Genomic DNA, 110,666 nt, shown 5'->3' with positions numbered 1-110,666 from the left:
ACGTGGTCGCGTCGACGGGTATCGGGCAGGAACTCGACCTGCAGAGCGTCGCGATGGACCTCGAAGGCGCCGACTACGACCCCGAGCAGTTTCCGGGCCTCGTCTATCGGACACAGAACCCTAAATCCGCGGCGCTCATCTTCCGCTCCGGCAAGATCGTCTGTACCGGCGCCAAGAGCACCGACGCCGTCCACGAGAGCCTCGAAATCGTCTTCGACAAACTCCGCGAACTCGAGATACCCGTCGAAGACGACCCCGAGATCACGGTCCAGAACATCGTCACCTCGGCGGACCTCGGCGTGAGCCTCAACCTCAACGCCATCGCCATCGGTCTCGGCCTGGAGAACATCGAGTACGAACCCGAGCAGTTCCCCGGACTGGTCTACCGCATCTCCGACCCGAGCGTCGTCGCCTTGCTCTTCGGGAGCGGAAAGCTCGTCATCACCGGCGGCAAGGAACCCTCCGACGCCGAGGAGGCCGTCGACAACATCGTCTCCCGACTCGACGAACTCGGTCTCCTCGACGGCTGACCTCCCGCTCACACCGTCCCGTCACACCACCCTCCTCTTGGGCCGTTCGCCCTCCTCTTTCGCTCGACGCCCTCTCCGCCCTCTCCCGCTCGACGCCCTCTCCGCCCTCTCCCGCTCGACGCCCTCCCCTCGTCCTGCGCGCTGCTTCGCTCTCGACCGCTCCCCGCCTCAACCTCCACCTCCACCGTCACCTCTACCTCCCTCGCGGTGACGACACGAGATAGTCGGACCTAAGGCGCTCTCGTCCGTCCCTCCGCTATGGTCGTTCTCCAGACCGTGCCCTCCGGGAGTCCGGCACAGGTGGCTGGCACGTTCGCCCTCTTCGCGCTCTTCTTCACCGTCACGGCGCACCTCGCCGCCAGGAACGTCCTCGGCGACGTCGAAATCAAGCGGGCGTTCGCCGTCGGACCGGCCGTTCCGGCCATCAGCTTCGTCTTCGTCGCGCTCTCGTGGCCGGCCGCGCTCGCACTGCCGCTCGCGCTCGCCGCGGACTTCGGCCTCTTCCGGTACGTCTACCGGCAGTCGAACAAACTCACGGCGTATCTGACGCTCATCCACGCCGTCGTCAGCATCATCCTCGGCGTCATCGTTTTCGGACTCCTCGCGCTGATTCAGAGCGCACCCGGGTGACGCGTTCGGCAGCGTCGGGCGTCTGTGCGGGGGAGCGACGTCGCGGTGGACGGGGATGGAGCCGTCGGCGTGGGTGCGGTGACGACTGTCCCGACCACGCGGGACGCGGGCGCGACGAACCGCGGCCTCCCCCTCCCCAGCCGACTCGCTCACTGCGTTCGCTCGCCCCGCCAGTCTCGCCGCCGCCGAACCCCACGTCGTCACACAGGCCGTCCAAGCCCGTGTACTGAAGTGACCCACACACGCACACCCCGATACAGCGATGGCTTCCCCACTCGCCTCCGTGAAACGCCTCCTCTGGAACGCCGACGAGCGCCGCCCGCGCGCACCGTGGCGACTCATCGTCGGCGTCGTCGTCATCGGCGTCGTTCTCGTCGTGACGGGACTCGTCCTCGCGCCCCTCCAGCCCCTGCTCGACTCGCTCCTCGTCGAGAGCCTCTCGCTCGTCGCCGTCGTCACCGTCGTCTCCGGCGCGACGAGCGCCGTCGCCATCGCCGTCGTCGGCTGGGTCGTCGACCGGCGTCGACTCTCCGACTTCGGCCTCGGCGTCGACCGCGACTGGTGGCTCGACCTCGGTTTCGGCCTCGCGCTGGGGGCCGCCCTCATGACGCTCGTGTTCCTGGTGGAACTCGCGCTCGGTTGGGTCGTCGTCACCGGCACCTTCTCGTCGAGCGGGAGCTTCGCCGCCGGGTTCGCCGCGATTCTCGTCCTCTTTCTCGTCGTCGGAGTTCAGGAGGAACTGCTCGCCCGGGGCTACCTCCTGACCAACGTCTGTGAGGGGCTCACGGGCTGGCTCGGCGACCGCGGCGCGACGGCCGTCGCCGTGTTGCTCTCCTCGGTGGTGTTCGGCGCGCTTCACCTCGGCAACCCGAACGCGACGCTCGTCTCGGCGCTGTCTATCTCTCTCGCCGGCGTCATGCTCGCGCTCGGCTACGTCCTCACCGACGAACTCGCTATCCCCATCGGCCTCCACATCACGTGGAACCTCTTCCAGGGCGGCGTCTACGGCTTCCCCGTCTCCGGGCTGGGTCTCGACGTCGCCCTCGTCGCCGTCTCGCAGCGCGGTCCGACGGTGTGGACCGGCGGCGCGTTCGGCCCCGAGGCGGGGCTCATCGGCGTCGCCGCCATCCTCCTCGGGACCCTCGCCACCGTCGCGTACGTCCGCGCCCGGTACCAGGTACTCGCCGTCCACCCGTCGCTCACCGCGCCCGACCTGCGGTGGCGCGACTGAACGGACCGGCGCTCGGGTCGCGTCCGACTGGGTCGGAGGGTCGACACGCAGGAACTCCGAACGGTTCACACAGCTTCATCTCGATTCGAGTCGTCGTAGCGACATGAATCGTTCAGTCCTTCGACTGCTCGGCCCTCGTCGCCGCATCTCCCTGTGGCGCGCCCTGGGACCTGGCGCGTGGTTCAGCGTCGCGCTCTGGTCGGTCGTCGCACTCCTCGCGCTCGGGACGTACCGGAACCCCGGTTTCATCACTCGGCTCACGAGTGCGGGCGGGGTCGGCGAGGCCGCCAGTCTCCTCTTCGGCGTCGTCTCGCCCGCGCTGCTTCCGGTCGTCGTCGCGGGCGTCGCGTGCGTCGTCCTGCCGCTTCGCCTCCTCCGTGAGGTTCGCCGGGCGTTCCGCGGCCGGCGGCGGTACGGCAGTCACGGATACCACGACCACAACCACGGATACCACGACGGCGTCGTCACGGGTGGGTTCGACCCCGACGATGCCGCTGGTGCGCTCCTCGGTGGTGGACTCCTCGGCGGTGGACTTCTCGGCGGCGTCGCGGACGCGTTCGACGGCGACGACGGTGACGGGGGAGGCGGGCACGACGGGGACGAGTAGCCCCCTTCGACCTACTCGACCAGTCGCTCGATTTCGGTGACGAGGATGCCGCTCGCGCCGACGTTCTTCAACTCGTTCACGACTTCGTACACCTCCCGCTCGTCGACGACGACGTGGACGGCCACCTGGTCGTCGCCGGCGATGTCCATCACCGTCGGGCCGCCGAGGCCGGGGATGACCTCCCGGACCTCGTCGAGGCGCTCTCGCGGGGCGTTCATCATGAGGTAGCGTTTCCCCTCCGCCGAGAGGACGGACCGAAGCGCCATCACCAACTGCTGGACCTTTTCGTCCTCGGCGTGGTCGGGGTGGGCGAACAGCCGTGCCGACGAGGAGAGCACCTCGTCGACGATAGCCAGTCGGTTCACCGCGAGCGTCGTCCCCGTTGAGGTGATGTCGATGATGGCGTCGGCCATATCTACGTGAGGGGTGAGTTCGGTCGCGCCCGTCACCTCCACGACTTCGGCGTCGATGCCCTCCTGTGCGAAGTAGTCGCGGGCGATGGTCGGGAACTCCGTGGCGACCGTCTTCCCGGAGACGTCGCCGGGGACCTGAATGTCGCCGTCCTCGGGCGCAGCGAGGACGAGTCGACACCTCCCGAACTCCAGGTCGACCAGTTCGGTGAGGTCGTGACCCGACTCACGCACCTGGTCGTAGCCGGTGACGCCGACCGCGGCGGCGCCGTCCCACACGTACTCCGGGATGTCGGCCGCACGCGCGAAGAGGACCGTCACGTCGGGGTCGACCGTCCCGGCGTACAGTTTGCGGTCGGCACCGTTGTCGAGGTGGAGACCGGCGCGTTCGAGCAGACTCAGCGTCGGGTCGTGGAGGCGTCCTTTGTTGGGAACGGCGATGCGCATACCCTCCCGTGACGCCGTCGGGTGAACTGCCTTTCGCCCGGCGGCGGCCCTCGTCGGTGCGGACGCCGAGGGCCATATCGACGCCCCTCCTCGACGTCCGTCTTCGGCGGTCTCGGCGGCGTCTCCGGTCGAAGAGAACCCTTTTAGCCCTCTCGGTACTGGTGCGACCTATTGTGGCTGGAAACCGTCTCAGCGGTCGACGCCGGTTCCTCGCGCTCGGCACGGCCGCGTTCGCGGGACTCGCAGGCTGTGCCGGCAGTGGTGGCTCCGGCTCCGGTTCCGACGCCGGCAGCGAGGGTGGTAGCGGCACCGACTCCGATAGCGCCGGGTCGACGGCGGATTCCGGTTCCGGCTCTGGCTCTGGCTCTGGCTCCGGGGCCGGTTCCGATTCCGGGTCGATGGCCAGCGAGGGGCGCGTCTCCGTCGGCGTCCTCCTCCCCTTCACCGGCGAGTACGACTGGGTCGGCGGAAACGTCCTCCCGGTCGTGGAGATGCTCGCCGAGGGAATCAACGAGGCCGGCGGCATCGACGGCCGCCGTCTCGAAGTCGTCCAGGCCGACACGGAGGCGACGGTCGACGCGAGCGTCTCCGCGGCGCAGAAACTCGTCAACGTCGACGCGGTCGACTTCATCGTCGGCCCGACGAGCCTCACCTTCACCGGAGTGATCGACCTCATCCGGGAGAACGGCGTCCCCGTCATCACGCCCACGGCGGGGACCACCGAACTCGACAGCGTCGGCGGCGAGTACATCTTCCGGACCGTCCCCTCCGACTCGCTCGGCGGCCGCGCCATCTCGCGGGCCGCCCGCAACCGGGAGTTCAACACCCTCTCCTCGTACGAGCGGATGGGCCTGATGGTCGGGAACGCCCCGGCGCTGCAGTCGTTCAAAGCGCCGATCAGTTCCTCGTTCGAGGAGTTCGGCGGCACTCTCACCACGGTTCTCGACTACGCGACCGGCAAGTCCTCGTACCAGTCCGAGGTGTCGAAGTTGCTCTCTTCGGACCCCGAACTCGTCACGCTCGTCGGCACCCCAGAGGACAGCGCGAAGATACTCCGCGCGGCGTTTCAGGCCGGCTACGAGGGCAACTGGTTCGTCACGCAGGACCAGACCAACGCCGACTTCCTCGAACTCACCGACGAGCGCGTCACCGACGGTATCTTGGGGCTCGTCGAGGCCGACTCCCCCGCCGCGGTCGAGGCGGGTCGCGTCGAGGAGTTCGCCGCCGACTTCGAAGAGTACGCCGGCCGTGAGCCGGGCATCTTCGCGAAGAACACGTTCGACGCGGTGAACATCGGGGCGCTCGCGGCCAGAGCCGCGCTCGCCGCCGCCGGCGAGCTAACCCGCGACGGTATCGCCGCCCGGATTCGCCCCGTCGCGACTCCCGACGGCGAGACGGTCACGAACTACGCGACGGGCGCGGAGGCGCTCGACTCCGGGAGCGAAATCAACTACGAGGGCCTCGTCGGCCCCTGCGACTTCGACGAGAACGGCGACATCTCCTCGCCCTTCGCCATCATGAAGGCGAGCGGCGGCTCGTGGGAGCAGGTGGCGACCCTCCCGGCCAGCGAACTCTGAATGCTCGCCGACGCGCTCGCGGGCGTCGTTCAGACCGTCGTCTACGGCCTCGTCAACGGGAGCGTCATCGCCGTCGGCGCCGTGGGGCTGACGCTCTCGTACGGCGTCACCCGGTTCATCAACTTCGCCTACGGGGAGTTTCTCACCCTCGGCGCGTACGTCGCGCTCCTCGTCGTCGGGTTCGGCGTCGGCGTCCCCGCCGCGTCCCTCGTCGCGCTCGTCGTCGTCGGTCTCCTGGGCGTGGGCCTCGCCCGCGTCTTCTACGACCCTCTTTCGGACCGGGGGCCACTGCCGCTGCTCATCACGAGCATCGGCCTCGCGTTCGTTCTCCGCAACGGCGTCCGCGCCGTCGCCGGCACCGAGGCCCGACAGCTTCCGGTCCCGCTGGTCCGACCGTGGACGTTTCTGGGGATTCGGCTCACGCCCGTCGAGGCGGGCATCCTCCTCGCCGCCCTCGCGACGATGTTCGGTGTCCACCTCCTCCTCCAGCGGACGATGCTCGGTAAGCGGATGCGCGCAACGAGCGGCAACCGCGAACTCGCGTCCATCGCCGGCATCGACACCGATCGCGTGGTTCGGAGGACCTGGTTCCTTTCGAGCGTCGTCGGCGCGCTCTCGGGCGTCCTGCTGGCCGTCCAGTTCTCCCCGTTCCGGCCCACGATGGGGTGGGACTTCCTCGTCGTCGTCTTCGCCGCGACTCTGCTGGGCGGCATCGGGAAACCGTACGGCGCGATGGCCGGCGCGCTCGTCGTCGGCGTCGCCATGAGCCTCGGCACTCGATACGTCGCCACCGAGTACACGATGGCGTACGCGTTCGTCATCCTGGTCGGGGTGCTCCTCCTGAAACCGGAGGGCATCGCGGGGGGTGCTCGCTGATGGTCGAAATCGCGGGCGTCGCGGTGGCACTGCTCAGTATCGGTACCATCGCGCTCGTCTACGCGATGCTCACGATGGGGCTGAACGTCCACTACGGCTACACTGGCCTGCTCAACTTCGGACACGTCGCCTTCTTCGCGGCGGGCGCGTACACCTCCGCGCTTCTCACTGTGCCGCCGCCCGGTCCCGGCGCCAACTACACCGTCGCGCTCTCGCTGCCGATGCCGTGGGGCTTACCCGTGAGCCTCGTGGCCGCGGCGCTCGTCGGCGGCCTGCTCGCGACGCTCATCGGCCTCACGAGCGTCCGCCTCGGGACGCACTACCTCGCCATCGCGACGTTCGCCCTCGCGGGCATCTTCGAGGACGTCCTCGTCAACGAGGCGTGGCTGACGGCAGGAACGTTCGGACTCAACAGCGTCCCCCGACCCGGACGGGCGCTCCTCGGACCGGGAACGTGGCAACTCGCGTACTTCGTTTTCGCGCTCGTCCTGACCGTCGGCGTCTACCTCGTCGTCGAACGCCTGAGCGACGCCCCGTTCGGCCGCCTCCTGAGGGGCGTCCGGGAGTCGGAGGAGGCCGCCGAGGTTCTGGGGAAGGACACCACCCGCGTGAAGCTGAAGTCGTTCGCCATCGGCGGGATGATCGCCGGCCTCGCCGGCGGGGTGTACGCCCACTACGTCGGCAGCGTCGTCGCCGTCACGTTCGTCGCGCTCGTCACGTTCCTCGTGTGGGTCGCGCTCCTCCTGGGAGGGGCCGGGTCGAACCTCGGCGCCGTCGTCGGTGCCGTCGTCCTCGTCGCCTTCCGCGAGGGGACGCGCTACCTCCCCGACCTGGGCGGGTCGCCGACGCTCCTCCCCTCGCTCCGGTTCGTCGTCATCGGCTTCCTCCTGATCCTCGTCGTCCGGTTCCGCCCCGCGGGGCTGTTCGGGGACCCGAACGAACTCGTGCTGGCGGGTGACGACGAGTGACTGACGTGGACTCCACGCCCGCGCTCGCCGTCGCGGACCTCGTGAAGACGTTCGGCGGTATCAGGGCCGTCGACGGCACCACGTTCTCGGTCCCGGCGGGGTCGATTACGGGACTCATCGGCCCGAACGGTGCCGGGAAGTCGACGCTGTTCGACCTCGTCACGGGCGTACTCACGCCCGACTCGGGCGAAATCCGCCTCCGGGGAGAGGACGTCGTCGGCCGCGCCCCACACGAGGTGGCCGCCGCGGGCGTCGGCCGGACGTTCCAGACGCCGAAGACGTTCGCCGGCATGAGCGTCGCCGACAACCTCGCGTTCGCGGCCACCAACCAGACCGGGGAGTCGGCGCTCAACGCGCTCTTTCGGGGGAAAACGGTCGCCGACGAGGAGCGCGCCGTCGCCGAGCGCGTGGCCGAGACGCTCGACTTCCTCGACCTCTCGCACCTCGCCGACGAGTACGCCCGCGGCCTCTCCGGCGGCCAGCGGAAACTCCTCGAACTCGGTCGCGTTCTCATGCTCGACCCCTCGCTCCTCATGCTCGACGAACCCGCCGCCGGGGTGAACCCCGCGCTCACCGAAAAGTTACTCGAACGGGTCCGCGCGCTCAACGACGAGGGCCGGACCGTGCTCTTTGTCGAGCACGACATCGACCTCGTCATGCGCGAGTGCGACCACGTCGTCGTCATGCACAACGGGGCGACGCTCGCGACCGGTACCCCCGAAGAGATTCGGGCGAACGACCGCGTCGTCGACGCCTATCTGGGGGGTGGCTGAGGTGGACGGCGACACCCGCGCCGACGCCGACGTGGCGGCCGAGGCCGACCTCGACCGCGTCCCCCGCCTCGACGACGCCCTCCTCTCCGTCCGCGGGGTCGAGACGGGATACGGCGACCTCCAGGTGCTCCGCGGCGTCGACCTCGACGTTCGAGCCGAGGAGATAGTCCTCGTCTTCGGCCCGAACGGCGCCGGGAAGTCGACGCTCATGCGCGCCATCTACCGGTTGCTGCCGCTGTGGGCGGGGACGGTCACCGTCGGCGGGACCGACGTCTCGGCGGTCGAGACGGACGACCTCGTCGACTACGGCGTCGGCTACGTCCCGCAGACGGAGAACGTCTTCCCCAATCTGACCGTCTCGGAGAACCTCGACATCGGCGGTGCTGCGGTCTCCGGTTCGAAACGGCGACGCGCCGAACTGTACGACCTCTTCCCGCGCCTCGAAGAGCGTCTGGAGCAACGGGCGTCGACACTGTCGGGCGGCGAACGGCAGATGCTCGCGATGGCGCGGGCGTTGATGGCCGACCCGGACGTCCTGCTCGTCGACGAACCGTCGGCGGGACTCGCGCCGCAGTTGGTCGACCGCGCGTTCGACCACGTCCAGCGGGTCCGCGAGGAGGGGACGGCCGTGCTGATGGTCGAGCAGAACGTCCGCGCGGCGCTCGGCGTCGCCGACCGGGGGTACGTCCTCGACATGGGCGAGAACCGCTTCGAGGGCCCGGCCGACGAATTACTCGCCAGCGACGCGGTCCGCGACCTCTACCTCGGGAGACGCGACGACTGAGCCGTTCGGTTCGTGCGCTCCGCGCCGAAAACGGACGACACCGGCGTCGCCGCCGTCGCCGCCGTCACCCCCCGGGAGTCGAGGGTCGTGGACGACGTACGACACGCCGCGGTCGCTGCGTTTGTCGCGGGCTTCCCCGCAGTGGGGGACAGCCTTCCGACCGGTAGAGTCCCAACACGGCGGTCGGGGGAGCGCGCGAGTCGAAATACGCGTTGAACCCGTGTGCGAGCGAGGGACACGACCACCGAACCCTCGCGGGACCGACGGGGTTTTCGCCGGGGCGAACGCACCCGCGCACATGACAGTCCTCTGTGTCGCCGGCGGGCGGGTCGTCCACCCCGACGGCTCCGTGACGGCGGCGGACGTGCTCGTCGACCAGGACCGGGGCGAAATCGTCGACGTCGGCCCCGACCCGAGTGAGGAAGCCGACCAGGTGCTCGACGCGAGCGGGTCGGTGGTGATGCCGGGGCTCGTCAACGCCCACACCCACGCCGCGATGACGCTCCTGCGAGGCTACGCGGACGACAAGCCGCTCGAAACGTGGCTCCGCGAGGACATCTGGCCGGCCGAGGCCGCCCTCGACTCTTCCGATGTTCGCGCCGGGACCGACCTCGCCCTCCTGGAGATGATCCGCTCGGGGACGACCGCCTTCGGCGACATGTACTTTCACGTTCCCCAGGTCGTCGAGAGCGTCGCCGACGCCGGCCTTCGTGCTCGCCTCGGCCACGGAATCGTCACCGTCGGCAAGGACACCGAGACGGCACACGACGACGTCGACGAGAGCCTCGCCGTGGCCCGCGAGTACGACGGTGCCGCCGGGGGAGGGTTCGAACGGCCGTGATGCCGCACTCGCTCACCACCGTCTCGGACGAGGCGTTCGAGCGCTGCGTCGAGACCGCTCGCGACGTCGGGGTGCCGCTTCACCTCCACGCGAACGAGACGCGCGACGAGGTGGACCCCATCGTCGACGAACGCGGACAGGACCCGCTGCAGTACGCCGACGGCCTCGGCGTCCTCGACTCGACGACGTTCCTCGCCCACGGCGTCCACGTCTCCGAGGCGGAGATCGACCTCCTCGCCGAGCGGGGAAGCAGCGTCGTCCACTGCCCGGCGTCGAACATGAAGCTCGCGTCGGGGATGGCGCCCGTCCAGCGCTACCTCGACGCGGGCGTGAACGTCGCGCTCGGGACCGACGGCGCGGCCTCGAACAACGACCTCGACCTCTTCGACGAGATGCGCGACGCGGCGATGCTCGGCAAACTCGCCGCCGACCGCGCCGACGCCGTCGCCGCGCCCGACGTGGTAGAGATGGCGACGGCGGGCGGTGCCGACGCGCTCGGCCTCCCGGGCGGCCGCATCGCGCCCGGCGAAGCCGCGGACATCGCCGTCGTCGACCTCGACGCGCCCCACCTCACCCCGGTCCACGACGTTATCTCGCACCTGGTGTACGCCGCCCGCGGCTCCGACGTCCGCCACACCGTCTGTGACGGACAGGTGTTGATGCGCGACCGCGAGGTGCTGACGATGGACGAAGAGCGGGTCAAAACAGACGCACGAGAGAAAGCGGCAGCGATGGCCGAGCGCGCCGACTGACTCTCTCCTCGCCCGCGCGTTCTATCTCTCCTCGGCCACCGCGTTCGCCAGCGCGAAACTCGTCACCGAGACCGAATCGCCGATACCGACGGTGCTCGCGGGCGTTTCGACGACGCGGTTCGGGACCGCCACCACGCCGGGCGACGCGACGACGCCGTCCTCACACGGGACGTCGAGGGCGTCAGCGAGTCGGTCGACGGCGTCGATTCCCTTCGCGGATCGCTCGAACCGCGTCGCGGCTCCGAGGTCGTCCGCGCCGGTCACCAGTCCGTCTTCCGCCTTCGCGGCCGCGACGTACGCCGCGACGTCGAAGCCGTCCCGGACGGCCGCGGGCGGGAGGTAGCGGTCGTCGAACGTCGCGAGGAAGTACGACTTCGCGTGGAACGACAGCGCGCCGATTTCTAACTGCTCGCGGACGGCTTCGAGCGTCTCGTACCGGCGGACGATTCCGTCTTCGGTCGTCGGCACCGAGACGCCGAGGTCGTCGCGCAACTGGTCGAGTTCGCGGCCGTCGAGGCTCACCACGTCGGCCTCGGGGACGATTGCCTCGCGCATCTTCTCCCTGATGGCGGGGTCGTGCGTCACCCCGAGTTCGACCTGCACCCGCGCGTGGTCGCCGACGCCCCGGACGAACGACGCGGCGTTGTCGAGACACGTCTCGAACGTCTCCCCGCTCTCGTACTCGCGGTTGACGCTGTGAAAGCCCGAGAGGACCGCACAGCCGACCCGCTCGCCGAGGGTTTCGGCGTGGCCGTCGACGGAGGTGTGGAGGTCGAACTCGTCGGGACGGGACGCCGCGATGAAGCGCGAGGCGTCGGCCGCGGTCGTCCCGAAGAACGTGTCGCCCGCGTCGAACTCGAAGATCCAGTTGAGCTTCGTCTTCTCGGCGGGCGGAGCGTCTTCGAGTCGACGGAGCACGAGTTCCCCCTCGCCACCCTCCTCGTCCCCTTCTGCGACCGGGAACCGGATGCCGTCGGGATGGGTGAACTGCGCGCGTTGCCGTCCGGAGAGCAGATACGTGTAGAAGACGGGGCTCCCGCCGAGCGACGACAGCACGTCGGCCATGATGCCGGCCTGTCCCCCGAGACGCTGTTCGTCCGCGGCGAGCGACGATTCGAGGTCGGCCGCGAACGCGTCGGTCATGGCGCGCTCGTCGCCGCTTCCTCGATTCATGGTCGCCGCGATGGCCGCCGCGAGTTCGCTCCGGGAGTCGAGTCGACCGTCGGGGTCGTCGCCGGGGGGACCGAGAACCGATTCGAGGTCGGCGTCGACGCGCCGGATGCCGTCGACGTTCGCGTTGTACGCACACAGCACCGGGTAGCCGTCGAGCGCGTCCAGCGCGGCCTGGAGGTCCATGTCCGGACCGTCGCCAGCGCGCCTGTTAGTCGTTCTGCCTGCCGCACGTCGTGCGATACTGCGGGTCACCGCTCCTCGACGCGAACGTTCCGGTACGTCGAGACGACGGTGCCGCCGGCGTCGTGGTCGTTGACGAAGACGAGCTTCGAAACGTCACCCTGGAACGCCTCGCCGACGGGAATCTCGTATCGCACCCAGCCGTCGCCGTCGGTGTAGGTGGCGTACGTTCCGTCGAAGTTGTACGCGCCGGTGTCACCGACGGCCTGCGTCCCGTAGAGCTTGTACAGCGGCTGTGTCCCCGTGTTGTCGGTTCCGAGCCCGATGGCGTGAATCTCGCCCTGGTCGGTGCTCTTGAACTCGAAGACGAGCACGGTGTCGGCCGTGACCGTGTAGTCGAAGTCGACTTCCTTCCACGTGTTCCCTTCGAGTCGATAGCTCCCTCCCGACGCCGTCAGCGACCCGCCGCCGTCCTGTCCGTCGGTCGAGTAGCTACTGACCGACGCCGAGGGGTCGGGGACCGTTCCGACCACCGGCACCGAGAACTCGTCGCGGGCGAGGACGCTCCCGCTGGGTCGGTGGACCACCCGAACCGTGGCCGTCTCGCCGGTCAGTCCGTGGCCGACGACGAACGTCTCGCCCGCGGTGAACGCGCCGTCGCCGTTCCCCCGCCGGGTCGCCCCGTCCAGCGAGAGGCGGGTCGTCCCGTCGTCGCCGCTGATAACCAGGCCGACGTCCGCCGCGGCCAGTTCGTCTCCCGACTCGTGGGTCACGCTGACGTTCCGTCCGTCCACGTCCGTGGCCACGGCCGCCGAGACGGGTTCCCGCTGTGCCTCTTCGAGGACCCCACTCGTCGCGTACGCGACGGTTCCTCCGACCACGAGGAGGACCGCGACGAGGAAGACGGTGGCGACGGTGGTCGACTGGCCGCGACTCATTACGGCACGGTTCCCTCGTCGTCGGTTAACGATTTCGTCCGGGTTTTCAACGGTGATATTCACCGGACGCTGCCCCGATGCCTTCGCTTCGGTAGCGTTTTCCCAGCCCTCCCGTAATCGCTACGCATGAGTCAGCCGTCTATCACCGACCGTCTCGGTGACCCCGAGACCGCACGCGAGGAGGGCCGCCGCAAGATGGACTGGGCGATGCAGCACATGCCCATCCTGCAGTCGCTCTCCGGGGAGTTCGCGAGCGAAGAACCGCTCGACGGAGAGGTCGTCGGGATGGCGATGCACGTCGAGGCGAAGACGGCGAACCTCGTCGAACTCCTCGCCGAGGGCGGCGCCGAGGTGGCCATCACGGGCTGTAACCCCCTGTCGACGCACGACGACGTGAGCGCGGCGCTCGACGCCCACCCTCGAATCACCTCCTACGCCGAGCGCGGCGTCGACGACGAGCAGTACTACGCCGACATCGAGGCGGTCATCGGACACGAACCGACCATCACCGTCGACGACGGGATGGACATGGTCGCGGCCATCCACGAGTCGTTTCCTGAACTGATCGACACCATCGTCGGCGGCTGTGAGGAGACGACGACCGGTGTGCACCGCCTCCGTGCGATGGACGCCGACGGGGAGTTGAAATACCCCGTGTTCGCCGTCAACGACACCCCGATGAAGACGCTGTTCGACAACGTTCACGGCACGGGCGAGTCGGCGCTGGCGACCATCGCGATGACGACCAACCTCTCGTGGGCGTCGAAGACCGTCGTCGTCGCCGGCTACGGCTACTGTGGCAAGGGGGTAGCGAAGAAGGCCGCCGGTCAGAACGCGAACGTCGTCGTCACCGAAGTCGAGCCCCGACGCGCGCTGGAGGCGCACATGGAGGGGTACGACGTCATGCCGATGGCCGACGCGGCGGAGGTGGGCGACGTCTTCATCACCACCACCGGCAACCGCGACGTCATCACCCGCGAGCACTTCGAGGTCATGCAGGACGGCGTCCTCCTCGCCAACGCCGGCCACTTCGACGTCGAGGTCAACCTCGACCACCTCTCGGACATGGCGGTCGACCAGTACGAGGCGCGCGACGGCGTCGACGCGTACGAGTTAAAAGATGGAAGACGGCTGAACGTCCTCGCCGAGGGCCGACTGGTGAACCTCGCCGCACCCATCGCGCTCGGACACCCGGTTGAGGTGATGGACCAGTCGTTCGGGGTTCAGGCGGTCTGCGTGCGCGAACTCGTCGAACACGGCGAGGAGTACGGCGCGGGCGTCCACGACGTCCCCGACGACCTCGACCGCGAGGTGGCCGAGATCAAACTCGCCGCCGAGGGCGTCGAGTACGACTCCCTGACCGACGAGCAGGCGGAGTACATGGACTCGTGGGACCACGGGACGTAGACGGTGAGTGTGGAACGTATCGATCGGGAGACGAACCGATAGCAGGGCCCGAACGAGACTGTCTGGACGCCGAGTGAGACAAGCGCGACGACCGTGCGGTCGCCAGAGCGGTGTGGCCACGTCCTCCCCAGCCGATTCCTTCGTGAACCTCCTTTCAGTCGGTCACTCAGTCATCCCTCGCGCGCGAGTCGCGCTCACGGAGAGCGCGACGCCACGCGCCACCCGCACCGCGGTCCGATCCGAAGGCGGTCGGCGCGCGGGACCGAGCGACCGGATGGTGGTGTGAGGAACATCACCACACACCGGGGACTGTCGGATACCTCCGTCCGCTTCACGTCACGGACGGCAAGGCAGTTCCTTCGACGAGGGCGGGGCGGACTCGCCACCGACGGTTTCGGTGCTCGCTCTCGACCGGGTCGTCCCATTTAAGTCCGCCCGAGAACCAACTCCGACGATGTCCGCGAACCGCAAGGGCGACCGCCGAGAGCGGGAACTCGTCAACCGTCTCGACGAGGCTGGCTTCGCCGTGATGCGCGCGCCCGCGTCCGGGAGTGCAACCACGCGCGAACTCCCCGACGTGCTCGCCGGCAACGGCGAGGTGTTCTACGCTATCGAGGCCAAATCGAGCGCCGGCGACCCCATCTATCTCACCGGCGAGGAGGTCGAGGCGCTCATCTACTTCGCACAGAACTTCGGTGCCAAGGCCCGCATCGCCGTCCGCTTCGACCGCGAGGACTGGTACTTCTTCCACCCGGGCGACCTCTACGTCACCGACGGCGGCAACTACCGGGTGAAGAAGGAGACGGCGCTCGCCGAGGGCGAGGACTTCGACGAGTTCGTCGGCCGTTCACAGAAGACGACGCTCGACGACCTGGACTAGCGGGCACGGAACGCGGCCGCTCGGCCGCCTTCTGCCTCGTACCCGACGACAACGGCGTTCGGGATTCAACCCGTACCTCGGTCAGTGGAATCGAGTTCGGGAGGGGAGAACCGAACGTCCCGGCGCCTCAGGCGGCGGACTCGAACCCCGTGGGCGACTCCACCTCGTACCGGGGCGTCCCTTCGGTGTCGCTCGCGGCGCGCTCGGATTCCCCGGTGGCTCCCGACGTTTCGTCGGTCTCGCCGTCGACGGGGAGGGCTCTAGCACGGCGAGCCTGCGGCCCCGTTCCGTCACCCTCGCTCTCTGCCCGGAGTCGGGAGGCCGGGAACCGGTACCGTTTCCGCGGCTCGTCGTCTTCGAGATAGACCGCGTCGACGACGGGTTCGTGCCCGCCGTAGTGTCGATTGGACTCGTAGTCGGCGACGAACCGGCCCTCCTGGGTCTCGACGGCGTCCGCTCGCTCCGTGGTGACGCCGACGACGAGCAGCGCGGAACCGGTCTCGCGGTCGGTGACGACGTCGCCCGGTCGGTGTGCGTGGCGGTCACAGAGCTGTGCGCCCGTCGAATCGAACGGGACGAACGCCTCGCGGCCACAGACCGCACAGACGGACGGTCGCTCGTCCGGCGCGGGGACGCGTCGCTCGGTGACTTCGATGGCGACCCGGCGGAGGTGCTTGCATCTGGAGCCGCGAATCGCGTGGTCCGGACAGGTACAGGTGCGCCGGTCGAGGTCGACGACGTACGTTCCGCCCTCGGTTTCGACGACGTACCGGCGGTCGCGGAGGGGGCGGACGGTCATCGGTTCGGTGCGGGCGCGGAGCGCGCGGCCCGTCGCGCCCGCCGGTGGGAGTCGCGTGTGCTGTGTGTGCTGTGACGCGGGTGTGTGTGCTGGGTGCGTCATGGTGGTGAGAACCGATCGGGGACCGGTTTCTCGTTTCGAGATAGGTCCCCGACGGGCGTAAGTCTTCGTCTCGTCGGCCCGTATCGGCCGATTCTGCCGCTCTCGACCCCTGTTCGCCCTCGCTTCGAAGCACTTTTCAGACCGTCGGGGGAAGCGTCAGCAGACAATGGCCCTCGAAGCGGAGATGCGTCGGAAGATCGTCGTCTCCATCGTCACCGTCCTCGTCTTCATCGGCATCATCATCGGGATCGGCGTGACGTTCAACGACGGCGGCCTCGGCAGCACCGGCGGCCTCGCTCTCATCGGGAGCATCGTCCTGTTCGTCCTCCTGATGGCCGGGGTCGGCCTCTTCCTCTCGCAGTAATCGCGTTCTCTCCGTCCTCGCCTCGTTCTCGCTTTTCGTTCTCGCCTCGTTCTCGCTTGGGCTCGTTCCGCCGCTTCGTCGCCGACGGACCGACGCCTCAGTTCTCGTCTCCCGCGTCCGCGACGCCGACCGCTTCGACGCCAGCACCCGCCTGCGCCTCGACGGCGTGCTTGTAGTACGACAGCGGGTGCGTGATGCGCTCACAGCGTTCGTCGCGGTTCACGCAGTCGCCGTACGCCTGCATCGTCGCACACGACGGCGAGGGGTACTGCACCCCCTCCCGGTCGCGGAGGAACTCGGCCTGCGTGGTCGTCGGTTCCTCGTCGAAGCCCGCGACCGACGCGATGGTGTCGCCGTCGAGGCCGATGGCGACCAGAAACGCCGTGAGCGAGAAGCGCGACTCCGGCGGGAGCGTCTCGCCCCCGCGACTCCGTTCGAGGAGCGCCTTGACGCACGGCGGGAACAGCGAGGGTTCGACGACGCTCACGCCCGACGTCGGCGCGTGGCCCGCCGTGAGCAACTGTCGAACCGAGGCCAGGGCGGGTTCGAGACCCGCGGCGAGGTCCGGGTTGCGCTCGCGGACGTCGAACGGGAGGCCCTCGGCGACCCGCCGGTGGACGGCCTCCTCTACGAGGCGGTCGAGTTCCGCCCGCTCGACGCGGACCCTCCCCTCCCGGACCTCGCGGTTGACGAGCCGCCAGTCGTCGCCCCAGTCGGGGTCAGAGAACGTGAGGTACGTCGTCAGCCCGACCCAGTACCAGCCGCGACCGCTCCGCTCCCGCCCGGATTCGGGCTCGGCGTCGATGCCGAACTCCGCGAGCACCTCCTCGCGGGTGACGCCCGCGCGTTCGACGCTCCGCAGGCCGTCGTCGTCGGACGCGAAGTCCGTCTCGAACCGTTCGGCCGCCGTCGCCGCCTCCGCGGCCGCGTACTTCTCGACGGCCGTGCTGTCTTCCACCAGTGAGACGAGGATGCGCGCGATGGGGTACGAGAGCAGTTCGTCCCTGGGGTCCCACCGGTCGGGCTCTTCGGGAGCGGTCGTTCCAGCCGTGAGCGCCCGCTCGACGCGCTCGCGGGCCCGCCCGACGGCCGGTGCGTCGCGCTCCACCAGCCCGATGAGCGACAGGTCCGCCTCTCGCACGGCCTCTCTCGCCGCGCTGAAGAACGGGTACCGCGCGTGACGCACCTCCCGTGACATCTGATGTGCGTTGCGGGCCGCGTCGAATAAACACGGCGGTTCCCCCCACTCGTCCCCTCACCGCTTTTCGTTTCCCGCCCCCTGTTCGTCCGCTTCCGTGTGGTCTATTTCCGTGTGTGCGCGACGTTCCGTATGGACCTCTCGGCTCCGCCCGCCGTCCTCCTCCTCGCGTTCCTCCCGGCGCTCATGTGGGGCTTCACTCCCGTCATCGAGAAACGGGCGCTCTCGGACGGCGGGACGCCGCTCCAGGCGGCGTTCACAGTCGTCGTCGTCGACTCCTCGGTCTATCTGGTCGCGCTCGCCGTCCTCCAGGACGACCCGTTCGGCGACCTCACGCTCGGGACGCTCGCCGTCTTCGCCGCCGCCGGTGCCGTCGGAACCGCCCTGGGCCGCCTCGCCATCTTCGCCGGCAACGCCCGCGTCGGCGCGAGCATCTCGAGTGCGGTCGTCAGCGCCCGCCCGCTGTTCGCCACGGCGCTCGCGGTCGGCTTCCTCGGCGAACCGCTCACGCTCCCGACCGGCCTCGGCATTCTCGTTCTCGTCCTCGGTCTCGGCGTCCTCTCGGTCGCCAAGGGCGGGGACCTCGGCGGCTGGTCGGGGAGGGACCTCCTCGTCCCGCTGGTCGCCGCGGCCGCCTTCGCCGTCGGTAACGTCGCCCGACGGTGGGGGCTCTCGGCCGCCGAGGCCACGCCGCTCGAAGCCGTCGCCGTCAACGAACTCGCCGCGCTCGTCACGCTCGGAGCGTACGTCGCCGTCGCCGGTCGGAACCGGGTGCTTGGCCGCCCCCGACGGTCGTATCTGGTGTTCGCCGTCAGCGGCCTCATCACCGCCGTCGCGCTGCTCTCGATGTTCACGGCGCTGTCGCACCCCGAAGGGAGAATCGCCGTCGTCGACCCGCTCATCGCGACGGCCCCGCTCTTCACCGTCGTGTTCTCCTGGCGACTCCTCGGGGACCTCGAACGGGTCACCCGCGGGGTCGTGGTCGGCGCGCTGTTGGTCGTCCTCGGGGCCGCGCTCGTGACTGGGGGTCCCGCACTGCTGCCTGGCTGACGCCGCTCGCGCCGCGCCGCCTCACCGAGTCCTCCCCGTACCCTCAAGTACGATACCGAAGCCACTCCCCGGTGTGCGTTGACCGTCGCGGGGGGTGACTCACGGTCGTGCGGCACACCACCTTCCGAAGCCGACGTGCCGCCTGTTCGCCACCCGCGTTTCGTCCTCCGTGCCGTCGACCACGGCACCTATTACGGGTGACTGCCAAGCGGGGGGCGTGCCGCGGTTCAGCTACCCCTGTCCGGCCTGTCGGAGCACGAACAGCCTCCACGGCACCGACTGCCGGTTCGAGGGGACGCCGTGGGCCGAGGTGGAACGCGCGTACATCGACCTCCTCGCCCGCCTGTCGGCGTCGCCGCTCCGCGAGGACGCCCTCAGGGGGGAAGTCGAGTGGTCGGCGCTCCACGAGGCGGCCCTCCGACAGTTGAAACACGAGGACCGCCTCACCGAGCGCAACGGCGTCCTCCGCCTCCGCACGGCCGAGGAGTACCGCGAGGAGGTGTCGGAACCGGCGGTCGAACCGCTCCGGACCATCTACGAGTACGGGTCGGTCCCGGGCTGTCACGACAACGCCGTCTTCGCGATGATCGCCTGGTACGAGATGGTCGGTCTCTCGTGGGCCGAGACGAAGGAGAACGTCGTCGCGTGGCTCCATGAGAGCGGAACGTGGGGCCGCGGCGGCTTCGAGGAGACCGACCCCGGGGAACTCGTCGAGAAGAAACGCCACGTCTACGAGGCCGGCTACGGCTGGAAGGAGAAGGCCGAGTCGGCGAAACGGGTCATCGACCGTCATCGGGGCTGAGGGAAAAAACCGACAGGCCGAAGCACCTCCCCCTGCTCCGACTGGTATGGCTGTCCCCGAGGCGTCCACGGCCTCTCTCACCCCGCGCCGTGCGCTCGCTACCGTCATCTTCGTCGTCTTCTTGGACCTCGTGGGCTTCGGCGTCGTCATCCCCATCCTCCCCTTCTACGTCCGGAGCTTCGGCGTCAGCGACGTCTTCATCGGACTCCTCGCGGCGTCGTACTCGCTCATGCAGTTCGTCTTCGCTCCGCTCCTCGGTCGGATCTCCGACTCCCGGGGGCGACGCCCGGTGCTCATGCTCTCGCTCGCGGGGAGCGTCGTCGCCTGGACCGTGTTCGGGCTCGCCGGCGAGGTGCTTTCGACCCTGGGCGTCGTCGCCGGCGTCACGACGCTGTTCGCCTCGCGGATGCTCGCCGGGGCGATGGGCGGCAACATCGCGACGGCCCAGGCGTACGTCGCGGACGTGACGCCCGTCGAGCGTCGCGCCGCCGCGCTCGGACTCATCGGCGCCTCGTTCAGCCTCGGCTTCATCTTCGGCCCGGCACTGGGTGGCGTCCTCGCCAGTGACGCCGTCGTCGCCCTCGCCCGCGACGCGTTCCCCGCTGTCGTCCCTGCCTCCCGGTTCTCGCTCCCCTCGTTCGGCGCGGCGACGCTCAGCCTCCTCGCGCTCTGTTCGGCGGCGCTGTTCCTCCCCGAACCCGAGCGCACGCGCGGACCGGCGGAGCGGGTGACGATCGTCGGCGGCTTCGTCGAGGCGCTCTCGAACCTCCGGCTCAGAGCCCTCGTCGTCTCCTTCTTCCTGCTCTCGCTGGCGTTTTCGGGCGTGCAGGTGATGTTCATCCCGTTCGCGGCCGACGTCTACGGTTACGACGCCACCCAGACCGCCTTCTTCCTCACCTACATCGGCTTCCTGGGCGCGGTGAACCAGGGCGTCCTCGTCGGTCGACTCTCCGCGCGCTACGAGGGGACACGGCTCGCCGTCGTCGGCGCGTCCGTGCTCCTCGTCTCGCTCGTCCTCCTCCCGTTCTCCCCGGACGTGGGCCGACTCCTCCCGACGCTGGGCGGCCCCGCGTGGTTCACCCGCGAACTGTTCGTGCTGCTCGTCGACGGCGCGTTGCTCTCGTTCGGGAACAGCCTCCTGAACGTCTCCCTGTCCACCCTCGTCTCGACGCGCGCAAGCGCCGACCGTCAGGGCAACGCCTTCGGCGTCACTCAGGGTGCGGGAAGCCTCGGGCGCACGGTCGGCCCGCCCGCGATGGCTGCGCTCTACGTCGTCGGCTTCCCGCTCCCGTTCGTCGTCGGCGCGGTCATCCTCGCTCCCATCGTGTACATCCTCGCGCGGTCGGCCCGTGACCCGACACCGACAGCGTGAGCCTCCTCAGTGTCGTTGCAGATACTGTTCTCTCTTACTGACTCTCATTTTTGCGTAAATTTTTGGTCGACGCGCACGAACGACGACTGATGCTCCCGGGGTTCTCGCCGCTGGCCTTCGGGTCGCTCCTGGCCGGCGGCACCTCACTCGCGCTCGCACTGTACGCCTGGCGCGAGCGGACGGAACCGGGGTCGACCGCCTTCGCGCTCCTGATGGTCGGGTCGACGGTGTGGTCGCTCTCGTACGCCGTCGCGCTCACGGCCTTCGACCCGGGAACGCGGGTGTTGATGGAGGTTCCCATCGAGGTCGGAAAGGCGCTCGTCGCCCCCGCCTGGCTGGCGTTCGCCCTCGGCTACACCGGCCGCGGGGAGTACCTCACCCGGCGTACCGTCGCCGGCCTCGTGGCGTTCCCGGCGGCGACGCTCGTCGTCGTTTCCCTCCCCGCACTGCGGCCGCTCATCTGGACGAACTACCGCGTCACGCCCACGCTCGGCGCGGCGACGGTCTCGTACGACCCGACGCTCTGGCACTACGCCCACGCCGCTTACGGCTACGTCCTCGTCGGCGCGGGGATGGCGCTCCTCGTCGACGCGCTCGCCTCACACACCAGGCTGTACCGCAGACAGACGCTCGCGCTCGTCGTCGGTTCCCTCTTTCCGACGGTCGCACACGTCAAGCGCACCTTCCAGTTCGGCCCGCTCGTCGCCGTCGACTTCACGCCGATGGCGCTTTCGGTGACGGGGCTCACGTTCGGCTACGCGCTGTTCCGTTTCGACCTGTTCGACCTCGTCCCCGCGACCAGTTACCGCGGTCGTCGGGGGGCCATCGACGACCTCGGCGTCGGCGTGGTCATCGTCGCGAACGACGACCGCGTCGTCGAACTCAACGAGGAGGCGAAACGGCTGTTCGGCGGCACCGACGCCGCCGTCGGCGACCCCCTCGCGGCGTTCCTCCCCTCCGACGTCGACGCGGAGATGCGTACGGGCGACGGCGGGACGTTCGACCTCGATGTCGACGGACACCGACGCACGCTCGAGGCCGTCCCCTCCACCATCGACGACCCCCGCGGAAGCCCGGTCGGTCGGACCATCGTCCTCAACGACATCACCGAGCGCGAGGCCCGCCGCCAGCGGCTCGACGTGTTCAATCGAGTCCTCAGACACAACCTCCGAAACGAGATGACTGTCGTCTTGGGCTACGCCGAACTGCTCGCCGAGTCGCTCTCCGACGAGGAAGCGCGCTACGCCCGGACGATTCACGAGCGCTCGACGGCGCTCGCGGACCTCGGCGAGAAGGCTCGCGGCTTCGAGGAGATGCTCGACTCCGCCGACGTCACGACGTCGGTCGCCCTCGACGACGTCGTCGCGGAAGTCGTCACGGACGTCGTCGACGACGCCCCTGACGCGGACCCAGATGTGAGCCTGGACGTGCCCTCCGAACTGACCGTCGAGACCAACGAACAGGTCCTCACAACCGTCCTCTCCGCCGTCGTCGACAACGCCGTCACACACAACGACGGTCCCTCTCCCTCGGTCTCGGTGACGGCTCGGACGGCGACCACCGACGGCGGCGACGGCGACAGTCGCGTGGACGACGTCGTCATCGAGGTCGAGGACGACGGGCCGGGCATCCCTGACGACGAACTCGGGGTCGTCACCGAGGGGGAGGAGACGCCGCTCACGCACGGCAGCGGGCTCGGCCTGTGGCTCGTTCAGTGGGGGTGCCGCTGGCTGGGTCCCGACCCCGAATTCGAGGTGACCGAGAACGGAACGACGGTCCGGTTCCGGCTCTGAGACCGGGGCGTTCTCGTCAGTCCGTGTCGTCCGTTGTGAGTTCACGGACGGAGTCGACGGGAACCGAGACGCCCGCGTCACGCCACGTCGCGAGCGCTCCGTCGGCCGCTTCGACCGAGAGCACGCCTCGCTCGACGGCGCGGGCGACGAGGCCGACGGACCCCGTCGTCGGGACGCCGTAGGTGGCGGCGACCGCTCGGACGTCCCGGTCGTCCGTCGCCAGGGGGACGCCGGCGGCCCACGCCTGGTACAGAACCGACGCCTCGCTCCGCGAGAGCCGGTCCAAGAACTCGGGCTTGCGTTGCCGGACGAGCGACCCCGCCACGGTGATGTCGCCGGTCGACGACTCGTCGAGCGGATCCGAGAGACCGGCGAGCGCCCGCGTGAGGGGTTCGAACCCCGCCACGACGCCCGCGTCGAGTTCGGCGCGAACCGCGTAGGAGGTGCGGGGGTTGTCGACCGTCTCGGGAACGACCCCGACGAGGTCGGCGACTGCGAGGTTCGCGAGGACCGTCGCGTCGAGGTAGAGCCGGTCGTACGACGCTCGTGACTCGCTGTCGGCGGTCATCTGACCGCGCGAGCGACGTCGAGTTCTCCCCGCGCCGTCCCCGTCGCTTCGCTCCCGAGTCGGAGTTCGACGCTCGACGCCCGGAGCGTCTCGGCCAACTCGAACCGCGAACAGTTCGCTCGCTCCGCCGCCTGCCCGAGCGTCAACTCGCCGAGGGCGTACTGGCCGACGGCCGCGACGAGCCGCTCGTCCGTCTCGTTCGGACCCGAGTCTGTCATTCTCGGAGACGTACTCGGTCGCTCAGTATGAAAGTACGGTTCGACTCCGGCGCCGACGCTCGCGTCCGGACGGGAGCGGGCGCGCGTCGGAGAATCAGCGCGTTCGGTTCGGGAGGCCACGGCCGCTTCCGGTCGCCACGCCTTCGGGTGAACGCCCGCTCAGTTGCTCTGGATGCGCGGTGCGAGCATGTACGTGACCTGCCCCTGCCCCTCGGCGATACTGTAGTGGAGTTTGACCGGGAACTCCTCGCCGAGGTCGACCGTCACCTCGGCGTCTTTCGGAATCGCCTTGTTCATGTCTTTGAGGTAGTCGAGCGAGAACAGCGAGTTCGCCGGGCCCGCAGAGAGCGAAATGAGGTCGGCCTTCGTGAGCGTGAGGTCGACGTCGTCGGTGTCGCCCTCGGCTTCGATGTGGAACGTCTCCTCCTCCTCGTCGACGCGCAGCGAGATGTGGTCCGAGACCATGTCGGCGGCCTTGATACCGCGGTCGAGCTGGGCGCCTTCGAGGACGATGCTGGCGGGGAGGTCGAGGTCGGGAATGTCCGGCTCCTTCCGAATCGAATCGGGGTCGATGAGCGCCAGCGTGTACGACAGTTGCGAGTCCGCCGTGTCGATCTGGATGTGGAGTTTGCGGGTCTCCTCGTTGAGTTCGAGGTGGACGAGGTCGTCGGCGTTCGCCATCTTCGCGATCTCTTCGAGTCGGTTGAGGTTGACGCCGATGACCCCACCGTCGGCCTCGTACGACTCGAACGCGGCCGCCTCCAGGGTGAGGTCGACCATCCCGACGTTCGCGGGGTCCACGGCGGTGATCGAGAGGTCGTCTTCGTTCAACCGGATCTTGCACTCCTCGACGAGGACGCTCACTGAGTCGAGCGCGTCGCGGAGCGTCGCGGCGCTCACGATGGCGTTGAACATGTACCCGCAGGTAGGACAGCAGTCTTAAAAATACTCCTGATTCGGCGTCTCTCGTGCGTGCCGTGTCCGTGACGCCGACCATCCCACTCGGATCGAGCCCTCGCTCACGTCTCCCCGGTTATCGTACATGTTCAGAGAATACCAAAATATATTACAGATAATTTGAAGTGATACGCCTCCGAACAGTCGGTGTCCTGTGGCGTGCAGGACGCCCCGGATGGCTTCGATTTCATCCCCCCTCCCCGGATGAAGACCCACCGGGTCTCCCCTTTCCTTCCTGTGCTCGGAGGAAACGTATCGATATGCGTATACTACTGTTTCCCTGGTAGACGCACCGTCGCCGAGCGGGCGTCCCGGTCTCACCCCGCCTTTATGTGTGAGGCCGTTGCTCTTAGGACCGTTCGTACGAGCGGTTCGGGACGGACACAGCGGCACGAACTCCCAGAGAGATGACGGCTATCGAGGTATCAGGGTTGAGCAAATCGTACGACGGGGTCCTCGCTAACGACGACCTGACGTTCACCGTCGAGACGGGGGAAGTGTTCGGCTACCTCGGCCCGAACGGGGCGGGCAAGAGTACGACCATCCGGACGCTCCTCGGGTTCCAGTCGCCCACTGCGGGCTCTGCGACCGTGCTCGGCCACGACGTTCGAGAGCCGAGAGAGCTCCGCCGAGCGAAAGCACACATCGGCTACCTCCCCGGCGAACCCGCCTTCGACGGCAGCGTCACCGGCGAGGAGTTCCTCGACTATCAGGCGGCACTGAAGGGTGACAGCCGACGCGACGAACTCCTCGACCTGTTCACGCCGCCGCTGGAGAAACGGATCCGGGAGTACTCGACGGGGAACAAGCAGATGCTCGGCATCGTCCAGGCGTTCATGCACGACCCCGACCTGCTCATCATGGACGAACCGACGTCGGGACTGGACCCGCTCAAACAGGCGGCGTTCAACCGGTTCGTCCGTGACGAGCGCGACGCGGGCAAGACGGTGTTCTTCTCCTCGCACATCCTCGGCGAGGTCAGACGCGTCTGTGACCGCGTCGGCATCATCCGCGACGGGCGACTCGTCACCGTCGAGGACGTCGACACCCTGCTGGAGCGCGGCGGCAAGCGCGTCCACCTTCACACCGCGGAGCCACTCGACGAGCGCGACTTGGCGCTCGACGGCGTCGTCTCCTTCGAACAGGTCGACCGCGAGGTGCGGTTCACGTTCGCGGGTGACTACAACGACCTTCTGGCCGCGCTGAGCGACCACGTCGTCGTCGACCTCGAAATCGAAGAGCCGCCCATCGAAGAGGTGTTCATGCACTTTTACGGTGAGACGGACGCTGAGTCGGAAGGGTCGACACCGTCCGACGAACCCGGAGGCCCCCGCGATGTTTGAGACGATGCGGTACGAGTCGCGGCGACGCGTCAAGGGGACGGCCGCGCTCACGGTGCTCCTGGCGGCGTTCATCGGCCTCGTCATCTACATCTACCCCTCGTTCGCCGAGTCGACGGCCGAGATAGACGCGCTCCTCGAAAGCCTCCCCCAGGCCTTCCGCGAGGGCTTCGGGGCCGCGTCGTACGCGACCATCGAGGGGTTCCTGTCGGCGGAGGTGTACCAGTTCCTCTGGGTGCTCCTTCTGGGGCTGTACTTCACGTACGCCGGCGGCGGCCTCCTCGCGACCGACATCGAGACCGGGCGGCTCTACATGGTGCTCGCGACGCCCGTCTCGCGGACGCGACTGGCGCTGGAGAAGTTCCTCTCGCTCGTCGTCCCGCTCGTCACCCTCAACACGGTGATTCCGCTGTTCGTCTTCGGTGCCTCCATCGCCATCGGCTACGTCGTCGACCCGTGGCACCTGTTCTTGGTCCACGTGCTGTCGGTTCCGTACCTGCTGGTCTGTTCGGGTATCGGGCTCGTGCTGTCGGCCGTCGTCGACCGCGGCGACGTCGCCCAGCGGAGCGGCATCGCCCTCGTGTTCTTGCTGTTCATGCTCGACTCGGTCACCGTCGAGACCGACTTCGAGTGGCTCGGTACCGTGAGTCCGACCCGGTACTTCGACCCCACAGAAATCCTCTTAGAGGAGACGCTCGACCTCGAAGGGACGCTCCTGTTGCTCCTCGTCGCCGCCGTCCTCCTCGTGGTCGGACTGGCGCTCTTCCAGCGGAGGGATATCTGATGGCTCCGTCCCGTGTCCGACGCCGCGAGACGCCCCTTCCGCCGCTCGGTTCCGCTCCTCGACACGTTATCGCCCCCAGCGACCACCCAGCCACCGTACCGAATCGAGACGCCACTACCCCCCACCCGACCCCATCTCACCCGACCTCACAGCAATGAACACACGATACTGGCTCGTCGCATGCGTCACCGTCCTCGTCGCGGCGAGCGTCCTCGCACCGGCGGTGCCCGCACAGTCGACGACCGACGGACAGGTGCTCGGCCGACCCGACCTGTCGGTGACGACGTCGACGCCCGTCCTGACGCCCGGCGGCGACCAGTCGCTCACGCTGGAGATTCTGAACGACCCGGACCTCCGGCAGACGGGGCCGGAGCGGTACGAGACCCGCGTCACGACGGCGCGCGCCGTGACGCTCGACATCGACGACAGCGGCCTCCCGTTCGACGTCCGCCAGCCGTCGGTGGCGGTCGGGGAGGTCCCGCCCGGGAAGACGACGGTGCCGCCGGTGACCGTCACCGTCCCCCAATCGGCGTCCCCGGGGACGTACGAGATTCCCGTCGACGTGACGTACTCGTACACCCGACTGGTGTCGTACGACGACCAGCGCGTCAGCTACTCCGAGGGGCGACGAACCGTCGACGGCGAGGTGACCGTCCGCGTCGACTCTCGCCCCCGATTCGAGGTCCGCGAGACGCGCTCGACGCTCCAGGTCGGCGACACCGGCACCGTGGCGGTCACGCTCGCGAACGTCGGGTCCGAGACGGCCCGGGACGCCCGCGTCTCGCTCGTCTCGGCGTCGACGAACGCTCGAATCACCGGGAACGTCGGCGGAAACATCAGCGAGGCGACGACCGTCGCGGAAGTTTCAGCGGCCGAGACCGCCGTCTACGTCGGCGAGTGGGCTCCCGGCGAGGCGCACGCGGCGACGTACACCGTCGCCGTCGACGAGGACGTCGACGCCGAGTCGCTCGCGTTTCGTGCCCGCGTCGAGTACGAGGACACCGACGGCGTCACCCGCACGTCGCGGCCGCTCTCGTTCGGCGTCCGGCCCACCCCGGAGCAGTCGTTCGCGCTCGAAGACGTCCGGACGGACCTCCGCGTCGGTCGAACCGGAACCGTCTCGGGAACCGTCGTCAACACGGGGGAGACGCCGGTCGGAAACGCCGTCGTCGTGTTCTCGACGGACTCTCCCGCCCTCGTCGCCCAGCCGAGACGCGTCGCGGTGTCGGGCCTCGACCCGGGCGACACGGCGACGTTCTCCTTCGAAGTCGACGTCGCCGACGACGCGACGGCGACGACGCACCAGGCCGATTTCTCCGTCGAGTACCGAAACCAGCGAGGACAGCGCCGCGTGAGCGACCCGCTCGAACGGACTATCGAAGTGGCGCCCGAACGCGACCGATTCGAGATCACGCCGGTGAACGCCACGTTCGAGATCGACTCCGACAACCGGTTCGTCGTTCGCATCACGAACCGGGAGTCCGTCGCTCTGCGCGACGTCCGCGCGCGCATCAACGCGACGCCCCCCTTCACCAGCGAGTCCGACACCGCCTACGTCGACGAACTGGCGCCCGGCGAATCTGCACTGTTGGCCTTCGAGGTAACCGTCTCCGAGGACGCCGTCACGACGACGACGGCGGTCGAAGTCACCGTGGCGGCGCGCGAACCCGACGGCGACCGGATACGCGACGGGCCCTACTTCGTCGAGACGCGCGTCACCGAACCGAGCGGTCCGGGCAACACGACGTTGCTCGGCCTCGGTGCGCTCGCCGTGGTGCTCGTGCTCGGTGCCGGGTGGTGGTGGCTCCGTCGGTGACACGGTAAGCGCGCCGTCGACACCATCCGATGTGCCTTTCCGAGTCGACGGCGTTTCTCGGGACATGAACGCAGATTCGCCGGTCGCCTCCGCGTGGACGACGGCAGAGAACTCGGTGAGGAACACATGACTGGCCGAGACGAGTACTACAACCGGTCCAAGCAGGAAGGATACCGCGCTCGCTCGGCGTACAAGCTCAAACAGTTGGACGAGGAGGCGGGGCTGTTCGGCCCCGGCAACACCGTCGTCGACCTCGGTGCCGCGCCGGGCGGGTGGCTCCAGGTGGCCGCGGAGGCCGTCGGCCCGCAGGGGCGGGTCGTCGGCGTCGACCTCCAGCGCATCAAACCGCTGGATGACCACGACGTCGTCGAGACCATCCGGGGCGACATGACCGACGAGGAGACCCGCGCTCGCATCACCGAACTCGTCGGCGAGGAGGGCGCGGACGTGGTCGTCTCCGACATGGCGCCGAACATGACCGGCGAGTACTCGCTGGACCACGCCCGTTCGGTCCATCTGGCGCGGCAGGCGTTCGAGACGGCGATGGTGGTGCTCGCGACCGGCGGCGACCTCGCGGTGAAGGTGTTCGACGGCCGTGACCTCGCGGACCTCCGCGAGGAGATGGAAGGCGAGTTCCAGTACGTCCGGTCGATCCGACCCGACGCCTCCCGCGACGCCTCTTCCGAACTGTATCTCGTCGGCAAGCACCGCATCACGGCGCCCGTCCGCACCGGCGACGAACTCGACGTCGAAATCGAGGACGTCGGCGGCGAGGGCGACGGCATCGCCAAGGTCGAGGGCTTCACGCTGTTCGTCCCCGGCACCGAGACGGGAGAGACGGTCCGCGTCCGGGTGACGGACGTGAAACCGCGGTTCGGGTTCGCCGAACGGCTGGACTAGTCCTCGCCGTCCGCGCGGCGCTGCCCCCGGGTGGCGCGTTCGACGATGAGGTCGAGTCCCAGCCGGATGGTACAGTCGCCCCGCCACGCGCCCCGACACCGACCGGTCGCGACGATGTCGGTGAACGACGTGTAACTCCCGCAGTTCGGGCACCGTACTCCCCGTTCCATCGCGTCGTCCTCGGAGAGACGGATCCTGCGGCGGTCGGGCATACGTGGGCTACGTTAGCACGGATGATAAACTAGACCGAAATTTTCGTCCGCGTTGTATCGACAGAACTCCGCAGTTGTCCGGTTCTCTTTCGCCAAATCACTCGGTCGTCCACGACCCCGACGTCGGGTCGTCGGGGTCACTGCGTACGAACCGCACCACCCCGTAGACGAACGGCGTGTCGACCACCGCGATGAGCAGTTTCAGGAGGTACTGGCCGACGGCGAGCGCGAGGAGCGCGGTTCCCGAGAGCGCGAACCCGACTCCGAGGAGACGGGGGGCGACGTAGAAGCCGACGCCGACGAACAGGACGGTGTCGATAGCCTGTGAGGTCGCGGTGGAGCCGATGTTGCGGAGCCAGAGGTGGGCCCCGTCCGTGCGGTCGCGGAGCGCGTGGAACACGAGGACGTCCCAGTTCTGACTGACCACGTAGGCGACGAGGCTCCCGAGGACGATGTTCGTGCTCGCGCCGAGCACCGTCGCAAACTGGCCGGGGTCGACGCTCGCCGGTGCCGCGGGCGCGAGGATGGTGCTCCACACCAGCGCGAGGAGGACGAAGTTCATGACGAAGCCGACGTTGACCATGACCTGTGCCGGGCGGCGACCGTACAGTTCGGCGTAACAGTCGGAGGCGAAGTAGGTGAGCGCGTACGCGAGCGCCGCGCCCGGGAGGGTGGCCGTCGCCCCGACGACGGGAAGCGAGGCGGGGAGCGGAATCGCGAGCACCTTCGCCGCGGTGAGTTGGGCGGTGACGAGCGCCGTGACGAACAGCGCGATCAGCGCTGTGCGAGCGGTCTCGCGCCTACTCATCCTCGATGCGACCGTGTCGTTTGTCTATCTCGTCGAGGAGATCGAGCGTCTTGCGGATCGACGCCCGGATGGCGTCGGAGCGGTTGACGAACTTCTTGTCGTCGCCGACGTGTTCGTCCAGGTCGGCGAGCAACTCGTCGGGCACTTCGACGCTTATCTTGGCCATACCCGAGGATTCTCACGAGAATACTTACGCTTACGCTTTCGCACACGACGAGGGGTCCGCCGTGAGTTCGTCGGGTTCGAGGCCGGCTTTCTCCGTGCTCACTCGGGGGGGACTCGACGGCCGAGTGTCGTTTTCTCCGACGCTGGAGGGTTAGACGAGAGGGACGGGGAGCGGAACGGCGACAGGCGACAGTAGAGAGCGCGCGGTGTACGGGCGCGGTGCGGCCACACCCTCCCCAGCCGACTCCCTCACACGTCCGCCGTCCGCGGCTTCGCGAGGTTCCGCCGTCCGCCGAGGGTGATGACGTACAGGATTCCCAGCCCCGCGCCGTACGCGGCCATGAGCGGGACAGTAACGAGGAACATCGTGATGACGTCCGCCGGGGTAAAGAGCGCCGCGAAGGCGAGGATGCCCACCGTCACCTCGCGCCACCGCTCCCGCATCGTCCGGTAGCTGATGCCGGCGGTGTTCAGAAGCACCATGAGGACGGGGATGTCGGCGAGGAGGCCAATACCGGCGGTGGTGAAGAAGATGAGCCAGAAGAAGTTGGTGATGCGGTAGGCGATGATCATGTTCGACTGGACGGCGTCGGCCACGAGGAACGAGATGATGGTCGGGGCGACGTAGCCGTAGCCGAGCGCGAACCCGCCCAGGAGGCCCGCGGTGAGCGCGCCGGCCCAGCCAAAGACGGCCCGCCGACGCTGCCGGACGATGTTTCGTTCGCGCAGCGCGGGCCACGCGTAGTACGCGATGACGGGCAGCGTCACCAGCGCGGCGATGAGCGTGGAGAACTTCACCTCGAAGATGAGCGCCTCCATCGGGTGGAGGGCGACGACGGTGATGTTCTGGTCCGGCGTCACCTCCGCCGGGAGTTGCGAGAGGAACTGGTCGAAGACGTCGCCGATGCCGCCGGTGTAGAGCCAGCCGAACACCCCCGCGAGCGTGATTCCGAAGACGGCGGCGATGCGGAACGACTTCGAGGTCACCGAGTCGAAGACGAACGCGATTTCGTCGTAGTAGCCGCCGACGTCGTCCTCGTCCTTCTCCCCCTCGGTCAGTTCGGAGAGGAACGTCCCCGTCGCCCGTTCGGTGCGGTCGGTCACGTCCTCGACGGGGTCCTGCTCCTCGGCCGCTTCCCGGGCGTCGCGTTCCTCCTCGGCGGCGTCGAACCGGTCGAGGATAGCGCGCGCTTTGTCCTTGTCGCCGACTTCCATCGCCTGGCTCGACAGCCGGAGCGCCTCCGACTCCTCCATCTCGGCGAACGCCTCCGGCGGGGCGGCCTTGACGCCCATCGCGTCGAGTTCCGAGAGGTCGATGTCGGCCGGGTCGCCGACCGTTCCAGGGGTGGCGCTCCCGGCGAGCGCGACGATGTCGGTGTAGACGAAGTACATCGCGGCGAAGACGAGCGCGACGAGGCCCGCGACGGCGACGTACGCGTACAGCAGCGACTCTCCGGGGGCGACGGCCCGGTAGTCGGAGCCCGCCGCCGCGAGGAGGTCGTTCGCTGCGGCGACGCCACCGTAGGTGAAGAAGCCGTAGGCGGCGACCCCGCCCAGGACGGCCACGCCCGCGAGGAGGTTCCACCGGGTCGTGAGCGTCCGTTTGAGGTCGAGGCGGTCCGAGCCGCGGCGGGCGGTCGTGACGACCCGCGCGAGGTACAGCGAGAACGCGTACAGCACGATGACGGGAGTCGCCCACAGCACCTGCGTGAAGGGGTCCGGCGGGGTGAACAGCGCCCCGGCGAGGAAGATGCCGGCGATGGCGTGGCGCCACTTCTCGCGGAACGTCTCGTAGGGGACGATTTCGGTGTACGAGAGCGCCGTCATCACCAGCGGGAGCTGGGTGGCGAGGCCGAACGAGACTGTGAGGAGGAAGATGAACTGCGCCCACTTGACGATGGAGTACGTCGGGGCGAAGCCCGCCGCGATGGCGTTGTTCGCGAGGAACGCGAACGTGAAGGGGAAGAACACCAGATAGCCGTACGCGACGCCGAGGACGAACAGGACGACCATCGTCGCGACGATGACGACGAGCTTCCAGACGGGAATCGGTGAGGACGGCCAGAGGTTCCGCGCTCGCAGCGCGTCCCTCGAGAAGTAGATGAACGGCGGGACGGCGAAGAGGACGCCGACGACCAGTCCGATCTTTGCCTGCAGGAGGATGACGTCGAACGGCGTCTGGGCGATGATTTGGACGCTTTCGGCCGTCAGCGAGTTCATCTTCGCCTCGGTGATGCCCTTGAAGAAGTCCCAGACGTACAGCCGAAGCGCGTAGAACGTCCCGAGGAAGCCGACGAGGAAGACGATGAACACCTTCTGGAGGTCCTTCTGCGCCGCTCGCAGCATCGCACCCGCCGTCTCCCGTCCCTGTGCGATGGTCTGGCGAGTGTCCTCGTCGAGCGCGCTAGACATACCTGATGGAAGTCAGTTGGTCGTTATCAACCTTTTTCATCTTCGTTCTCTCCTTCGTCGGCGGTGGCTCGCATGCGAGTCGATGGAAAAAGGCCTATAACCGCCGGGTGGCCTACTCCGAACCAATGGGTGACGATTCGGAGCCGGACGGGTCCCGACCCGACGACGCGGACGACTCGGCCGACGCCGACGCGGTGGTCGAGGCCGAACGCCCGTCGGACGCCGAGCGCCCGGCCTCGGGAGCTGATTCCACTCCTGGCGCCGGCTCCGACTCCGATACTGACACTGACACTGACGCGGACGCGGACGCCGACCCCGACGCTGGCTCCGATTCGGACGCCGACACCGCCGACTCCACAGACGCCGTCGACGGCACCTCCACTCCCGATGGCGACGGGCCTGCTGGTGCCGATACCGACGGACCGGACGTCGCTGCCGACGTCGACTCCTCGGATACGGACGAGGCTCCGGGCGCCCCGGACGACATCGACTGGACGACGTACGCCGCCGGCGACCGGGACGACGACGGCGTTCCGAACCCGACTCCGCCGCCGACGAGTGTCGCGGGAGACGACCCGGACCCGGAAAGCACCGACAGCGACGACAACGAGGACACCGCGTTCGCGTCGGCCGCGGTCGACGAGCAGTCGGACGCGACCGACGGGCGGTCGGATGCGACCGACGAGTCGCCGACCGATGCTGCTGACGCTGACGCGGACGACCCTCCGCCGTCGTCCCCCGTCGAGGACGGTGACACGGACACGGACTCGACCGGCAGTGGCGCCGATACCGACTCGACCGACAGCGACGCCGACACCGACTTCGACTTCGGCGAGCCACGCACGGACGACCCGGTCGAGACGAGCGACGCTGACGACACGACGGCGAGTGCGGCGCCCACCGAGACGTCCGCGTCGACCCCGGTCGTCGAACCGGAATCGACGGACGATGCACCTGCCGATGCCCGGGACGCTCCGGCGACGAGTTCGGAAGTCGTCGAGGAGGACCCCGCCTACGATCCGACCCTCGCCGACGAGGACGACGGTTTCTTCGACGGTCCCGAGTCGGACGTCGAGATGCCGCTGGCGGACCACATCGAGGAGATGGTCCGCCGACTCGGCGCCGTCTTCCTCATCGCGGGCGTCGTCGGCGTCGTCGTCTTCCCCATCGCGGACGACCTGGTCAACTTCCTCTGGAACACCCACATCCCCGGTGCGACGACCATCGAGTCGCGCCGCCCGCGGCTGTACGGCCCGCTCGAACTCATCCTCACCGAACTGAAGGTCGCCGGCCTCGCCGGCTTCATCGTCGGCCTCCCGGTGTTCGTCTACCAGACGTACCGGTTCATGCGACCCGGGCTCTACCCCAAGGAACGGAAGTACTACCTCGCGGCCGTCCCGACGAGTCTCATCCTCGCGTTCGTCGGCGTCGCCTTCGCCCACTTCGTCGTCCTCCCCGCCATCTTCGCGTACTTCACCTCCTACACCATCGGCACCGCCGTCATCGCGTTCGGCCTCAAGGAGACCTTTGGGCTAATCCTCGTCCTGATGGGCTACATGGCGCTCGTCTTCCAGATTCCGCTGTTCATCATGCTCGCCATCATGATGAACCTCGTCACGCGGCAGTGGCTCACGGAGAAGCGCCTGCTGTTCTGGGGGGCGTTCCTCGGTCTCTCGTTCCTCGTCTCGCCCGACCCGACCGGGATGGCACCCATCATCATCGCTGCGACGATGATCGTGCTGTTCGAGGGGACGCTCCTGCTCCTGCGATGGGTCAACCGCTAGTCGGCGGTCCCTTCTCATTCTGCCGGGCGAACCGTCTCACTCTGCCGGGCGAAAGTTCATATCCGAACACGCGGCCACCGCCGTGCGTGCGCTGACCGTCACCGCGGAGTGTCCAGCGGTCGTGCGGTACACCACTCCGTGTCGCTCCCGCGTGCCGCCTGTCCGCCACTCCCGCCTCTGCCTGGTCAGAGCCTCCCGACTCGCGTTCCTAGCTCGCCCTCGCGCCCGCCTCGGTCTCGTCGGTCACCCCTTCGACGCGACGTTTCAGCGCCGCGTTCATCGCCTCGAACCCGCGCTCGGTCCTCGTCCCGATGAATCGCCAGACGAGCGGCGAGAGCGCGCCCGTGAACACCTCCGCGTGAGTCACGGACGTCCGAGCGCCCCCGTCGAGCGGTTCGAGGACGAACCGGTGTTCGCCGTCGAAGACGCCCGGTCGCCAGAGGTGGCCGAGCCACCGGAGTTCGTGGTCCTCCTCGACGCACGTCACGGTCGGTCGGAATCGCATCGTCCGTCCGCCGGGAGGGGTGAGTTCGACGTGGAGCCGGGCGTCCCGTGTCGGACGGCCCGCCACCCGCGCGAACGGGTTCCACTCGTGGTAGCGGTCGAAGTCGGTGAGGACGTCCCACACGTGTTCGGGTGGGGCGTCGATGTCGATGTGTGTGGAGAGTTCCATGCCACTGTGTCGTCGTCTCAGGACGTGAAGCTGCCGTCGTGGACGTCTCTGTCACGCCGCGTCGTCGCACGGAACGCTCATCGGCCCGGGTCGCGTAGCCCGTCGCATGGCCACGGCACTCCTCGTCCGACACGGCGAGACGACCTGGAACCGGAGCGGGCGCATCCAGGGGTGGGCACCGACGCCGCTCACGGACCGGGGACGCGAGCAGGCGGCCGCGCTCGGAGCGCACCTCGCCTCGACGGTCGACGTCGACTCCCTCGTCTCGTCTGACCTCCGACGAGCCCAGGAAACCGCACGGCACGTCGCCCGCGAGACCGGGAGCGAACTGACGACCGACGCCGCCTGGCGCGAGCGCGACTTCGGCTGTCTGCAGGGGTTCTCCTCCGGGGAGGTCTTCGAGGAGTTCCCCGAGTACGCCCTCTCCGTTTCGGGCGCTGCCGCGGCGACGGCCCGCCCCGACAGCGGCGAGACGCTCGTCGAGGTGCGCGACCGCGTCCTCGACGGCTGGGAGCGACTTCTGGCCGACCTCTCCCCGGACGAGACGGTCGTGATCGTCGCCCACGGCGGGCCGAACCGACTGCTCCTCGGTTCGCTTCTGCGCTACGACGTCGTCGACTCGATTCTCGAACTCGACCAGGACAACTGCGCGCTCAACGAGATCCGTGCCTCGGAGCCGCGCGTGGTCCGACGGAACGACACCCGGTACCTCCCCGACGACCTGACGGTCGACTCCGAGACGGTCGCGTAGCGTCCTCTCCTGCGCTCAGTCGTCGGACGGGTACTCCTGCGCGAAGACGTCCTCGACGAGCGGTTCGTCGTCCTCGTCCTCGTCAGCGGGACTCACACTCCCCGTTCGATACCCGTCGAGGTCGAGCGTTACGTGGTCGAACCCGAGCTCCGAGAGGTGCTCGTTCGCCGCCCGGGCGAACTCGGCGTCGAGCGCTCGCTCCAACTCGTCACGTCCGATTTCGACCCGGGCGAGACCGTCGTGGTCGCGGACGCGGAACTGCGTGAACCCCCAGTCTCGCAGGAGCGACTCGGCGCGCTCGACGCGGGTGAGCCGTTCCTCGGTGACTTCGAGTCCGGTGGGGATGCGCGAGGAGAGACAGGCCATCGCGGGCTTGTCCGCGACGGAAAGCCCGTAGGTGTCGGCGATTGCCCGGACCTCCTCCTTGGTGACGTCCTGGGCGAGCAGCGGCGAGAACACTTCCAACTCTTCGACCGCGCGGAGCCCCGGCCGGTGTCCCTCGCCGGGGTCGGAGGCGTTCGTCCCGTCGCAAACGGTCTCGATACCGAGGTCGCGGGCGGCGTCGTACATCCGTCCGAGGCGCATCGTCCGGCAGTGGTAACAGCGGTCGCCGTCGTTCTTCACGAAGTCGGGGTTGTCGAGTTCGGAGAACTCCACGACCTCGTGGCGGATACCGATTTCGTCGGCCACCCGCCGTGCCTCGTCCAGTTCGGCGTCGGGGAGCGTCTCGCTCTTGGCCGTACACGCCACGGCGTCGTCTCCGAGTGCGTCGTGTGCGAGTGCGGCGACTACGCTGGAGTCGACACCGCCGGAGAAGGCGACGAGGACACCCTCTCGCTTCGCGAGGGCGGCGCGGACCGCGTCGGCCTTCGCTTCAGTCGCGGCCGTTGTCATGCACACCCGTACCCGGCCGAGCGTCAAAAGCGGCGCGACTCGTTCTCACCGAAGCGACCCGCAAGGTTTTGTCGGCCGAGGCGATACCAGCACGCGAATGGACCTCACGGCGATTTCGGGCATCGGCGAGAAGACCGCGACGGCACTCGCCGAACTCGACGACCCGGAGCGAGCCCTCCGCGCCGGCGACGTCGCCACGCTCGCCGAGGCTCCGGGCATCTCGGAGGGGCGTGCCGCCCGAATCGCCCGCGCCGCGATTCGCCACGAACACGGCGACGACGGCGGCTTTCTCGCGACCGACAACGCCGTCGACGTCTACCGCGACGTCCTCTCGCTTCTGAAGCACCGAACGGTGACCGACTACGCCGGGAAGCGCGTCGAGACGTTCTTCCCCACGTCCTCTCGGTCCCGCATCGACGAGGTCCGTGGCTTCGTCGAGCGGGCGGTCGAGCGCAGTCCCGACGAGGCCGTGCTGGACGCGCTCGGCGGTGTTCGACCGCTCACGTCCCCTCCGCCGGTTCGCGTCCGCGAACGCTGCCTCGCGACGATGGACGCCGAGCGGTACGCCGAGGCGAACGAGGCGTTCCCCGAACTCTCCGTCGAAGTCGTCGACGACGCCCGCGGCCTCGCGGAACTCGCACGCTCGTACTCCACCGTCGTCGCTCTCGACGAGACGTTCGCCGGCGTCGACGTCACCGGCGACGTCCGCGTCCGCCCCGACGCGTTCGAACAGCCCGACGAAATCGTCCCCGAGCGCGTCCTCGCCGTCTTCGCGGCGAACCGCGAGTCGATTCTGGCCGCCGCGGCCGTCCACGAGGCCGCGGGTGAGACCCCTCCCTGCGACCTTGACCGACTCCGCGGGGCGCTGGACCGCCTCGACGACGACGGCACGCCCGCCGGCGACGCGGAACTCGACCGTCTCGTTCGCGCCGTCGACGACCTCGACGCGGCCGCCTCCACCGCAAAATCGGTCGCCAACGACCGCCTCCGAGACGCCATCCGCGAGCGCGACGTCACCATTGAGGGGACCGACTTCCTCTCGCTCGTCGAACAGGGCGCCCGCATCGACTCGCTGCTCTCCCGAGAGCTGGCCGACGAGTACGACGACGCCGTCGCCGCCGCCCGCGACCACCTCGTCGACGCGCTCGCCCTCGACGAGAACGAGGCGGAACTCGCCCGGCGCGTCTTCGGCGGCGACCCAACGTTTCCCGTCGAACGGCGCGACGACGCCGTCTCGCGGCTCCGAACCGAACTGACGGCCGCCCGCGACCAGCGCGCCGAGCGACTGAAACGCGACCTCTCCGGGGAGCTTTCGGACCTCCGCAGCCCCGTCGAGACGCTCGTGCGAGACGCGCTCGAACTCGACGTCGAACTCGCCGTCTCCCGGTTCGCCCGCGACTTCGACTGCACGGTCCCCGCGTTCGTCGACAGCGAGGGGGCGGGCTTCCACATCGAGGGCGGCCGGTCGCCCCTCCTCGACGTCCCGTTCGACGAGGTCGACCCCGTCGACTACGGCGTCGACGGCGTGACGCTCCTCTCGGGGGTGAACTCCGGCGGCAAGACGTCGACGCTCGATCTGGTGGCGCTCGTCGTCGTCCTCGCCCAGATGGGCTTTCCCGTCCCCGCCGAATCCGTGCGACTCTCCCGCTTCTCGGAACTCCACTACTACGCCAAGTCGCAGGGGACGCTCGACGCGGGGGCGTTCGAGTCGACGCTCCGCGACTTCGCCGGCGTGGTCGACGGCGCCTCCGACAGGCTGGTGCTCGTGGACGAACTCGAATCGATCACCGAACCCGGCGCGTCCGCGAAGATCATCGCCGGCATCCTCGAAGCCCTCGACGAACAGGGTGCGACGGCCGTCTTCGTCTCTCACCTGGCGAGCGAGATTCGCGCCGCCGCCGCCTTCGACGTCGCCGTCGACGGTATCGAGGCGGTCGGCCTCGTCGACGGCGACCTGGTGGTGAACCGCTCACCCGTGAAGGACCACCTCGCGCGGTCCACGCCGGAACTCATCGTCGAGAAACTCGCTGGCGACGACGAGACGGGTTTTTACGCGCGTCTGCTGGAGAAGTTCTGAGTCCGACTCGGAGGTTCACTCGCCGCCGGTCCGCCCGAGACTGGTCGTCGGAACGCCCGACGCCGCCGTTCACTGTCACACCCTGGCAAACGGTTAAGTATCCACCGAAGCGAGGTGAAAGTGATGAGGGACGACCCCGAGGAGGGGATGCTGTCGTGGGACGAGACGGTGTTCCGCGACGAACACGTGTTCGAGATCGACCACGTCCCGGAGACGTTCGACCACCGCGAGAGCCAACTGGAGAGCCTCAAGTACGCGCTCCGGCCCGCGGTTCGAGGGTCGCGCCCGCTGAACACCATCGTCCGCGGTCCCCCGGGGACCGGAAAGACGACCGCCGTCCAGAAGTTGTTCGGCGAACTCCACGGCCAGTCGAGCGTCCGCGCCGTCCACGTCAACTGCCAGATGAACTCGACCCGCTACGCGGTCTTCTCCCGCGTGTTCGAGGACCTCTTCGAGTACGAACCGCCCTCGTCGGGCATCTCGTTCAAGAAGCTCTTCTCACAGATCTCCGATCGACTGATCGAGGACGACGAGGTCCTGGTGGTGGCGCTCGACGACGTGAACTACCTCTTCTACGAGAACGAGGCGTCCGACGTGCTCTACTCGCTGTTGCGGGCGCACGAGACCCACGTCGGTGCGCGCATCGGCGTCATCGTCATCTCCTCGGACCTCTCGCTCGACGTCATCGACGAACTCGACAGCCGCGTCCAGTCGGTGTTCCGCCCCGAGGAGGTGTTCTTCCCCCGCTACGACCAGAGCGAGATAGTCGACATCCTCGGCGAGCGCGCCACGCGCGGCTTTCACGACGGCGTCCTCGACTCCATCGGCCTCGATAGAGTCGCCGAACTCACCGCCGAGAGCGGCGATCTGAGAGTCGGCATCGACTTGCTCAGGCGGGCCGGCCTCCACGCCGAGATGCGCGCCTCCCGGACCATCGAGAGCGAGGACATCGAGGCCGCGTACGACAAGTCGAAACACGTCCACCTCTCGCGGTCGCTTCGGGGCCTGTCGGACTCGGAGCGCGCGCTCGTCCGCGTCATCGCCGACCACTCCGGCGAGCAGGCCGGCACCGTCTACGAGGTGTTCCACGAGGAGACCGACCTCGGGTACACGAGGTACTCCGAAATCGTCAACAAACTCGACCAACTCGGCCTCATCGACGCCGAGTACGCGGAGGTCGACGGCAGAGGTCGGTCGCGGTCGCTCACGCTCACGTACGACGCCGACGCGGTGAAAGAGCGGCTCTGACGCGATTGCACGGTCCCGCGGCGGCGCGACGGTCGCGGCGGCGGCCGCGACCACACGCGAGGGACAAGAGCACAGCGAGTGAAACGAGCGAGCACCGCAGTCGGCTGGGGAGGTCCGTGGCGTCACCGCCCCGGCGGCCGCCTCCCGTGTTGTGCGTCCTACTAGGTCCGCTGACACCCCCTCTCGTTCCGCTGCCACTCCCTCTCGTTCCGCTGACACCCCCTCCGTGTCGAACGCTCCCGCTCAGAACTCCTCGACGTGCGGCCGGAGGTCCAGTTCCAGCGTCCACGCGCTCTCGTCCTGCTGGACGAGGTGCCAGTACGAGTCGGCGATGGCGTCGGGGTCGAGATACTCCTCCGGGTTCTCCACCTCCCGACCCGGAGGCAGGATGCCGCCGTCGATGACGACGTGGGCGACGTGCACCCCTCGTGGCCCGAACTCCCGCGCCATCGACTCCGCCAGCCCCCGCACGGCGAACTTCGCGCTGGAGAAGGCGGCCGCCCCGCCTCGCCCTCTGATGGACGAGGTCGCGCCGGTGAAGAGGATGGTCCCTCCCTCGCCTCCCTGTCCCTCCTCGTCGCCGAGCATGTCGTCGAGCGCCTCCTGCGAGCACTGTAGCCCCGCGCGGGCGCCGACCTGCCAAGCGTGTTCGAACTCGTCGAGCGAGACCTCCCGGACGCCCTTCCACGACCCGCCGCTGGCGTGGTTGACGAGAACGTCGACGGGACCCAGTTCCGACCGGACCGTCTCGAACGCCGCTTCGATATCGTTCGAGTTCGTAAGGTCCGTCCGGACGGCGACCACGCCCGCGCCGAGGTCGTCGGCGAGTCCCTCGATGAACGAGGCGGTTCGTGCGAGCAGCGCGACCCGACAGCCCTCGGCGACGAACCGTCGAGCGAGCGACTCCCCGAGCCCCGGACCGACACCGCTGATGACGACCGTGTGTGTCATACTCGTTCGTCGAAAGCGAGCGGGAAAACCGTTCCCCGCCCGCCATCCCTTCTTCGGGCTCAGGACACGAGTCGCACGGCCACCCGGTCGAGCGCTACGTCGAGCGCGGCGAGAAGGGCCCCGACCACCGCGCCGACGAGCAGCGCGACGAGGCCGCCCACGACGAGCAGGAGCAGCGTGAACGTGGGGTTCGTCGCGACGAACGCCGCGACGACGACGCAGCCGAAGAGCGGCAGGCCGGTCACGGCACCCCACCGCGCGCCCGCCCCGAGGACCCCCGCGAATCGTCGAACTCGCAGGCGGCGAGGTAGCGGCGGTTCGACCACCACGTCGACCCCCAGAGGACGAGGTAGAGCGCGACGCCGACGAGCGTGTCGAGGCCGGCGAGGAGTCCGCCGACCGCGTTCGGCGCGACAGCGTGGGCGAGCGCGAGCGGTACGACGAGGAGGAGTGCGGCGTGGAACGACGCGAACGCCCACGCGGAGAGCGCGTCCGCGTCTCCCGTCCCGTCGGCTCCGTCCCGCGTCCCGTCGGCTCCGCTGCCCGCCCCGTCCTGTCCTTCCTCAGCCATGGGCGAGCACCACCGCGAGCGTGAGGAGCGCGACCAGTCCGAGCGCCGTCGCGCCGTAGGCTCGCCGGAGCAGTCCCGTCGGAACCTCGGCCGACGAGCCAGCGACTCGCGCGAGCAGCCGCGTCCGGACGGCGGAACCGACGAGCACGAGCGTCAACAGTCCGAGTTTCACGTCGAGCGTCGTCCGCCAGCGACCCCCGGGGAGGGTCGGCGCGAACGCGCCGAGGTTGCCGACGCCGGTCATCACGAGCGCCCCGACGGCGGCCCAGAAGAGCCACTCGTAGCCGCGGGCGAGGACGAGCGCGCTCTCGTCTATCGGGACGTTTCCACCGGTCGATTCGAGACGCAACCGGACCCACGTCAGGACGCTGCCGCCGACCGCAACCGTCGCCGCGAGGACGTGGAGCCAGCGAACGCCCAGCGTCGTCACCGCGAGCGGCGAGAGGGGAGGGAGGGGGACCATACGCTCACTACTCCCGTCGGGGTGATGAGTGTCGGGGCCGCATCGCGAGCGCGTCCCGTCGTCGCCGTGGCTCCGAACAGCACCCCGCGGGTGGGATGAGGTTTTTGTCGGTCCAGCCGTCCTTCCCATACATGGTGACCGTTCGCTGTGAGGCGTGTGGGCGCGACGTCGCGATGCACGAACTCGAAGCGAAGACCGTCACGCGGCGCGAGGGCTTCACCACCCGTTATCGGTGCCCGTTCTGCCACGAGGGGCTCGACGATGTCGCCGAGAACTTCGGCTGAGCGCTTCTCGGATTACTCCTCGACGTCGAGTTCGAACTGCTCGTTCTCGACGACGGCGTTGAGCACGACCGAGGTGTTCGACTCGCGGATGTCCGCGTCGGTCAGGAGCGCTTTGATCTGCCGGTTCATGCCGTCGGTGTCCTTGAACTTCCCGATGGCGATGATGTCGTAGTCGCCGGTGACCTCGTACACGGAGATCATCTGGCTCTGGTCTTTCAGTCGCTCCGTGATCTCGGGGAGGGCGCTCCCCTCGACCTTCAACTGGATGACGGCCGTGACGTCGTATCCGAGCGCATCGTAGTTGACGATGGGCGTGTACCCCTCGATGACCCCTTCCTCTTCGAGGTCGCGGAGGTGGTTCGAGACCGTCGTTACGGAGACGTCGAGGTCTTCTGCGAGGCTTCGAAGGCTGGCTCTGCCGTCTCCGAGCAGTTCGTTGATGAGTTTGGCGTCGAGGTTTTCGTACGTCATTACACTTCAAAACACGCCCGGGGGTTTAGAATTTTACGAATGACCAGTTCTCTACCGGTGCCAGATGACCTTGCACTAAGCGACAATGTCTTTATACTGGCTGTATAGGCGTAGATTGTCCAGAAGATGACGGACGAACACACAGCACCAGACGGCGGTCTGACTGACGAAGCACAAGCGGTTTTGGACGAAATCGAAGAGAAGGGCGTCGACTTCCTCCGATTGCAGTTCACGGACATCCTCGGAACCGTAAAGAACGTCGCGGTCCCGGCCTCGCAGGCCGAGAAGGCGTTCACCGAGGGGATCTACTTCGACGGCTCCTCCATCGAGGGGTTCGTCCGGATTCAGGAGTCGGACATGCGGCTCAAGCCCGACCCGGCGACGTTCGCCGTTCTCCCGTGGCGGGACGGTCGGTCCGCACGACTCATGTGCGACGTCATCGACACCTCGACGGGCGAACCGTTCGAGGGTGACCCGCGGTACGTTCTCAAGCAGGCGATCGCCCGCGCCGAAGAGATGGGCTACGAGGTCAACGCCGCGCCCGAGCCGGAGTTCTTCCTGTTCGAAGAGGACGAAGAGGGCCGCGCGACGACGAAGACCGCTGACCACGGTGGCTACTTCGACGTTGCCCCCAAGGACCTCGCGTCGGACGTCCGTCGCGACATCATCTACGGCCTCGAGAGCATGGGCTTCGAGATGGAAGCCAGCCACCACGAGGTCGCCGAAGGGCAGCACGAGATCAACTTCAAGTACGACGACGCACTCTCGACGGCGGACAACGTCGCCACGTTCCGGATGGTCGTCCGCGCCATCGCGGCTCAGCACGACCTCCACGCGACGTTCATGCCGAAGCCCATCCCGCGCATCAACGGCTCCGGGATGCACACGCACATCTCGCTGTTCAAAGACGGCGAGAACGCGTTCCACGACGACGACGACGAGTTCAACCTGAGTTCCACTGCCCACTCGTTCCTCGCGGGCATCCTCGAACACGCCGAGGCGCTCGCCGCCGTCACCAACCCGACGGTCAACAGCTACAAGCGGCTCGTCCCCGGCTACGAGGCACCCGTCTACGTCGCCTGGTCCGACCGCAACCGCTCGGCGCTCATCCGCAAGCCGGCCGCGCGCGTCCCGGCCGCCTCGCGTATCGAGGCGCGCTTCCCCGACCCGTCGTGTAACCCGTACCTCGCACTCGCCGCGCTGATTCACGCCGGTCTCGACGGCATCGAGGAGGGGCTCGACGCCCCCGACCCGATCCGCGAGAACATCTACGAGTTCGACGAAGCCAAGCGCGAGGAGTACGGTATCACCACGCTGCCATCGAACCTCGGCGAGGCGCTCGACGCGCTCGAAGCCGACGAAGTCGTCCAGTCGGCGCTCGGTGACCACGTCACCGAGAAGTTCATCGAGGCCAAGACCCACGAGTACGACGAGTTCCGCGTCGACGTCTCCCAGTGGGAACTCGACCAGTACCTCGAGAAGTTCTGAGCGCGCGCCCCACGACCCACTTTTCTTTCGCGTTCTCGGACCGGTAGTCGGCCGTCTCGACCTCGAACGGAGACCCGTCCGCGGAGTCGACGAGCGTCGTCGACGTCGCCGCACGAACCGCTTTCCGTTCACGCTCCGCCGTCGTGGGCATGGACGACGCTGCCCTCCGGACGCGACTGTCCAGAATCGAACGGCTCCTGTTCGTCGTGGTCGGCCTCCTCCTCGTTCGACTGCTCCGCGACGTCGCCGGCGTCCTCGGCGGGTGGGTGACCGCCGTGCTCGTCGCTCTCGTCGGCGTCGTCGCGGTCGCCGGACTCGTCTCCATCCGCAGACGTGGTCGGAACGCGGACGCACCGGAGGAGTAGACGGCCGTCAGGTCACCCGACGACTCGCTGGACGAGTCGCGGCAGCGCGAACAGCAGCGCGATACACCCGCCGGCGAGCCCCATCGTCAGCGTGTCGGGGATGGTCGCGGCCTCGGCGGCGGCGTCGAGCGCGAGGAGGCCGCCGAGGAGGGGTGGAAGTCCGGCGACGGCGAGGGCCGTCCCGCGTGGGGGGAGCGCTGGAGCGGGCGGTTCGACCGCGGGCTCGACGGCGCGCCACCCGACCCAGCCGCCGAGCGCCGCGCCGACGGTGAGGAGCGTGTCGACGCCGTTCGAGAGGAAGAGGGCGACGAGCGCCGCGCCCGCGGCGAGGGCGAACACGCGGTCGACGGCGGCGTGCGTCGGCGGCTTCCACCGGTCGCGCCACAGCCCCCAGAACACGAGGCCGACGAGGGCGACGCCGACGGCGACACCGACGACGACGTCGACGAGGTAGTGAACGCCGATGACGACGCGGGAGGCGGCGACCACGGGGACGACGACGCCCGCGACGGCCACTCGGACGCGCCGCCGCCCGGCATCGAGCGCGAGCGCGGCGGTGACCCAGACGACCGTCGCCCCGAGCGCGTGCCCGCTCGGGAAGCCGTAGCCCTCGATCCCTGCCCCGGGCGGCCGCGGGAGCGCGAAGGCGGTCTTCAGCGCGAGCGTCACCCCGAGCGAGAGGAAGGCGGTGGCCAGGACGAACCCGACGCGGCGGCGGTCGAGGCCGAGGCGGTCGGAGACGGCGTAGAGGGCGGCGAGGCCACCGAGGAGCAGCCACGGGTCGCCGAGCAGCGTGAGAAGTCCGAACAGGTCGACGACCGCCGGAGGGAGTCCGGAGACGGCGTCGAGCGTACCGAGTCCGCGCATACCGAAAGGGACGAGACAGGAGACATATAACACGATGGTTCCTTGCTCGGGTCAGTTGCCTCGGTCGACGCGTTCACCGGGGCGCTCGTCGGCTTCGTGCAGACCGACGGCTACCTCGCGCTGTTCGTGGCCGTCGTGACCGTGAGTCCCGAGCGCAGTCGACCGACACTCGTGTCGAATTTGGAAGAGAGTCGAGCCGGACCCTGTGCACAACCTGTACGCACTGTGAAAAATATTCATCCGCGTCTCTCGCGACCCGTCGACCGTGAACCACCGATGACCGACAACCCACTCGACACGACGAACAGGCGACGGTTCCTCCAACTCGGCGGCGGCGTACTCGCCGTGGGCCTGGCCGGGTGCACCGGACAGGGCGGCAGTGGAGCCGAGACGGACGACGCGGAGACGACCGACGGGTCGATGGAGGGAGAGATGACCGACGAGTCCATGACGGACTCGGCGATGACCGAGGAGGCGATGGACGACGGGATGACGGACTCGGAGATGACCGAGGGGTCGATGGACGACGAGATGACGGACTCGGAGATGACCGACGAGTCCATGGACGGCTCGATGGCCCAGCGGTTCCGGGTCCGCATCGAGAACGTCTCGACCGGGAGCACGCTGCAGACGATGGACGGGGCCACGGCCGTCCCGCTCTCGCCGGGGGCGTACGTCGTCCACGCCGAGTCCGGCGCGCTATTCGAGGAAGGGGAGGCCGCCAACGAGGGACTCGAACGTCTCGCGGAGGACGGCACGCCCGGGACGCTCGCCGCCTCGTTCGAGGAAAGGGAGATGGGGATGGTCCACGGCGGCGCGTTCGATACGCCCGTGGGCGCTTCTTCGCCCGGTCCGCTCACGCCCGGCGACGCCTACGAGTTCGAGTTCGAGGGCGGGGCCGACGCCCGCCTGTCGTTCGCCACGATGTTCGTCGAGTCGAACGACCTCTTCTTCGCGCCGGACCCGACGGGAATCGCGCTCTTCTCGGACGGTGACCCCGTTAGCGGCGACGTCACCGACCGGGTGGCGCTGTGGGACGCCGGCACGGAGGTAAACGAGGAGCCGGGAGCCGGGCCGCACCAGGCACCGCGACAGTCGGGGCCGGACACGGGCGAGGCCGAGAACGGCACCGTCCGCCTCGTCTCGGACGTCGACGACGGCTTCGCCTACCCCGGGGTCGCGGACGTGCTATCGGTGACGGTGACGCCGGCGCGTATGGGCTGAGGCGGGCCGACCGTTGGTTCCAGTCGCTCAGCTTCGGCGGTCGCGCACGGCGTCGGCGGCGCGAGCGGGAACCGAGAGGGCGTTGAACCCGATGCCGACGATGATGAAGAGGGTGTACAGCCCGAGCGTCGACAGGAAGAGGACGAGCATGGCGAGGATGGCCCAGAGGCCGTCGAGGAAGAAGAACGCCCCGAGCGTCATCACGGTCCCGTACAGCAACACGAGGTAGGGACCCCAGCCGCGCGCTTTCCCCCTCCGAACCCGCCGTCGGACGTAGCGTTTCAGCTCGGCCTCGATGTCCGCTTTGGGGAGCGTTCGGTCGTCGACGTCGCGTTCGAAGTCGTCGAGGTCGGCGCGAAGCTCCTCGACGCGGTGTTCGAGCTCGGAGATGTCGGGCGCACCGCTCGGTTCGACTCCGCCTTCGAATTCGTCGCCCTCGCTCATTTCTGCTGGTTCGTCACGTCGGCTTCCCGCGTGTTGTAGCTGCCGGTCCCGGTCGTCTTCGTCCCCCGCCCGGCCGCCGGTGACGGCGTTGATGACCGCGCCGGTGAGGATGAGAATGCCCGAGAGGTAGAACCACGTCATCAACAGGAGGATGGCCCCGAGCGCGCCCGCGACGCTCCCGCCGGCCTGCTGGGCGTAGATGCCGAACAGCGTCCCGAGGGCGGCCCAGCCGAGCGCCGCGAACACCGTCCCCGGCAGCACTTCGCGGACGGTGACGTCGGCGTCGGGGAGGATGTAGTACAGCGGGAGGAACGCGACGGTGAGCGTCCCGATGAGCAAGAGTGGTCCGGCGAGGGCGACGAGCGTCGAGCCGACGACGGCGATGACACTCCCGAGGATGACGACGCCGGCGACGCCGACGCCGATGGAGACGAGCGCCGCGGTGCCGTCCTTTAGCTGGTCTACGATGCCGCGCCCGGGGACGGAGTAGATCCGACCGAACGCCGTGTCGAGGCCGCGGAACACCTTCAGCGCCCCCAGACGGTCAGGAGCAGGCTCACGACGCCGAGACCGCCCTGGGAGGTTCGGTCCGCGAGCGCCTGTCCGACGAGCGCTTCCCCGGCGGGCAGGCTGGCGTTCACCTGTTCCATGATCTGCGCTCGGAGCGGGTCGCCCCCGACGAGGACGGCGGCGACGAGCGCCAACACGAGCAGCGGGACGAGCGAGACGAGGATGTAGTACGAGATGCTCGCGGCGAGGAACGTCACCTCCTTCTCACGAACCGTGTTCAGGACGGTGCGGGCAGTGCCCATCGAAGAACGTGTGGCCATCGCGGGAGGTTTCAGCCTGCCGATACAAGAAGACGAGGGATGCGAACTCAGAACAGGTCCTCGGTCGCCGTCCGCATCTCCGCGACCGTCGCGCTCGTCTTGAGCGCGGTACCGTGGTAGTGCGCCCGAGCGGCCTCGTACCCGGCGTCTTCGAGCGCCGCGACGAAGTCGTCCATGCCCGGTGCCGGGACGCCCCACCGCTTGCAGAGTTTGTGCTGGTCGTAGTGGGTCGGGGCCTCGATCTCGTGCTCCAGCGTCTCCAGGAGCGACCGCGCGGCCTTCGCCTCGCCCATGTCGTCCGTGACCTCCTCGCGCACGGCGCGGGCGAACTCGGCGTCGCGGACGGGTCCCAGCCAGATGGGGCCGGCCGTTCGAAGGGAGGCCCCGCAGTGCGGGCACTCCTCGGGAGGGTGGGCGACGAGGCCCCGTTCCGAAACCCGATGGAGGCAGTCGTCGCAGTGGTGGACGTAGCCCAACTCGTCGACGGCGGCGTCGGCGCTGGTCGCGCGGTGGTCGAGTTCGAGGTACGTCCGCGCGTAGTGGCGGGTGACGTGCGACAGTATCGGCACGGCGGCGGTGTCGTACCGGGCCGCGGTTCGGACGAGCGCCGAGACGAGCACCCGGAGGCCCATCTCGGCGTGGTACTCGGTGTTCTGCGGCACCGTCGCGTACTTTCTCACCCCCGAGTTGAGGTGCGCGCCACAGAGCGGCGCGGTGTCCGTCGCCGTCACGCAGACGAGGTCGCGGGTGTTGGCGAAGGCGCTGTCGACGAAGGGTATGGGCGTCCCGAACGGGTCGACGTCGACGACGTCGAACGGCCCCTCGTCGTGGAGGAGGGCGTTGACGTCCCGGTGGACCGCCTCGCCCGCGACGTCGTTGCGCGCGAGGTTCTCCCGCGCGAGGTCGACCGCCTCGCTGTCCACGTCCGCGCAGGTCACGTCGTAGCCGTCGAGGCCCGCGCGGACGCCCCTGATGCCCGAGGCCGCCATCGCGTCGAGGTACGACGACGCGCGCGGGTCACGGTCTCGGTACGCGCGGAGGACCGCGACGGTGACGTCGCGGTTGAGTTCCTGCGTCGGGTTGAAGAAGACGCCGTCGCCGCTGCCGTCGCTCGCTCCGTCGCGGGCCTCGGGCACCTCTATCTCGGCGCCGCCTTCACTGACGAGCATATCACCTCTCCCCGAGCGTCGGCCAAATCGGTTCTGGTACGCCTGCGACCGCCCGCCGGTGCGCCAGTGGGGTGTCGCGTCGGTCCTGTCATTCCAACCGGACGACGTCCGACCGCGCGTAGACCGGGACCCGCCGTTCGTACACGCTACCGCCGAGTCGATAGCACACCGACACAGTCGCGGGCGTCTCCTCGACGAGCGCCGAGAACCCGGCCGACGGCTCCGAGACGACCCTGCCAGACCGGTCCAGCACCGTCTCGCGCGCGACGACCGCCGCCCGCTCGACGCCCTCGACGTCCGCGGTCATGCCACCGGAAATCGTCTCGCCGCTCTGTTCCAGTTCGGCGCTCACGTGCTCCGCCGCCGCGCGTGCCGCGGCGGTGAGACACTGGGTCTCGACCCACCGCTCACGCGGGGTCGTCTCGTATCGCGGGACCCGCTCGCGTGGTCCGTCCTGACCGCGGGAGGAGGCGTCGGGTGCGACCCATCCGGCGACGTACCGAACGACGTCCTCGTCAGCGAGATACTCGACCGTCTCGTCGTCCTCGCTCGTCTCGACTGCGAGGTCAGCGTCGCCCCGCCCCCGAACGGGCCCGCGTGACTCCATACCCGGCGCTTCGCGGGGCAAGGAGAGAGGGTTTCGGCTCTGTTCCCCCGGCGGGAGAGAACCGGGACGACCGAACACCTTTTGTCCGCATCGGGCAAACCGCGTGCCGTGACTGGCGTCGACGACGACGAGAGCGAGGGCGAGAGCGAGGCAAGCGACGCCGCCGGCGCGTCCGTCTCGCCGTCGTCGTCCGACGCGAGCGACGCCACCGGGGCGGACCGCGACTCTACTCGCGACCCTGCCCCCGACGCGGCGGCCGACCCGGCGGAGGACTGGCGAGCGGCGCTCGCGGCCGCGGGACGACTCACGCCGGCCATCGTCGACGCCATCGTCTCGACGCACCGAAAGCGGGGGCAACGAGCCATCGAGGCCGTCTCCGAGGGCCGGGTGAAACGCTACCGCGACTTCACCGTGGTGGTGGGGTACGACGACGAGTACATCGTCGAGGAGGGTCAGTGCACCTGCAAGGACGCCGAGTACAACCTCGACCAGTCCGACCCCACCGAGCGCTGCTGGCACTCGCTGGCGGTCGACATCGCCGAGGCGTTGGGCGAAATCGACTACCACGACATGTGGTACTCGGAGGTCAGGGAGTTCCTGTGATACCGTGTTCAGTCGTGGGCTTTCCGCTCTGGCGAGGTCAGGTGACGGACTATCGAACGGAGATGTGCACGAGCGATACGGGTAGAGCCGACAGCACGAGAACCGCGCGAACGCCAGGAGGGTGAGGCCACAGCCTCCCCAGCCGATTCGCTTCGCTCACTCGCTCATCCCTCGCACGAGTATCCGGGTGGGGAGGGACGAGGCTGCGGTCCACCGCGCCCGTGTGTCGTGCGGTCACCGCTCGTCGTTGCTCCTCTCGACGCTCTCTCGGACACCGCTCCCACCGATACGCATCCGCTGTCCTCGCCACGCGACTCGACGACGATTCACCGAAGAGACGGGCGGAAGCGCTTTGACCCCCGACAAGCGACTGCCACGTAGAGCTATGACCGACGACGACCTCTCCATCGAGGAAAAGCGCGTCTTCTCGTCGAAGGCCGGCAAGACCGAGGTGTTCGTCGCTGCGGGCGTCGGCTGCGTCGTGGTCGACGTCTCGGGCGACCGGGTCGGTGGCTTCCGCGTCGACCACCACTGTACCGCCCGCGACGTCGCCGGACGGGGCGGGAGAATCGTCGTCGCAACCGACGAGGACGTCCTGCTCGCGCCGGGATACGAGGCGCTGGGGTTCGGTCCCGCGATGGCGGTCGGTCTCACCGAAGACGAAGTCGTCGCCGTCGGGGAGGACGGTTCCATCGGCAGACTCGCGTTCGACGCCGGGAATGGGTGGCGGACCGTCGGCGGCGTCGACGGGCCGCGGGCGGTCGACGGGCGACTCGTCGCGGCCGAGGAGGGCGTCTTTCGCGTCACCGATAGGGACCTCCGGCACGCGGGACTCGACGACGTCCGGGACGTCGCCGCGGCCGGACCGTTCGCGGCGACCGGGTCGGGGCTGTTCTACCTCGGGAACGGCTGGATGGAGATCGAAGACGGGGAGTGGGACGTCGTCGACGCGGCACCCGACGGGCGCGCCCACGCCGTGGGGGCGGCGGGCATCAGACGGCGAACCGAGACGGACGGGGGGACGTGGCGCGCCGTCGACCGCGCCGACGACCTCGCCGACGACGAGGCGTTCGTCGAGTTCGCGTACGGCGAGGACGTCGTCTGCGCCGTCACCGACGAGGGGACGTTCCTCGTCGACGCGGGCGACGGGCTTCGGACGCAGACGCTCGGCCTTCGGGACGTCGGCGGCGTCGCGATTCCCTGATGCGGACACCGCTGCGCCACGGCGACGGAGGGATTGGCTGCGTGTAGCGACCCCACGAAGCCCGGGCGACTCGCTTCGTCAGCGACACGCAACCGGTGGCGAGCACCAGTGTCACGGTCCGTACGAGCCGTGACCGCGTGTCGACGGGTGACGTGCCTCGTCGACTCCGACGCCCCGGACCCACAGTGCGTCCGAGCGACGCTGTCCAGGCGGGGAGACGAAAACGGGTTTAACCCACCGCGGAGTGACCGTCGGGTATGATAGTGCCAGGTTCGGGGTCGCAGGCGCTGGCGTCGTCGCTCGCGGGGGAGTGTGACGACACCCTCGCTATCCCCGAGTTCGACCGGTTCCCCGACGGGGAGACGTTCGCGGCCGTCCCCGCGGCCGGCGCGGACGCGCCCGAGCGCGCGGTGGTCGTCGCCGCGACACCCTCGAACGACGCCTACGTCGAACTGCTCCAGCTTCAGGACGCCCTCCGCGAGGCGGGGGTCGGAGAGGTCGTGACCGTCGTCCCCTACATGGGGTACGCACGGCAGGACCGGGCGTTCGAGTCGGGTGACCCCGTCTCTGCGCGCGCGATGGCGCGGGCGGTCTCGACCGGCACCGACCGGGTCGTCCTCGTCACGCCGCACGAAGCCGCGGTTCGGGAGTTCTTCGACGTGCCCGTCGACGTCGTCGACGCCGCCGGCAGGCTCGCGGTGCCCCTCGCTGGGCTCGAAACACGACTGAGAGAGCCGCTCTTCCTCTCGCCCGACGAGGGCGCAGTCGACATCGCACGCACTGTCCGCGACGCGTACGGCGAGGGCGACACCGACTACTTCGAGAAGACGCGACACTCGGGCACCGAAGTGAGCGTCGAACCGTCCGACGCCCCCGTCGAAGGGAGGGACGTCGTCATCACCGACGACATCATCGCGACGGGGTCGACGATGGCCGAGTCCGTCGCCGTCCTCCGCGAACGCGACGCCGAGCGCATCTTCACCGCCTGCGTCCACCCGCTCTTGGCGCGCGCCGCCCGGACGAAACTCGAAGCGGCCGGCGTCGAGCGAGTGTACGGGACCGACACGCTCGAACGCGACGTGAGCGCGGTCAGCGCCGCCCCCGTCGTCGCGAGCGTGCTGTAGACCTACGCCCGTCCCGGGAGGTCGGACGCCCACCGACCGAGTCGGGCCAGCCGGGACGTGAGGTTCGCGTAGCCCCACGCGGTGCACACGCCGAGCGACGCGCCCCAGACGAGGTGTGTCGCGAGAGTCGTGACGGAGAGGTTCGGGACGGGTGCCGGGACGCCGATGAGGCGGAGCCAGACGGGCGCGACGACGCCCGCGGCGACCAGCCAGATGACCACGCCCCACGCGACACCGACCGCGGCGTACGTCGGGACGTGGTTGCGAACGCGCGCCGGGAGCACCGAGACGAGGCCGGCGAACCCGAACGCGAACACGACGCTGTGGAACTGGTGGGTGTACCACCCCACGACCGGGTCGGTGATGCCGTAGAACACGCCGATTGCGGCGACCGACCCCCGAGGAGTTCCGCCGCGACTCCGTAGAGCCCGCCCGCGACGAGCGCGGCGACGAGCGTGACGACCAGATGTGGGATTGCCGGTCGGACGCCCGCGTCGGCCTGGAGCGCGCCCAGTCCAGTCTCGTCGACGTCGACACGGCGCAACACGACCGTGATCGTCGTTCCCTCTCTATCGACGTCGACCCCCATGGTCCCGCCGTAGCTCTCGACGAGAAAGCGCGAGACGGTCAGGCCGAACCCCGAGCGGGGGTCGTCGAACTCGCCGATATCGCCGGTCTCGACGAGTTCTCGCTGGCGTTCGGGGAGGCCGGGACCGTCGTCCGCGACGCTCACGCGGACGGCCGTGCCCGTCACGGAGACGGACACCTCGACGGTCGGTGCCTCCCGCGACGTGTGGACGACGGCGTTCTCGACGAGGTTGTCGAAGACGTGTTGCAGTCGGTCGCCCGCACGGACGCGCGCGGCGAGCGCCTCGTCGTCCGCCGTGACCGAGATATCGGCGTGCGGATGTCGCGTTCGGACCCCGTCGACGCTCGCCGTCAGACACGGTTCGAGCGCGACCGACCCGTCCGCCGCCCGACCCCGCGTCTCGGTCCGGGTGAGGTACTTCACCTCCCTGATGGTGCGTTCGATGGCGTCGGAGCGCCGCTCGATCACCGCTCCGGCGGTCGGGTGGTCGTCCCCCTGGAGCGTCGCGTACCCCCGGATGACGGCTACGGCGTTGAGCACCTCGTGTCGGAGGAGCCGATTCAGCAGTTCGAGCCGGTTCGTCTGGCGGACGAGTTCGTCGCGGTGTCCGTGTGTTCGCGCGGCGTAGAGGCCGGTGAACGTGCCGCCGACGCTCCCGCCGATGAGGAAGTTCGCGAAGTAGGTTTGCGACCCCGCCGACGCGAGGTCGACGTCGCCCCCCGTCGACCCCAAGAGCGTGAGCACGACGAGGACGAACATCGCGCCGGCCCCGACGACACACCAGCGGGCCGTCGTCCGGACCAGCGACGGCTCGACGTCGGCGACGGTGAGCGCCACGCCGAACGCGGCCAACCCGAGTCCGAGCGCGAGCGGGACGACGCCCGCCAGGTAGAACTGGACGGGGTCGTCGTACACCGCGAGCGTCACGGTGAAGCGCGTGAGGAAGAACCCGACGCCGGCGACGACGAGGCCGCTGTAGTTCACTCGGCCGAGCATCTGGCGTGGTCCGATGCGAGAGGGGAGAATAAACGTTCGGCACCGACTATCACGACTGCGAACGGACGAGAAAGGTTATGACGGTCGATACAGGACGTATCGAGTATGCCTGGACGTTACGGAGACATCGACTACCCACGGACGACGAAACGCGGGATGCTCCTCGGCGCGACGCTGTTCGCGCTCGGCGTGCTCGGCGAGGTCGTCGGCTCGGCGCTGTTCGGCCCGCTCCCCGCGTGGGAACACACCCTCTTCTTCGACCTGGAGGCGCTCGGCATCGTGCTCTTACTCCTGGTGCCGTTCGTCTTCGGCATCGCGCTGCCGCTGACGGAGTAACGCCGCCGTGGCCGACTCGCACTTCCCGTCGAGTCGGAACGTCCTCGACCCCGACTGCCGACGCTGTCCGGCGCTCGTCGACTCGCGGACCGAAATCTCGTGGGGCACCGGCCCGACCGACGCCGACGTCGTCGTGGTGGGCGAGGCACCGGGCGCGGGCGACCCCTCCGCCGACCGGTGGCAGGGCGGCAACCACACCGGCATGGCCTACACCACGCGACACTCGGGCCGTCGCATCAGAGGGCTGTTCGCCCGACTAGGGTACGACCCATACTACACGAACGCGGTGAAGTGCTTCCCCGAGGAGGGGGGAACGAACCGAGAACCCACCGCCGAGGAGCGGTCGAACTGCCGGAGCCACCTCGAACGCGAACTCCAGCAGGTCGACCCCAGCGTCGTCGTCACGACGGGCAAGCACGCGACGACGACGGTGCTCGCGCTCGACGGGAGGGTCGTCGAAAGCTTTCTCGACCGCGTGCTCGACCCGGTTCGGCTGTCGGCGTACGACGTCAGCGTGCTCCCTCTCCTGCATCCGTCGTACCAGGAGGTGTGGCTCTCACGGCTCGGATACGACCTCGACGAGTACGAAGCGGCGATCGGTGAGGCGCTCTCGTCGCTCGTCTCGGGGTGAGCGGGACGCGACGGTCGTTACCACGACTTCCGCGTCGGACACGCCACACCGTGCCGAACACGTCCACTCCGCGACGAGCACGTCCCTTCGGTCGGCACGGGTGCGTATCGGCCCGAAACCGGTGATTCACGTCGAGAGTGACGGACCCAGTCACGGGTGACACACACGTCTCTTATATCGACCGAACGTCTCTGAACGTCGGTATCGTGAACGATGGTCCGTCTCGGATTCGCGTCCTCTGTGTCGACGACGACTCGGCGTTCCTCGACCTGACACGGGCGTGGCTGTCGAGGGTCGACGGGTTCGCGGTCTCCGCCGAGACCGACCCACGCGAGGCGCTGTCGACGCTCCGCGCGGGAACGCCCGCAGTCGACGCGGTGGTCAGCGACTACCGGATGCCCGACATGGACGGACTCGAACTCCTCGAACGCGTCCGCGAGTCGCATCCGGACCTCCCGTTCGTCCTCTTCACCGGGCAGGGGAGCGAAGCCATCGCGAGCGACGCGATCTCCGCGGGCGTCACCGACTACCTCCAGAAACGCGGGCCCGACCGGTACGACCTCCTGGTGAACCGGGTGCGGAACGCGGTCGAGAGCCACCGGGCGAAGCAGGAGGCCGAACGCGAACGCCGCATCCGCGACTGGATCGTCGAGGCCGCCCCGTTCGGCATCGTCGGTCACGACCGCTCCGGTGACGTCCGGTTCTCGAACGACCGCGCGGCCGAAATTCTCGCCGCGTCGGTCGAGGAACTCGACGGGCGCGCGTACCCCGACGCCGGATGGACGCTCCTGACGGAGGACGGCACGCCGGTACCGCGGGCGGAGTTGCCGTATCGCCGCGTCGTCGACACGGGGTCGCAACTCGACCGCGAACGGTACCGACTGCGGACGAGCGACGGTCGGGAGCGTCGGGTCGTCGTCTACGGCTCGCCGCTGTGGGACGACGCGGGAGGGGTCGAGGGAGCCGTCGTCGCGTTCTACGCCGCGGACGAACGCGAATAGGACGGTCGGGGTCGGTCGTGGCTCGCTCAGAAGAAGTCGTGGGCCTCGTCGCCGTACACCTCGGGCGCGACGTCGACGACACCCTCGTCGTGGAGCGACGTGAAGAACGTCGCGTCGCTCCAGTAGTACTCGTCGAACACCGACCGGGCGGTGACGTTCAGCAGGGGCGGGAGCGCGGGGTCGTCGCGCTCGACGAAGAGCGCGACGTTGAAGCTGTTCAGGCCGAGCGAGGCGTAGTACGAGAGCACGTTCACGAGTCCCTCGGCGAAGTCGTGGGTCACGTCGCCCCGGGGCTCCGGAACGCCGGAGTGAATCTGGGCGGCGACGCCGACGAGGTGGCGATGGTGTTTCGGGGCGAACGGGGCGAGCCAGTGGACGTTGCCGATTTCGGCGACGTAGCGGTCGCCGCCGCGCTCTTGGATCGCGAGGTCGGACCAGTACACCTCGTCGTTCTCCCGATGAAAGTCGCGGGCGGCCTCCGCGACTCGTCGCTGTTCGTTCGTCCCGCGGTCGTCGACGAGCGTCTGCATGTGCGGGTGGATGAGGCTCGACCCCGCCGGTCGGAGGTAGTTCATGTTCACCGAGGCGTAGCGCGCGTCGTCGTCGTGCTCGAAGACGTCACGGACGTACTGGAACGCCGCACAGAGGCCGTCGGCGAACTGCTCCGTGGTGAACTCGTCGATGGGGACGAAGTGCTCCTCGGTGAGCGCCACCACGTTCGAGTACGCGCCGTAGGGGTTCAGGTTCGGGAACGACGTCGCCTCGCCGCTCTTTCCCCGTTCGGGACCGACCCAGTCGGGGTACTTCGGGGTGGCCTCCTCGACGGTGCCGGGGCAGAAGAAACAGCCCTCGCTGTCGGTCACCGAGTCGTCGATGTGGGGCGACTCGGGCATGAGGAAGTTGTCCGTGACGACTCGTGCCGTGCGACCCGTCAGCGGGTCCACTCGGACTTCGGTCTCGACGGTCGTCTGCTCGAAGTCCGCGAGCGGACTGTAGAACGTCGCCTCCTGTACCGAGCGCTCGAATTCGATTGACATGAACGGGGCTTCGACGGGTCGGGTGAAAAGCGTAGCCCCACGGGACGACTCCGTCGTTCGGTTCTCCTCCCATCCCTCGACACCGGCGTGGACGGGTGTCGCTCGACCCGCGCGGGATCAGTTGCTGGCCGCCGCCCGCTCCTCGGCGGACGTGAGCGGCCCCTGTCCGAGAACAGTCCGAGCCCCCGGCGTGAGTCGATTGACGACCGCCTGTCCCTGCCGCTCTCGGTTGACCAGGCCGTCGTCCTCCAGCCTGGAGAGGTGGTACGTGACCGTACTCGGGTCACGGTCGACGCGTTCGGCGAGGCCGGACACGGTGTCGGCCGACTCCGCGAGTGCCTCCAGTACGGCCCGTGCCGGCGCTGATTCCATGGCGAGTTCCAGCGCATCCGGGGCGGTACCGACCGGAAAGAAGCGACGCTTCCCCCGCCGTTTCTCGGACGTGACCAGTCCCCGGCGTTCGAGTACCTTGAGGTGGTACCGAACCGTCGGCCTCGGGGCGTCGATCGCCGCGACGTCGCTCAGTGCCGCGAGGTACGTCCCGGGTTTCGCCCGAAGGTGATCGTAGAGCGATGCTCGCGTCTCGTGCGTGATGTCGGCGGGTCGTGCGTTCGCGTTCATGAGTTGAACCTCGATCGGCGGCGTCGGCACTGCCCGAGTCAGCCGCTGCGCTAATCACCGATTATTCCACCGTCGGCGGTGAGGGTCGTGCGAGCGCCGTCCGGTCTCCCTTCGCTGTCGACTCGGAGGGCCGAGAGCCCCAAAAACCGGGGCGTTCGTCTCAACCGTGTCGACCGTTTCGAACGGGAAACGGAACTGTTTCGAAGGGAGGGTGTCCGGCGTGGGTGGTGTTAACATCGGATTAAACGCCGGAACAGGGGGTTCACGGCCGGGTGAAGCGATCCGACGACGCAGCGACTCAGCGTCGTTCGGTCAGGTCGTTCGCTCGGTCAGAGACGACCGGTGTGAACTGGTCGGCGTGGTCAGTCGGCGCGTCGGGCGTAGCAGGCGCGAGGCTGGGCGCGAAGACGAGCAACGCAACGACCACCGCGGTGGATGTGGTACGCATGGAGGCCTGGTCGACTCTGCGGTAGGACTGCCGTGTCTGCGCTGTTCCGAAAATACGTTCTGGTTGAGACGAACGTCAGTACGGCCGACGGAGGCCTCATCAGACCCTCTATCCGGTTCGACAGGCGGACGATCAGAGCGCCGGTATCGTCGGTGCCGCGGACGCACCGAAGGAGTCGGTGTGGTTCGTCGCCCGTGTCTCTGCGGACGATTCGACGCCGGCACGTCGGTGTTACGTCGTAGCGTACCTGGTACCTATACGAAAGCGTGACCGACGGGACGAGAGACGTCCGACAGCGAGAGGAACAGGAACAACGGACGGTGCCGTGAACCGACACGGCACCACACATGGCTGACAGGGTGGTGTGGAGACGGCTGGCGGGACGTTCAGCGGCAGTTCGTCCACCACCTCCTTCCGAACTCGGTCATCGTGTCGAATGGATGGGTGATGTGTGTTAAAATTTCTGTGTTACGCTGTACTCAGTATATTAGGTGTTATAACGAGGTATTCCGAGAGAATCTCCCCGTGATCGTGAACCAACTCTGGCCTCGTATGACTCGACTGACAGCGGAGGCGACTCCGGCAGTTTCCTGGGGGTGAACAGCCGTGGCCCGTCGAGCGGACACGGACGTTTGGTCCACTCCTCTTGGCGGCGCTGCTCAGCGCCGCCAGCGTGCTGGTCGGTCGACTATCGGCTTGCCGGTCGCGCTCGACCGGTGAGAACGACCACCGGTTTTTGTGCGGTCCGCGCCGTACACCGGGTATGGCCACGTCCGGTCGGACCCGCGCCGCCGCCTGGCTCCGTCGACACCGCCTCGCGGGCTTCTTTCTCCTGACGTTCGCACTCTCGTGGGGTGTTCCCCTCCTCGTCCTCGCCATCGCCCCGCTCGTGGGCAGGGAGGCGACCGTCTCGGGCTACTCCCCGCTCGCGTTCCTCGCCGTCTGGTCGCCGGCCATCTCGGCGTTCGTCGTCGTCGGCCTCGTTGACGGCCGGGCGGGCGTCCGGGCGTACGCCCGTCGTGTCACCGAGGTTCGAGGCGGACGACGGTGGTACGGTGCCGTCCTCGTCGGCGTCCCCCTGACGTACCTCCTCGCGGCCGTCGTCGCGAGTGCGACCGGCGGCCCGCCGTTGCGACTCGAACCCGGGTGGCTCGGGGCGTTCGTGACCGTGTCGTTCCTCCGACTGACCCAGGGCCCCGTCGAGGAACTCGGTTGGCGCGGGTTCGCGCTCCCGCTCCTGCAACGACGCTACAGCGGCCTCGTCGCGGGCGTCCTCCTGGGGCTGGTCTGGGCGCTGTGGCACGCGCCCGCGCTCGTCATCGCGACGGCGGAGTTCGCCCGCGGCGGGCCGCTCCTCCCGGGTCTGGTCCGCCTCTTCGTCACGCTCGTCGCCACCTCCGTCGTCGTCACCGTCGTCTACAACGGCTCGGAGGGGAGCGTCCCGCTCGCCGTGGGCTTTCACTGGTTGACGAACCTCGCGTACCCCTGGGAGTCGACGACGACCGTGCCGCTCGCGCAGGACGTCGTGTTCGTCCTCGTCTCGCTCCTCGTCGCCGTCACGGTCGGCCGCCGGTACCTGGGTCGGGAGCGCCTCGCGACGACGGTGTACGGGACGAACGGTGACCCCGCTGCGGGGTCGACCGCAAGCCGCTGACGACGGGAGCGAACGCGTCGCGGTGACTTCGCGCTCGCGGCCGTCGGCGGGTGTCTCCGGTCCGGGGACGAGAGAGCGTGGGGATTTTTCCACCACGCACCCGGCCTTCGAACCATGAGCTGTATCTTCTGTCGCATCGTCGACGGCGACCTCCCGAGTCGAACGGTGTACGAGAGCAGCGAGGCGCTCGCGTTCCTCGACGCGAACCCGCTCACGAAGGGACACACGCTCGTCGTTCCGAAAGACCACTACGAGACGGTCGGCGACCTCCCACCCGAGGCGGCGGGCGCGGTGTTCGAGGCGGTCAGCGCCGTCACGCCCCGGGTCGAGGCGGCGGTCGACGCCGACGCCACGACCGTCGCGGTGAACAACGGCGAGGCCGCGGGACAGGAGGTCCCCCACACGCACGTCCACGTCGTCCCACGGTTCGAAGGCGACGGCAACGGACCGATCCATCGGCTGTTCTCCGCGCGTCCGTCGCTCTCCGACGCGGAACTGGACGATATCGCGGCCGCGATTCGAGACGTGGAGGTGTGAGGCGGTCGCCGCCCGAGTGATACCGTCGTCCGAGCGACGCGGTCGCCGGGCGGTCCACGCTCATCCGGCCCCGGTTCCCGCACGCGGAGAATCGCCGGGTGAACCTATGACGCTCGCCGACCTCTCTGCACCCATGACACTCGACGAACTCGACGACTACGGGATGGTTCGGATGACGGACGAGGAGGTCGCGGGCTACCTCGCGAGCCAGCGCGTCGGCGTGCTCGGTCTCCCCGCCGAGCGCGCGCCGAGTCTGCGTCCGATGTCCTTCGGGTTCGACGGCGACTCGCGGCTGTACCTCCTGTACGTCCTCGGGGAGGAGAGCCGCAAAGCCGAACTGAGCGCGGCGGCCGAGTACGCGCGCTTTCTCGTCTACAGCGCCGAGACGCCGTTCAACTGGCGGAGCGTCCTCCTCACCGGTCGACTGACCGAGGTGCCCGAGGCGGACGTCGAACGCGCCGAAGAAGTCCTGACCGACGCGTGGCGCCCCGACGTGTTCGAGCGCGCCAGTCGGGTCGAGGCGACCCGCCTGTACTGCTTCGATATCGAGGAGCGAACGGGGCTGAAACACCTCGGACTCCCCCCTGGGTTCGAAGACCAGCGGACCGGGTGACGCGCGTGGTGGGGCGCGGCCGCCCGGGTCAACCCTGCACCTGAAGGCGGAACGCCTTACTGACCAAGTCGTGTTGAACGTGACACGACGCGCTCGAAACCAAGACCGAGCGCTGCCGACTAAGAGGACACAGTGGCTGACACCGAGTCCGACTGTGCTCTCGCGCCCTGCGCTGGTCCTCCGCGTCGCCCACAATGCCTGACTCAGACCGACTCCGAGACTCCTCGACGACGTACGCCCACCTCGGATGGTTGCTGTTCGTCGTCGGTCTCGTCGCGAGCGCCGCGTTCGTCGCCTGGCACGTCGTCGGAATGGTCGTCCTCGGCGTGTTCGGGTACTACGCGATGCGGCCGATCCGCGACCGGGTCGAGTCCGTCGTGGAGTCGCGGCAGGTCGCGGCCGTCGCGACGGTCTTGGCCGTGCTCGTTCCGGTCGTCCTGCTCGTGTTCTACCTGGGCGTCCGGGCCCTCAGTCGGCTCCAGCGGATGTCTCACCCGCTCACGCCCGCTTCGTTAGTCGACCGACTGAACGTCCTCGGCTCGCTCACACCCGAACAGCGCCAGCAGGTGCAGACGCTCCTCTCCGACCCGACGGCGGTGCTCAGTGGGTCGGGAGGCGCGCTGTTCTCGAACGTCGACCTCGTCACCCAGGTCGTGGGGGCGGTCACCGGGCTCTTGATGCTGCTTGCGCTCGCCGTGACGCTCTCGTACGTCTTGCTCGCCAGAGACCACGGGCTGTCGTCGACGTTCGTCGACCTCGTCGGCGGGCGCGACACGACGGTGTACGCGTACGCCGCCGCCGTCGACGAGGACCTCGAGTCGGTGTTCTTCGGTAACTTCCTGTTCGCGATGCTCATGGCGGTCGTCGCGGTGGTCGTCTACTGGGCGACGAACCTCCTCGCCCCGGACGAGATGGCCGTCCCGATGGTACTCGCGCTCGGACTCTTGACGGGCATCGCGAGCCTCGTCCCGATCGTCGTGGGCAAACTCGTCTACGTCCCCGTCCTCGCGTATCTCGGCGTCCAGGCGCTCCGGTCGGGGGGCACGGAACTCGCGTTCGTCGGTGCCGTCGGCGTCGTGTACGTCCTCGTTCTCGACCTCGTTCCGCAGGCGCTCGTCCAGCCGTACCTCTCGGGGCGTCGCCTCGACACGACGCTTCTCCTCTTCTCGTTCATCATCGGGCCGATGGTGTTCGGCTGGTACGGCTTCTTCCTCCTGCCGATTCTGATGATTCTCCTGCTCGAAGCGGTCCGTCTCGTCCTGCCGGAACTGCTGCGCGGCGATCGACCCCGCCCGTCGGTGTTGGTCGACACCGACCCGGGGACGAACCCCCGAGAGGAGCGCGAGGACGTTCCCGACCAGGGTGAGGACGTCGAAGACGTCCCCGACCGGGGCGAACCCGTCGGGGACGTCCCCAGACAGAGCGAGACGGCCGACGACTGACCCGTTTGGGCGAGAACGTCCGTGTGCGGTGGGCCGGACCACTCGCTCCCGACTCGCCGACTCCTTCTGCCGACCCTCTGTCACCGCCGCTCGAACGAGACACGTCCCGCGACATCCCGGTCGACCACCGACGGGGCGGAGGTGGCTCGACGCCGACGTTCTCCCCTCCGGTGGGTCGGGCGGCTCAGCGCCGTCCTGCTCCCGAGGCGTGGACCGTCTCTACCACGAGTCGAACCGTCCGTGGTCGAACGTCACACGCTGCAGACGCAGGTACTCACGCTGCGTGGCGGAGACGGCGCGCTCGAACGAGGCTCCGCCGTCGAGACGGTCGTGGACCCGGTCGAGCGTCCACCGCGCGGGCGTCCGCTCACGCGCGACGCGTGCAGTGAGCGGCGCGAGGATCTCGGTCGCGCGGCCGGCTTCGAACCCGGCCGCCTCCAGTCCGTCGCGTGCACACGCGAACAGGTCGTCGAACAGCTCTTCGGTCGAGGTCGTTCGCTCGCCCGTGCGGTCGATCCACCGGAGGTCGGCCGCCAGACCGTCGGCCGCGGCCGCGTAGAAGTTGTCGCGCGCGTCGGTCCAGTCGAGCGCCGCGACCGGGTGGTCCCGGGACGGCAGGTCGGTCATGAGGCCGGCGAACAGCCCGAGAAACGCGACGCCGTCGCGGATTGTCGGCTGTCCCGGTAACGGCCGAAACTCGATGCGGACGTTCGCGGTTCCGTCGCCTCCCTCGTCGAAGACGGGACGAACCCAGCGCCAGTAGCAGCCGTGTTTGTGGGTGAAGTGCGTGAGCCGGCCGGCGTCGTCGGACTGGACCGGGAGGAGCGTCGGGTCGTCGACGATGGCGTCGACCGCGTCCGCGACCGAGTCGACGTCCTCGGGGAAGGCGACTTTCGGCGGCGCGCCCTCGCTGTTCATGACGCTCTCGAAGACGCCGATGCGGTTCTCCATGCGACAGTCGGCGAGAATCGTCTCCGCGTCCGCGTCGTCGTAGAGGTCCGGGGGGAACAGCGGGGAGTTGACGCCGAGCGCGAGCAGCGGCCCCGCGACCCGCAGCGCGTACCCGAAGTACTCGGGGAGGTCGGTCGCCGTCGGGACGACGCAGTGCGGCTGGATCGACGTCGTGAGGCTGTTCAACAGCGCCGTCTCGCCGTGATAGGTGACGTGTGGCGCGTCGAGTTTCGTGTCCGCCGCCCGCCCCTGTGCGTGGTAGCGGGCGGCGTCGACCATGTTCGTCGCCAGCGCCGTCGTGTCGTTCCGCTCGCAGTCGGTGAGGTACGCGACGGAGCCTTGGTCGGCGGGAATCGTCCACATCCCGTCGCTCACCAGCCGCTCGCCCGACCCGAGGAGACGGTCGCTCGCCGCCTCGAACCGCGCCCGCAGTTCCGCCTCGACTGCGTCGAGTCCGTTGTCGGAGAGCGGCTGTGGGCTGACCTGAAACTCCAGCTGGTGGCGACCGATCTCCTCCTCACAGCCCGGGAGGTCGTCGGGGGGCGACGAGACCGTCGTGAGCGCGCCGGCCTCGTCGACGGCGTAACACTCGTGCTCCAGCCCGACGGTGCGGACGTCGCTGTCGAACTCCCCCTCGGACACCGCGTCGAGCAACCACTCGCTTTCCTCGCGCACCCGCGCGTCGAACGGTGCCGGGTCACGCGCGCAGATCGCTTCGACCCGCGACGCCAGCTGTCGCGTATCCATAACGATTTATTGGCGACGAACAGGCTTCAGCCGAGGCCCTGCGACTGCCGGGTCGTCGTTGCGCTACCGTGAGCGGCTCTCGTCCGTGTCGTCGCCGCTCTCGCCCGAGGCGGTGAGGTCGTGAGTGATTGCCTCGCCCGTCTCGGCGTCGAACAGGTGGACCATCTCGCGGTTCAGGACGATCTCCGTCCGCTGGCCCGCCGCCTCGTAGGTGTCCATGTCGGGCATGGGCGGGATGCTCATCAGCAGGCGCTCTTCGGACTCCATCGCGCCCGCCTCGGCGTCGTCGTTCGACTCGACGTCCTCCATGCCGGACTGATCGGTGGCCGTCCCGCCGTCGGCGGTGGCGCGCGACTGCCCGGACGTCGCGGTGGGGCGCTCGTCGACCAGCACGGTGTAGACGTAGATGTCGTCGCCGACGGGTTCGAGCACGTCCGTCTCGACCGGGATGGACCGGGAGGGAGTGCCGTCCATGTCCGACGCGTCCGCGGCACCGACGGGCCCGGAGTCGGTCTCGAACGTGGCGTCCGCGGCGATGGTGACGTCCTCCGGACGGACGCCGACCGTCACGTCCTGTCCCGGTTCCGTGTCCGGGAGGTCCCGCTCGACGTCGAGCGTGAAATACGCCGTCTCGACGCCGGAGTCGGTGAGCGTCCCCTCGACGAAGTTCATCGAGGGCGACCCGATGAAGCCGGCGACGAACCGGTTCGTCGGGCGATAGTAACACGTCAACGGCTCGGCGAACTGCTGGAGTTCCCCCTCGTCCATCACCGCGATGCGGTTCGACATCGTCATCGCCTCCTCCTGGTTGTGCGTGACGTAGACGATGGTCGCGTCGAGTTCGCGGTGGAGTTGCTGGAGCTGTGTCCGCATGTGGACCCGGAGTTTGGCGTCGAGGTTCGCCAGCGGCTCGTCCATCAGGAACACCGCGGGGTCGCGGATGATGGCCCGCGCGATGGCGACGCGCTGTTGCTGCCCGCCGCTCATCTCGTCGGGCATCCGGTCGAGCATGCCGCCCATCTGGACCATCTCCGCGGCCTCGTCGACCCGGCGGTCGACCTCGTCTTTGTCGACGTTGCGGAGGCGGAGCCCGTAGCTGATGTTGTCGTAGACGTCCATGTGCGGGAACAGCGCGATGTTCTGGAACACCATCGCGATGTCCCGTTCCTTCGGGGGAGGTCCGTGACGTCCTCGTCGTCGATGTAGACGGAACCGGACGTCGGGTCGGTGAGCCCGGCGACCATCTCCAGCGACGTGGACTTCCCACAGCCCGATGGACCGACGAGCGTGACGAACTCGCCGTCCTCGATGTCGAGGTTCAGGTTTCTGACTGCCGTTTCGTCTCCGTACTCTTTCGTGATGTCGTCGTATGTTACGTCTCCCATGGTGTCACTCCTTGAGTCCGCCGGCGGTGAGCCCGCTGACGATCTTCTCCTGCGCGACGACCACGATGATCGCGATGGGGATGACCCCGACGAGGCTCGCGGCCGCCATGAGGTTGTACGAGGTCTGGAACCGCCCCTGGTAGCTGAGGAGGCCCCAGACGATTGTCGCCCAGTTCTGCACCCGACCGTCGGTCATCAAGAACGCGAAGAAGTACTCGTTGTACACCGCGATGAACGTCAGCACGCCCGCGGTCGCGACCCCCGGTGCCGACAGGGGCATGATGACCTTGACCAGCGCCCCGAGCCGCGAGTTCCCCTCGACGCGCGCGGCGTCCTCCAGCCCGTCGGGAATCTGGCTGTAAAAGGTGGTGAGGATGAATATCGACAGCGGGAGGAACAGCGCGGTGTACGGGAGCACCATCGACCCCGGCCCGTTGAACAGCATCGGACTGGTCACGGTCGACCCCCGGGGAGGGTGAAGAACGTGATGTTCGCCGTGAACAGCTGGAACAGCGGGAGGAGGAACGCCGCCGGCGGGAAGTAGCTGATGGCGAGGAAAATGAGCATCAGCGGCGTCCGGCCGGGGAAGTCGAACCGGCCGAACGCGTAGCCGGCGAGGCTCGCGAGCACCAGCACGAGCGCGGTGGTGAACAGCCCGATGACGATGCTGTTGAACATGTAGAGGTGGAACGGCACCTTCGTGAACACCGTCACGAACGCCTCGGGGTTGAACCCGTTCGGCAGCAGACCGACGTCGGTGAGTCGACTGCTCGGCGTCAACGCCAGGACGAGAAGCCAGTAGAAGGGGAACAGCGTCGTCACCAGGAACGAGAGGGTGACGACGTAGAACAGCGCCCGGTAGGTTCGATCGGGGTTCTGCATCGCCCCGCTCGCCCACCGCTGGAGGGCGTTCCGGTCGTTCTCGGCGTCGCTCGTCGCCATCAGAACCCACCTCCGCCGCCCTCGACGTCGGCGAACTTGACGATGTAGATGGACACCACGACGGCGATGATGCCGGCGGTGACGAACGCGACGGTCGCCGCGGAGGCGTACCGACTCGCGCTGAACGACTGGACGACCAGACACGACAGCGACGGGACCGTGCTACACGACGAGACGGTGTCGATGAGTCCGTAGACCCGCATCGCGCCGATGGTCCGGAACAGCATCGCGACCAGGACCGACGGGAGCACGAGCGGGAGCGTGACCGTCCGGAAGCGTTCTATCTTCGACGCGCCCGCGACGTCCGCGACGTCGTACAGCGACCGGTCGATGCTCTGCAGGCCCGCGAGGATGATGAGCGCCATGAACGCGGAGGTCTTCCAGACGTCGGCGACGATGACGATGACGAGCGAGTCGAAGCTACTCGACTGTGGCGTCGCCGAGAAGAGGCCGAGTTGGTGCAGCGGTTCGACGAGGAAGCCGACCGTCGGCTGGAACAGGAGGTAGAAGATCATCCCCTGGATGGCGATGGGCACCGCCCACGGGAGGATGATGGCCACGCGCGCCCAGCGGCGCCCCCTGAACTCCTGATTCAGCACGAGCGCCTGTCCGAACCCGAGCAGCGTCTCGAAGAGGACGCTGACGACGGTGAAGAGCACCGTCACGGTCACCGCGCTCGTAAAGGGCTGGCTCAGGTCGAAGAAGGGCCGGGGGAGGGCGGCGTTGCGGTTCCCCAACAGCAGGTCGACGTAGTTCTGGAGGCCGACGAACGCGCCGAGACGCTCGGAGCCGTAGAGGACGTCCGCGTGCAGCGACATCTGGAACGTCCGGAACAGCGGCCAGAACGCGACGATACCGAAGACGACGAGTCCCGGCAGGAGGAGGAGGTACGCGAACTGCGTGTCGCTCAGGTTCTCGACCCACCGCCGCGGACTGGGGAGCGACCCCGAGAAACGGCTGCCGGTGTCGGTCGACATCTCACGACCCTCCGCCGGCGGTGCCGTTCTGGGACGTCCCGCCCTGCCCAGCCGTGTTCGTCCGGTCCGATGCCGCCTCGATGACGTTGAGCTGTCGTTCGAGCGTCTTCATTGCCTGCGTCGGCGTGGCGTCGCCGCTGAACGCGGCGTTCGCTTGCTGTGCGATCTTCGTCGACTCCTGCGGCCAGGCGACGGTCACGGGACGGGGGACGGCGTTCTCGACGGTCAGCCGCAGCGTGTCGAGATACCGCCCGACGACCGGCACCTGCTTCGCGCGTTCGGACTCGAACAGGTCGGGCCGCGGCGGGAGCCAGCCCAGCGTCTCGAAGAGGAACAGCTGGAACTCCTCGCTGACCATCGCCTCCATGACCTCCAGCGCCCGTTGTTTGTTCTGTGCCTTCGGATTGAGACAGACGTGCCACCCGCCGAGGGAGGACATGGTGCCGCCGTACCCCTCGATTTCCGCCTCGTCCTCCCGGACGCCGTAGGGAATGGGCATGACGCCGAGGTCCTCGCCGAACTCCCCCTCGGCACCGTTGATGGCGATGGCGTACGGCCAGTTGCGGTGCATCACGGCGCGACCGCCCGTGAACGGCTTCCGCGAGGGTTCCTCCGTCCACTGGAGGACGGCCCGGGGTGCGATGTTCCCGGCGATGGCGTCGAGCGTGTTTGGCGCGTCTCCGTGGATGAACGAGCGGACCATCTTCGTCGCCTTGATGACGGGGTCGCTGTTCACCGTCACGGGCCGCCCGTCGACCGGGCCGAAGAGGTTCTCCTTCGGCCCGAAGTACGACCCGCCCCAGGTCCCGATGAACTCCTTGAAGTCACAGCAGGAGAGTCCCTCGTAGGCTTTCGCCTGAAAGGTGAACCCGTACGTCGTGTCCGTCTGCTCTTGGGTCCGCTTCGTCACCTTCGAGAACCGTTCCCACGACATGGGCGTGGTCGCCCACTCTTCGTCTTCGGGGGCGAACCCGGCCTCCTCTACGAGGTCCTTCCGGTAGAGGATGGAACCGGTCGTCGGAAAGAGCGGAACGCCGTAGACGTCGCCGTTACGGTCCTCCAGCGACTGGACGAACGTCTCGAAGTACTCGTCCTGGACGGTCTTCGCCAGGTCGGGTCTGAGTTCCGAGACGTTCGCGAGTTGGTTCCGGACGATGAACGGAATCGTCCACCCGCTGTCCATCATGAACAGCGAGGGCTGTTCGAGGTTCGCGGACAGCCACCGGTTGTACTGCTGCTTGCGAGCGCCAGTCGAGGCGGCGCCCGCGATGGCACTCAGTTCGACGTCCTTCGAGAGTCCGACCTCGTGCAGTTTCGACTGGATCGCGTCGAGGTTGTTCTTCACGTCGGTGTTCGCCGCGATCTGAACCGTACTCGGCGGGGTCTGCCCGCGCGCCAGACAGCCCGTGAGGCTGCCGCCGACGGCGGCACCGGCCGAACCGACCGCCTTCAGCACCTGTCGGCGGTCGACCGATCGGCCCCGGTCAGCCGAGTGACCCTCACGCTCGGGCATGAGTGATCCACCCGCGTCGGGGTCTACCGCCCCGACCGGAAGTCCCTGTTGCGTATGACATGTTCGTTCGTGACTCACCGTATCAACGACAGTCGCGCCGTCTATCCTCTCTGCTTGCAAAGCCAGGCTCGACGCCAGAGACGCTCGGGGAGACACGAGGACCGCTCGCGCGGAGATCGGACGCGACGCCGTTCGACACCGCGAGCACGGCGTACGCGACGGGGGCGTGCGACGACGCTCCCCCGACCGAAAGAGCTACCGCCACGCTTGTCGACCAGCCAGTCCATGACAACTATCGTCATCGGCTCGATTCCGGCCGAAGAGTTCGCTTTGAACCACACGCTGGAGTCGGTTCCGGAGGTGAGTTTCGAGTGCGAGCGCATCATCGAGAGCGGTGACGACGCGATCATGCCGTTGCTGTGGGTGCGAAACGCGGACGAGGACCTGCTCGAACAGGCCTTCGAGGAGGACCCGAGCGTCGGCGCCGTCACGCAACTCGCCGCGTTCGAAGACGAGCGCCTCTACCGGATGGACTGGATTCGACACGTTCGCCTCCTCCTGCAGATGCTCACCCACTCGGACGCCACCATCCTCGAAGCGTACGGACGGGACGGAGCGTGGCGACTGCGGGTGCTGTTTCCCACCCGCGATAGCTTCTCGGGCACCCACGACTTCTGTCACGAACACGGACTCACGTTCGACATCGAGTCGATCCGCGACATGGAGGGCGAACCCTCCGGACGGTACGGCCTCACCGACGCGCAGTATCGGGCGCTCGTGGAGGCGGTCCGACGGGGGTACTACGACGTCCCGCGGGGGAGACGCTCAAGGAAATCGCCGCGGACCTCGACGTCTCTCACCAGGCCCTCTCGGAACGCCTTCGACGGGGGACCAAGTCGTTGATCGAGGACACGCTTCTGGTCGGTGTCCCCCCGACCTCCACTGAGGTCGGCACCCTGGATGCGCCGTGGGTCCTCCAGCGAGGGTCGGCACGCACGAGCAAGCATCAGCGACTCCTCCGAACGGGCCGTTGTCACGTGTGCAATGGCATATCAGTTCACAGAAGACGACCGTAACAAGCGAGTCGTTACCGCCGAGGGCCACCACGTCGGGTCGGTCCAGACGATCGACGGTGCCCGCGCACGGGTCGACCGAAGCGAGAGCGACAGTCTCACCGACAAGATCAAGGGGATGCTCGGCTGGGACGACGACGACGCCAACGAGATTCGCGACGAACACGTCGACCGGTCCGACGAGGACCACATCTACCTGCGCCAGCACTGATCGCTCGACCTGTTCGACCGCGCCGACCGGCGACGCTGACGGACGGTTTCCCGGTCAGTAATCCGGCGGCGCGTACACGTTGACCGTCTCCAGCGGCGCCGACCCCGTATTCGTTATTTCGTGCGTCTCACCCGGTTCGATGAGGAGCAGCGCGCCCGGTTCGAGGGTGATCGACTCGTCCTCGACGGTGGCCGTGCCGCTCCCCGAGACGACGTAGAGCCACTGGTCGCTCGCGGCGTGGGCGTTCTCCGGGCCGCCGGTCGATTGTCCGGGGGCGAGGACCATCGTCGCCGCCTGCGAGCGGTCGGTGCCGCCGACGACGTCGAAGAAGCCGCGCATGGAAGCCGTGTCGATGCGTTGCATCGTCCGGGAGGCTCGACCCGGACGAGCAAAACGCTTGCCCGGCGGTGCTGGCGTGTACTTCCTGAGGGCGCCCGGCCCCTCGTCGATTCGGATGCAGTCGCGTCGGAGCGAGGAGTATCGACGGCGAAACCGGACGGAACCCGGACCGATAACCGACTATCGCCTGCCATCGCACCTCACCCCCGACGCACCGTTCGATAGCTGACCACTCGACGTCCCTCTCTCGGCGTGTGGACGGCGAACACTAGACTCCGTACGCTCGCATACGCGCAGGTGGCGATACACGAGAACGAGCGTGTGCCCCGACGCCGGAGACCGACGGCCGGGTCGGTGCGAGTACCGGTACGTGGTATCGCTGGCGTGAGTCGGGCCCCTCAGTTATCGGCCCGCCCAACGGAGTAGAGCCGATGTCAACGAACGTTCGGTACGACGTCACCGACTCGGTCGCAGTTCTCACCATCGACCGCCACGAGCGTCGCAACGCGGTCGACCGCGAGACCGGGGAGCAACTCCGCGACGCGCTCGTGCGGTTCGACGCCGACGCCGCCGCCGCCGTCGGCGTCATTACCGGGAGTGGAGGCACGTTCTGTGCGGGCGTCGACCTCCACGACCTGGCGGCCGGCGCGTCGCTCGAAGGCCGCGACACCGGGTTCATGGGCTACTCTCACCTGGAGGTCCGCAAGCCCCTGATTGCGGCCGTCGAGGGGCACTGCGTGGCCGGCGGCCTCGAACTCGCGCTCTTCTGTGACCTGCGGGTCGCCGGAGACGGTGCGGTGTTCGGGCTGTTCCAGCGTCGGTTCGGGATTCCGCTGACCGACGGCGGGACGCAGCGCCTGCCACGCATCGTCGGTCTCGGCCGAGCGTTGGAGATGATTCACACCGGGCGCGCGGTCGACGCCGAGGAGGCGCACGACTGGGGACTGGTAAACCGGGTCGTCGAGGACGGGACCGCGCTCGAGGCCGCCGTCGAGATGGCGTCGGGGATTACGGCCTTCCCACAGCAGACCGTCCGCACGGACAGGCGGGCCGTCTTCGAGGGACTCGGCGAGTCGCTTCGAGCGGGGCTGGCTATCGAATCGTGGTGGGGGACGCACTCGATGGAGACCGGTCGCGAGGGGGCGAAGCGGTTCGTCGACGGCGAAGGCCGCCACGGCGACGGGGTGTTCGAGCACTGAGACGACCGCTGTCCACCGACACGAGCGTCGTCACTCGGCGAGCGAGCCCTTCCTTCCGGGTCGAACGGTCCCACCAGCCATGAGTGACACCGACGCCCCCGAGTGGCACCGTGAGTGGCACGAACTCCGGTCGCTCCTCGGCTGCAAGTGGACGCTCCACGTACTCAGGCTCCTCTCGACCGACTCGTACGGGTTCAACGAGATTCAGCGCGAACTCGACGGCCTGACGCCGACGATGCTGTCGCGGCGACTGACGCAGTTGACCGAGTACGGGCTGGTCAACAGGGAGCTGATACCGGACTCGCCGCCGCGGACCCGGTACGAACTCACCGAGACCGGCGTGGCGTTCACCGAGATACTGCGACAGCTCGAACAGTTCACGCCGCTCGTCGAGAACTGAGGGGACGGCGCCGCCACGAGCGCTGCGGACCGACGCGAGCCCGCACGGTCACGGAGTCACCACGCCCAGCAGCCGCACCACACCCAGGAGCGTCGCCACCGCGGCGACCGTGGTCACGAGAACGGTCGCGGAGGCGAGGTCGGCGTCACCGCCGAGTTCGCTCGAGCAGATGTACGTCGAGACGGCCGCGGCATCGCGAGCATCAGCACGACGGCACGGAGCGTCGTCGGCGAGGCGGCGAGCGCGAGGAACACCGCCCACGCGACGACCGGCGCGAGCAGCAGCTTCACCCCCGCGACCGTACCGACGAGTCGCCAGCCGAGCACGTCCGAGAGCTCTCGACCCATGGTCGACTCGAAGACGAGCGCGGGGAGCGCGACGTAGAAGGCGGCCGAGGTGAGCACGTCGCGCCGACGCCGCGTCAGAGTCCGACCGCCCGCGCGCCGGCACCGAGCGTCAGGAGACCGAGCATGTAGCCGAGTTGCGTCGCGACGCTCACTGTCGGCGCTTCCGCGAGCGGACGGATGGGCGTTGCGGTCTCACTCACGCTCCGCGAGTGTGAGCGCGAGCCAGTCGAACAGTTGCCGTCGGAACCGTACCTCCGCCGGGCGCGAGAAGCGGTGGCCCTCCCCCGCGAGGACCTGGAGCAACACGCTGACGTCGAACGCCGCCGTCGCGTCGAGGCTGTCCCCGGGCGCGACCGACTCGTCGTCGGCCCCGTGAAAGAGCGCGACCGGGACCGTTAGTTCGTCGGTCACGTCGTCGAACGCGTACCGCTCGAAGTCCGCGAAGAACCGCTCGTCCACGGTGTGCCCGGTGTCGTACGTGAACTCCCCCTCGCGTTCGACGACGGCCCGCATCCCGTCGAACGTGCGGTTGTACGTCAGCGGCGCGCGGCCCGCGACGGCCCGTATCCGCCGGTCGGAGTCGACCGCGGCGTGGAACGCCGTTTTCGCCCCGAAACTCGACCCGACCAGCGCGTACGAGGGCGCGTCGAAGTGCGCGAGGACGGCCCGGAGGTCCGCGACTTTCGAACGCAGGGTCTGGTCGACGAACTCGCCCGCCGACTCCCCACAGCCGCGGAAGTCGAAGCGAACCGCGTGGTATCCCTCCTCCGCGGCGCGCGCACAGCGCCCCTCGTAGCTCCCGGACTTGTCGCTGACGAAGCCGTGACAGAAGACGAGCCACGTCTCTGTTCCGGCCGTTTCGGGCGCGTGGTGGACGGCCGCGAGTCTCTCCCCAGTGTCGGTCGTGACGGCGTGTGTCGTAGGCATCGGTCCGGTCTCTGATGAGTGAGTCACGCCGAACCGGTATCAGGGCGTCGCCCCGTCCGGGAGATGCTCACGAGCGCGAGCCGATATCAACGCCGAGAGTCGCGAGGGAGCGCTTTTTACCACGGCCACGACACCGCCGGTATGACCTACGCGACTGCCGCGTTCGTCGGCGCGACCGGCGGCGCAGGGACGACCCGGACGACCCTCGAAGCCGCCGTCGTGCTCGCGGCCGACGGCGCGGACGTGATCGTTCTCGACGCGGCCTACGCGACGCAGGGGCTCGGCGACTACCTCTCGGGACGGCTCGACCCCGACCTCACGACGCTGGTGACCGATCGGACGGACGGCCCCTTGGACGTCGGACTGGTCGAACTGGACGTGGATGCACCCGGTGAGGTCGCCTGCTGTCCCGTCGACGCGCCGTTCGAGCGACTCGCCCGCGCGAAGCGCGTCGAGGCCGCACAGGCGTTCGAGCGCCGAATCGAGGAGGCGGTGGCGGCTGCCGATCACGTGCTCGTCGACGTGCCTCCCCTCGCGGCGAACCAGGCCGTCGCGGCGACGACCGCCTGCGAGCGCGTCTGTCTCGTCTCGCCCGGTGGTGACCGCGGCGCCGACGCGACGAACCGACTCCGCGAGCGAGTCGCCGACGTCGGCGCGACGGTCGACACTGTCGCGGTCGTCGAAGGGAGCGACGAACGGAACGCGGCTGACATCCTCGTCCCGTCGACGGAGCGGCCGCTCCCCGGCGCGCTTTCGGACGAGCGGTACGGACGGGCGGTCGCCTCGCTCGTCTCTCGCCTCCTCGACCGCGACGTGACCGGCGTCGGCGGCTCGGGCGGCCTCTTCAGCGGGGTCACGGAGCGAGTGCGGCGGTAACTGGGGGCGCAGAAGAGAGGTCGAAGAGAGGATGAAGCGGGGTCGACCGACGTCGAAGACGGGTCAGACGAGGTCGGCGGCGTCAGTCATCGTCTCGGCGAGCGTCTCGCGTTTCGTGACGCTCGCGTTCGTCACAGGAGAGAGCGCCGCCTCGGCCGCCTCGACGAGTCCGGGGACGGGGTCGTGTGCCTCGACGTACGCGGTGAGGGCGAACTCCGTCGGTGTCGCGCCGGTGAGAGTCACCGCGTCCGCGCGTGTAAGGTCGCCCGCGAGCCAGTCGCGCACGACCTCTCGCCCGACCGGGCCGAGCGGCGATATTCCCACCTCGCCACAGAGATGGAGCGTCTTCGCAGCCGTCATCGGGGCGACGCCCGCCGCGCGGGCGAGGTCACCGACGCTCGTTCCGCTCGCGTACCGTTCGAGGACCGTCGCCGCCGCCTCCGGCGTGCAGGGAAGGGCGTCCGCGTACGTCGCGAGTCGGTCGTCGAGGTCCGTCTCCGTCCCGTCGACGGTCGGCACGCCGCGCTCGCGCTGTTTCGTCGTGACCTCGATGCCGGCCGCGATGTCCGACAACGTCATGTGAGCCTTCTCTCTCGGCACCAGTATTAAATTCTCGTATTCGATACTCAAATCTGGAGGGTACGTACCGGTCACCGGTACGTTGAAACGGCGCGCAGAGCGGATTTAACGGCGTTTCCTCCCGTGTTTAAATATTCGATCGCCCCCGATATTCGAATATGAGCACGAGAAACCAGGCGGGCTGCCCCGAGTGCGACGGACGACTGAACACGGACGCGACCGAGACGGTCTGTGCGGAGTGTGGGCTGGTCGTGGCCGCGGACCACATCGATCACGGGCCGGAGTGGCGGTCGTTCGCGGACGGTCCATCGCGCGAGCGGACCGGCGCACCGTTGACGCGCTCGCGGCACGACCGCGGCCTCTCGACCGAAATCGGGCGGTCGACGCGCGTCAAGGGACGCAAGCGGCGTCGACTCGCGCGGATGCGCGTCCAGCACAACCGGGCGCAGATATCGACGAAGCGCGAGCGAAACCAGGTGTACGTCTTCACCGAGATCCGTCGACTGACGTCGCGGCTCTCGCTCCCGACGCACATCCGCGAGATGTCGTCGACGCTCTTCCGTTCGGCGCAGGGCGAAGACATCGTCCGCGGGCGGTCGCTCGAAGGGTTCGCGGCGGCGTGCGTCTATGCGGCCTGCCGGACCCAGCGCGTCTCTCGGACGGTCGAGGAAATCGTCGCCGAGGCACGGGCAGAACGCGACGAGTTGCGCGCGGCGTACGACGCGCTGAATCGCGAACTCGGCCTGCCGACCGGACCGATCGACCCGGCCGAGTACATCCCGCGGTACGCGACGTCGCTCGGGGTCGATCAGGCGACCGAACGCCGCGCCCGCGAGTACGCCGCGTCGTGCCGCAATCGCGGGCTCGATTCGGGTCGCAACCCCAGCGGCGTCGCTGCGGCCTGTCTGTACACGGCCGCGCGCGACCGCGGGGACGACGTGACGCAGGCGGAGGCCGCCGCGGTCGCCGACGTCACGCCCGTGACCGTCCGGAACACGTACACCGACCTCCGCGAGGAGTAGCCGTGGGTATCTCGGTGGCCGTCGAGGGGGTGGGGAACCGGCCAAACACAACCCTTACACCCACCAGTACCCCACCGGAGACCAGATGCGCGAGCACTTCGAACTCCGCCACACCGACGTCGCGGGGCGTATCGGCGAACTGACCGTCCCCCGCGCGGGCGTGACGGTCGAGACGCCGGCGCTCATGCCGGTCATCAACCCGAACATCGAGACCGTCGCTCCCGCGCGGCTGGAGGAGGAGTTCGACGCGCAGGTGCTCATCACCAACTCCTACATCATCCGCTCCACGGAGGGACTCCGCGAGCGCGCGCTCGACGAGGGGCTCCACGAGATGCTGGACTTTTCGGGTGCCATCGTCACCGATTCGGGCTCGTTCCAGCTCGCCGAGTACGGCGAAATCGACGTCACCACCCGAGAGATCGTCGAGTTCCAGCGCGATATCGGCTCGGATATCGGGACTCCGGTCGACATCCCGACGCCGCCGGACGTCTCCCGCGAGCAGGCCGAACGCGAACTCCGAGAGACGGAGCAGGCGCTCGCCGACGCGGAGGCGGTCGACGTGGGCGAGATGCTCGTCAACGCGCCCGTCCAGGGGTCGACCCACCCCGACCTCCGCGAGGAGGCGGCACGGAACGCCTACGCGACCGACCTCGACGTCTTCCCCGTCGGGGCGGTGGTGCCGCTGATGAACTCCTACAGATACGCGGAGATGATCGACGTCGTCGCCGCCGCGAAGCGCGGCCTCGGCGTCGACGCGCCGGTTCACCTCTTCGGCGCGGGCCACCCGATGATGTTCGCGCTCGCCGCGGCGATGGGCTGTGATCTGTTCGACTCCGCGGCGTACGCCCTCTACGCCCGCGACGACCGCTACCTGACGGTTCGGGGGACGGAGCACCTGGCCGACCTGGACTACCTCCCGTGTGAGTGTCCGGTCTGTGCGACCCACGCGCCCGCCGACCTGCGCGCCCGCGACGACGCCGAGCGCGAGCGCCTCCTCGCTGAGCACAACCTCCACGTCTCCTTCGGCGAACTGCGACGGGTGAAACAGGCCATCAGGGGAGGCAACCTCCTCGAACTCGTCGAGGCGCGTGCTCGCGGCCACCCCGCGATGCTCGACGGCTACCGGGCGCTTCTGACCCACGCCGACCAGTTAGAGCGAGAGGACCACGTCTCGAAGGATGCCTTCTTCTACCTCTCGACCGAGAGTGCCCGCCGACCCGAGGTCCGCCGTCACCACGCGCGGCTCGACCGACTCCCCGTGACCGGTGAGGTACTTCTCACGGAGGGCAAGGGCGGCTCCGAGGCGTACGACCACGTCTGGCGCGTCCTCCCTCCCTTCGGCCCGTTCCCGCGGGAACTCTCCGACGTGTACCCCCTCACCGCCGAGACGCCCGAACGAGTGGATAGCGCGGCCCAGGAGGCGGCGGCACGGGGCGTGACGCGGCTCGTCGAGGGGAACCCCGACGCCGCGTTCACGCTCGCCCACGACGACTGGGACGCGGCGGCGCTCGTGCTCGTTCCCGACTCCGTGACGCTTCGAAACCGCGTCGTCGACACCGAGTGAGCACGAGACGAGTGCGGGCCCGGGCGTGTCAGCGGTCGTCCATTCGCGCCGAGTAGTCCCAGCTGTGCATCCTGACAGGGTCGACTCTGATACGGACCTCGTCGCGTTCGGGGTCGAGCAGTCGCGCTGCGAGCGCCGAGTCGGTCCCGCCGAGATACCGCTGGAGGAGACGACGGAGGAGCGTCTTGTCCTCGTCGGCGTCGACGGTGGCGTGGCCTCGCCCCCGAACGCCACGATAGGGCGGGTCGTTCGTCGACACCTCGAACGCGACTTCGTCACGGTGTTCGAGATAGCGGACCACGTCCGCCGACCGCCCGGTAGCGCACCACAGCGCGTCGTCCTCCCAGAGATACCACAAAGAGAGCATCCAGAGGCGGTCCTCGGGTGTGCGACAGGAGAGGCGGACGGGGACCGTCGTCGTCAGGAAGTCGTCGACCGCTTCCCGGTCCCAGGTCCCCGTGAGCTTCATACCCCGTGGTTGGGTGGGAAGCGCAAAAACACCGGGGGCGCCGGTGGGGGTGGTCTCGGTGTTCAGTGTGGGTCCCGGTGTTCAGTGTGGGTCCCGGTGTTCAGTGTGGGTCCCGGTGTTCAGTGTGGGTCCCGGTGTTCAGTGTGGGTCCCGGTGTTCAGTGTGGGGGTCTCGACCGTGTCGAGGGGGACGAGAGGCGGTCGAGGATCGACTGGCGTGAGCGTCTGCGGTGCGGCCGCGCCCGCGCCGCATGGCCAGCGGGACGCTCCGCGTCCCGCGCTACTCGCTCACTCGTCCACCGAAGCGACTGCGTCGCTTCGAGCCGTTCGTTCGGTTCTCTCGCGCAGACCTCGCGCGAGCGGTCGCGAGCGCCTCTGTGCGCGAGTACCTCGTTGGGGTGGGTCGAGGCTGCGGTTCACCGCGCCCGTGTACTGTGCGGCGTGTTCGCTCTCCTCACACCGACCGAGGACGCCAGCCAACAAACTCCTGGCGACGTCCCTCACCTGCACTCCCACACGGCGACACGACACACCCGCCCACGCACTCACTGCAGCCACGGCCGGTCGACCGTCTCGAACCGGAATCCGCAGACGGGACAGGTGACGACTTCGGGTTCAGACCGTACGAACCGCCGGGACAGGCCGACGAACCCGCAGTCGGGACACCGGCGGAGGAGCGGGGGCATCATAGGTGGAGAGAGGGCGTCGACCGACAAGAGTCCACGCTCCGACGCGCACTCTCGCGACATCCCTGCTCGGGAGAGACCGCCGAACCTTAGTGTCACAATCGGCGAGGGGCGAACACAGATGCGACACCTCGGTCTCAAAGCGCGGATGGCAGTCGTCGGCTCGGCGTTGTTCGCGTTCTACGCCGTCGCAGCCGTCGTCGCGATGGGCGCGTTCGGGTTCCCGGTCTGGCTCGTCCTCCTCGGGAGCGTCGGCTTCGTCGCCGTCCAGTACAAACTCGGGAAGTGGATGGCGCTGCGGAGCGTCGGCGCCGAGGACCTGCCGGAGGACCGCTACTCCGACATCCACCGCCGCGTCGACTCGCTCTCGCGGGAGATGGGCATCGACAAGCCGCGGCTGATGATCGCGCGGATGGGCGTCCCGAACGCCTTCGCAGTCGGGCGGAAAGGGAACGGAACGGTCGTCGTGAGCGAGGAACTCCTCCGTCGGCTCGAACCCGACGAGGTCGAGGCGGTCCTCGCACACGAACTCGCGCACATTCGCAACCGCGACGTCGTGATGATGGTGCTCGGACAGGGCGTCGCCTCCATCGTCGCCATCGTCGCTCAGTGGGCCGTCCTCCTCACGGGAGACAACGACCTCGCGGACTTCTTCCTGGCCATCGTCGTCGGTCAGATCACGCAGTTGCTCGTGATGCTGTTCGTCTTCGCCATCTCCCGGTATCGGGAGTACGTCGCCGACGCCGACGCCGCCGAGGAGGTCGGCAGCGGCGAACCGCTGGCGACGGCGCTGGAGAAGATCAGCCGACGGAACGAGCGAGTGGACGAGAGCGCGGTCGACGCGAAGGTGAACGCCCTCTGCATCTTCGGCGAGGGGCGCGGCCTCGCGAAACTGTTCGCGACGCACCCCCCGGTCGAGAAGCGCATCGAACGACTGCGCACCTGAAACACGGCGATGGACCTCCGTACCCTGCTCGCGGCCGTCCTCGGCGTCGGACTCGGCCTCGTCCTCGTCGCCGCGCCCGAGAGCGTGATTCGCGTGCACACCGCGGGGCGGCTCCCCTCCGACAGGGGAGGCGAGTACGGCGACGACGCGGGCGTCTCGCTTCCCACCCGGCGGCTCGTGCAGGCGCTCGGCGGGACGATGCTCGGATTCGGTCTCTACTTCGGGTGGGTCGCGCTCGGGTAGTCTCTGGTGCCGACGAACCGAGCGCCTCGCTCGACAGGTCCGCTCGTCGCACCACGGTACCTCTCGGTGAATCTCCTCCCGGCTTCAGACGACGAGTTCGGGAGCGAAGACGACGGCACCGAGCAGACACACCAGCACGAACATCGCCGTCAGTCGGAGGACGCCGGCGGTCCGCCGTCGTTCCTTCGGCAGCGACTCGGCGAGGCCGGACAGCGCACAGCCGACCATCAGAAAGACCCCGCCGAGCGAGGCGGACTCGCCGAACAGAGTGTAATACACGTAGAGGCTCAGCAAGACGAGCGCGCCGGAGAACATGACTGCTGCGTGGCGGCGGCCGGACGGTTCGCTGAACAGCACGTCGCTGACTGTGGAGGGCATCGGGCGTACGTTTCGCTCCGGGCCTAAAGAGGTGGGCGTCCGCGGCGTCCGTCCCCCACGGAGCGTCCCGATGGAGCCGATTTTTTCTCCCGCGAGCGACCACCGTGTGGGTGTGAACCGCCGACGATTCCTCGCCGCCTGCGCCCTCGTCACGACAGCGGGCTGTACCGGCGGCCCTGGCGACGCGGTGACGATGCTCGCCGTCAACGAACACGACGTCTCGCACACGGTCACGGTGTGGGTCGTGCGCGGTGAGCGACTCCGCGTCGCCGAGACTGTCGACGTCGCTGCCGGGGAGTTCGAGCGCGTGGCCGACCTCTCACCCGACGGCGGGAGCGGCGACCCGTATCGGGTGACGGTACAGGTCGACGGCGAGGTGGCACTCGCGCGGGAGTTCCGCCCCGAGACGTGGTTCAACCAACTGGACGTGTTCGTCGCGGGGGATGGAACCGTCGAACTCAACCGCGGGCAGGCGGCGTAATGGCGTCGAACGGGTGAGCGGTGGCGCGTGAGAGCGAGCGAACGCGCGAGGGACGACCGAGTGGACCGAACGAGCGAAGCGAGGTCACGAAGGAATCCGATGGGAGGCTGTGGGTTCACCGCCCTGGCGACTCCGCGGCCTCGTTCGCGGTGAACACCGTCGGCGTCATCACAGTACCGTCTCCACGCGGCCTCCAGAGAGCCGAGCCACGACCTCGGACGACCAGAAGAAAAGATAGTTCTCCCTCCACATCCGACGGCGACTATGACCGACTACTTCGAGGTTCACGCGCGCGACGGGGCCGCGCGCGTCGGCGAACTCCGTCTCTCTACGCCCGTGACGACCCCGACGCTCGCCGACGATACGATCGAGGACGCCGGGAGCCTCTGGAACGAGGCCCGCACGACGCCCGAGGGGAGCGAGGACGCGCTCACCGTGCTCCCCCACCGGGCGTTCCCCGCCGGCACCAGGGGGGAGGTCCAGGAGTCGTTCGCCGTCGACTACCCCGACGTCGACTTCCCGAGCGCGGCCGTCGTCACGAGCGAGACGGCCGCGGACTACGGCGCGGACGCGTACGTTCTCGCCGACGCGACTGGCGTCGTCGGCCACGCGTCGGCGTTCGTCGACGCGGTTCGCGCGGTCAAAGAGGCCACGCCCGCCGACACCGCCCTCTACCTCGCCGGCGTCGCCACGCCCGCGAACGTCGCGGCCTTAGTGTACGCGGGTGTAGACCTCGTCGACGGCAAACTCGCCCGAGTCAAGGGTCGGCAAGGCCGGTACCTGACGACCGACGACGAGTACTTCCTCGAAGACCTCGACGAACTCCCCTGCTCCTGTCCGGCCTGTCAGGGGGGCCGCGAGTCGTTCACGAGAGGGGACTGCGCGACGCACAACGTCAACGCGCTCGCCGCCGAACTCGCGCGGGTCCGCCGCCGAATCCACGACGGCCGCCTGCGCGACTACGTCGAGGGGCAGGCGCGCCACGAGGCGTGGTGTACGGCCGCCTTTCGACTTCTGGATCAGCAGTACGGCTTCGTCGAGGAGCACACCCCCGTCATCCGCGACGCCGAACTCCTGTCGGCGACCGAAGACACCCTCCGGCGCGTCGAGATTCAGCGCTTCGCCGACCGCGTGACCTCGCGCTATGTAAACCGGTTCGACCGCCCGCTCGTCTTGGTGCCGTGCTCGGCGCGCAAACCCTACAGCGAGTCCCAGTCGCACGCGCAGTTCCACGACGCCATCAACTTCCGCGCGCACCTGGTGTCGATGACGTCGCCCATCGGCGTCGTCCCCCAGGAACTGGAACTCACCTACCCCGCCCAGCACTACGACTCCGTGGTGACGGGACGGTGGAGCGAGGACGAAATCGGCTTCGTCGCCAGGGTTCTCGAACGGTACCTCGAACGGAACGCCTACCCGAAAATAATCGCACACGTCCCCGACGAAGGCTACCGGGCGGTCTGCGAACGCGTCGAAGACGCGCTCGACCTCGACTTCACGTACACCGTCGTCGACCACCCGACCACCACCGAGTCCCTGGCGAACCTCCGCGACGCGCTCGACGGCGAGATGAGCTACCGGAAGCGGACGCGGGAGCACAACACCGTCCGGGCCATCGCGGATTACATGTTCGGCGACGGTGCCGGCGACGAACTCTTCGAAGCGGGGACGTTCCGGACGACGGCGCGCTACCCCAAGTTACAGGTCAGGGACACCGACGGCGAGCAGTGGGCGACGATGGTCCCGCAGTACGGGATGCTCGCGTTCACGCTCGCGGGCGCGCGGCGCTGGGTCGAGAGCGACGCCCCCACTAAAACCGTCGAGATCGACGGCTTCGTCCCCCACGGGTCGGTGCTCGCGCCCGGTGTGGTCGACGCCTCCGACGAGATACGCGTCGGCGACGAAGTCGTCGTCAGCGGGCCGAAGGCGTTCGGCGTGGGTCGCGCGGAGATGTCCGGCCCCGAGATGTGTGACTCCACGCGCGGCATCGCCGTCGAGGTCCGCCACGTCGAGGAGACGTAGGTGCGCCGTCCGTCTGCCGGTGGCTCGGCCCTCACGAAGCCGACGACGGGAACGGACCGAGAGTGACGCCGACGCGTCGACTCGAACTCGCCCCGCACGCCGCGGCCGTCTCGCTCGGGTACGTCATCTTCGCGTACGCCGCGGTGCCCGTGTCGCTCACCACCCGACTGGAAATCGACTTCGCCTCGTTCGGACTCCTGACCAGCGCCGCGCTCGGCGCGTTCGTCGTCGCCCAGCCGCTCGCCTCGCGGCTCACTGACACCCACACGACGGCGTCGCTGCTCCGGTGGGCGCTCGTCCTGCACGTCGTCTTCGCGGTCGGTCTCGACCTCGTCTCCTCGTTTCCGGCGCTCGTCGTCCTCCGCGGGGTGTGGGGCGTCGTCGGCGGGTTCGTCCTCAGCGTCGGCGCGACCCAACTCGCGCGACTCCACGCCGGCACGGCGACGACGCGACAGCAGGGCCTCTACGGCGGGCTCCTCACGCTCGGCGGTGCCGTCGGATTCCTCGTCACGCCCCGACTGGTCGACGTCGCCACGACGACGCCGGGTATCGGCCCGATTCACGCCCCCGGCGCGCTGCTCGCGCTGCCCGCGCTCGCGCTCCTGACTCGCGGTCGGAACGACGAGGAGACGCGGCCGCCCGTGCGGGAGGGAGGTGGGTCGCCCTCGTCCGACGGCGACGGGGACCGGAGTTCGGTGCTCACCCACCCGGTCGTCCTCATCGCGGCGTTCGTCTACGTCGCCATCATCGGCTCGTTCGTGACGCTGTCGACGTTCGTGACGGCGTACTACACCGACCTCGGGGTCGCCGGCCCGCTGAGCGCGCTGGTGCTCCTCGTCGCGACCCTCGGGCGGTGGCTCGGCGGGAGGGCCGCCGCGGACGAGTGGCTGACGGACGCGACGGTCATCCTCGGGGGGACGGCCGTCGCGGCCGCCGGGTTCGTCGCGCTCGCGGCGCCGCTCCCCCCGTCCCTGGTCGTCGCGCTTCCCGTGGTCGCGATGCTCGCGGTGTCGCTCCCGTTCGGCGCGGTGTACGCCGTGGCGGCCAGAGCGACACCGCGCGACGGGGCCGCCCTCGCTGTCGTCGTCGCCGCCGGCAACGTCGGCTCCATCGTCCTCCCCGCGGCGACGGGTGCCGCGCGCGACGCCACCGGCGGCTACGGGGTTGGCTTCCTCGCGCTCGGCGTGTTGAACGTCCTCGCGTTCGTCGGAGGGCTGCTCTTCCGACGCCGACTGAGGAGGTGAGCGTACCGACCGGGGACGTGAACTATTTACATGCGTCAGCGGTTGTCAACCTATGACAACCGAGCGGATTATCGTTCGTCACGAACGCGTGGGCGCGGTCGCCACGGTCTGCGGGGTCGGACGGGTGGCGTACCGGACTGAACGGGCCGACAGACGGGGGCCTGGCGATGAGCGGTGACGTTCGCGTCGGCGTCGACATCGGCGGGACGTTCACCGACCTGGTCACCATCCAGGGCGGGCGAATCCGCGTCTCGAAGACGCCGTCGACGCCGGACGCGCCCGAGGAAGGCGTCATCGACGGGCTCCGAAAGATCGAGGCGCGCGACGGCCTCACTCCCGAGCAGGTCACCTACTTCGGCCACGGGACGACCGTGGCGACGAACGCCGTCCTGGAGGAGGAGTGGGCCGACACCGCCCTCGTCACCACCGAGGGGTTCCGCGACGTCCTCGAAATCGGCCGGCAGGCCCGTCCGGACATCTACGACTTCCAGGCGGAGAAGCCCACGCCCATCGTCGAGCGCCACCGGCGGTTCGAGGTGCCCGAGCGTCTCGACGAGCGAGGCGACGTGGTGAAACCGCTCGACGAAGCGGTCGTCCGACGGCTCGCGTCCGACCTCTCCGACGTCGACAGCGTGGCCGTCTCGCTGCTGTACCCGTTCGAGGACGACACCCACGAGCGGCGGGTGCGCGACCTGCTCCGCGAGGAAGGCGTCGACGCCTCCTTCTCGCTCTCGTCGAAGGTCCTCCCCGAGATTCGCGAGTACGAGCGCACCCTGACGACGGCGCTGAACGCCGCGCTGAAGCCGGTGATGGACCGCTACATCGGCCGACTGGAGGACCGAATCGGGGCGGAGGGGGTCGCGGCCCCGCTGAAGGTGATGCAGTCGAACGGCGGCATCATCACGGCCGACGCCGCCCGCGAGCGCCCGGTGAACACGCTCCTGTCGGGACCGGCGGCGGGCGTCCAGGGCGCGACCTACGTCGCCTCTCGTCTCGGAGACGACGACGTCATCACGATGGACATGGGCGGGACGTCCTGCGACGTCTCGCTCGTCGAGGGGGGCGACCCCGTCGTCTCGACCGACGTCGAGGTGGGCGAGTACCCCGTCTCGGTGCCGACCATCGACATCCACACCGTCGGCTCCGGCGGCGGCTCTCTCGCCTGGATCGATTCGGGTGGAGCGCTCCGCGTCGGTCCCGCGTCGGCCGGGGCGGACCCCGGTCCGGTCTGTTACGGCCGCGGCGGCACGCGTCCGACCATCACGGACGCCCACGCCGTCCTCGGCCGGATCGACCCCGGGGCGTTCGTCGCGAACGAACTCGACACCGAGTCCGAAGCCGTCGAGCGCGCCGTCGAGACCCACGTCGCCGAGGGCCTCGGCGTCGACGTCGAGACGGCCGCACAGGGGATTCTGGACGTCGCCAACGCGAACATGGAACGCGCGCTCCGGGTGGTCTCGGTCGAGCGCGGCTACGACCCCCGGGAGTTCGGCCTCGTCGCCTTCGGCGGTGCGGGCCCGTTGCACGCGCCGAAACTCGCGGCCGAACTGGACATCCCTCGAGTCCTGGTGCCGCGGACCGCGGGCGTCCTCTCCGCGCTGGGACTGCTCATCAGCGACACCCTCTACGACCACTCGACCTCGCGGGTCCGCCGCCTCGACACGGTCGACCCCGAGGAGATCGCCTCGACGTTCGCGTCGTTCGTCGACGAGGGGCGCGCGCAACTGGACGCAGAAGGGCTCTCGCCCGACCGGATGCAGTTCGAGCCGTCGATGGACCTCCGCTACGCGGGCCAGTCGTTCGAACTCTCGGTGCCCGCGCCCGTCGACGTGGACGACGCGGCCCTCGAGACCGTCAGGGAGCGATTTCACGACCAGCACCGACAGCGGTACGGCCACGCCTATCGGGAGGAACCGGTCGAACTCGTCACGCTTCGACTTCGGGCCCGCGGCGTCGTCGAGACGCCCGACCTCCGACCCGAGCACGCGGCGGGGTCGGTCGCGGAGGCCCGCGTCGAGACACGGCGCGTGGTGTACGACGGGGAGCCACACGACACCCCCGTCTACGACCGGACGCGCCTCCCGCCCGAATCGGGCTTCGACGGACCGGCCGTCGTCGAGGGCCGGGAGTCGACCACGGTCGTCCACCCCGGCCAGCGCGTGCAGGTGGACGCCGACGCCAACCTCGTCGTGGAGGTGACGCCCGATGCGTGAGCACTCGGAGGGGAGCGAGGGAGTCGATTCGGTCACGCTCGAAGTCATCCGCAACGCCTGCATCGCCGTCGCCGAGGAGATGAACGCCAACCTCGTTCGGACCGGCTACTCCCCGAATATCAAGGAGCGGCGCGACTGCTCGTGCGCGCTGTTCGACGCGAAGGGGGAGATGATATCGCAGGCGGAGAACATGCCCGTCCACCTCGGCGCGATGCCCTTTTCGGTGGCGGCGGCGGTCGACCGCTACCCGCCGGAGACGCTCGAACCGGGCGACTCGGTCCTCCTGAACGACCCGTTCAGGGGAGGCGCACACCTCCCGGACCTCACGCTCGTCTCCCCGGTGTTCGTCGACGGCGAGGTGGTCGCGTACGCCGCCAACCGCGCCCACCACGCCGACATCGGCGGCTCCCGTGCGGGAAGCGTGGCGGCGGATTCGACCGAAATCTACCAGGAGGGCCTCCGCATCCCGCCGGTGAAGTTTTCGGAGGGTGGCACAGTCGACGAGGACGTCCTCTCGATGATCCTCGCGAACGTCCGGACCCCCGACGAGCGCCGCGGCGACCTCCGCGCGCAGGAGGCGGCCAACGCGACCGGCCGCCGTCGCTTCGCTGCGCTGGCCGAGAAGTACGGCGCCACGCTCGGCCCGGCGCTCGAAGAGATCAAAGACTACTCCGAGCGGCGGATGCGCGCCGAAATAGAGGCGCTTCCCGATGGGGAGTACAGATTCGAGGACGTCCTCGACGACGACGGGAAGGGGAACGAGGACCTCCCGGTGAAGGCAGCGGTGACGGTCGACGGCGACGCGGTCACCGTCGATTTCTCGGGAACTGCCCCCCAAACCGCCGGCCCCATCAACGCCGTCTTCGCCGTCACCGCATCGGCGACGTACTACGCCGTCCGCTGCGTCACCGACCCCTCGATTCCCCCGAATCACGGCTGTTACCGCCCCATCACCATCGAGGCGCCCGAGGGGAGCATCGTCAACCCCGACCCGCCGGCGGCGGTCGTCGGCGGCAACCTCGAAACCTCCCAGCGGGTGACCGACGTCGTCCTCGGAGCGCTGGCGGAGGCGGACGTCTCCCGCGTCCTCGCGGGTCGCAGGGGACGATGAACAACGTCACGTTCGGGGGACGGACCCCCGTGACGGCTCGCCGTACGCCTTCTACGAGACGCAGGGCGGCGGGTTCGGCGGGCGGGAGGGAAAGGACGGGATGGACGGCGTCCACGTCCACATGTCGAACACGATGAACACGCCCGTCGAGGTGCTGGAGACCGCCTACCCCCTCAGAGTGGAGCGGTACGAACTCCGCCCCGACTCCGGAGGCGCGGGGCAGTTCCGCGGCGGTCTCGGTCTTCGGCGCGACATCTCGGTACGGGACCACACGGCGACGTTCTCGCTGCTGGCCGACCGCCAGCGACACGCGCCGTACGGCCTCGCCGGCGGCGGGGGCGGCGACCCGGGCTCCGCCTACCGGATCGACCCGGACGACGGCGAGCGCGAGGAGACGCGCCTGCCGGGGAAGTCGACCCACGACCTCTCGCCGGGGACGACCGTGAGCCTCCGGACGCCCGGGGCGGGCGGGTACGGCCCGCCGCGCGCGCGCGACCCGGCTGCGCTGGCGGCCGATCTCAGATTCGGGAAGGTGACCGAATCCGCCGCGCGGTCGCAGTACGGAGCCGACCTCGTCGAGGCTGCGCTCGACCTGCTCGACTGACGTCGTAGACGCGCGCGCGAGGGGCAAACGGGGTGGTTCTTTTTCACGGCCGCGCCCCTCCCGTCGGCGTGGTCCGTCGGACTCACTACTGTCGACGCTGCGGCGCGGCCATCGATCCCGGCGACGTCTACAGCGCGGTCGACGTCCTCGACGCCGAGGGACGGCTCCGCGAACTCCTCTGTCGGGAGTGCGGTACCGACCTCCGGGCGTTCGTCGCGGGCGGCGACGGCGAGCGTGAGACCGACCCCGAGTGAGGGACGGGATACCCACCTTTTTGTCGCTCTCGACCCTTCGACGGACATGGTCGACCACCACGTCGAAATCGGGGTCCCCCAGCAGATACTCGACTCGCTGCCCGACAGCGAGGGGGACGCCGCACAGGACATGAAGCAGGCGGTCGCGGGGCTGGAGACGCGGCTGAACCGGGCCATCGACTCGGCCGAGTCGGAGTCCGAGGCCGCGGGGTACGCCGTCGACGTCCTCGAACGGTTGGAGGACGACCTCGAACGGTACGACGAGTTCGTCCCCGAACTGCGGGCGTGGGGACAGTCGCCCATCTACGCCATCGCCTGGCGCAACCTCCAGGCCGACCTCATCCTCCAGATACACGAGCACGACTGGCTCTCGGGCCACATCGACCGCGAGCGCAACCACCGCCTCGTCGAGGACGGCATCCGCTTCGGGAAGCGCTGACCCGGCGGCCGCCACGCCACTCAGTCGTCGCCGACGGCGAGCGCGTCGTCCGCTCCGCGCGAGAGACCGGCCCGTCGAACCAGTACCCAGAAGGCGACCGAGGCGACGACGATGAACCCGGCGGCGGTGTAGAACGCGACCGACACGGAGACGAGATCGATGATCGCACCGACCAGGAGCGGACCGGACACCTGTCCGATCTTCCACGATATCGAGCGCAGCGAGAAGGCGGAGGCGACCGCGTCCTGGCGCTCTCCCTCTTCGACGAACAGCGCCATGCTGGCCGGAAGCCGGATGCTGTCGGCGACGCCGAGGATCATGTACGCGCCGAACAGCGCGAAGAACGCCCCGCCGAGGACCTGCGGGTCGCCGAACAGGTCGATCCGGACCGGGGTGATCCGCCCCTCGAAGGCGTACGAGAGGGGGATGAGCGCGGTCCCGAGGCCGTAACACACCGCGCCGCAGACGACGAACAGCGGCTTGCGACCGACCCGGTCGGACAGGTCCCCGACGTACCCCTGGGTGAGCGCCTTGGTCAGCTTTCCGCCCGCCAGGATCCACCCGATGGCGAATGCGGTGATGCCGAACTCCGTCCGCGCGAGGATCGGGAGGAAGATCAGCACGGCCATCTTGCCGACCGAGAAGGAGAGGCGGAACACGACGAGCGCCCTGACGAGCGGCCGGGCGAGCAGCGTCCGGATGGTGTCGACGCTCTCGGCCAGCGTCGCGTCGTCGCGTTCGGTCCCGCCGCCGGGGTCGTCGCGGAGGTAGAGAAACACCGTGACGAACGCGAGCAGCGTCACGCCCGAGAGGACCAGATACGTGTCGGTGAACCCTCGCGTGTACAGCAGGTAGCCCCCGACGACGTCGCCCGCGAGGCTCGAAATCGCGCCGACCTGGTTGTACGCCCCGAGCCAGCGGCCGTGCTCGTCGTCGGGTGCGATGGTCCCGACGACGGTCGACCCCGTGATCCAGAGGACGATTGCGCCGACGCCCTGGACGAGGCGCATCAGGATGACGTGCGTCGGCGAGTCGACGAAGACGAAGCCGACGAAGACGCAGACGTTGAGGACGAGACCGGCGAGGAGCCACCGCTTCGCGTTCCCGGTGTCGACCTGCCGGCCGAGCGGGAGCACGATCAGCAACTGGACGAACGCGAAGGCGGTCCCGAACAGTCCCTCGACGACGCCGGTCGTCCCGAACAGGTCGGCGTACAGTGCGAGCGCGATGAGAATCGTCGAGTACGCCTGACTGCGGGCGAACGCCGTCCCGGCGAGGGCGACGAACTCGCGGTTGCGGAGGAGGCCGATAGACCGTCCGATTCGTGCCAAGTTCGACCGCGGTTCGTCCCGGACCGTGAAATCCCCCGTGGTTCGTCGGCGTGGCGCTCGGGCGGAACGCACACACCGGAGCGGCGTACGTTTTTACCCGTGGGAGCGAACCACCGAGCATGCACGTGACGCTGAAGTTCTTCGCCACTTTCCGGGAGATCGTCGGCTCGAAGACGGTCGACCGCGAGTTCGAGGAGGGAGTGACGGTCGGCGAGGTGCTCTCGGCCCTCGAATCGGAGTACGACGACCTCGTGGGCGAACTCCTCGTCGACGGCGACCTCAAGCCGCAGATCAACGTCCTGAAGAACGGCCGCGAGGTGCTCCACATGGAGGGCATCGAGACGCGACTCGAAGACGGCGACACGCTGAGCGTCTTCCCACCGGTCGCCGGCGGCTGTCGATGAGCGTGCGGATCGAACGGTCGTTCCGCGGCATCTCCCAGCGCCTCGCGACGCACTACCTGACCAACCTCGGGGGAGCGAGGTCGAACCGGGGCGGGTCGTCGGCGACGACTGGGAGGCGTCGCTGTCGGAGTCGAAGACGACGGTCGGGCCGACGCTGACGCTCAACGAGGTCGAGGTGGTCTTCGAAGGCGCAGAAGAAACGCTCGAACCGCTCGTCGAGCGCTTCGCCCAGAAGGCGATGCGCGCCGGAGGCTGACAGCGTGGCGCGCGGCGACCCGCTCGACGGACAGGTGTTGATTCTGGCGGCCGCGAAGGCGAGCGTCCCCGCCGAGCGTCTGCCCGACCTGGTCGACCGGGTGCAGTCCGACCTCGGCCCGCGGTTCGAGACCTACCGTCGGACGTACGAGGCCGTCTACGAGTCGCCCGAGCGGTGGGTGTTCCTCGTCCCGCCCGACCACTGGGACGCGGTGGGAGACCGCGTCGGCCTCGCGCCCCGCGAGCGGGAGGCCGTTCGACGAGCGCACGAGGAACAACTCAGACGCGTCGGGAGCGAGACGGAGCGGCGCGAGGAGTTCGAGAGCGCGCTGGAGATCAGAAGCGTGGTCGTCGTCGGCGTCGAGAACTGAGGGACGGGGCGGAACGGAAAGCGGTTTCTCCCCCGCCGGTCGTCCAGTGAGTACAGCATGTCACGCCTTCCACCGGCCGCCCGCGAGGGGGTGCGCACGTCGCTCCCGCTCGTCGTCAGCATCGTCCCCTTCGGCCTCGTCGCGGGGGTCGCCGCGGTCGACGCCGGCCTCTCGCCCGTCGCCGCGCTCGGGATGTCCGTCGTCGTCTTCGCCGGGGCCGCCCAACTCGCCGTCATCGACCTGCTCGGACGGGACGCGTCGCTCGTCGTGGCGGTGGTCACCGGCGTCGTCGTCAACCTCCGGATGATGATGTACTCGGCCTCCATCGCGCCGTACTTCCAGCGGTACCGCGCGCGCTGGAAGGCGTTCCTGGCCTTTTTCCTCACGGACCAGGCGTACGCGGTCAGCATCGCGCGGTTCGAAGCGCGTGACGGCGAGGAGCGCGACGCCAGCGGGGAGCGGGGCGACTGGTTCTACCTCGGCGTCGGGGCGAGCCTCTGGGTGGGGTGGGTCGTCACGACGGCGGTCGGGGTCGGTCTCGGCCGCGGCCTCCCCGACTCGTGGGGCCTCGACTTCGCCGTTCCGCTCATCTTCCTCGCGCTGCTCGTCCCGCGCATCGAGGACGGCACGACCGCCGCCGCCGGGGTCGTCGCCGGTCTCGTCGCCCTGTTCGGGAGCGGGCTTCCGTACGAACTCGGCCTCCCGCTCGCCGCGGCGGTCGGCGTCGGCGTCGGCCTCGTCGCCGAGGAGGTGCGCGGTCGGTGACATCACCGATCGCACAGACCACCTACGGCCCGGCGAGCGTGTGGGCGGTCATCGTCGCGGTCGGCGTCTGTACCTTCGGCATCCGCCTGTCGTTCATCTACCTGTTCGGCCACGTCGACGCCGTCCCGCCGCGGGTGACCCAGGCGCTCCGGTACGTCCCCGCGGCGGTGCTCGCCGCGCTCGTCGTGCCGGCCATCGTCTCCATCGAGCCCTCGCTGGGGGAGACGCTCACCGCCGACCGGTTCCTCGCGGGCGTGGTCGCCGCGCTCGTCGCCTGGTACACGGAGGACGTCACGGCGACGATTCTGGTGGGGCTGGCGGCGCTGTGGGTGATCCGGTTCGTCGTTCCGGTGTGAACCGCCTCGAGGTCGAGCCCCGAGGCACTCGCCTCGAATCTCTGTAGACACCCCATCGGCACGAGGCGGGGCGACAGAGACGGCGAGACACGTGATGGCGCGTGACTCACGCGCTCTGTCCGTTGCGCTGCGAAACGCACCGACCGAACCGAGGAACGTCTCGGCCGGACAGGAAGGCCACTATCGGTTTACCGAACGACCGTCACCGGGACGGACGACCGCCGAACCACCGTCTCGGCGACGCTCCCGAGGAGGACGCGCGAGACGCCGTCTCGACCGTGGCTGCCGACGATGATCTGGTCGACGTCGTGGTCGTCGGCGTACTCGACGATGGAGCGTGCGGGCGCGCCGTACACCATCTCGGTCTCTAGGTCGATGCCGTGCGTTCCGGCCCTGTCGGCGGCGGATTCGAGCACTGCCTTGACCCCCTCCTCGGCGTCCTCGCGCCAGGACTCGGTGTCGGGGAGGATGAGGTCCGCCGAGCCCTGGACGTACGCCGTCGGGTCCAGCACCGCGACGGCGACGAGGTCGGCGTCGGCGTGGCGGTCGAGCGCGAAGTCCAGTGCTTTCTCGGAGGGCTCGGAGCCGTCGATGGCGATGAGGATACGTGTCATTACGAGTGTGTATTCACCCAGGTGGATAATGAGGACTTCGCCGACTCTCCCGAACTGAGAACGGCGGGTGAGAACCGAGCGACCGTGCCCAGGTCGCGCGACCCTGGTACGATGTGCACCGCGAGGAGTCGTCGCGGTGGTCGACGAGGCCGGCGTTCTCGACCGCGGCGGTGAGGCGGTCGGTGCGCTACGCGCTCGCGTCGGACTGTCCGACGTAGCGGTCGTGTCGACGACGACACGTCTCACAGAAGTACTGGCCGATGCCGGCCCGCTGGAGGCCGGCGAGCGCGAGTTCGTCGCCGCAGTCGGGGCACCACCGAGGAGGGATGTCGTCGATGTCTTCGGTGACCATGCGTGAGCGAAGGACGGGGACGACCAACTGGCTTCGGCCACGGTGTTCGGTGCCTGTTTCTCGTGCGCGAGAACGGTGCGAACGAGGCTGGTGACGAGGGACACCTACTCGCCGGGCGGACGATAGATGCCTCACACGTCGACGCCAGACAGTTCCGAGCTGATGGCTGCGACGTGGTCGTTGAACGCCGTGACGAACGCCGACACGTCCCCGGCGAGTTCGCGCACGTCCGAGGCGGCGGGGTGTTGGTACTGCGAGAGGAGGTAGACGCCACCGTCGCCGCCGACGCGGAGGTACGACACCCGGTCGCGTTCGCGCTTGAGTTCCCACCGCGTCCCGTCGATTCGGGTCGAGAAGGTTCCGTAGTCCGTCCCCTCGACGCGATGGAGTTGGCCCGCCATCGCCGCACAGACCTCCCGAATCCGGTCGAGGACGCGGTCCCGTTCGGCGACGACCGACTCGGTCGAGGCGACGTCCGGGAAGTCGACCTCCACACCGTCGAGAACGCCCGCGAGGCTCTCGACGTACGCGTTGTACGCCGCGACGAACGCCCCGTAGTCCCGGAGGGCCTCGGCCAGTTCTTCGGGTTCGGGCGGACTGTGCGCCGAGACGACGTACACCTCCTCGCGGCCGCCGTCGTACCGGAGGTACTGGATCGCACCCCCCTCGTACTTGACCGTCCACGTCCCCGAGTCGGTGTCGAACTCGCGGGAACCGTAGTCGCCGCCCTGGAGCACGGCGAGTTCGCGGGCGATGCGGCCGGCGTGTTCTTCGGTCTGGGCGACGAGTTCGTCACGTCTGGCGGCGACATCGGCCGTCGTGAGGAGGGAGAAGTCGATGCTGTCGGACACTTTTGGACTAGGGGACGCGGGGGAATAACGGCTCCGAAAGCGGGCGCTCGACGGGGTGAGAACGGCACCGAAACGGCCCCGAGCGAGGTCCACGGTCGGTCCGCGCCCGGACGGGCGACGAGGAGTCGGGACCGGATGATGTCGCCTCGACCCAAACGCCGACCCGTCTCTGAAGTGTAGGCCGAGCGGTATGAGCGACGACACACCGTCCGCGCTGGAGCGAGCCGATGTGCCGGTCGACGCGGCCGTCGCCGAACGCGTCGTCGAAGACGCCGGCGTCTCCATCGACGACCTCGCCGACGTGCTGACCGTGCTCGACGCCGAACTACGAGGGCTGCACTCCGAGTTCGAGCGCGAGCACGACTACGTCACCGTCGAGGGACGACGCGCGTACGTCGTCGACAGGGAGGCGTGGGAGGCGGTCGTCGAGGGGTTCGACCTCGATTCGGCGCTCGTCGACACAGCGAGACGCGCGCACACGGAGCAAGCGCGGTTGCTGGTGGATGCTGCCGTGAGCGACGTGCGGTTCGACGATAGCGACGTCGGTATCGTGGTCGGGGTCGAGACTGCGGAGGAGATGTCCTGAGCGCGGTGGCTGCGCCGAGTCGGTCGACTGAGGGCTGTCTCGAGCGTTGAGCCCCTCTGGAGCCACTGGGACCGACGTCGACGGCGTTGGGTGCGCGACCGACGGTCGTGTTCGGTCGTGATGTTATACTCGCGCTGTAGGTTCTGGTAACGTACTCGCATACTGGCGTATCAAACTCGGTAATCGCGCCACTGTCTTCATTATCTGACCGACACACGGCTCTAATCAATGGCTCTGGGCGAGATAACCTGGACAGGTCTCGTAATCTTGATCGGTGTCGCGCTCGGCGCCGGCGTCAGCTTCTGGCTCGCAGCGGTCGCCACCAGGCGAGACGCGCCGGTCGCCCGCACGTACCGGTGGCTCAATCTCGTATGTGCAATGGTCTGTGTCGCACTGATAGCGATGTATCTCAGTCCGACTCTACCGCTCGCTTTCGCAGCCCACGTGACCTACCTCGGCTCCATCCTGGGCACCGCCGTGGTGTTCGTCCTGTTCGTAATCGTGTACACGGGGAACCGTCACTGGCTCACCCCCCGACGGGTCGGACTCCTCGTGGCCGAGCCGGTGGTGTACGTCCTTCTGGTGGCCACGAACCCGTTCCACGGTCTGATGCTGGCTGACGTCTACACTGTCCAGTTCGAAGGGTTGACCACGATGCAGGGTCGGGCCACGGTGCTCTCGAATTTCCAGATTCTGTACACGCTACTCCTGACGACGGCTGGCTACGCTCTCCTGGCGCGCTTTTACCTCCGGACGCGCAACGTCTACCGCAAGCAGACGGGCCTGATCTTTCTCGGCGGTCTTCTCATCCCGATTGGTGCGTTTCTCTACAGCGGGGACGTGACCCCTATCGATCTGACTCCCTTCGCGCTCGTGGTCAACAGCATCGTCGTCTGGGTCGCGCTCTTCCGGTACGACTTCCTCGACGTCACGCCACTGGCGGCCGACCTGCTCATCGAGGAGATGGAGGATGCGGTCCTCGTGACCGGACGAGCGGGGGAGATTCTCGACGCCAACAGAGCGGCCGAGAGGCTGTTCGCCTCGACGCGAGACGGTTCGGTGCAGGACTCGGTCTCGAAGTCGAAGGGAGACCTCGTCGGGCGGTCACTGCCGGCCGTCTCGCCGTCGCTCGCGGAGGCGGTGGACGGCGGTGACCTCTTCGTCCACACGACGGACGAGGTCGGCCACTCGCTGAAGTTAGATCCGAGCGTGACGTCGATCCACGACCAGTTCGGCATTCGGCGGGGAACGCTGCTCGTCCTGCGTGACATCACTGAACAGGTGCGTCGGCAGGCGGAACTGGAACGACAGAACGAACGTCTCGACGAGTTCACGAGCGTGGTCAGCCACGACCTGCGGAACCCGCTATCCGTCGTGGAGGGGTACGTCGCCCTCGCGCGTGAGGAGGACGACACGGCCCACCTCGACCGGGCGGCCAATGCGATCGGTCGGATGAACGCGCTCATCGAGGACCTCCTGACGCTGGCCCGCGAGGGGCAGTCGGTGGACGAGGTCGAACGGGTTCCGTTGGCGTCGGTCGTCGACGCGGCGTGGCAGAACGTCGACGGCGGCGAGGAGGCCACGCTGGTCAACGAGGCTGAGGGGGTCGTGAAAGCCGACGCCAAGCGTCTCCAGCAACTGTTCGAGAACCTCTTTCGGAACGCGATCGAACACGCCGGGCCGGACGTGGCGATCCGCGTCGGACGTGAAGACGGCGACTTCTACGTCGAAGACGACGGGCCAGGCGTTCCAGCCGCAGAGCGCGAGCGCGTCTTCGAGCGTGGGTACTCCTCGTTGTCGTCGGGAACCGGGTTCGGTCTGGCGATCGTCCAGACGATCGCGCAGGCTCACGGCTGGTCGGTGCGTCTCGTCGAGGGTCGCAACGGCGGCGCGCGATTCGAGTTTACGGGTGTGGACTCTCACCTGCCCCTCGTCTCGTGAGTGGATTCGCCGTGACGTCGCCCATCCCTGATTGTGAGACAGCACGTCTCGTCGTTGATGAGAGACTAGGTCGATGTCACGACGGGGTGAGGCCCCCCGCTTCACGGGACACGAGCGGCCGCCCCAAGGGCCACCACGGCACCCGTCGCCGCCAGCGTACTCCCGACCGAGAGGCCACGTCTCGACTCGGTGTACGCGAGGTGAGTCCCGCAGGGTTCGAGTTGAGACGATGGCAGGACGACTCGCTACGCTCGCTGTTGCGGAGTGGGGTGAAAATGGGCCGGCGCAGATTCGAACCACGGTCGTTCCGCTCACTGCGTTCGCTTCACTCCCTGATTCGAATCTACTTGTTCCCCCACACCCGCATTTCGTCGTGACTCGCGAACGCTTCGCGGTGCTCACGGACTTCGTCCGTTCGCACACAGGCGGTTTGCCGCTCGCTGCGCTCGCGTTTTCCCGCCTCGCTATGCTCGTCTGGAGAAATGCGGGAGAAGTGGGCCGGCGCAGATTCGAACTGCGGTTACGGCCACCCGAAGGCCGAAGGATACCAAGCTACCCCACCGGCCCGCACCTCTGACTCATGGCGTACCCGTGTTTAACAGTTGTGATTAGCGGCCTCTCGCCGTTGTCAGTACGCCGTGTACCCCGCCGTATCGAGGTAGTTGTGCGCGACGGTGATGGCGTGGTCGGCGTGCATGGCGTGCGGACCGAGCCTGACGCGCTGGTCGGACAGTTCATCCAGTAGAGCGGCTTCCTCGTCGGTGAAGTCGCGGTGGTCCGAGAGGACGAACGTCGGGTCCTCCGGCGGGTCGACGTCGACCACCGGAGTGCCCGCTTCGTGGAGTTCGACGATAGTCGATTCTTCCGCTACATCCCGGAGCGTCTGCTCGAACCCCACCCGCCGAATCGACACGCCCGGACTCGTCTCGGCGGGGATGTGACCGATGGCCTCCTCGCGCTGTTCGAGGGCGCCACGAATCCGGGCGGCGGTGCTCCGTTCGTCGGGGTTCAGCCTTCGAACCTCACGGCCGTCGAACTCGATGGTGAACGAGTCGGCGAGCACGAGGTACGCACGGACGTCCTCTCTGATGGCGTGCGAGAGGAAGAACGCCGAGTTGACACACCGACAGAGGACGTCCAACCGGCCGGCACCGCTCGGGAGGTCATCGAGGCTGAAATCGGGGGTCGTGGGGGCGTCGTGTCCCGTGACCACGAACTGTCGCATACCCCCCTCTCCCGTTCTGCGGCCTTTGTTCTGTCCACTCGTCGACCTCCCGCCTCTCTCCCCTCCCAGAACTCTTGTGAACGAACATTATATTACACGAGTGAACTAAGAATCGACGAGAGATGTCATAACTGTTCATACGTACGCGAATGTGAACGTTCAGTGCGCAAGCGTCTTTAGACCGGTGTGAAAAGTTGTCTCATACGATGAATCATGCGCGAGTTTACTGTGTGTAAATTGGCTATATCGGCGTTGACAGCGTCTGTAGGCCATATTTACCTGAAAGGGTGCCTTTTCGTCAGGTATTTACATCGCCCGACATTGATTCGACTATCCTCCGACACGAGGAGTGAGTCAAATGCAAGGCGACAGCCCTGATTGGAGCGTACTGAATCGGCGGCGAGTCCTCGGGCTCGGTGCGGCCAGCCTGGCAGGCCTCGCCGGGTGTACCAGCGGTGACGGCGACTCATCCGGTTCGAACGAGGGAAGCGGCGGGTCGGACTCGACCGAGTCCGGATCCGGATCCGGGACCGGGACCGAATCCGGTTCGTCGAGCGAGATGTCCGGCGGAAGGCTCCGCCTCGCGCAGGTCAAGAGCCCGCTGGAGTTCGACCCGATCGTCCTGAACGACGTCCCGTCGCTGGAAGTCTCTCAGCACATCTTCGACGGTCTCTACGAGTACAACGAGGGGACCGAACTCGTCCCGCAACTGGCGACCGGAGAGCCCGAGATATCGAACGACGGGACGCGCTGGGTCGTCGAGATGACCGGCGACGCGACGTTCACCAACGGCGACCCCCTCACCGCCGAGGACGTCAAGTACACGTACGAGGCGCCGGTGGCCGAGGAGACGGAGAACGCGAGCGAGTACAACATGATCGACACGATCAGCGTGGTCGACGAGACCACGGTTCAGTTCGATCTCAAGTTCCCCTACGGCCCGTTCAGGCACCTGCTCGACCTCGGTATCGTTCCGATGTCCGTCCGTGAGGAGGACAAGGAGGCGTTCAACACTCAACAGCCCGTCGGCTCGGGTCCCTTCGAGTTCGTCGAGTGGCAGGAGGGCAACTTCGTCCGCCTCCAGCGCAACGACGATTACTGGGGCGACCCCGTGCCCAACCTCGCCGAGGTCGAGTTCGTTCCCGTCGAGGAGGCGACCACGCGGGTCACGACGCTACGGAACGGCGAGAACGACGTCATCAAGGAAATCCCGCCGAAGCTGTACTCGACCGTTCGCGGAATCTCCGACGCGAGTATCGACGAGGTGCCGGGCATCGGCTACTTCTACCTCGCGTTCAACTGCAACGAGGGGCCGACGGCGGACCCGATGGTCCGGGAGGCCATCGACTACTGTTTCAGCATGGACCAGGCCGTCTCCAACTACGTCGAGCCGACCGGCATCCGACAGTACAGCCCCCTCCCGGCCTCGGTCGCCGAAGACTGGAACATGCCCGTCGACGAGTGGTCACAGATTCCCCACGACAAGAACATCGACGAAGCGACGGCCCTGTTCGAAGAGGCCGGCGTCCCGATGGACTACCAGTGGCGGATCATCGTCCCGCCGGACGACAAGCGCGAACAGATCGGTGTCACGGTGTCGAACGGCCTCAAGGAGGCCGGTTTCGACAACGTCTCGGTCCAGCGGCTCGACTGGGGGGCGTTCCTCGACCAGTACGTCAGCGGGAGCGAGGACGACTACAACATGTACACGCTCGGCTGGTCCGGCGACCCCGACCCCGACGCGTTCACGTACTTCCTCCTCGGGCGGACCGAGGACACGCTCGGTGTCACCAACGGCACCTACTGGGGTGCGAACAGCGACGTCGGCAAGCAAGCCGCCGAGAAGTTCGTTCAGGCCCGACAGCTCGCCGACCGCGAACAGCGGCGGCAACTGTACATCGAGGGCATCACGAGTGCGCTCGAAGAGCGCGCGCACATCCCCGCGTACAACCTCAAGAACAGCTTCGGCGTGAAGAACTACGTCGAGGGCTTCGCGTCGCACCCGGTCGACCAGTTCCACATCGCGACCAACCACAACAACGTCTCGGTCGACAAGTAGTCGGACGAGACCCCCATCCACATTTATGTACACGACGGTCGCACACGCGCGACAGAGACGTATGAACCGACAGCGACATCGTCGGAGGGCTAGACCGTGAGCAGACTCCGCTACACGATCAATCGGCTCCTGCAGGCGATTCCGGTCGTCGTCGGTATCATCACCATCACGTTCTTGCTGACCGACGCCATCCCGGGCGACCCCGTCCAGATCATGCTGGGGCCGTCGCCCAGCGCCCAGCAGGCCGCGGCCATCCGGGCGAAGTTCGGCCTCGACCAGCCGCTGCACATTCGATACCTCAACTACCTGCTCGACGTCGTCCGCGGGGACCTCGGGACGAGCATCTACTACGGGGTTCCGGTCACCGAGAAGATCATGGAGCGGCTCCCGGTGACGCTCCTCCTGCTCGCGTCGAGCTTCGCGTTCGCGCTCGTGACGGCGGTCCCGCTCGGCATCATCTCGGCCCGACGGCGGAACAAGCCGACCGACCACGTCTCGCGCGTCGTGGCCCTGCTCGGCGTCTCAACGCCCTCTTTCTGGATCGGGCTGATGCTCATCATCGTCTTCGCGTTCCAGCTAGACCTCCTCCCGGCGACGAACCTCGTCATGCCGTGGGCCGCCCCCGAGAACGTCGAGGGGGCAGAGACCCGACTCGGCGTCGTCGCGACCGCCGTCGAGCACCTCATCCTCCCGACCATCACCCTCGGGACGCTCCAGATGGCCGCGTTCACGCGTATCGAACGGTCGTCGATGCTCGAAGTGCTGAATCAGGAGTACGTCAAGCTCGCGCGGGCGTACGGCGTCAAGGAGTCGACCATCGTCCGGAAACACGCGTTCCGCAACGCACAGCTCCCCCTCATCACCATCGTCGGGCTCCAGTTGACCCAGGCGCTCGGCGGTGCCGTGTTGACCGAGACGGTCTTCTCCATCAGCGGGATGGGCCGGCTCATCATCACGGCCATCCAGAACCAGGACTTTCAGCTCGTGATGGGGACGACGCTCGTGTTCGGCCTCGTGTTCGTCATCGGCGTCATCATCACCGACCTGTCGTACGCGTACGTCGACCCGCGCGTGTCGTTCGACGAGAGTGAGTAACATGGCACAGGACACCTCATCATCGACCTCGAACCGCAGCCAGCAGTCGTGGCAGAGCACCGTGAGCGAGGACGGCTTCGACACCTCCGAAGAGAGCCAACCCGAAGCGCGCGTCGGTCTCCGGTACACGCTCTCGCAGGTCCGCCGCGACCCCACCGCGCTGTTGGGCCTCGGCATCATCGGCGTCATGACGGCCGTCGCCCTCGTCGCGTTCGTCGACAGCATCGTCTTCGACGTCCTCGCGGACGTCGCGTTCTTCGCCGACCTGGGAGTCAGGCAGTACATGCTCGCGGAGGCGGTCTGGTACAACCCGGTGAACGACCCGGACAACGTCGAGGCGCTCCTGCCGCCGGTCGGCATGACGAACGAACTCTACCCGAACCAGCCGGGGACGCTCGCACACCCGCTGGGAACGGACGACCGCGGCCGCGACATCCTCGCGCGCCTCTTTTACGGCACCAGAATCGCCATCACCGTCGGCATCGTTTCGACGGGCATCGCGATGATTCTGGGGACGCTCGTCGGGAGCGTGGCGGGGTACTACGGCGGCCGCATCGACGACGCGCTCATGCGCGGTGCCGAAGTGCTGTTCGCTATCCCCTTCCTGGTGCTCGTCATCGCGTTCATGACGGCGTTCGGCCGCAACCTCACCTTCGCGATGGTCGGCGTCGGCATCGCGACGATTCCGACGTTCGCGCGGCTCATCCGCTCGCGCGTACTGAGTGTGCGAGAAGAGGACTTCGTCGAGGCCGCCCGCGCCGCGGGAGTGAGAGACCGAAACATCATCCTCAGACACGTCATCCCGAACAGTTTCGCCCCCGTGCTGGTGCAGGCGACGCTGCAGGTCGGCATCAACATCCTCATCATCGCCGGTCTCTCGTTCCTCGGCTACGGCGCGCAACCGCCGACGCCGTCGTGGGGGCAGATGCTCTCGTCGTCACGCAACTACATGCTTCCCAATCCCTGGTTCAGCATCTGGCCCGGTATCGCTATCCTCGTCACCGTGGTGGGGTTCAACCTCCTCGGCGACGGCCTGCGAGACGCACTCGACCCCCGAATCAACAACTGATCCATGACCGAACCACTACTCAGCGTCGAGAACTTACAGACCCGCTTCTACACCGAAGAAGGCGTCGTCCGCGCCGTCGACGGCGTGAGCTTCGACGTCTACGAGGGCGAAATCGTCGGTCTCGTCGGGGAGTCCGGCGCCGGCAAGTCCGTCGCCACCACGTCCATCATGCGACTCGTCGAGGAACCCGGCGAAATCGTCGGCGGGCGCGTCGAGTTCAAGGGCGAACCCATCGTCGATATCGTCGAGGACGGGGGGAAGAGACGCCGTTCCGACGAGATGCTCTCGAACCGCGAGATGCGCACGCGCATCCGCGGCCGCGAAATCGCCATCATCTTCCAGGACCCGATGGAGGCGCTCAACCCCGTGTTCACGGTGGGCTCTCAGCTGCGGGAGTTCATCGAGATCAACCGCGACGTCTCGAAGCAAGAAGCGAAAGAGACCGCCATCGAGATGCTCCACGAGGTCGGCATCCCCGAACCGGAGAGCCGGTACGACAGCTACCCACACCAGTTCTCCGGCGGGATGCGCCAGCGCGTCCTCATCGCCATGGCGCTGTCGTGCGAGCCGTCGCTCATCATCGCCGACGAACCGACGACGGCGCTCGACGTCACCGTCGAGGGGCAGATCCTCGACCTCGTCGACGACCTCCAGGCGAAGTACGACACCTCGTTCATCTGGGTGACCCACGACATGGGCGTCGTCGCCGAGGTGTGCGACCGCGTCAACGTGATGTACCTCGGCGAGATTATCGAACAGGCCCCCGTGGACGACCTCTTCTACGAGACGAAACACCCCTACACGGAGGCGCTCCTGCGGTCGATTCCGCGACCCGACCAGCGCGTCGACGAACTCGAACCCATCACGGGCGTGATGCCCGAGGCCATCGATCCCCCTTCGGGCTGTCGGTTCCACACCCGATGTCCCGAGGCGCGCGAGGTCTGTCCCCGCGTCGAGCCGGCGTACCAGGAAGTCGCGGACGGCCACCACGTCTCCTGCGTCAAGTACGAGGACGTCGGCTACGACGAGTCGCCACCGCTCGACACCGAGGCGACGAACGCCTTCGCGGCGAGCGGTATGCTCGACGAAGAGGCCGAAACCGACGGAGGGAGCCGATGAGCGGGGCGGTCGAACGGTCGTCGGACGCCGGCGTCGACACCGACGAGCGGGACGAACCGCTCCTGCGCGTCGAGGGACTCACGAAGCACTTCACGCAGGGGGACGGCTTCCTCTCCAGCCTCTTCGGGACGGAGACGGTGAAGGCCGTCGAGGACGTGAGCTTCGACATCGAGCGCGGGGAGACGCTGGGGCTGGTGGGCGAGTCCGGCTGTGGGAAATCGACGCTCGCGCGGACCGTGCTCCGCCTCTTGGACCCGACCGACGGGTCGGTGTACTTCAAGGGGGCGGACCTCGCGGCGATGTCGGGCGAACGGCTCCGCCGGCAGCGCCAGGACATGCAGATGATCTTTCAGGACCCCCAGTCGTCGCTGGACCCGCGGATGAAAGTCGGCCCCATCGTCGAGGAGCCGATGCGCGCACACGGCCTGTACGAGGGCGAACGCGAGGAGCGCGCGCGGATGCTCCTGAACAAGGTGGGGCTGGACCCCCAGCACTACAACCGCTACCCCCACCAGTTCTCGGGCGGGCAGCGCCAGCGGGTGAACCTCGCGCGGGCGCTCGCGGTGAACCCCGACTTCATCGTCTGTGACGAGCCGACGAGCGCGCTCGACGCCTCCATCCAGGCGCAGGTGCTCAACACCATGCGGGAGCTCCAGCGCGAGTTCGGCCTCACGTACCTGTTCATCAGTCACGACCTGAGCGTCATCAGACACATCTCCGACCGGGTCGCCGTGATGTACCTGGGACAACTGGTCGAACTCGCCGGGACGGACGAACTGTTCGAGAACCCCCAACACCCCTACACCGACGCCCTCTTGCAGTCGATTCCGGTGCCGGACCCCCGGGCGACGGGGGCGCGCGGCGTCCTCGAAGGGGACGTCCCCTCCCCCATCGAGCCTCCCTCGGGCTGTCGATTCAGAACGAGGTGTCCGAAGCTCATCGCACCGGACATCGGGATGACGGACGCGGAGTGGGAGCGCGTCCGGCGATTCATGCGGGCGGTCTCCCGCCGCACCCTCGTGGTCGACGACACGGGCGAGCAAGCCGTCCGCTCGGAGTTCTTCCCGAACGGAACGCCATCGGGCGAGGCGGGTGACGCCGTCGCGGAGGCCATCGACGCGCTCCTCGCCGACGACGTCGACCGCGCGGAGACGGTGTTGACCGAGACGTTCGCCGAGCGGAGCATCTGTGCCCGCGAGGAACCGGCGTACGAGGTCGAACCGGAGGTCGGCACCGGGCGGCACTTCTCGGCCTGTCACCTCCACCGGTGAGTCGACCACGACCGTCGACCCCGGTTCGATAGGGAGTCGATAACGGATAATTATCGACAGACGGCGAGGGGATAGATACTCGACCCGCGCGTCGATATCGGCCGCTAAATCACCGATTACCGCGGGTATAGGCGGCGCGTGCTAAAGTGGACGCGGCGCCAAGGGTGTGTGAAGAGGTGACACGATGCCCGACACCACCCCGACGACGCCCTCGCGGTTCGCAGACGGGACGACGAGCTACGAGGACGTCCAGACGGTCGTCACGCCGGAAGGCCCCGACCACTACGCCGTGACCGTCCGGGAAGCCGACGGGACGACCCACACACACGCCGTCGAGCGCGTCGTCATCAACACCGCGGGGGTGCACCTCTCGGAGCCCATCTGGTTCGTCGGTGCCAACGTCGACGTCGGCCTCCCCGCAGTCGGCCACGGCGAGAGCGTCTGGCTCTGGGTCTGATACTCACCCTCGGACCTCGAACGTCGTCGTGGCGCGCGCGCCGCCCTCGTACGCGAGGAAGACGCCGAGTTCGTGTCGCCCCGGGTCGAGGTCGACCCACCGGTTCGACTCCCCCTCGTTCACGCGGCGGACGCGCCCGTGCCACGTCCGCGAGACGACTCTGCGCTCCCCGCCGCGGAAGGCGAAGCTCCCGGGCGTCTCGCGCGTCGGGTCGTCGAACCGCGACTCGTCCGACGCCTCCAGTTCGCCGTCGACCGTCCACCCCCAGAGCCGTCGGTCGGGCGTCTCGACCACGACCGGGAGCGGGAGTCTGTTCTCGAAGGTGACGCGGAAGGCGATGTCGTCGCCCGGAGCGTAGCTCGCGCGGTCCGTCTCGACGTCGACGGACAGCGCCCGCCGGGCGACCGACTGCGGGACGAGTCTGCCGAGCGTCTCGGTGAGGACGTTGCGGTTCTCGTCGAAGCCGAGGCGGTCGTCGTCACCAGCGACTCCCATCGGCCGTCGTACGGGCGTCGGCGGTTTCGGTGTGTCGGTACGGGGGAGCGGTTGATTACGACGGCGTCCCTCCCCGCGGCATGAACAGACGCGACCTGCTCGCGGTGGGTGCGCTGGCGGCGCTCTCAGGCTGTCTCGGCTACGAACTCCAGGAGACGGAGCGGGTCGCCGACCGCCGGGTACGCCTCGCGGAACTCGAAGCGACCGTCGAGGCGCGAGAGGAACGCATCGCGGCATTGGAGGCCCGCATCGACGAGTTAGAAGGCGTTCTCGCTGCCTCCGAATCGAGCCGCGAGGCGCTCGAACGCCGGGTCGACGGCCCCCGGGTGAACGACGTCGCGCTCGTCTCCGCGTGGGACCGCCTCGGCGACGTCGCCCATCGGGCGACGACGAGCGTCGACCGCGGCGTGCTCGCGACTATCGCGGTGAACTTCACGACCCCGAGCGTCGACTTCGACAGTGAGCGCGGGAGGCAGGAGGAGGCCGCACAGCGGCTGACGGCCGTCTCGGTGACGCTCTCGGACGAGGAGGGGGTCGTCGAGACACGCGAGCGCGAGTTGCGCTACTTCGTCGAGACGGGGCGGTTGGGTGAGACGCCGGTTCTGTTCGACACCGGGGGGCTGACTCCTGGCGAGTACGTCGCCGAAGCCCGCGTCCGGGACGTGGTCGCCGGGGTCGACTCGCGACCGGTCGCGACGCGGTTCGCCGTGACCTGATATCCGCCCCGCCGGGGCGACGTCTCAGGAGTCCTGTGCTCGCAGGTAACGCTTTATCGACGAGCGCGAGACGGACAGCAATGGTCACAGTCGCCCCGTCCGAGGTCGAACCGTTCGTCGAAGACGTCTGCTGCGCGCTGGGATGCGACGAGGAGACGGCGGACGCCGTCGCGACATCGCTCGTTCTCTCGGATCGACAGGGACACGCCTCCCACGGCGTCTTCCGCATCGGCCAGTACGCCGACCGCGTGGAGCGGGGTGCGGTCGACGCGACGGCGACTCCGACGGTCGAACGAACGGGAGCGGGTACCGCACTCGTCGACGGAAACCGCGCGTTCGGACAGGCCGTCGGACGGGTCGCGACGGACGAGGTGACGGCGCAAGCGGAGGGTGGTGTGGGGGCCGTCGGCATCACCAACGTCGGCCACCTGGGTCGCATCGGCGAGTGGGCACAGCGTGCCACGGAGCGGGGATACCTGTTCGTCGCGCTGGTCAGGGGGTCGACCCAGTCGGTCGCACCGCCGAACAGCGCGGACCGGTGCTTCTCGACGAACCCGGTCGTGTTCGGGGTGCCCACGTTCGACGCGCTTTCGTTCTCCATCGTCATCGACATGGCGACGAGCCAGGTCGCCCACGGCAAGATACGGACGAAAGCGGCGGACGGAGAGCCAATTCCCGAGGGGTGGGCGATCGACGAGGACGGCGAACCGCTCCTCGACGCGCGGGCGTTCGCCGAGGGGAGGGGTGCCATCCTCCCGCTGGGGGGAACGGTCGCCGGACACAAGGGGTACGGCCTCTGTGTCGCCGCCGAACTCTTCGCCGCCATCCTCGGGACGTCGCCGGTCATCGGCCAGGCCACGGGGAGCGCCGCGGCGTTCGTCGCTGTCGACCCGACGGTCTTCCTTCCGGTCGAGGAGATCGAGGCGCGAGTCGAGGCGCTCGCGTCGCTCGTCCGGAACGCGACGTACATCGAGGGCACGGGGCTGTTGCCCGGCGAACCGGAGTACCGGGCGATGCGCGAGACCGACGAACACGGGCTCGAACTCGGCCCCGGGACCGTCGCCGAACTCCAGCGGGTCGCCGAGACGTACGGACTCGAAGGCTCGCTCCCCGCAGGGACCGAGAGACTCGGCTGAACGTGCACGGGGACAGGGTTCATGACGGTGAGGTGCCCTCTCTCGACACGACATGGACAGACGGGAACTGCTCGCGCTCTGTGGGCTCGCCGGCCTCGGTGGTTGTCTCGGCTACGACGTCGTCGAGCGCGAGACGGTCGCCGACCGCCGGGTGCGCCTCGCGGAACTCGAAGCGACCGTCGAGGCCCGGGAGGAGCGCATCGCGGCGCTCGAACGGGAGGTCGCGCGGTTGCGGCGGCGGCTCGCGGGCCCACGAATCAACGCCGTCTCGGTGGTCGAAAGGTGGGAACGCATCGGCGACGTGGTCGTCCGGGGGACGGACGAGGTCAGCGCGGGCGACCCGCTGGCCGTCGCGGTGAGCTTCACCTATCCGATCCGGTCGAGCGGTCGAGTCGACGTCTCGCTCACCGTCGAGTTGACCGACGCCGACGGTCGGCGGGTGGCACGGAACGCCCGTGAGGTCCGGTTCGTCCTCGACCCCGACGCGACGCTCGGCGAACTCCCCGTGCGGTTCGGCGAGCCCGGGCTCAGTCCGGGGCGGTACGCCGCGACGGCCCGCGTCGTCGACCGAGTAACCGGACTCGAAACGGCGTCCGACGCCGTCGCGTTCCGGGCCCGATAGCCTCGCTTTCCCCCTTAGTACGCCGCGACGGTGCCGTCCTTTCGGGGCTCGGTCGCTCCCGAGAGGACCTGGCCCGAGCGGCGGACGAGCTGTGCCCCGCCGAACATAGACGATGGAAGCACGCAGACCTCGTGGCCGCGGCGGGCGAGCTTCGTTTTGCCCTCCAGCCGTTCCTCGACGGCGAGGGACCCGTCCTCGCGGTAGCGCCACCGCGGTTCGTCGAGCGCGCGCTGAATCGGGAAGTCGCGGTCAGCGAGGTTCGAGACCACCTGGACGTGTCCCTGCGGCTGCATGAATCCGCCCATGACCCCGAAGGCGGCCCAGTCGTCTCCTCCGTCGGGGGAGAAGTCCAGCAGGCCCGGGATGAGGGTGTGGAACGGCTTCTTCCCCCTTCGAGCCGGTTCGGGTGCGTGGGGTCGAGCGAGAACGACGCGCCGCGGTTCTGGAGCGCGATACCCGTGTCGGCGGCGACGAGGCCGGAGCCGAAGCCCGCGAAGCGGGAGTTGATGTAGGAGACGACGTTTCCCTCGGCGTCGGCGACGCAGACGAGGACCGTGTCGGCGTCCTCGGCGTTCGTGTCCGGGAGAAAGGAGACGTCGTTGGAGGCTTCGGGCCCGATGTCGGCCGCCCGCGTCCGCGCCCACTCGCGGGAGTTCAGCGGGGGTGCCTCCTCGAACGCGGGGTCGGTGATGTAGCGGTGACCGTCGTGGAACGCCCGCTTCGTCGCCTCGGCGAGCAGGTGGATCCGTTCCGTGCCCGTCGCCTCGCGGGCACCGGCCTCGCGGGCGACGTTCAGCGCCTCCAGCGCGACGAGCCCCTGGTTGTTCGGCGGGAGTTCGTACACTTCACAGCCGCCGTACCGAGTCGACAGCGGGTCGACGAACTCTGGCTCGAACCCCGAGAGGTCGTCCATCGAGAGGAAGCCCCCGGCCGACCGGACCGTGTCGACGATGGCCTCGCCAACCGCCCCCTCGTACACCAGGTCGGCCCCCTCGTCACCGAGGCGTTCGAGCGTGCGGCCGAGGAGCGGCAGGGTGACGTACTGGCCCACCTCGGGGGCGCGCCCGTCGAAGAGGTACGCGTCGCGGGCGTTCTCGGCCTCGAACAGTTCCTCGCCGTGTTCCCACTGCGCGGCGACGACTTCGCTCACGGGGTAGCCGTCGGTGGCGTACCGAATCGCCGGACCGAGACAGTCGGCGAGCGTCAGCAGCCCGAGTTCCTCGACGGTCGTCTCCCAGCCCCGCGCCGTCCCGGGGACGGTGACGGTGTGGGGGCCGGCCTCCGGCATTCGCGCGTCGTCGTCTCCGAGCGACTCGCGCACCGCGTCGATGGTCGCCGCGGCCGGCGCGCCGCCGCACGAGCGGAGCGCGCCGACCTCCCCATCCGCGGTTCGGTAGAGCGCGAAGACGTCACCCCCCAACCCCGTACTCGTCGGTTCGACGACGTTGAGCGCGGCGGCGGCCGCGACGGCCGCGTCGAAGGCGTTCCCACCCTGGCGGAGGAGTTCGACGCCTGCCTCGGCAGCGAGCGGCTGGCTGGTCGCGACCACCCCCTGCGAGCCGTAGACGGTCGAGCGGCGGGAGGTGAAGCGGTCGAGGTCGGGCGCTGGCATACCACCCGTTGGACGGCGAGTGGGAAAAAGCCCGAACGCCTTCTCGGGCCGGTCGTGAGTGTCGGCGAGGGGACGCGACCGCTAGCCGTGACGGCCGAGGACACGGGTGACGCCCGCGGAGAGCGCGTCTCCGATCAACTCCAGCGAGGCCCGGGGGACGCTGCGGTTCCGCACCCGAGCGAGCGCGACCCGGTCGTAGAGCGGTTCGGGGAGGAGTGCGCGGCAGAAAAGGAGCAACCGCGCCTGGCCGGTGACGAGGTAACGCGCCTTCGGTGCCGACGATTCGACCGCCCTGACGACGACGCGGGCAACCCGCTCGGGCGGGACGCCGCCGGGGTCGTAGTGGCGGGCCACGCGGTCGGAGAGGTCACGATGGACCGAGTCGCCGTCGAGGCCGGCCTTCGCCCGCTCGGTGAAGCCCGTCCGAACGGCCCCGGGTTCGACGAGCACGACGTCGACGTCGTCCTGCTCGGCGCGGAGCGCGTCGAAGACGCCCTCGACGGCGTGTTTCGTCCCGGCGTAGACGCCGTGCAAGGGGAGTGAGGCTCGACCCAGCACGGACGAGAGGGTGACGACGCGACCACCGTTCGCCCGCAGGAGGGGCAGCGCCGCTCGCGTGACTGCGAGCGTGCCGAACACGTTGACGCGAAACTGTCTCTCGACGACCTCCCAGTCCGCGTCTTCGACGGCTCCGAGTTCGTACGTCGCCGCGCAGTTGACGAGCGCGTCGAGGTCCGACGGGAGCGTCTCGCGGACGCGCTCCTCGTCGGTGACGTCGCCGACGTGCGTTTCGATGGCGGAGGGAAGCGAGGCGAGGCCGTCGGCGTCGACGTCGAAGGCGACGACGCGGTGGCCGCGGCCGGCGAGACGAAGCGCGGTGGCGCGGCCGATGCCGGAGGCGGCGCCGGTGACGAACACGGTCGACATACGGCGGTCGACAGGTGGCGAGGAGAAAGCTGTGTTGGCTGCCCTCCTTATTCGGTCAGGCCGTAGCCGCGCTTGAACAGCGTGATGTTCAGGCCGACGAGCGCGACCGTCAGCCCCGCGAGGACGACGAGCGAGACGTTCGGGTCGACCTCGCTCTGGCCGAGGAAGCCGTACCGGACGCCGTTGACCATGTACACCATCGGGTTGAGGAGCGAGAGGTCCCGCAAGAGGGGCG

At 68.5% G+C, this 110,666-nt stretch carries 113 protein-coding genes, 1 tRNA gene and 7 pseudogenes (2 of these 121 only partly in view); 71 read left to right on the top strand and 50 right to left on the bottom strand.

The annotated features are described in order from the left end of the window. The 4 genes from C2R22_RS19485 to C2R22_RS19470 all read left to right on the top strand — a co-directional run. Positions 1-530 carry the 3' portion of a TATA-box-binding protein gene (locus tag C2R22_RS19485; RefSeq protein WP_103427241.1) on the top strand. It extends 34 nt beyond the left edge of the window, so only the last 530 of its 564 coding nucleotides appear in the window; its start codon lies beyond the left edge, outside the window; the stop codon is at positions 528-530. Between the two features lie 258 nt (positions 531-788). Continuing rightward, positions 789-1,160 (top strand): DUF7473 family protein, encoded by a 372-nt coding sequence (locus tag C2R22_RS19480; protein WP_103427240.1) that lies wholly within the window; start codon positions 789-791, stop codon positions 1,158-1,160. A gap of 262 nt (positions 1,161-1,422) precedes the next feature. Next, complete coding sequence (locus C2R22_RS19475; protein ID WP_103427239.1) at positions 1,423-2,391, top strand: CPBP family intramembrane glutamic endopeptidase; 969 nt, start codon at positions 1,423-1,425, stop codon at positions 2,389-2,391. Positions 2,392-2,494: 103 nt separating this feature from the next. Beyond that, entirely contained in the window at positions 2,495-2,998 is a 504-nt protein-coding gene (locus C2R22_RS19470) for a hypothetical protein (RefSeq protein ID WP_103427238.1), read from the top strand. Between the two features lie 11 nt (positions 2,999-3,009). Here C2R22_RS19470 and hisG read toward each other — a convergent pair whose 3' ends face one another. Continuing rightward, complete coding sequence (gene hisG, locus C2R22_RS19465) at positions 3,010-3,855, bottom strand: ATP phosphoribosyltransferase (RefSeq protein WP_103427237.1); 846 nt, start codon at positions 3,853-3,855, stop codon at positions 3,010-3,012. A 173-nt stretch (positions 3,856-4,028) separates the two neighbouring features. Between hisG and C2R22_RS19460 the strand changes: the two genes are divergently transcribed. From C2R22_RS19460 to C2R22_RS19430, 6 genes and pseudogenes are all read left to right on the top strand, one after another. Continuing rightward, positions 4,029-5,432, top strand: a complete 1,404-nt coding sequence (locus C2R22_RS19460; protein WP_103427236.1) for an ABC transporter substrate-binding protein — start codon at positions 4,029-4,031, stop codon at positions 5,430-5,432. After that, the gene (locus C2R22_RS19455; protein ID WP_103427235.1) at positions 5,433-6,308 is read left to right on the top strand and encodes a branched-chain amino acid ABC transporter permease; all 876 of its coding nucleotides are present in this window, start codon (positions 5,433-5,435) and stop codon (positions 6,306-6,308) included. It abuts the gene before it with no gap. Beyond that, positions 6,308-7,276 carry a branched-chain amino acid ABC transporter permease gene (locus tag C2R22_RS19450; protein ID WP_103427234.1) on the top strand — a complete coding sequence of 323 codons (969 nt, stop codon included), beginning with the start codon at positions 6,308-6,310 and terminating at the stop codon, positions 7,274-7,276. The genes C2R22_RS19455 and C2R22_RS19450 overlap by 1 nt, the downstream gene beginning before the upstream one ends. Positions 7,277-7,281: 5 nt before the next feature. Continuing rightward, a complete protein-coding gene (locus C2R22_RS19445) occupies positions 7,282-8,049 on the top strand; it encodes an ABC transporter ATP-binding protein (RefSeq protein WP_216824758.1) in 768 nt (255 codons plus the stop codon). Positions 8,050-8,080: 31 nt separating this feature from the next. Next, positions 8,081-8,833 (top strand): ABC transporter ATP-binding protein, encoded by a 753-nt coding sequence (locus tag C2R22_RS19440; RefSeq protein ID WP_103427757.1) that lies wholly within the window; start codon positions 8,081-8,083, stop codon positions 8,831-8,833. Between the two features lie 298 nt (positions 8,834-9,131). Next, positions 9,132-10,426, top strand: a pseudogene (locus tag C2R22_RS19430) (amidohydrolase). Between the two features lie 21 nt (positions 10,427-10,447). Here the strand turns inward: C2R22_RS19430 and C2R22_RS19425 are convergent. Both C2R22_RS19425 and C2R22_RS19420 read right to left on the bottom strand, forming a co-directional pair. Next, entirely contained in the window at positions 10,448-11,782 is a 1,335-nt protein-coding gene (locus tag C2R22_RS19425; RefSeq protein WP_103427232.1) for an ADP-dependent glucokinase/phosphofructokinase, read from the bottom strand. Positions 11,783-11,847: 65 nt separating this feature from the next. Then, complete coding sequence (locus tag C2R22_RS19420) at positions 11,848-12,717, bottom strand: hypothetical protein (protein WP_103427231.1); 870 nt, start codon at positions 12,715-12,717, stop codon at positions 11,848-11,850. Between the two features lie 126 nt (positions 12,718-12,843). Between C2R22_RS19420 and C2R22_RS19415 the strand changes: the two genes are divergently transcribed. After that, entirely contained in the window at positions 12,844-14,124 is a 1,281-nt protein-coding gene (locus C2R22_RS19415; RefSeq protein WP_103427230.1) for an adenosylhomocysteinase, read from the top strand. Positions 14,125-14,578: 454 nt separating this feature from the next. Beyond that, complete coding sequence (gene hjc, locus C2R22_RS19410; protein ID WP_103427229.1) at positions 14,579-15,004, top strand: Holliday junction resolvase Hjc; 426 nt, start codon at positions 14,579-14,581, stop codon at positions 15,002-15,004. 127 nt (positions 15,005-15,131) lie between these two features. Here the strand turns inward: hjc and C2R22_RS19405 are convergent, their stop codons facing one another. Continuing rightward, positions 15,132-15,905: an SWIM zinc finger family protein gene (locus tag C2R22_RS19405; RefSeq protein WP_109745704.1), complete on the bottom strand. Its 774-nt coding sequence runs from the start codon at positions 15,903-15,905 to the stop codon at positions 15,132-15,134. A gap of 166 nt (positions 15,906-16,071) precedes the next feature. On the opposite strand from C2R22_RS19405, the gene C2R22_RS19400 reads away from it, so the two are divergent. Continuing rightward, complete coding sequence (locus C2R22_RS19400) at positions 16,072-16,269, top strand: DUF7472 family protein (protein ID WP_103427228.1); 198 nt, start codon at positions 16,072-16,074, stop codon at positions 16,267-16,269. A 97-nt stretch (positions 16,270-16,366) separates the two neighbouring features. On the opposite strand, the gene C2R22_RS19395 is transcribed toward C2R22_RS19400, so the two are convergent. Then, positions 16,367-17,467 carry a DNA primase large subunit PriL gene (locus C2R22_RS19395; RefSeq protein WP_103427227.1) on the bottom strand — a complete coding sequence of 367 codons (1,101 nt, stop codon included), beginning with the start codon at positions 17,465-17,467 and terminating at the stop codon, positions 16,367-16,369. Between the two features lie 132 nt (positions 17,468-17,599). On the opposite strand from C2R22_RS19395, the gene C2R22_RS19390 reads away from it, so the two are divergent. From C2R22_RS19390 to C2R22_RS19375, 4 genes are all read left to right on the top strand, one after another. Beyond that, the gene (locus tag C2R22_RS19390) at positions 17,600-18,517 is read left to right on the top strand and encodes a DMT family transporter (RefSeq protein ID WP_103427226.1); all 918 of its coding nucleotides are present in this window, start codon (positions 17,600-17,602) and stop codon (positions 18,515-18,517) included. 217 nt (positions 18,518-18,734) lie between these two features. Next, the gene (locus C2R22_RS19385) at positions 18,735-19,319 is read left to right on the top strand and encodes a DUF7474 family protein (protein ID WP_103427225.1); all 585 of its coding nucleotides are present in this window, start codon (positions 18,735-18,737) and stop codon (positions 19,317-19,319) included. Then, positions 19,309-20,691, top strand: coding sequence for an MFS transporter (locus tag C2R22_RS19380; RefSeq protein ID WP_343125786.1), 1,383 nt, complete (start codon positions 19,309-19,311; stop codon positions 20,689-20,691). Before C2R22_RS19385 ends, C2R22_RS19380 begins: the two co-directional genes overlap by 11 nt. A gap of 89 nt (positions 20,692-20,780) precedes the next feature. Further along, positions 20,781-22,484 carry a histidine kinase N-terminal 7TM domain-containing protein gene (locus C2R22_RS19375; RefSeq protein ID WP_103427223.1) on the top strand — a complete coding sequence of 568 codons (1,704 nt, stop codon included), beginning with the start codon at positions 20,781-20,783 and terminating at the stop codon, positions 22,482-22,484. Positions 22,485-22,500: 16 nt separating this feature from the next. Here the strand turns inward: C2R22_RS19375 and C2R22_RS19370 are convergent, their stop codons facing one another. The 3 genes from C2R22_RS19370 to pcn form a co-directional block, all read right to left on the bottom strand. Beyond that, positions 22,501-23,052, bottom strand: a complete 552-nt coding sequence (locus tag C2R22_RS19370) for a hypothetical protein (protein WP_103427222.1) — start codon at positions 23,050-23,052, stop codon at positions 22,501-22,503. Then, on the bottom strand, positions 23,049-23,270 hold the full coding sequence (locus C2R22_RS19365; protein WP_103427221.1) for a UPF0175 family protein: 222 nt from the start codon (positions 23,268-23,270) through the stop codon (positions 23,049-23,051). Before C2R22_RS19365 ends, C2R22_RS19370 begins: the two co-directional genes overlap by 4 nt. Positions 23,271-23,429: 159 nt before the next feature. Further along, the gene (pcn, locus tag C2R22_RS19360) at positions 23,430-24,185 is read right to left on the bottom strand and encodes a proliferating cell nuclear antigen (pcna) (protein ID WP_103427220.1); all 756 of its coding nucleotides are present in this window, start codon (positions 24,183-24,185) and stop codon (positions 23,430-23,432) included. A gap of 449 nt (positions 24,186-24,634) precedes the next feature. On the opposite strand from pcn, the gene C2R22_RS19355 reads away from it, so the two are divergent. From C2R22_RS19355 to C2R22_RS19340, 4 genes are all read left to right on the top strand, one after another. Then, positions 24,635-25,570 (top strand): ABC transporter ATP-binding protein, encoded by a 936-nt coding sequence (locus C2R22_RS19355; RefSeq protein ID WP_103427219.1) that lies wholly within the window; start codon positions 24,635-24,637, stop codon positions 25,568-25,570. Next, positions 25,563-26,351, top strand: coding sequence for an ABC transporter permease (locus C2R22_RS19350; protein ID WP_103427218.1), 789 nt, complete (start codon positions 25,563-25,565; stop codon positions 26,349-26,351). The genes C2R22_RS19355 and C2R22_RS19350 overlap by 8 nt, the downstream gene beginning before the upstream one ends. Before the next feature lie 154 nt (positions 26,352-26,505). Further along, positions 26,506-28,167, top strand: a complete 1,662-nt coding sequence (locus tag C2R22_RS19345) for a COG1361 S-layer family protein (RefSeq protein WP_103427217.1) — start codon at positions 26,506-26,508, stop codon at positions 28,165-28,167. Between the two features lie 126 nt (positions 28,168-28,293). Beyond that, entirely contained in the window at positions 28,294-29,067 is a 774-nt protein-coding gene (locus C2R22_RS19340) for a 23S rRNA (uridine(2552)-2'-O)-methyltransferase (protein ID WP_103427756.1), read from the top strand. Here the strand turns inward: C2R22_RS19340 and C2R22_RS19335 are convergent. The 4 genes from C2R22_RS19335 to tatC all read right to left on the bottom strand — a co-directional run bounded on the left by C2R22_RS19335 (position 29,064) and on the right by tatC (position 32,664). Further along, positions 29,064-29,279 (bottom strand): hypothetical protein, encoded by a 216-nt coding sequence (locus C2R22_RS19335; RefSeq protein WP_103427216.1) that lies wholly within the window; start codon positions 29,277-29,279, stop codon positions 29,064-29,066. The genes C2R22_RS19340 and C2R22_RS19335 overlap by 4 nt on opposite strands. Before the next feature lie 97 nt (positions 29,280-29,376). Then, positions 29,377-30,087, bottom strand: coding sequence for a queuosine precursor transporter (locus C2R22_RS19330; protein WP_103427215.1), 711 nt, complete (start codon positions 30,085-30,087; stop codon positions 29,377-29,379). Continuing rightward, positions 30,080-30,253: a ribbon-helix-helix domain-containing protein gene (locus C2R22_RS19325; RefSeq protein WP_103427214.1), complete on the bottom strand. Its 174-nt coding sequence runs from the start codon at positions 30,251-30,253 to the stop codon at positions 30,080-30,082. The genes C2R22_RS19330 and C2R22_RS19325 overlap by 8 nt, the downstream gene beginning before the upstream one ends. Before the next feature lie 248 nt (positions 30,254-30,501). Continuing rightward, positions 30,502-32,664: a twin-arginine translocase subunit TatC gene (tatC, locus tag C2R22_RS19320; protein ID WP_103427213.1), complete on the bottom strand. Its 2,163-nt coding sequence runs from the start codon at positions 32,662-32,664 to the stop codon at positions 30,502-30,504. A gap of 485 nt (positions 32,665-33,149) precedes the next feature. Here tatC and C2R22_RS19315 point away from each other — a divergent pair, with 485 nt between their 5' ends. After that, complete coding sequence (locus tag C2R22_RS19315) at positions 33,150-34,448, top strand: twin-arginine translocase subunit TatC (RefSeq protein WP_245903043.1); 1,299 nt, start codon at positions 33,150-33,152, stop codon at positions 34,446-34,448. A 208-nt stretch (positions 34,449-34,656) separates the two neighbouring features. Here the strand turns inward: C2R22_RS19315 and C2R22_RS19310 are convergent, their stop codons facing one another. Continuing rightward, on the bottom strand, positions 34,657-35,121 hold the full coding sequence (locus tag C2R22_RS19310) for an SRPBCC domain-containing protein (protein WP_103427211.1): 465 nt from the start codon (positions 35,119-35,121) through the stop codon (positions 34,657-34,659). A gap of 106 nt (positions 35,122-35,227) precedes the next feature. Here C2R22_RS19310 and C2R22_RS19305 point away from each other — a divergent pair, with 106 nt between their 5' ends. Beyond that, positions 35,228-35,872 carry a histidine phosphatase family protein gene (locus C2R22_RS19305; protein ID WP_103427210.1) on the top strand — a complete coding sequence of 215 codons (645 nt, stop codon included), beginning with the start codon at positions 35,228-35,230 and terminating at the stop codon, positions 35,870-35,872. 15 nt (positions 35,873-35,887) lie between these two features. Here C2R22_RS19305 and larE read toward each other — a convergent pair whose 3' ends face one another. After that, positions 35,888-36,766, bottom strand: a complete 879-nt coding sequence (gene larE / locus C2R22_RS19300) for an ATP-dependent sacrificial sulfur transferase LarE (protein ID WP_103427209.1) — start codon at positions 36,764-36,766, stop codon at positions 35,888-35,890. 97 nt (positions 36,767-36,863) lie between these two features. Here larE and C2R22_RS19295 point away from each other — a divergent pair, with 97 nt between their 5' ends. Both C2R22_RS19295 and C2R22_RS19290 read left to right on the top strand, forming a co-directional pair. Next, positions 36,864-38,843, top strand: coding sequence for a helix-hairpin-helix domain-containing protein (locus tag C2R22_RS19295; RefSeq protein ID WP_103427208.1), 1,980 nt, complete (start codon positions 36,864-36,866; stop codon positions 38,841-38,843). 123 nt (positions 38,844-38,966) lie between these two features. Next, positions 38,967-40,091, top strand: coding sequence for an ORC1-type DNA replication protein (locus C2R22_RS19290; RefSeq protein WP_103427207.1), 1,125 nt, complete (start codon positions 38,967-38,969; stop codon positions 40,089-40,091). A 243-nt stretch (positions 40,092-40,334) separates the two neighbouring features. Here C2R22_RS19290 and C2R22_RS19285 read toward each other — a convergent pair whose 3' ends face one another. Genes C2R22_RS19285 through C2R22_RS19270 form a run of 4 tightly spaced genes read right to left on the bottom strand, consistent with a single transcriptional unit; the run spans position 40,335 to position 42,076 of the window. Continuing rightward, complete coding sequence (locus tag C2R22_RS19285; RefSeq protein ID WP_103427206.1) at positions 40,335-41,042, bottom strand: SDR family NAD(P)-dependent oxidoreductase; 708 nt, start codon at positions 41,040-41,042, stop codon at positions 40,335-40,337. 59 nt (positions 41,043-41,101) lie between these two features. Continuing rightward, positions 41,102-41,287, bottom strand: a complete 186-nt coding sequence (locus C2R22_RS19280) for a hypothetical protein (RefSeq protein WP_103427205.1) — start codon at positions 41,285-41,287, stop codon at positions 41,102-41,104. Then, entirely contained in the window at positions 41,284-41,613 is a 330-nt protein-coding gene (locus tag C2R22_RS19275; protein ID WP_103427204.1) for a hypothetical protein, read from the bottom strand. The genes C2R22_RS19280 and C2R22_RS19275 overlap by 4 nt, the downstream gene beginning before the upstream one ends. Next, on the bottom strand, positions 41,606-42,076 hold the full coding sequence (locus C2R22_RS19270; protein ID WP_103427203.1) for a hypothetical protein: 471 nt from the start codon (positions 42,074-42,076) through the stop codon (positions 41,606-41,608). The genes C2R22_RS19275 and C2R22_RS19270 overlap by 8 nt, the downstream gene beginning before the upstream one ends. A 131-nt stretch (positions 42,077-42,207) precedes the next feature. Here C2R22_RS19270 and C2R22_RS25705 point away from each other — a divergent pair, with 131 nt between their 5' ends. Further along, entirely contained in the window at positions 42,208-42,360 is a 153-nt protein-coding gene (locus C2R22_RS25705; RefSeq protein WP_173862821.1) for a hypothetical protein, read from the top strand. 12 nt (positions 42,361-42,372) lie between these two features. On the opposite strand, the gene lrp is transcribed toward C2R22_RS25705, so the two are convergent. Continuing rightward, positions 42,373-42,831: an HTH-type transcriptional regulator Lrp gene (gene lrp, locus C2R22_RS19265; RefSeq protein WP_103427202.1), complete on the bottom strand. Its 459-nt coding sequence runs from the start codon at positions 42,829-42,831 to the stop codon at positions 42,373-42,375. A gap of 126 nt (positions 42,832-42,957) precedes the next feature. Here lrp and glnA point away from each other — a divergent pair, with 126 nt between their 5' ends. Next, positions 42,958-44,319 (top strand): type I glutamate--ammonia ligase, encoded by a 1,362-nt coding sequence (gene glnA / locus C2R22_RS19260; RefSeq protein ID WP_103427201.1) that lies wholly within the window; start codon positions 42,958-42,960, stop codon positions 44,317-44,319. Between the two features lie 149 nt (positions 44,320-44,468). Continuing rightward, positions 44,469-44,684: a hypothetical protein gene (locus C2R22_RS19255; RefSeq protein ID WP_103427200.1), complete on the top strand. Its 216-nt coding sequence runs from the start codon at positions 44,469-44,471 to the stop codon at positions 44,682-44,684. A gap of 12 nt (positions 44,685-44,696) precedes the next feature. Here the strand turns inward: C2R22_RS19255 and C2R22_RS19250 are convergent, their stop codons facing one another. Beyond that, positions 44,697-45,551: a phosphatase PAP2 family protein gene (locus tag C2R22_RS19250; RefSeq protein WP_103427199.1), complete on the bottom strand. Its 855-nt coding sequence runs from the start codon at positions 45,549-45,551 to the stop codon at positions 44,697-44,699. Positions 45,552-45,827: 276 nt separating this feature from the next. On the opposite strand from C2R22_RS19250, the gene C2R22_RS19245 reads away from it, so the two are divergent. Next, positions 45,828-46,775 carry a spondin domain-containing protein gene (locus C2R22_RS19245; RefSeq protein ID WP_103427755.1) on the top strand — a complete coding sequence of 316 codons (948 nt, stop codon included), beginning with the start codon at positions 45,828-45,830 and terminating at the stop codon, positions 46,773-46,775. A 27-nt stretch (positions 46,776-46,802) separates the two neighbouring features. Here C2R22_RS19245 and C2R22_RS19240 read toward each other — a convergent pair. The 3 genes and pseudogenes from C2R22_RS19240 to C2R22_RS19230 form a co-directional block, all read right to left on the bottom strand. Then, positions 46,803-48,049: pseudogene (locus C2R22_RS19240) on the bottom strand (YihY/virulence factor BrkB family protein). A gap of 47 nt (positions 48,050-48,096) precedes the next feature. Continuing rightward, on the bottom strand, positions 48,097-49,218 hold the full coding sequence (locus C2R22_RS19235; RefSeq protein WP_103427198.1) for a tRNA (guanine(26)-N(2))-dimethyltransferase: 1,122 nt from the start codon (positions 49,216-49,218) through the stop codon (positions 48,097-48,099). An 88-nt stretch (positions 49,219-49,306) separates the two neighbouring features. Further along, the gene (locus C2R22_RS19230) at positions 49,307-49,825 is read right to left on the bottom strand and encodes a hypothetical protein (protein ID WP_103427197.1); all 519 of its coding nucleotides are present in this window, start codon (positions 49,823-49,825) and stop codon (positions 49,307-49,309) included. A 315-nt stretch (positions 49,826-50,140) separates the two neighbouring features. Between C2R22_RS19230 and C2R22_RS19225 the strand changes: the two genes are divergently transcribed. The 3 genes from C2R22_RS19225 to prs all read left to right on the top strand — a co-directional run bounded on the left by C2R22_RS19225 (position 50,141) and on the right by prs (position 52,756). After that, positions 50,141-50,428 carry a hypothetical protein gene (locus C2R22_RS19225; RefSeq protein WP_103427754.1) on the top strand — a complete coding sequence of 96 codons (288 nt, stop codon included), beginning with the start codon at positions 50,141-50,143 and terminating at the stop codon, positions 50,426-50,428. Between the two features lie 385 nt (positions 50,429-50,813). Beyond that, positions 50,814-51,632, top strand: a complete 819-nt coding sequence (locus tag C2R22_RS19220) for an HVO_0234 family beta-propeller protein (RefSeq protein WP_103427196.1) — start codon at positions 50,814-50,816, stop codon at positions 51,630-51,632. Positions 51,633-51,889: 257 nt separating this feature from the next. Continuing rightward, positions 51,890-52,756, top strand: coding sequence for a ribose-phosphate diphosphokinase (gene prs / locus C2R22_RS19215; RefSeq protein ID WP_103427195.1), 867 nt, complete (start codon positions 51,890-51,892; stop codon positions 52,754-52,756). On the opposite strand, the gene C2R22_RS19210 is transcribed toward prs, so the two are convergent. After that, on the bottom strand, positions 52,722-54,341 hold the full coding sequence (locus C2R22_RS19210) for a sensor histidine kinase (RefSeq protein WP_216824757.1): 1,620 nt from the start codon (positions 54,339-54,341) through the stop codon (positions 52,722-52,724). The two genes, prs and C2R22_RS19210, sit on opposite strands and share 35 nt — an antisense overlap. 105 nt (positions 54,342-54,446) lie before the next feature. Between C2R22_RS19210 and C2R22_RS19205 the strand changes: the two genes are divergently transcribed. The 3 genes from C2R22_RS19205 to C2R22_RS19195 all read left to right on the top strand — a co-directional run bounded on the left by C2R22_RS19205 (position 54,447) and on the right by C2R22_RS19195 (position 56,309). Then, the gene (locus C2R22_RS19205) at positions 54,447-54,677 is read left to right on the top strand and encodes a DUF7860 family protein (RefSeq protein ID WP_103427194.1); all 231 of its coding nucleotides are present in this window, start codon (positions 54,447-54,449) and stop codon (positions 54,675-54,677) included. A 7-nt stretch (positions 54,678-54,684) separates the two neighbouring features. Beyond that, on the top strand, positions 54,685-55,308 hold the full coding sequence (locus C2R22_RS19200; RefSeq protein WP_103427193.1) for a uracil-DNA glycosylase: 624 nt from the start codon (positions 54,685-54,687) through the stop codon (positions 55,306-55,308). A gap of 206 nt (positions 55,309-55,514) precedes the next feature. After that, the gene (locus tag C2R22_RS19195) at positions 55,515-56,309 is read left to right on the top strand and encodes a response regulator (protein ID WP_162562572.1); all 795 of its coding nucleotides are present in this window, start codon (positions 55,515-55,517) and stop codon (positions 56,307-56,309) included. 26 nt (positions 56,310-56,335) lie between these two features. Here the strand turns inward: C2R22_RS19195 and C2R22_RS19190 are convergent, their stop codons facing one another. The 3 genes from C2R22_RS19190 to C2R22_RS25290 form a co-directional block, all read right to left on the bottom strand. Further along, on the bottom strand, positions 56,336-57,346 hold the full coding sequence (locus C2R22_RS19190) for a hypothetical protein (RefSeq protein WP_103427191.1): 1,011 nt from the start codon (positions 57,344-57,346) through the stop codon (positions 56,336-56,338). Between the two features lie 117 nt (positions 57,347-57,463). Continuing rightward, positions 57,464-57,967, bottom strand: a complete 504-nt coding sequence (locus tag C2R22_RS19185) for a winged helix-turn-helix transcriptional regulator (RefSeq protein ID WP_162562571.1) — start codon at positions 57,965-57,967, stop codon at positions 57,464-57,466. Between the two features lie 298 nt (positions 57,968-58,265). Continuing rightward, entirely contained in the window at positions 58,266-58,415 is a 150-nt protein-coding gene (locus C2R22_RS25290) for a hypothetical protein (RefSeq protein WP_162562570.1), read from the bottom strand. A gap of 763 nt (positions 58,416-59,178) precedes the next feature. Here C2R22_RS25290 and C2R22_RS19180 point away from each other — a divergent pair. The 4 genes from C2R22_RS19180 (at position 59,179) to C2R22_RS19165 (ending at position 62,661) form a co-directional block, all read left to right on the top strand. Beyond that, complete coding sequence (locus C2R22_RS19180) at positions 59,179-60,069, top strand: type II CAAX endopeptidase family protein (protein ID WP_103427189.1); 891 nt, start codon at positions 59,179-59,181, stop codon at positions 60,067-60,069. 114 nt (positions 60,070-60,183) lie between these two features. Continuing rightward, entirely contained in the window at positions 60,184-60,606 is a 423-nt protein-coding gene (locus C2R22_RS19175; RefSeq protein WP_103427188.1) for an HIT family protein, read from the top strand. Positions 60,607-60,739: 133 nt separating this feature from the next. Beyond that, positions 60,740-61,219 (top strand): pyridoxamine 5'-phosphate oxidase family protein, encoded by a 480-nt coding sequence (locus tag C2R22_RS19170; RefSeq protein WP_103427187.1) that lies wholly within the window; start codon positions 60,740-60,742, stop codon positions 61,217-61,219. A 194-nt stretch (positions 61,220-61,413) separates the two neighbouring features. Further along, positions 61,414-62,661: an AI-2E family transporter gene (locus C2R22_RS19165; protein ID WP_103427186.1), complete on the top strand. Its 1,248-nt coding sequence runs from the start codon at positions 61,414-61,416 to the stop codon at positions 62,659-62,661. 219 nt (positions 62,662-62,880) lie between these two features. On the opposite strand, the gene C2R22_RS19160 is transcribed toward C2R22_RS19165, so the two are convergent. From C2R22_RS19160 to C2R22_RS19140, 5 genes and pseudogenes are all read right to left on the bottom strand, one after another. Further along, the gene (locus tag C2R22_RS19160) at positions 62,881-64,359 is read right to left on the bottom strand and encodes a hypothetical protein (RefSeq protein ID WP_103427185.1); all 1,479 of its coding nucleotides are present in this window, start codon (positions 64,357-64,359) and stop codon (positions 62,881-62,883) included. 63 nt (positions 64,360-64,422) lie between these two features. Next, positions 64,423-65,744, bottom strand: a pseudogene (locus C2R22_RS19155) (ABC transporter ATP-binding protein). A 4-nt stretch (positions 65,745-65,748) separates the two neighbouring features. After that, positions 65,749-66,686, bottom strand: a pseudogene (locus C2R22_RS19150) (carbohydrate ABC transporter permease). Beyond that, complete coding sequence (locus C2R22_RS19145; RefSeq protein WP_103427184.1) at positions 66,686-67,663, bottom strand: carbohydrate ABC transporter permease; 978 nt, start codon at positions 67,661-67,663, stop codon at positions 66,686-66,688. The pseudogene C2R22_RS19150 and the gene C2R22_RS19145 overlap by 1 nt, the downstream one beginning before the upstream one ends. A 1-nt stretch (position 67,664) precedes the next feature. Then, positions 67,665-69,176 carry an extracellular solute-binding protein gene (locus tag C2R22_RS19140; protein ID WP_109745703.1) on the bottom strand — a complete coding sequence of 504 codons (1,512 nt, stop codon included), beginning with the start codon at positions 69,174-69,176 and terminating at the stop codon, positions 67,665-67,667. Between the two features lie 285 nt (positions 69,177-69,461). Between C2R22_RS19140 and C2R22_RS19135 the strand changes: the two genes are divergently transcribed. Together C2R22_RS19135 and C2R22_RS19130 are read left to right on the top strand one after the other, a co-directional pair. Beyond that, a complete protein-coding gene (locus C2R22_RS19135; protein ID WP_245902824.1) occupies positions 69,462-70,079 on the top strand; it encodes a helix-turn-helix domain-containing protein in 618 nt (205 codons plus the stop codon). Between the two features lie 141 nt (positions 70,080-70,220). After that, a complete protein-coding gene (locus C2R22_RS19130; protein ID WP_103427183.1) occupies positions 70,221-70,460 on the top strand; it encodes a hypothetical protein in 240 nt (79 codons plus the stop codon). A gap of 54 nt (positions 70,461-70,514) precedes the next feature. Here C2R22_RS19130 and C2R22_RS19125 read toward each other — a convergent pair whose 3' ends face one another. Next, entirely contained in the window at positions 70,515-70,823 is a 309-nt protein-coding gene (locus C2R22_RS19125) for a cupin domain-containing protein (RefSeq protein ID WP_103427182.1), read from the bottom strand. 407 nt (positions 70,824-71,230) lie between these two features. On the opposite strand from C2R22_RS19125, the gene C2R22_RS19120 reads away from it, so the two are divergent. Continuing rightward, a complete protein-coding gene (locus tag C2R22_RS19120) occupies positions 71,231-71,998 on the top strand; it encodes a crotonase/enoyl-CoA hydratase family protein (protein WP_103427181.1) in 768 nt (255 codons plus the stop codon). A gap of 79 nt (positions 71,999-72,077) precedes the next feature. Further along, positions 72,078-72,398 (top strand): winged helix-turn-helix transcriptional regulator, encoded by a 321-nt coding sequence (locus tag C2R22_RS19115; protein WP_103427180.1) that lies wholly within the window; start codon positions 72,078-72,080, stop codon positions 72,396-72,398. 113 nt (positions 72,399-72,511) lie between these two features. On the opposite strand, the gene C2R22_RS19110 is transcribed toward C2R22_RS19115, so the two are convergent. The 3 genes from C2R22_RS19110 to C2R22_RS19105 are packed head-to-tail and all read right to left on the bottom strand — an operon-like array spanning position 72,512 to position 73,672. Beyond that, positions 72,512-72,802 (bottom strand): hypothetical protein, encoded by a 291-nt coding sequence (locus tag C2R22_RS19110; protein ID WP_103427179.1) that lies wholly within the window; start codon positions 72,800-72,802, stop codon positions 72,512-72,514. Positions 72,803-72,819: 17 nt separating this feature from the next. After that, positions 72,820-72,945 carry a hypothetical protein gene (locus tag C2R22_RS27045; RefSeq protein WP_281259248.1) on the bottom strand — a complete coding sequence of 42 codons (126 nt, stop codon included), beginning with the start codon at positions 72,943-72,945 and terminating at the stop codon, positions 72,820-72,822. After that, on the bottom strand, positions 72,938-73,672 hold the full coding sequence (locus C2R22_RS19105; RefSeq protein WP_103427178.1) for an alpha/beta hydrolase family protein: 735 nt from the start codon (positions 73,670-73,672) through the stop codon (positions 72,938-72,940). Before C2R22_RS19105 ends, C2R22_RS27045 begins: the two co-directional genes overlap by 8 nt. 141 nt (positions 73,673-73,813) lie before the next feature. Between C2R22_RS19105 and C2R22_RS19100 the strand changes: the two genes are divergently transcribed. After that, positions 73,814-74,548: a P-loop NTPase family protein gene (locus C2R22_RS19100; RefSeq protein ID WP_103427177.1), complete on the top strand. Its 735-nt coding sequence runs from the start codon at positions 73,814-73,816 to the stop codon at positions 74,546-74,548. A 63-nt stretch (positions 74,549-74,611) separates the two neighbouring features. Here the strand turns inward: C2R22_RS19100 and C2R22_RS19095 are convergent, their stop codons facing one another. After that, a complete protein-coding gene (locus C2R22_RS19095; protein ID WP_103427176.1) occupies positions 74,612-75,127 on the bottom strand; it encodes a DUF7858 family protein in 516 nt (171 codons plus the stop codon). A gap of 158 nt (positions 75,128-75,285) precedes the next feature. Between C2R22_RS19095 and C2R22_RS19090 the strand changes: the two genes are divergently transcribed. Together C2R22_RS19090 and tgtA are read left to right on the top strand one after the other, a co-directional pair. Continuing rightward, positions 75,286-76,149, top strand: coding sequence for a transcription initiation factor IIB (locus C2R22_RS19090; protein WP_103427175.1), 864 nt, complete (start codon positions 75,286-75,288; stop codon positions 76,147-76,149). An 85-nt stretch (positions 76,150-76,234) separates the two neighbouring features. Next, positions 76,235-77,713, top strand: a complete 1,479-nt coding sequence (tgtA, locus tag C2R22_RS19085) for a tRNA guanosine(15) transglycosylase TgtA (protein WP_103427174.1) — start codon at positions 76,235-76,237, stop codon at positions 77,711-77,713. A gap of 28 nt (positions 77,714-77,741) precedes the next feature. Here tgtA and C2R22_RS19080 read toward each other — a convergent pair whose 3' ends face one another. Beyond that, positions 77,742-78,182, bottom strand: a complete 441-nt coding sequence (locus tag C2R22_RS19080; protein WP_103427173.1) for a pyridoxamine 5'-phosphate oxidase family protein — start codon at positions 78,180-78,182, stop codon at positions 77,742-77,744. 544 nt (positions 78,183-78,726) lie between these two features. Next, a complete protein-coding gene (locus tag C2R22_RS25700; RefSeq protein WP_173862820.1) occupies positions 78,727-78,870 on the bottom strand; it encodes a hypothetical protein in 144 nt (47 codons plus the stop codon). 118 nt (positions 78,871-78,988) lie between these two features. On the opposite strand from C2R22_RS25700, the gene C2R22_RS19075 reads away from it, so the two are divergent. Further along, complete coding sequence (locus C2R22_RS19075) at positions 78,989-79,813, top strand: M48 family metallopeptidase (protein ID WP_103427172.1); 825 nt, start codon at positions 78,989-78,991, stop codon at positions 79,811-79,813. Between the two features lie 9 nt (positions 79,814-79,822). Beyond that, complete coding sequence (locus tag C2R22_RS19070) at positions 79,823-80,056, top strand: hypothetical protein (RefSeq protein WP_103427171.1); 234 nt, start codon at positions 79,823-79,825, stop codon at positions 80,054-80,056. Between the two features lie 84 nt (positions 80,057-80,140). Here C2R22_RS19070 and C2R22_RS19065 read toward each other — a convergent pair whose 3' ends face one another. Continuing rightward, on the bottom strand, positions 80,141-80,434 hold the full coding sequence (locus tag C2R22_RS19065; RefSeq protein ID WP_103427170.1) for a hypothetical protein: 294 nt from the start codon (positions 80,432-80,434) through the stop codon (positions 80,141-80,143). Positions 80,435-80,546: 112 nt separating this feature from the next. Here C2R22_RS19065 and C2R22_RS19060 point away from each other — a divergent pair, with 112 nt between their 5' ends. From C2R22_RS19060 to C2R22_RS19030, 7 genes and pseudogenes are all read left to right on the top strand, one after another. Beyond that, entirely contained in the window at positions 80,547-80,915 is a 369-nt protein-coding gene (locus C2R22_RS19060; RefSeq protein WP_103427169.1) for a hypothetical protein, read from the top strand. A 264-nt stretch (positions 80,916-81,179) separates the two neighbouring features. Continuing rightward, positions 81,180-82,937 (top strand): archaeosine synthase subunit alpha, encoded by a 1,758-nt coding sequence (gene arcS, locus C2R22_RS19055; RefSeq protein WP_103427168.1) that lies wholly within the window; start codon positions 81,180-81,182, stop codon positions 82,935-82,937. 62 nt (positions 82,938-82,999) lie between these two features. Further along, positions 83,000-84,181, top strand: a complete 1,182-nt coding sequence (locus C2R22_RS19050; protein ID WP_103427167.1) for an MFS transporter — start codon at positions 83,000-83,002, stop codon at positions 84,179-84,181. A 167-nt stretch (positions 84,182-84,348) separates the two neighbouring features. Continuing rightward, positions 84,349-86,394: a hydantoinase/oxoprolinase family protein gene (locus C2R22_RS19045; RefSeq protein ID WP_103427166.1), complete on the top strand. Its 2,046-nt coding sequence runs from the start codon at positions 84,349-84,351 to the stop codon at positions 86,392-86,394. Next, positions 86,387-88,109: pseudogene (locus tag C2R22_RS19040) on the top strand (hydantoinase B/oxoprolinase family protein). Before C2R22_RS19045 ends, C2R22_RS19040 begins: the two are co-directional and overlap by 8 nt. A 68-nt stretch (positions 88,110-88,177) precedes the next feature. Continuing rightward, a complete protein-coding gene (locus C2R22_RS19035; protein WP_103427165.1) occupies positions 88,178-88,363 on the top strand; it encodes a hypothetical protein in 186 nt (61 codons plus the stop codon). Between the two features lie 46 nt (positions 88,364-88,409). Next, the gene (locus C2R22_RS19030) at positions 88,410-88,802 is read left to right on the top strand and encodes a hypothetical protein (RefSeq protein WP_103427164.1); all 393 of its coding nucleotides are present in this window, start codon (positions 88,410-88,412) and stop codon (positions 88,800-88,802) included. Between the two features lie 20 nt (positions 88,803-88,822). On the opposite strand, the gene C2R22_RS19025 is transcribed toward C2R22_RS19030, so the two are convergent. Further along, positions 88,823-90,133: an MFS transporter gene (locus C2R22_RS19025; RefSeq protein WP_103427163.1), complete on the bottom strand. Its 1,311-nt coding sequence runs from the start codon at positions 90,131-90,133 to the stop codon at positions 88,823-88,825. Between the two features lie 119 nt (positions 90,134-90,252). On the opposite strand from C2R22_RS19025, the gene C2R22_RS19020 reads away from it, so the two are divergent. From C2R22_RS19020 to C2R22_RS19000, 5 genes and pseudogenes are all read left to right on the top strand, one after another. After that, positions 90,253-90,537, top strand: coding sequence for a ubiquitin-like small modifier protein 1 (locus C2R22_RS19020; RefSeq protein WP_103427162.1), 285 nt, complete (start codon positions 90,253-90,255; stop codon positions 90,535-90,537). Further along, positions 90,534-90,793, top strand: a pseudogene (locus tag C2R22_RS27570) (hypothetical protein). The gene C2R22_RS19020 and the pseudogene C2R22_RS27570 overlap by 4 nt, the downstream one beginning before the upstream one ends. A 4-nt stretch (positions 90,794-90,797) precedes the next feature. Then, the gene (locus C2R22_RS19010; protein ID WP_103427161.1) at positions 90,798-91,163 is read left to right on the top strand and encodes a hypothetical protein; all 366 of its coding nucleotides are present in this window, start codon (positions 90,798-90,800) and stop codon (positions 91,161-91,163) included. Between the two features lie 57 nt (positions 91,164-91,220). Continuing rightward, positions 91,221-91,928, top strand: coding sequence for an AzlC family ABC transporter permease (locus C2R22_RS19005; protein WP_103427160.1), 708 nt, complete (start codon positions 91,221-91,223; stop codon positions 91,926-91,928). Further along, entirely contained in the window at positions 91,925-92,284 is a 360-nt protein-coding gene (locus C2R22_RS19000; protein WP_245902822.1) for an AzlD domain-containing protein, read from the top strand. The genes C2R22_RS19005 and C2R22_RS19000 overlap by 4 nt, the downstream gene beginning before the upstream one ends. A gap of 188 nt (positions 92,285-92,472) precedes the next feature. On the opposite strand, the gene C2R22_RS18995 is transcribed toward C2R22_RS19000, so the two are convergent. The 3 genes from C2R22_RS18995 to C2R22_RS18990 all read right to left on the bottom strand — a co-directional run bounded on the left by C2R22_RS18995 (position 92,473) and on the right by C2R22_RS18990 (position 94,101). Beyond that, positions 92,473-92,898 carry a universal stress protein gene (locus C2R22_RS18995; protein ID WP_103427159.1) on the bottom strand — a complete coding sequence of 142 codons (426 nt, stop codon included), beginning with the start codon at positions 92,896-92,898 and terminating at the stop codon, positions 92,473-92,475. Between the two features lie 187 nt (positions 92,899-93,085). Next, positions 93,086-93,250, bottom strand: a complete 165-nt coding sequence (locus tag C2R22_RS25695; RefSeq protein WP_173862819.1) for an HVO_2142 family zinc finger protein — start codon at positions 93,248-93,250, stop codon at positions 93,086-93,088. 131 nt (positions 93,251-93,381) lie between these two features. Continuing rightward, positions 93,382-94,101 carry a hypothetical protein gene (locus C2R22_RS18990; protein WP_103427158.1) on the bottom strand — a complete coding sequence of 240 codons (720 nt, stop codon included), beginning with the start codon at positions 94,099-94,101 and terminating at the stop codon, positions 93,382-93,384. Positions 94,102-94,291: 190 nt separating this feature from the next. Between C2R22_RS18990 and C2R22_RS18985 the strand changes: the two genes are divergently transcribed. Both C2R22_RS18985 and C2R22_RS18980 read left to right on the top strand, forming a co-directional pair. Next, the gene (locus tag C2R22_RS18985; RefSeq protein WP_103427157.1) at positions 94,292-94,687 is read left to right on the top strand and encodes a hypothetical protein; all 396 of its coding nucleotides are present in this window, start codon (positions 94,292-94,294) and stop codon (positions 94,685-94,687) included. Positions 94,688-94,915: 228 nt separating this feature from the next. Continuing rightward, on the top strand, positions 94,916-96,628 hold the full coding sequence (locus C2R22_RS18980) for a sensor histidine kinase (protein ID WP_103427156.1): 1,713 nt from the start codon (positions 94,916-94,918) through the stop codon (positions 96,626-96,628). A gap of 494 nt (positions 96,629-97,122) precedes the next feature. Here the strand turns inward: C2R22_RS18980 and C2R22_RS18975 are convergent. Together C2R22_RS18975 and trmY are read right to left on the bottom strand one after the other, a co-directional pair. Next, a tRNA-Pro gene (locus C2R22_RS18975) sits at positions 97,123-97,195 on the bottom strand. A gap of 61 nt (positions 97,196-97,256) precedes the next feature. Beyond that, the gene (gene trmY / locus C2R22_RS18970; protein WP_103427155.1) at positions 97,257-97,853 is read right to left on the bottom strand and encodes a tRNA (pseudouridine(54)-N(1))-methyltransferase TrmY; all 597 of its coding nucleotides are present in this window, start codon (positions 97,851-97,853) and stop codon (positions 97,257-97,259) included. Between the two features lie 358 nt (positions 97,854-98,211). Here trmY and C2R22_RS18965 point away from each other — a divergent pair, with 358 nt between their 5' ends. The 6 genes from C2R22_RS18965 to C2R22_RS18940 all read left to right on the top strand — a co-directional run bounded on the left by C2R22_RS18965 (position 98,212) and on the right by C2R22_RS18940 (position 104,923). Then, positions 98,212-99,912, top strand: coding sequence for an ABC transporter substrate-binding protein (locus C2R22_RS18965; protein ID WP_103427154.1), 1,701 nt, complete (start codon positions 98,212-98,214; stop codon positions 99,910-99,912). A gap of 96 nt (positions 99,913-100,008) precedes the next feature. Then, positions 100,009-101,007, top strand: coding sequence for an ABC transporter permease (locus C2R22_RS18960; protein WP_103427153.1), 999 nt, complete (start codon positions 100,009-100,011; stop codon positions 101,005-101,007). A gap of 1 nt (position 101,008) precedes the next feature. After that, on the top strand, positions 101,009-102,076 hold the full coding sequence (locus tag C2R22_RS18955; RefSeq protein ID WP_103427152.1) for an ABC transporter permease: 1,068 nt from the start codon (positions 101,009-101,011) through the stop codon (positions 102,074-102,076). 3 nt (positions 102,077-102,079) lie between these two features. After that, the gene (locus tag C2R22_RS18950) at positions 102,080-103,195 is read left to right on the top strand and encodes an ABC transporter ATP-binding protein (protein ID WP_103427151.1); all 1,116 of its coding nucleotides are present in this window, start codon (positions 102,080-102,082) and stop codon (positions 103,193-103,195) included. Further along, on the top strand, positions 103,192-104,466 hold the full coding sequence (locus C2R22_RS18945; RefSeq protein WP_103427150.1) for an ABC transporter ATP-binding protein: 1,275 nt from the start codon (positions 103,192-103,194) through the stop codon (positions 104,464-104,466). Before C2R22_RS18950 ends, C2R22_RS18945 begins: the two co-directional genes overlap by 4 nt. Before the next feature lie 184 nt (positions 104,467-104,650). Then, positions 104,651-104,923: a hypothetical protein gene (locus C2R22_RS18940; RefSeq protein ID WP_103427149.1), complete on the top strand. Its 273-nt coding sequence runs from the start codon at positions 104,651-104,653 to the stop codon at positions 104,921-104,923. A gap of 3 nt (positions 104,924-104,926) precedes the next feature. Here C2R22_RS18940 and C2R22_RS18935 read toward each other — a convergent pair whose 3' ends face one another. Then, positions 104,927-105,418, bottom strand: coding sequence for a hypothetical protein (locus C2R22_RS18935; RefSeq protein WP_103427148.1), 492 nt, complete (start codon positions 105,416-105,418; stop codon positions 104,927-104,929). Between the two features lie 80 nt (positions 105,419-105,498). On the opposite strand from C2R22_RS18935, the gene C2R22_RS18930 reads away from it, so the two are divergent. The 3 genes from C2R22_RS18930 (at position 105,499) to C2R22_RS18920 (ending at position 107,892) form a co-directional block, all read left to right on the top strand. After that, a complete protein-coding gene (locus C2R22_RS18930; RefSeq protein ID WP_103427147.1) occupies positions 105,499-106,134 on the top strand; it encodes a hypothetical protein in 636 nt (211 codons plus the stop codon). 80 nt (positions 106,135-106,214) lie between these two features. Then, positions 106,215-107,270: an Ldh family oxidoreductase gene (locus tag C2R22_RS18925; protein WP_103427146.1), complete on the top strand. Its 1,056-nt coding sequence runs from the start codon at positions 106,215-106,217 to the stop codon at positions 107,268-107,270. A gap of 52 nt (positions 107,271-107,322) precedes the next feature. Beyond that, positions 107,323-107,892: a hypothetical protein gene (locus C2R22_RS18920; RefSeq protein WP_103427145.1), complete on the top strand. Its 570-nt coding sequence runs from the start codon at positions 107,323-107,325 to the stop codon at positions 107,890-107,892. Between the two features lie 14 nt (positions 107,893-107,906). Here the strand turns inward: C2R22_RS18920 and C2R22_RS18915 are convergent. The 3 genes and pseudogenes from C2R22_RS18915 to C2R22_RS18905 form a co-directional block, all read right to left on the bottom strand. Beyond that, positions 107,907-109,504 (bottom strand): annotated as a pseudogene (locus C2R22_RS18915) (gamma-glutamyltransferase family protein). An 81-nt stretch (positions 109,505-109,585) separates the two neighbouring features. Continuing rightward, positions 109,586-110,431, bottom strand: a complete 846-nt coding sequence (locus tag C2R22_RS18910) for an SDR family NAD(P)-dependent oxidoreductase (protein ID WP_103427144.1) — start codon at positions 110,429-110,431, stop codon at positions 109,586-109,588. 47 nt (positions 110,432-110,478) lie between these two features. Further along, positions 110,479-110,666, bottom strand: partial view of an ABC transporter permease gene (locus C2R22_RS18905; protein ID WP_103427143.1) — the 3' end only. The gene runs 613 nt beyond the window's last position; only the last 188 of its 801 coding nucleotides appear in the window; the start codon falls outside the window, past its right edge — the gene reads right to left on this strand; its stop codon occupies positions 110,479-110,481.

This window comes from Salinigranum rubrum, assembly GCF_002906575.1.
Taxonomy (GTDB): Archaea; Halobacteriota; Halobacteria; order Halobacteriales; family Haloferacaceae; genus Salinigranum; species Salinigranum rubrum.
This window is presented reverse-complemented; position numbering and strand designations above follow the sequence as displayed.

Bases quoted from the DNA above. Each gene is read 5' to 3' on its own strand.
- C2R22_RS19480 (WP_103427240.1), top strand. From the start codon at position 789: ATGGTCGTTCTCCAGACCGTGCCCTCCGGGAGTCCGGCACAGGTGGCT.
- C2R22_RS19475 (WP_103427239.1), top strand. From the start codon at position 1,423: ATGGCTTCCCCACTCGCCTCCGTGAAACGCCTCCTCTGGAACGCCGAC.
- C2R22_RS19470 (WP_103427238.1), top strand. From the start codon at position 2,495: ATGAATCGTTCAGTCCTTCGACTGCTCGGCCCTCGTCGCCGCATCTCC.
- hisG (WP_103427237.1), bottom strand. From the start codon at position 3,855: ATGCGCATCGCCGTTCCCAACAAAGGACGCCTCCACGACCCGACGCTG.
- C2R22_RS19455 (WP_103427235.1), top strand. From the start codon at position 5,433: ATGCTCGCCGACGCGCTCGCGGGCGTCGTTCAGACCGTCGTCTACGGC.
- C2R22_RS19450 (WP_103427234.1), top strand. From the start codon at position 6,308: ATGGTCGAAATCGCGGGCGTCGCGGTGGCACTGCTCAGTATCGGTACC.
- C2R22_RS19425 (WP_103427232.1), bottom strand. From the start codon at position 11,782: ATGGACCTCCAGGCCGCGCTGGACGCGCTCGACGGCTACCCGGTGCTG.
- C2R22_RS19420 (WP_103427231.1), bottom strand. From the start codon at position 12,717: ATGAGTCGCGGCCAGTCGACCACCGTCGCCACCGTCTTCCTCGTCGCG.
- C2R22_RS19415 (WP_103427230.1), top strand. From the start codon at position 12,844: ATGAGTCAGCCGTCTATCACCGACCGTCTCGGTGACCCCGAGACCGCA.
- hjc (WP_103427229.1), top strand. From the start codon at position 14,579: ATGTCCGCGAACCGCAAGGGCGACCGCCGAGAGCGGGAACTCGTCAAC.
- C2R22_RS19405 (WP_109745704.1), bottom strand. From the start codon at position 15,905: ATGACGCACCCAGCACACACACCCGCGTCACAGCACACACAGCACACG.
- C2R22_RS19400 (WP_103427228.1), top strand. From the start codon at position 16,072: ATGGCCCTCGAAGCGGAGATGCGTCGGAAGATCGTCGTCTCCATCGTC.
- C2R22_RS19395 (WP_103427227.1), bottom strand. From the start codon at position 17,467: ATGTCACGGGAGGTGCGTCACGCGCGGTACCCGTTCTTCAGCGCGGCG.
- C2R22_RS19390 (WP_103427226.1), top strand. From the start codon at position 17,600: ATGGACCTCTCGGCTCCGCCCGCCGTCCTCCTCCTCGCGTTCCTCCCG.
- C2R22_RS19375 (WP_103427223.1), top strand. From the start codon at position 20,781: ATGCTCCCGGGGTTCTCGCCGCTGGCCTTCGGGTCGCTCCTGGCCGGC.
- C2R22_RS19370 (WP_103427222.1), bottom strand. From the start codon at position 23,052: ATGACCGCCGACAGCGAGTCACGAGCGTCGTACGACCGGCTCTACCTC.
- C2R22_RS19365 (WP_103427221.1), bottom strand. From the start codon at position 23,270: ATGACAGACTCGGGTCCGAACGAGACGGACGAGCGGCTCGTCGCGGCC.
- pcn (WP_103427220.1), bottom strand. From the start codon at position 24,185: ATGTTCAACGCCATCGTGAGCGCCGCGACGCTCCGCGACGCGCTCGAC.
- C2R22_RS19355 (WP_103427219.1), top strand. From the start codon at position 24,635: ATGACGGCTATCGAGGTATCAGGGTTGAGCAAATCGTACGACGGGGTC.
- C2R22_RS19350 (WP_103427218.1), top strand. From the start codon at position 25,563: ATGTTTGAGACGATGCGGTACGAGTCGCGGCGACGCGTCAAGGGGACG.
- C2R22_RS19345 (WP_103427217.1), top strand. From the start codon at position 26,506: ATGAACACACGATACTGGCTCGTCGCATGCGTCACCGTCCTCGTCGCG.
- C2R22_RS19340 (WP_103427756.1), top strand. From the start codon at position 28,294: ATGACTGGCCGAGACGAGTACTACAACCGGTCCAAGCAGGAAGGATAC.
- C2R22_RS19335 (WP_103427216.1), bottom strand. From the start codon at position 29,279: ATGCCCGACCGCCGCAGGATCCGTCTCTCCGAGGACGACGCGATGGAA.
- C2R22_RS19330 (WP_103427215.1), bottom strand. From the start codon at position 30,087: ATGAGTAGGCGCGAGACCGCTCGCACAGCGCTGATCGCGCTGTTCGTC.
- C2R22_RS19325 (WP_103427214.1), bottom strand. From the start codon at position 30,253: ATGGCCAAGATAAGCGTCGAAGTGCCCGACGAGTTGCTCGCCGACCTG.
- tatC (WP_103427213.1), bottom strand. From the start codon at position 32,664: ATGTCTAGCGCGCTCGACGAGGACACTCGCCAGACCATCGCACAGGGA.
- C2R22_RS19310 (WP_103427211.1), bottom strand. From the start codon at position 35,121: ATGGAACTCTCCACACACATCGACATCGACGCCCCACCCGAACACGTG.
- C2R22_RS19305 (WP_103427210.1), top strand. From the start codon at position 35,228: ATGGCCACGGCACTCCTCGTCCGACACGGCGAGACGACCTGGAACCGG.
- larE (WP_103427209.1), bottom strand. From the start codon at position 36,766: ATGACAACGGCCGCGACTGAAGCGAAGGCCGACGCGGTCCGCGCCGCC.
- C2R22_RS19295 (WP_103427208.1), top strand. From the start codon at position 36,864: ATGGACCTCACGGCGATTTCGGGCATCGGCGAGAAGACCGCGACGGCA.
- C2R22_RS19290 (WP_103427207.1), top strand. From the start codon at position 38,967: ATGAGGGACGACCCCGAGGAGGGGATGCTGTCGTGGGACGAGACGGTG.
- C2R22_RS19285 (WP_103427206.1), bottom strand. From the start codon at position 41,042: ATGACACACACGGTCGTCATCAGCGGTGTCGGTCCGGGGCTCGGGGAG.
- C2R22_RS19275 (WP_103427204.1), bottom strand. From the start codon at position 41,613: ATGGCTGAGGAAGGACAGGACGGGGCGGGCAGCGGAGCCGACGGGACG.
- C2R22_RS19270 (WP_103427203.1), bottom strand. From the start codon at position 42,076: ATGGTCCCCCTCCCTCCCCTCTCGCCGCTCGCGGTGACGACGCTGGGC.
- C2R22_RS25705 (WP_173862821.1), top strand. From the start codon at position 42,208: ATGGTGACCGTTCGCTGTGAGGCGTGTGGGCGCGACGTCGCGATGCAC.
- lrp (WP_103427202.1), bottom strand. From the start codon at position 42,831: ATGACGTACGAAAACCTCGACGCCAAACTCATCAACGAACTGCTCGGA.
- glnA (WP_103427201.1), top strand. From the start codon at position 42,958: ATGACGGACGAACACACAGCACCAGACGGCGGTCTGACTGACGAAGCA.
- C2R22_RS19255 (WP_103427200.1), top strand. From the start codon at position 44,469: ATGGACGACGCTGCCCTCCGGACGCGACTGTCCAGAATCGAACGGCTC.
- C2R22_RS19250 (WP_103427199.1), bottom strand. From the start codon at position 45,551: ATGCGCGGACTCGGTACGCTCGACGCCGTCTCCGGACTCCCTCCGGCG.
- C2R22_RS19245 (WP_103427755.1), top strand. From the start codon at position 45,828: ATGACCGACAACCCACTCGACACGACGAACAGGCGACGGTTCCTCCAA.
- C2R22_RS19235 (WP_103427198.1), bottom strand. From the start codon at position 49,218: ATGCTCGTCAGTGAAGGCGGCGCCGAGATAGAGGTGCCCGAGGCCCGC.
- C2R22_RS19230 (WP_103427197.1), bottom strand. From the start codon at position 49,825: ATGGAGTCACGCGGGCCCGTTCGGGGGCGGGGCGACGCTGACCTCGCA.
- C2R22_RS19220 (WP_103427196.1), top strand. From the start codon at position 50,814: ATGACCGACGACGACCTCTCCATCGAGGAAAAGCGCGTCTTCTCGTCG.
- prs (WP_103427195.1), top strand. From the start codon at position 51,890: ATGATAGTGCCAGGTTCGGGGTCGCAGGCGCTGGCGTCGTCGCTCGCG.
- C2R22_RS19210 (WP_216824757.1), bottom strand. From the start codon at position 54,341: ATGCTCGGCCGAGTGAACTACAGCGGCCTCGTCGTCGCCGGCGTCGGG.
- C2R22_RS19205 (WP_103427194.1), top strand. From the start codon at position 54,447: ATGCCTGGACGTTACGGAGACATCGACTACCCACGGACGACGAAACGC.
- C2R22_RS19190 (WP_103427191.1), bottom strand. From the start codon at position 57,346: ATGTCAATCGAATTCGAGCGCTCGGTACAGGAGGCGACGTTCTACAGT.
- C2R22_RS19185 (WP_162562571.1), bottom strand. From the start codon at position 57,967: ATGAACGCGAACGCACGACCCGCCGACATCACGCACGAGACGCGAGCA.
- C2R22_RS25290 (WP_162562570.1), bottom strand. From the start codon at position 58,415: ATGCGTACCACATCCACCGCGGTGGTCGTTGCGTTGCTCGTCTTCGCG.
- C2R22_RS19180 (WP_103427189.1), top strand. From the start codon at position 59,179: ATGGCCACGTCCGGTCGGACCCGCGCCGCCGCCTGGCTCCGTCGACAC.
- C2R22_RS19175 (WP_103427188.1), top strand. From the start codon at position 60,184: ATGAGCTGTATCTTCTGTCGCATCGTCGACGGCGACCTCCCGAGTCGA.
- C2R22_RS19170 (WP_103427187.1), top strand. From the start codon at position 60,740: ATGACACTCGACGAACTCGACGACTACGGGATGGTTCGGATGACGGAC.
- C2R22_RS19165 (WP_103427186.1), top strand. From the start codon at position 61,414: ATGCCTGACTCAGACCGACTCCGAGACTCCTCGACGACGTACGCCCAC.
- C2R22_RS19160 (WP_103427185.1), bottom strand. From the start codon at position 64,359: ATGGATACGCGACAGCTGGCGTCGCGGGTCGAAGCGATCTGCGCGCGT.
- C2R22_RS19145 (WP_103427184.1), bottom strand. From the start codon at position 67,663: ATGTCGACCGACACCGGCAGCCGTTTCTCGGGGTCGCTCCCCAGTCCG.
- C2R22_RS19140 (WP_109745703.1), bottom strand. From the start codon at position 69,176: ATGCCCGAGCGTGAGGGTCACTCGGCTGACCGGGGCCGATCGGTCGAC.
- C2R22_RS19135 (WP_245902824.1), top strand. From the start codon at position 69,462: ATGACAACTATCGTCATCGGCTCGATTCCGGCCGAAGAGTTCGCTTTG.
- C2R22_RS19130 (WP_103427183.1), top strand. From the start codon at position 70,221: ATGGCATATCAGTTCACAGAAGACGACCGTAACAAGCGAGTCGTTACC.
- C2R22_RS19125 (WP_103427182.1), bottom strand. From the start codon at position 70,823: ATGCAACGCATCGACACGGCTTCCATGCGCGGCTTCTTCGACGTCGTC.
- C2R22_RS19120 (WP_103427181.1), top strand. From the start codon at position 71,231: ATGTCAACGAACGTTCGGTACGACGTCACCGACTCGGTCGCAGTTCTC.
- C2R22_RS19115 (WP_103427180.1), top strand. From the start codon at position 72,078: ATGAGTGACACCGACGCCCCCGAGTGGCACCGTGAGTGGCACGAACTC.
- C2R22_RS19105 (WP_103427178.1), bottom strand. From the start codon at position 73,672: ATGCCTACGACACACGCCGTCACGACCGACACTGGGGAGAGACTCGCG.
- C2R22_RS19100 (WP_103427177.1), top strand. From the start codon at position 73,814: ATGACCTACGCGACTGCCGCGTTCGTCGGCGCGACCGGCGGCGCAGGG.
- C2R22_RS19095 (WP_103427176.1), bottom strand. From the start codon at position 75,127: ATGACGTTGTCGGACATCGCGGCCGGCATCGAGGTCACGACGAAACAG.
- C2R22_RS19090 (WP_103427175.1), top strand. From the start codon at position 75,286: ATGAGCACGAGAAACCAGGCGGGCTGCCCCGAGTGCGACGGACGACTG.
- tgtA (WP_103427174.1), top strand. From the start codon at position 76,235: ATGCGCGAGCACTTCGAACTCCGCCACACCGACGTCGCGGGGCGTATC.
- C2R22_RS19080 (WP_103427173.1), bottom strand. From the start codon at position 78,182: ATGAAGCTCACGGGGACCTGGGACCGGGAAGCGGTCGACGACTTCCTG.
- C2R22_RS25700 (WP_173862820.1), bottom strand. From the start codon at position 78,870: ATGATGCCCCCGCTCCTCCGCCGGTGTCCCGACTGCGGGTTCGTCGGC.
- C2R22_RS19075 (WP_103427172.1), top strand. From the start codon at position 78,989: ATGCGACACCTCGGTCTCAAAGCGCGGATGGCAGTCGTCGGCTCGGCG.
- C2R22_RS19070 (WP_103427171.1), top strand. From the start codon at position 79,823: ATGGACCTCCGTACCCTGCTCGCGGCCGTCCTCGGCGTCGGACTCGGC.
- C2R22_RS19065 (WP_103427170.1), bottom strand. From the start codon at position 80,434: ATGCCCTCCACAGTCAGCGACGTGCTGTTCAGCGAACCGTCCGGCCGC.
- arcS (WP_103427168.1), top strand. From the start codon at position 81,180: ATGACCGACTACTTCGAGGTTCACGCGCGCGACGGGGCCGCGCGCGTC.
- C2R22_RS19045 (WP_103427166.1), top strand. From the start codon at position 84,349: ATGAGCGGTGACGTTCGCGTCGGCGTCGACATCGGCGGGACGTTCACC.
- C2R22_RS19030 (WP_103427164.1), top strand. From the start codon at position 88,410: ATGGTCGACCACCACGTCGAAATCGGGGTCCCCCAGCAGATACTCGAC.
- C2R22_RS19020 (WP_103427162.1), top strand. From the start codon at position 90,253: ATGCACGTGACGCTGAAGTTCTTCGCCACTTTCCGGGAGATCGTCGGC.
- C2R22_RS19005 (WP_103427160.1), top strand. From the start codon at position 91,221: ATGTCACGCCTTCCACCGGCCGCCCGCGAGGGGGTGCGCACGTCGCTC.
- C2R22_RS18995 (WP_103427159.1), bottom strand. From the start codon at position 92,898: ATGACACGTATCCTCATCGCCATCGACGGCTCCGAGCCCTCCGAGAAA.
- C2R22_RS25695 (WP_173862819.1), bottom strand. From the start codon at position 93,250: ATGGTCACCGAAGACATCGACGACATCCCTCCTCGGTGGTGCCCCGAC.
- C2R22_RS18985 (WP_103427157.1), top strand. From the start codon at position 94,292: ATGAGCGACGACACACCGTCCGCGCTGGAGCGAGCCGATGTGCCGGTC.
- C2R22_RS18980 (WP_103427156.1), top strand. From the start codon at position 94,916: ATGGCTCTGGGCGAGATAACCTGGACAGGTCTCGTAATCTTGATCGGT.
- trmY (WP_103427155.1), bottom strand. From the start codon at position 97,853: ATGCGACAGTTCGTGGTCACGGGACACGACGCCCCCACGACCCCCGAT.
- C2R22_RS18965 (WP_103427154.1), top strand. From the start codon at position 98,212: ATGCAAGGCGACAGCCCTGATTGGAGCGTACTGAATCGGCGGCGAGTC.
- C2R22_RS18955 (WP_103427152.1), top strand. From the start codon at position 101,009: ATGGCACAGGACACCTCATCATCGACCTCGAACCGCAGCCAGCAGTCG.
- C2R22_RS18950 (WP_103427151.1), top strand. From the start codon at position 102,080: ATGACCGAACCACTACTCAGCGTCGAGAACTTACAGACCCGCTTCTAC.
- C2R22_RS18945 (WP_103427150.1), top strand. From the start codon at position 103,192: ATGAGCGGGGCGGTCGAACGGTCGTCGGACGCCGGCGTCGACACCGAC.
- C2R22_RS18940 (WP_103427149.1), top strand. From the start codon at position 104,651: ATGCCCGACACCACCCCGACGACGCCCTCGCGGTTCGCAGACGGGACG.
- C2R22_RS18935 (WP_103427148.1), bottom strand. From the start codon at position 105,418: ATGGGAGTCGCTGGTGACGACGACCGCCTCGGCTTCGACGAGAACCGC.
- C2R22_RS18930 (WP_103427147.1), top strand. From the start codon at position 105,499: ATGAACAGACGCGACCTGCTCGCGGTGGGTGCGCTGGCGGCGCTCTCA.
- C2R22_RS18925 (WP_103427146.1), top strand. From the start codon at position 106,215: ATGGTCACAGTCGCCCCGTCCGAGGTCGAACCGTTCGTCGAAGACGTC.
- C2R22_RS18920 (WP_103427145.1), top strand. From the start codon at position 107,323: ATGGACAGACGGGAACTGCTCGCGCTCTGTGGGCTCGCCGGCCTCGGT.
- C2R22_RS18910 (WP_103427144.1), bottom strand. From the start codon at position 110,431: ATGTCGACCGTGTTCGTCACCGGCGCCGCCTCCGGCATCGGCCGCGCC.